General features: G+C 45.6%; 69 protein-coding genes, 1 pseudogene and 1 CRISPR repeat array. Of the genes and pseudogenes, 50 read left to right on the top strand and 20 right to left on the bottom strand.

Going from position 1 to position 98787, the window contains the following annotated elements; all coding sequences use genetic code 11:
• Positions 1-251: 251 nt before the first annotated feature.
• The 5 genes and pseudogenes from QUB20_RS02180 to QUB20_RS02160 all read left to right on the top strand — a co-directional run bounded on the left by QUB20_RS02180 (position 252) and on the right by QUB20_RS02160 (position 3451).
• Positions 252-458: a glycogen debranching protein gene (locus QUB20_RS02180; protein WP_333038077.1), complete on the top strand. Its 207-nt coding sequence runs from the start codon at positions 252-254 to the stop codon at positions 456-458.
• 374 nt (positions 459-832) lie between these two features.
• The gene (locus QUB20_RS02175; RefSeq protein WP_333242794.1) at positions 833-1828 is read left to right on the top strand and encodes an AEC family transporter; all 996 of its coding nucleotides are present in this window, start codon (positions 833-835) and stop codon (positions 1826-1828) included.
• Positions 1829-1902: 74 nt separating this feature from the next.
• Positions 1903-2028, top strand: a pseudogene (locus QUB20_RS02170) (Uma2 family endonuclease); the annotation flags it as partial.
• Positions 2029-2216: 188 nt separating this feature from the next.
• The gene (locus QUB20_RS02165; protein WP_333242797.1) at positions 2217-2630 is read left to right on the top strand and encodes a nuclear transport factor 2 family protein; all 414 of its coding nucleotides are present in this window, start codon (positions 2217-2219) and stop codon (positions 2628-2630) included.
• A 332-nt stretch (positions 2631-2962) separates the two neighbouring features.
• Entirely contained in the window at positions 2963-3451 is a 489-nt protein-coding gene (locus tag QUB20_RS02160; protein WP_333242800.1) for a hypothetical protein, read from the top strand.
• 123 nt (positions 3452-3574) lie between these two features.
• Here the strand turns inward: QUB20_RS02160 and QUB20_RS02155 are convergent, their stop codons facing one another.
• From QUB20_RS02155 to QUB20_RS02145, 3 genes are all read right to left on the bottom strand, one after another.
• Complete coding sequence (locus QUB20_RS02155; protein WP_333242803.1) at positions 3575-4243, bottom strand: 2OG-Fe dioxygenase family protein; 669 nt, start codon at positions 4241-4243, stop codon at positions 3575-3577.
• 202 nt (positions 4244-4445) lie between these two features.
• The gene (locus tag QUB20_RS02150; protein ID WP_333242806.1) at positions 4446-5210 is read right to left on the bottom strand and encodes an aldolase/citrate lyase family protein; all 765 of its coding nucleotides are present in this window, start codon (positions 5208-5210) and stop codon (positions 4446-4448) included.
• Between the two features lie 87 nt (positions 5211-5297).
• Positions 5298-5726, bottom strand: coding sequence for a hypothetical protein (locus QUB20_RS02145; RefSeq protein WP_333239746.1), 429 nt, complete (start codon positions 5724-5726; stop codon positions 5298-5300).
• Between the two features lie 245 nt (positions 5727-5971).
• On the opposite strand from QUB20_RS02145, the gene QUB20_RS02140 reads away from it, so the two are divergent.
• The 9 genes from QUB20_RS02140 to QUB20_RS02100 all read left to right on the top strand — a co-directional run bounded on the left by QUB20_RS02140 (position 5972) and on the right by QUB20_RS02100 (position 27556).
• Positions 5972-8164: an FAD-dependent oxidoreductase gene (locus tag QUB20_RS02140; protein ID WP_333242809.1), complete on the top strand. Its 2193-nt coding sequence runs from the start codon at positions 5972-5974 to the stop codon at positions 8162-8164.
• A gap of 292 nt (positions 8165-8456) precedes the next feature.
• Complete coding sequence (locus QUB20_RS02135; RefSeq protein ID WP_333242813.1) at positions 8457-14273, top strand: HAMP domain-containing protein; 5817 nt, start codon at positions 8457-8459, stop codon at positions 14271-14273.
• 174 nt (positions 14274-14447) lie between these two features.
• A complete protein-coding gene (locus QUB20_RS02130; RefSeq protein ID WP_333239670.1) occupies positions 14448-15275 on the top strand; it encodes a protein-glutamate O-methyltransferase CheR in 828 nt (275 codons plus the stop codon).
• The gene (locus tag QUB20_RS02125; protein WP_333242816.1) at positions 15247-15954 is read left to right on the top strand and encodes a chemotaxis protein CheB; all 708 of its coding nucleotides are present in this window, start codon (positions 15247-15249) and stop codon (positions 15952-15954) included. The genes QUB20_RS02130 and QUB20_RS02125 overlap by 29 nt, the downstream gene beginning before the upstream one ends.
• Positions 15955-15961: 7 nt before the next feature.
• Positions 15962-18001 carry a response regulator gene (locus tag QUB20_RS02120; protein WP_333242819.1) on the top strand — a complete coding sequence of 680 codons (2040 nt, stop codon included), beginning with the start codon at positions 15962-15964 and terminating at the stop codon, positions 17999-18001.
• A 451-nt stretch (positions 18002-18452) separates the two neighbouring features.
• Positions 18453-19280, top strand: coding sequence for a type I methionyl aminopeptidase (gene map / locus QUB20_RS02115; RefSeq protein WP_333052584.1), 828 nt, complete (start codon positions 18453-18455; stop codon positions 19278-19280).
• 175 nt (positions 19281-19455) lie between these two features.
• Positions 19456-20148, top strand: a complete 693-nt coding sequence (locus tag QUB20_RS02110; protein ID WP_333052586.1) for a response regulator transcription factor — start codon at positions 19456-19458, stop codon at positions 20146-20148.
• Positions 20149-21259: 1111 nt separating this feature from the next.
• Positions 21260-21619 (top strand): hypothetical protein, encoded by a 360-nt coding sequence (locus QUB20_RS02105; RefSeq protein WP_333242822.1) that lies wholly within the window; start codon positions 21260-21262, stop codon positions 21617-21619.
• A 750-nt stretch (positions 21620-22369) separates the two neighbouring features.
• Positions 22370-27556: an nSTAND1 domain-containing NTPase gene (locus QUB20_RS02100; RefSeq protein WP_333242825.1), complete on the top strand. Its 5187-nt coding sequence runs from the start codon at positions 22370-22372 to the stop codon at positions 27554-27556.
• 71 nt (positions 27557-27627) lie between these two features.
• Here QUB20_RS02100 and QUB20_RS02095 read toward each other — a convergent pair whose 3' ends face one another.
• Positions 27628-27900 carry a type II toxin-antitoxin system RelE/ParE family toxin gene (locus QUB20_RS02095; RefSeq protein WP_333242829.1) on the bottom strand — a complete coding sequence of 91 codons (273 nt, stop codon included), beginning with the start codon at positions 27898-27900 and terminating at the stop codon, positions 27628-27630.
• Positions 27887-28099, bottom strand: a complete 213-nt coding sequence (locus QUB20_RS02090; RefSeq protein ID WP_333052595.1) for a hypothetical protein — start codon at positions 28097-28099, stop codon at positions 27887-27889. The genes QUB20_RS02095 and QUB20_RS02090 overlap by 14 nt, the downstream gene beginning before the upstream one ends.
• A 227-nt stretch (positions 28100-28326) precedes the next feature.
• On the opposite strand from QUB20_RS02090, the gene QUB20_RS02085 reads away from it, so the two are divergent.
• A complete protein-coding gene (locus QUB20_RS02085; RefSeq protein ID WP_333242836.1) occupies positions 28327-30600 on the top strand; it encodes an FdhF/YdeP family oxidoreductase in 2274 nt (757 codons plus the stop codon).
• A gap of 32 nt (positions 30601-30632) precedes the next feature.
• Complete coding sequence (locus QUB20_RS02080; protein WP_333242839.1) at positions 30633-30794, top strand: hypothetical protein; 162 nt, start codon at positions 30633-30635, stop codon at positions 30792-30794.
• Here the strand turns inward: QUB20_RS02080 and QUB20_RS02075 are convergent.
• Positions 30784-31053: a hypothetical protein gene (locus tag QUB20_RS02075; RefSeq protein WP_333242842.1), complete on the bottom strand. Its 270-nt coding sequence runs from the start codon at positions 31051-31053 to the stop codon at positions 30784-30786. The genes QUB20_RS02080 and QUB20_RS02075 overlap by 11 nt on opposite strands.
• Before the next feature lie 93 nt (positions 31054-31146).
• On the bottom strand, positions 31147-31515 hold the full coding sequence (locus QUB20_RS02070) for a glycosyltransferase (protein ID WP_333242845.1): 369 nt from the start codon (positions 31513-31515) through the stop codon (positions 31147-31149).
• A gap of 602 nt (positions 31516-32117) precedes the next feature.
• On the opposite strand from QUB20_RS02070, the gene QUB20_RS02065 reads away from it, so the two are divergent.
• Complete coding sequence (locus QUB20_RS02065) at positions 32118-32552, top strand: hypothetical protein (RefSeq protein WP_333291124.1); 435 nt, start codon at positions 32118-32120, stop codon at positions 32550-32552.
• On the top strand, positions 32546-35047 hold the full coding sequence (locus tag QUB20_RS02060) for a protein kinase domain-containing protein (protein ID WP_333242851.1): 2502 nt from the start codon (positions 32546-32548) through the stop codon (positions 35045-35047). The genes QUB20_RS02065 and QUB20_RS02060 overlap by 7 nt, the downstream gene beginning before the upstream one ends.
• A gap of 258 nt (positions 35048-35305) precedes the next feature.
• On the opposite strand, the gene QUB20_RS02055 is transcribed toward QUB20_RS02060, so the two are convergent.
• The gene (locus QUB20_RS02055; protein WP_333242854.1) at positions 35306-36718 is read right to left on the bottom strand and encodes a hypothetical protein; all 1413 of its coding nucleotides are present in this window, start codon (positions 36716-36718) and stop codon (positions 35306-35308) included.
• A 77-nt stretch (positions 36719-36795) separates the two neighbouring features.
• On the opposite strand from QUB20_RS02055, the gene QUB20_RS02050 reads away from it, so the two are divergent.
• Positions 36796-37821 carry a hypothetical protein gene (locus QUB20_RS02050; protein WP_333052613.1) on the top strand — a complete coding sequence of 342 codons (1026 nt, stop codon included), beginning with the start codon at positions 36796-36798 and terminating at the stop codon, positions 37819-37821.
• Positions 37822-38148: 327 nt separating this feature from the next.
• Here QUB20_RS02050 and QUB20_RS02045 read toward each other — a convergent pair whose 3' ends face one another.
• Positions 38149-38472: a TMEM14 family protein gene (locus QUB20_RS02045; protein WP_190735279.1), complete on the bottom strand. Its 324-nt coding sequence runs from the start codon at positions 38470-38472 to the stop codon at positions 38149-38151.
• Positions 38473-38598: 126 nt separating this feature from the next.
• Between QUB20_RS02045 and QUB20_RS02040 the strand changes: the two genes are divergently transcribed.
• The 4 genes from QUB20_RS02040 to QUB20_RS02025 all read left to right on the top strand — a co-directional run bounded on the left by QUB20_RS02040 (position 38599) and on the right by QUB20_RS02025 (position 42489).
• Positions 38599-39903 (top strand): ATP-binding protein, encoded by a 1305-nt coding sequence (locus QUB20_RS02040; RefSeq protein WP_333242857.1) that lies wholly within the window; start codon positions 38599-38601, stop codon positions 39901-39903.
• Between the two features lie 369 nt (positions 39904-40272).
• Entirely contained in the window at positions 40273-40719 is a 447-nt protein-coding gene (locus QUB20_RS02035; RefSeq protein ID WP_333052618.1) for a tellurite resistance TerB family protein, read from the top strand.
• A gap of 107 nt (positions 40720-40826) precedes the next feature.
• Complete coding sequence (locus tag QUB20_RS02030; RefSeq protein WP_445299370.1) at positions 40827-41285, top strand: acyl-CoA thioesterase; 459 nt, start codon at positions 40827-40829, stop codon at positions 41283-41285.
• Between the two features lie 232 nt (positions 41286-41517).
• Positions 41518-42489, top strand: a complete 972-nt coding sequence (locus QUB20_RS02025; RefSeq protein ID WP_333242861.1) for a putative 2-dehydropantoate 2-reductase — start codon at positions 41518-41520, stop codon at positions 42487-42489.
• Positions 42490-42609: 120 nt separating this feature from the next.
• Here QUB20_RS02025 and QUB20_RS02020 read toward each other — a convergent pair whose 3' ends face one another.
• The 6 genes from QUB20_RS02020 to menA all read right to left on the bottom strand — a co-directional run bounded on the left by QUB20_RS02020 (position 42610) and on the right by menA (position 47691).
• Positions 42610-44031 (bottom strand): 2-succinylbenzoate--CoA ligase, encoded by a 1422-nt coding sequence (locus QUB20_RS02020; protein ID WP_333242864.1) that lies wholly within the window; start codon positions 44029-44031, stop codon positions 42610-42612.
• 76 nt (positions 44032-44107) lie between these two features.
• Entirely contained in the window at positions 44108-45145 is a 1038-nt protein-coding gene (locus tag QUB20_RS02015; RefSeq protein WP_333242867.1) for an o-succinylbenzoate synthase, read from the bottom strand.
• A gap of 11 nt (positions 45146-45156) precedes the next feature.
• A complete protein-coding gene (gene menH / locus QUB20_RS02010) occupies positions 45157-45957 on the bottom strand; it encodes a 2-succinyl-6-hydroxy-2,4-cyclohexadiene-1-carboxylate synthase (RefSeq protein ID WP_333242870.1) in 801 nt (266 codons plus the stop codon).
• 27 nt (positions 45958-45984) lie between these two features.
• Positions 45985-46392: a retropepsin-like aspartic protease gene (locus QUB20_RS02005; protein ID WP_333242875.1), complete on the bottom strand. Its 408-nt coding sequence runs from the start codon at positions 46390-46392 to the stop codon at positions 45985-45987.
• A 5-nt stretch (positions 46393-46397) separates the two neighbouring features.
• Entirely contained in the window at positions 46398-46643 is a 246-nt protein-coding gene (locus tag QUB20_RS02000) for a hypothetical protein (RefSeq protein WP_333242878.1), read from the bottom strand.
• A 151-nt stretch (positions 46644-46794) separates the two neighbouring features.
• Entirely contained in the window at positions 46795-47691 is an 897-nt protein-coding gene (gene menA, locus QUB20_RS01995; protein WP_333242881.1) for a 2-carboxy-1,4-naphthoquinone phytyltransferase, read from the bottom strand.
• A gap of 383 nt (positions 47692-48074) precedes the next feature.
• Here menA and QUB20_RS01990 point away from each other — a divergent pair, with 383 nt between their 5' ends.
• The gene (locus QUB20_RS01990) at positions 48075-49508 is read left to right on the top strand and encodes an isochorismate synthase (protein WP_333242884.1); all 1434 of its coding nucleotides are present in this window, start codon (positions 48075-48077) and stop codon (positions 49506-49508) included.
• A gap of 52 nt (positions 49509-49560) precedes the next feature.
• On the opposite strand, the gene QUB20_RS01985 is transcribed toward QUB20_RS01990, so the two are convergent.
• Complete coding sequence (locus QUB20_RS01985; protein WP_333242888.1) at positions 49561-49860, bottom strand: antibiotic biosynthesis monooxygenase; 300 nt, start codon at positions 49858-49860, stop codon at positions 49561-49563.
• 73 nt (positions 49861-49933) lie between these two features.
• Here QUB20_RS01985 and menD point away from each other — a divergent pair, with 73 nt between their 5' ends.
• On the top strand, positions 49934-51904 hold the full coding sequence (gene menD / locus QUB20_RS01980; protein WP_333242891.1) for a 2-succinyl-5-enolpyruvyl-6-hydroxy-3-cyclohexene-1-carboxylic-acid synthase: 1971 nt from the start codon (positions 49934-49936) through the stop codon (positions 51902-51904).
• A gap of 118 nt (positions 51905-52022) precedes the next feature.
• Here the strand turns inward: menD and grxC are convergent, their stop codons facing one another.
• Positions 52023-52337, bottom strand: coding sequence for a glutaredoxin 3 (grxC, locus tag QUB20_RS01975; protein WP_333242967.1), 315 nt, complete (start codon positions 52335-52337; stop codon positions 52023-52025).
• A gap of 251 nt (positions 52338-52588) precedes the next feature.
• Between grxC and QUB20_RS01970 the strand changes: the two genes are divergently transcribed.
• Positions 52589-52804, top strand: a complete 216-nt coding sequence (locus QUB20_RS01970; RefSeq protein WP_190731630.1) for a hypothetical protein — start codon at positions 52589-52591, stop codon at positions 52802-52804.
• A 173-nt stretch (positions 52805-52977) separates the two neighbouring features.
• Here QUB20_RS01970 and QUB20_RS01965 read toward each other — a convergent pair whose 3' ends face one another.
• On the bottom strand, positions 52978-53853 hold the full coding sequence (locus tag QUB20_RS01965; RefSeq protein WP_333242894.1) for a WYL domain-containing protein: 876 nt from the start codon (positions 53851-53853) through the stop codon (positions 52978-52980).
• A 408-nt stretch (positions 53854-54261) separates the two neighbouring features.
• Here QUB20_RS01965 and QUB20_RS01960 point away from each other — a divergent pair, with 408 nt between their 5' ends.
• The 14 genes from QUB20_RS01960 (at position 54262) to QUB20_RS01895 (ending at position 74840) form a co-directional block, all read left to right on the top strand.
• Positions 54262-54468, top strand: a complete 207-nt coding sequence (locus tag QUB20_RS01960) for a hypothetical protein (protein ID WP_333242896.1) — start codon at positions 54262-54264, stop codon at positions 54466-54468.
• Between the two features lie 137 nt (positions 54469-54605).
• Positions 54606-55061, top strand: coding sequence for a type VII toxin-antitoxin system MntA family adenylyltransferase antitoxin (gene mntA, locus QUB20_RS01955; protein ID WP_333242899.1), 456 nt, complete (start codon positions 54606-54608; stop codon positions 55059-55061).
• Positions 55058-55486 (top strand): type VII toxin-antitoxin system HepT family RNase toxin, encoded by a 429-nt coding sequence (gene hepT / locus QUB20_RS01950; protein WP_333242901.1) that lies wholly within the window; start codon positions 55058-55060, stop codon positions 55484-55486. Before mntA ends, hepT begins: the two co-directional genes overlap by 4 nt.
• A gap of 59 nt (positions 55487-55545) precedes the next feature.
• Positions 55546-58260 carry a CRISPR-associated protein Csc3 gene (locus tag QUB20_RS01945; RefSeq protein WP_333242904.1) on the top strand — a complete coding sequence of 905 codons (2715 nt, stop codon included), beginning with the start codon at positions 55546-55548 and terminating at the stop codon, positions 58258-58260.
• An 11-nt stretch (positions 58261-58271) separates the two neighbouring features.
• Entirely contained in the window at positions 58272-59285 is a 1014-nt protein-coding gene (cas7d, locus tag QUB20_RS01940; protein ID WP_333242907.1) for a type I-D CRISPR-associated protein Cas7/Csc2, read from the top strand.
• 111 nt (positions 59286-59396) lie between these two features.
• Complete coding sequence (gene cas5d, locus QUB20_RS01935) at positions 59397-60188, top strand: type I-D CRISPR-associated protein Cas5/Csc1 (RefSeq protein WP_333242910.1); 792 nt, start codon at positions 59397-59399, stop codon at positions 60186-60188.
• Entirely contained in the window at positions 60181-62457 is a 2277-nt protein-coding gene (gene cas3 / locus QUB20_RS01930; RefSeq protein WP_333242913.1) for a type I-D CRISPR-associated helicase Cas3', read from the top strand. Before cas5d ends, cas3 begins: the two co-directional genes overlap by 8 nt.
• Positions 62458-62460: 3 nt before the next feature.
• Entirely contained in the window at positions 62461-63303 is an 843-nt protein-coding gene (gene cas6, locus QUB20_RS01925) for a CRISPR-associated endoribonuclease Cas6 (protein WP_333242916.1), read from the top strand.
• Between the two features lie 344 nt (positions 63304-63647).
• The gene (gene cas4 / locus QUB20_RS01920; RefSeq protein ID WP_333242919.1) at positions 63648-64241 is read left to right on the top strand and encodes a CRISPR-associated protein Cas4; all 594 of its coding nucleotides are present in this window, start codon (positions 63648-63650) and stop codon (positions 64239-64241) included.
• 22 nt (positions 64242-64263) lie between these two features.
• On the top strand, positions 64264-65268 hold the full coding sequence (gene cas1d, locus QUB20_RS01915) for a type I-D CRISPR-associated endonuclease Cas1d (RefSeq protein ID WP_333242922.1): 1005 nt from the start codon (positions 64264-64266) through the stop codon (positions 65266-65268).
• A gap of 15 nt (positions 65269-65283) precedes the next feature.
• Positions 65284-65556 carry a CRISPR-associated endonuclease Cas2 gene (gene cas2 / locus QUB20_RS01910; protein WP_333211524.1) on the top strand — a complete coding sequence of 91 codons (273 nt, stop codon included), beginning with the start codon at positions 65284-65286 and terminating at the stop codon, positions 65554-65556.
• A gap of 254 nt (positions 65557-65810) precedes the next feature.
• Positions 65811-71676: direct repeats of the CRISPR family, unit length 37 nt; unit sequence GCCGAAAACAACCTAAAACCCTACCAGGGATTGAAAC.
• A gap of 71 nt (positions 71677-71747) precedes the next feature.
• The gene (locus QUB20_RS28595; RefSeq protein WP_445299369.1) at positions 71748-71903 is read left to right on the top strand and encodes a transposase; all 156 of its coding nucleotides are present in this window, start codon (positions 71748-71750) and stop codon (positions 71901-71903) included.
• A gap of 124 nt (positions 71904-72027) precedes the next feature.
• Positions 72028-73146: an alkene reductase gene (locus tag QUB20_RS01900; protein ID WP_333242927.1), complete on the top strand. Its 1119-nt coding sequence runs from the start codon at positions 72028-72030 to the stop codon at positions 73144-73146.
• A 686-nt stretch (positions 73147-73832) separates the two neighbouring features.
• On the top strand, positions 73833-74840 hold the full coding sequence (locus tag QUB20_RS01895; RefSeq protein ID WP_333052668.1) for a protochlorophyllide reductase: 1008 nt from the start codon (positions 73833-73835) through the stop codon (positions 74838-74840).
• Positions 74841-74847: 7 nt separating this feature from the next.
• On the opposite strand, the gene QUB20_RS01890 is transcribed toward QUB20_RS01895, so the two are convergent.
• Positions 74848-75027 carry a hypothetical protein gene (locus tag QUB20_RS01890; RefSeq protein ID WP_333291121.1) on the bottom strand — a complete coding sequence of 60 codons (180 nt, stop codon included), beginning with the start codon at positions 75025-75027 and terminating at the stop codon, positions 74848-74850.
• 1 nt (position 75028) lies between these two features.
• On the opposite strand from QUB20_RS01890, the gene QUB20_RS01885 reads away from it, so the two are divergent.
• The 9 genes from QUB20_RS01885 to cruG all read left to right on the top strand — a co-directional run bounded on the left by QUB20_RS01885 (position 75029) and on the right by cruG (position 92812).
• Entirely contained in the window at positions 75029-75187 is a 159-nt protein-coding gene (locus QUB20_RS01885) for a hypothetical protein (protein ID WP_333291119.1), read from the top strand.
• A gap of 258 nt (positions 75188-75445) precedes the next feature.
• Complete coding sequence (locus QUB20_RS01880; RefSeq protein WP_333242930.1) at positions 75446-77611, top strand: ShlB/FhaC/HecB family hemolysin secretion/activation protein; 2166 nt, start codon at positions 75446-75448, stop codon at positions 77609-77611.
• Positions 77612-77855: 244 nt separating this feature from the next.
• A complete protein-coding gene (locus tag QUB20_RS01875; RefSeq protein ID WP_333242933.1) occupies positions 77856-78473 on the top strand; it encodes a Uma2 family endonuclease in 618 nt (205 codons plus the stop codon).
• 106 nt (positions 78474-78579) lie between these two features.
• A complete protein-coding gene (locus QUB20_RS01870) occupies positions 78580-81531 on the top strand; it encodes an S-layer family protein (protein WP_333242935.1) in 2952 nt (983 codons plus the stop codon).
• A gap of 65 nt (positions 81532-81596) precedes the next feature.
• Positions 81597-84488 (top strand): two-partner secretion domain-containing protein, encoded by a 2892-nt coding sequence (locus QUB20_RS01865; RefSeq protein ID WP_333242938.1) that lies wholly within the window; start codon positions 81597-81599, stop codon positions 84486-84488.
• Between the two features lie 65 nt (positions 84489-84553).
• Positions 84554-87451: a two-partner secretion domain-containing protein gene (locus QUB20_RS01860; RefSeq protein ID WP_333242941.1), complete on the top strand. Its 2898-nt coding sequence runs from the start codon at positions 84554-84556 to the stop codon at positions 87449-87451.
• A gap of 119 nt (positions 87452-87570) precedes the next feature.
• Complete coding sequence (locus QUB20_RS01855) at positions 87571-90186, top strand: CHAT domain-containing protein (RefSeq protein WP_333242945.1); 2616 nt, start codon at positions 87571-87573, stop codon at positions 90184-90186.
• 249 nt (positions 90187-90435) lie between these two features.
• Positions 90436-91377: a gamma-carotene 1'-hydroxylase CruF gene (cruF, locus tag QUB20_RS01850; RefSeq protein ID WP_333242948.1), complete on the top strand. Its 942-nt coding sequence runs from the start codon at positions 90436-90438 to the stop codon at positions 91375-91377.
• A 232-nt stretch (positions 91378-91609) separates the two neighbouring features.
• Positions 91610-92812: a 2'-O-glycosyltransferase CruG gene (gene cruG, locus QUB20_RS01845; protein WP_333242951.1), complete on the top strand. Its 1203-nt coding sequence runs from the start codon at positions 91610-91612 to the stop codon at positions 92810-92812.
• 402 nt (positions 92813-93214) lie between these two features.
• Here the strand turns inward: cruG and QUB20_RS01840 are convergent, their stop codons facing one another.
• Positions 93215-97285, bottom strand: coding sequence for an FG-GAP-like repeat-containing protein (locus QUB20_RS01840; protein WP_333242954.1), 4071 nt, complete (start codon positions 97283-97285; stop codon positions 93215-93217).
• A 275-nt stretch (positions 97286-97560) separates the two neighbouring features.
• Here QUB20_RS01840 and QUB20_RS01835 point away from each other — a divergent pair, with 275 nt between their 5' ends.
• Positions 97561-98628 (top strand): TIGR03032 family protein, encoded by a 1068-nt coding sequence (locus QUB20_RS01835; RefSeq protein WP_333242957.1) that lies wholly within the window; start codon positions 97561-97563, stop codon positions 98626-98628.
• Positions 98629-98787: the final 159 nt, after the last annotated feature.

The raw sequence follows: 98787 nt of genomic DNA, 5'->3' as shown, positions 1-98787 counted from the left end.
CCTGTGTGTGGAACAGGCATCTTGCCTGTGTGTGGAACAGGCATCTTGCCTGTGTGTGGAACAGGCATCTTGCCTGTGTGTGGAACAGGCATCTTGCCTGTATGTGGAACAGGCATCTTGCCTGTATGTGGAACAGGCATCTTGCCTGTTAAGCTAAAATGCCGCACTGGGGTTAATTAATACCTACCTAATTAATTGACAAAAATATAGGAAAATTTAGATAAGAGTTAAGTTAATTGGGAGAGTAGATCGTGATTATTTGGGTAAACGAGCAAATCGATCCGTCGGGCATTCTTTATTCTTGCATTGCTTGTTGCGATGAGACTCAAGCGAAGGATTGCCACGAATCTTTTGAGAAGAATTTGACGGCAGAGCAAAAACAGCAGGGCTGGGTTGCTACTTTGCGGACTGTTAGTTCTTGGGATGAGGTGCCTGTTAATGCTTTGAAATTGAATTAATGAGTGCAAGTCATCAGCAGCTTTAGTCTCCCCCTGTTTCCGTTCGCTTGAAACGGCAGGAAAACGTGGGAAATCTGTTCGTCCAAGGTAAGATAGCTCGATCGCACATTGGTCAAATTAACAGAGGTTTTGTGAAACAGAAGGCAAAAAGCTACCAGCATTTGGGGCTGCCAGTCTGAGGATTGTGCCCTGGAAGCTGCGGGAATTTGGGCGGAAATTTTCGGGCTGGCACTGCTGCGAACACGCTAGGACGAAAAAGCGTGCCAGTGCGGTCCTTTTCGAGGGCTCCGCTAACGACAATTTGCATTTTTTAAACTGATTTTAGCATTACTATTAATAGATAGAGGCATTTCCAATTGTCTAGTTAAATTTTTATGATTGAAACCTTATTTCACGCTTATACGCCTCTAGTTATCTGGACGGGCTTGGGACTGCTGCTGTTTCGGTACATCCCAGTTAATTTTCCCAAGCTGCTGAGCTACTTTCTTTTCTGGATTGGGATACCGCTGCAAATTCTAGTTTTAGCCCGTCAGAGCGATTTTTCGGGTGCTGTGGGATTCACGCCGGCGATCGCCATATTCGTGTTATTTCTGAGTACGAGTTTTGCTTGGCTGACTTGGGTATTATTGCGTAGGCTGAGTGCGGCCCACATCCAAAAGCCCTATTTTCAGGGCAAAAATTCTCTAGTAAATTTATTTTTAGTAAATTTTAATTCCCTGAAGCGATCGAGCCAAGGCAGTTTTCTCCTAGCTGCGATGTTAGGGAATACGGGCTTTGTTGGATTAGCAATCACCCCGTCTATCATCAGCACCGATAACAACAACTGGGCTGTTTTGTACAGCGTCACTAACAATGTTATTGGAACTTATTGTTTCGGTGTATTTATTGCTAGCTATTTCGGGAACTCCGAGCAAAAAAATCACTGGTGGACTCAGATCCGGGACGTGCTGACAGTTCCCGCCCTGTGGGCATTTTTAATTGGTTTTTATACTAGAAACATCCCCCTGCCCGAAATAGTGGAATCGGGATTGCAGACTGCTGTTTGGGTGGTAATTGCCAGTGCTTTGCTGCTGGTTGGCATCCGGCTGAGGTCTATTAAAAAATGGGAAAGTTTTGAACTGGCCTTAATCCCGTCGCTGTTAAAAGTGGTAATTGTGCCGGTGCTGATCGGGTTGGGTGCTAGTTATTTCGGATTGAGCGGCGATCCGAGGTTCGTGTTGGTGTTGATGTCGGGAACGCCCACAGCTCTTTCCGTGTTGATTTTAGCAGAAGTCTACGAGCTCGATCGCGATTTGTTAGCTAGTAGCATCGCCATCACTTCTGTCGGGTTGCTGTTGATGCTTCCCTTGTGGTTAGCTGGGTTTAGTTAATATTAGCTGGAGTCTACAATCGGCTGGATCTAAAATTTCGCAGTAGAATAAACAATAACTGTACGGAAAAGACGATGAACGAGACAATAACTGCTAGAAGTCGGCCTCGTACATTCCCCGACTATGCCCAACTGCCAGACTCCAACGGTACGTTTGTGAAAAATTTTTACGAGCATCCCCAGAGCATCATTCTGGCAGATTGGATGTTTTGGGATTTGCTAGCCGTAATGGAGAGCAAGAGCGCGATTGTACTCCGTTGGCTGTAGTTAGCGACTGCGAGCAATGGGAATCGATCCCGATGCTGAGGATTGATATCAAAGTCCCAAAATTCTCTCTGTAGCGCGAGCATCCCGTACCTTATCTTTTTTAATCACAAAAAACAAAGCTGATGGAAACTAAACCACCTCTACCGCCCTTTACGTTGGAAACGGCTAAAGCCAAAGTTCAAGCTGCTGAAGATGCCTGGAATACCCGCGATCCAGAACGAGTAGCCTTAGCTTATACGGAAGATTCTCAGTGGCGAAACCGTGCCGAATTCTTCAGCGGACGGGAACAAATCAAGGCTTTTTTAAGACGAAAATGGGCAAAGGAATTAGATTACCGTTTAAAGAAAGAACTGTGGAGTTTTACAGACAATCGGATTTCTGTTCGATTTGAGTATGAGTGGCACGATGATGCTGGCTACTGGTATCGCGCCTATGGTAATGAACAGTGGGAATTTGCCGAAAATGGGTTAATGCGAAGACGTGAAGCTAGCATTAATGATGTTCCCATTCAAGAGTCTGAACGGAAGTTTCGATAAGATTTATCTGTGAGTTGCTAGACGCATAAACCTGGCTTTTTAGGAAAATATGCAGGTTTGTAGTCAGGACTTTAGGCATGATTGACTAAACGCCAGAAAGACGAATAAAGTCCTCACTACTAACGAAAGGTTTGTAGTAAGGACTTGAGTCATGAGCAGAACTCTTGCAAAAATACAAAGCACCCCACCCCCACCCTCCTCTTTAATCTATGCTTTATAAGGGGGGACTTGCGGGGGTGAATTTGACTTTTGCAAAAACTCTAGAGAAGTTTATAGAGCATCTACGATCGTGTAGAATCTGAAAAAATAATTTTAAGGGAGTTTTGTTGCAAATGAAGTTTTTGGCGATCGAAACACTAATTGTTAGTTCTATCCTTTTGTCAATCTCATCATTGTCCTCTGCTCAAAGTAATCAACAGGGATCTACAATTCTACCCACAGGAGCTTACTACGCTCAAGGAACAATGTTCAATAACTCCCGTAGAGAGATTGCACATCAAAACAAGAGAATCTGCATCAAGATCGTCGATGGCCCTCCAAATCCCTACAAAGGAGTCGAATCTATCACAATTAGCAGCGTGTCTGTTGAAAATGGGAAATACTATATTGATGCCACTGGCACAGAGCTAGTATTAAAAAACAATGGAAAAGCATTCTCTGGCGACATTCGCGGTACATGGGAGTATAGAGGTATCTCGCCAGATAGAAGGAGTCAACCCATACAAGCTCAAAAAATGGCCGAGTGTGTAGCCGCTCAAGGACGATATGTGGAGAAGATGGAAGGAATATCAATTTCAGGAATCGATTTTCCCAAGCATTAACCACGATCGAGATGGGTGGGGGTGCAACCAAAAGGCGATCTGTGGGATGCAGTAATGGGTAATCGGAGTAAGGTGCGTAGTACGCACCTTACATCATTAGGTTATGCGTCTAGGACTGTATCCTCAATCGCAAAGCAAACTCGGAGAAGTCAGCACAAAGACATCCCTGGTTCCCACCCCTTCAGATTCCGGTTTAATCGGCGTAGTAAAGTGGAAAAACTCGTGGTCATTAACTAACAGCAATTCCCCTGGCTGCAGAATTTTATTAAAAACAGGCTTCTCTTTTTTAGCCAAGTACAAATGCGTTTCCCCGCCGACAATATTAGTTCTGTCAACCGAGAAAATCCCGATAAAGTCAGTACCGTCTTGGTGAATGCCTTCCGGTGCGGGGTTGCCAAAATTGTTTGGCGAACAAGTTGTCCTTATTTGATGGATGCCGATTTCAGCTTCCGGGTGAATTTTGCAGGAATCGAAAAAAGCAAAAATCATCTGTTTGAAATTATCGAGGGCGATTAGTCGATCGTCCAATTCGGCAAATTCCCGCCTGATATCACCCACTAGCGGATTGTATGTTTTGCTTTGATACAAATAGCCGTGAGGTAGCTTAACTAACTCATTTCCGTTGACCGCAAACCGCGATAATCTTCTAGAACGATACTTACCTTTCACATACGGATCGACAGGCATATCGTCAAAAAATTCCTTGAAACCTTCTAGCTTAATCGAGTTTACTTTTTTGAAAGTAAACATGAAGGCATAATCCAAATGAATGGATTCTAATACGGTTTTCATAGATTTTACTCCCTGAAGCCTTGCTCCCCTCCCTAATTTTGCCTGTAGGAGGTGTATGCTTCTACTCTAGCGCAGGTTTTTTGTATGTGTCGTAAAAGGCACTACAAAAATTGCAAAGATATCGTAAAGCTTGCAAGATGAATCCGGGGGCTGGTTCTTCTTTTAATCCAAAATCCCCAATCTAAAATCCAAAATCCAAAATCTAAAATCGATTGACTGCTTTCACCAGCGACTGACAGGCCCGCAGGAAAACGGCAACATCGACCCCAAGTGCGACGTACTGAACGCCAGCATCAATCCACTGCTGGGCGATTTCGGGGTTTTCGGCAAAAGTACCGGCGGCTTTGCCTGCTTTGCGGATGGTTTGCACTGCCTGCTGCATCATGTCGATCACGCGGGGATCGCGGACTTGACCGGGAATGCCGATCGACTGTGACAAATCGTAAGGCCCCAGAAAAATCACGTCAACCTCTGGCACAGTAACAATTTCTGCCAGGTTGTCGATGCCACCTTTGCCTTCGACATGAATCACAACTAAGGATTCTTCGTTGAGTCGATCGGTGATATTTGTACCTGCGGCGGTGTAAAGTCCGGCCCGCGTAGCGAAGGAAAGGCCTCGCGTGCCCAGAGGACTGTATTTAGCGCTTTTGACAGCGGTTTCGGCATCGATTTTGCTTTCAATTTGAGGTACTTGAACCCCTGCACTGCCGATGTCGAGAGCTCGTTGAATTTGCGGCCCGTCGTTTTTGCTGACGCGAACAATCGGTGCAATTCCGGTACAGTCGGCGGCGCGACACAAATCTTCAGCAGCAAGCGGGTGCAGGGGCCCGTGTTCCATGTCGATAACGGCAAAATCAAATCCAGCGTGACCGCAGATTTCTATGAATGCGGGATAAGGGCAGTTCATAAATAAACCGAGGACTGTTTCGCCTTGTTTAATTTTTTGTTTCAGTTGGTTTTGACGCATAAATAGGATTTTTTTAACTGGGGGGAATGCCGATGAACCCAGATTATTTTTAATAATACAGCTACACTATTGCAGTTATAAATTACTTTATGTTAAGAGAATAGACAAAAATTTTATAGCTGCTTTTGCTTCTATCTTAAAGGGAATCAAGCACAAAAGCCAGCCAAAAAGAAACATTCCTAAAATTGGTAAAAATATGGCTCCCACGGATGGTTCGACTAACCAAGCAAATAAAGAAAACATTCCAATACTGCCCGTTGTCCACAGCCAAAGAATCAGAAATCCTAGAACTATTTTATGTAAAGTCATCCTAATTTTTATATAACAACCAAACTTTTGAGGATGTATATCTCCTTGTATAATTGGGATCAATGACTTGCGACCGATGATGATGCGATTGATTTTGAATTTTTTGCCAGAGATTGTTCCTTCATAGGGTTTTGCAGGTGGCGGGCCAAAGGGTAGTGTTACTCTAAAAAGTTTGGGAGGAGTGACAACTTCCTCCAACCGGGACACAACTTCCGAAAAAGTTAAACTGGTAGTAATTGTTAAACTCTCAAACGGAATAAATAACCTAAAAAATTTGACTATCTTGAGCATAATGTTCATCCGGCTGTTCAATAGTTGTTGCTGGTATTAATGCCTCTTCTCTAAAAAAGTTTTCCCTGACAACAGCGCGAAATACCAGTATACTGCAAAATAAACATTTAGATGGGATGAGTGTTTTTCGCGCTATGTCAAAATTAATTCCACAATCTCCGATGAAACTTCGACAGTATCTATTGGTGCTCAAAGGTCGATCGATCCTTAGCCTCACCCTGGGCATAATTTCCGCGATAGGGAGCATTTCGCCAGTATTTGCCGAACCTGGGCGTAATCCAGACAATGCAGAAACTTGCGACATTCTAGTAGCAGGCGGCGGGCTCGCAGGCGCTGCTACCGCTTACGAAGGTTTGCTGGCGGGGCGCACAGTTTGCCTCACTGAAATTACTGACTGGGTAGGCGGTCAAATTTCTTCCCAGGGAACTTCCGCACTCGATGAAAGAGATACTCAGCGATCGCTCTTATTTTACCCCCGTGGCTACCTAGAATTGCGGCGGCGGATCGAGCAACATTACGGCCGGCTAAATCCCGGAGGCTGTTGGGTTAGCTATTCGTGTTTCATGCCCTACGACGGTCACAAAATTCTATTTAACATCTTGCAGGATGCCGCTAAAAAAGGCAAAGGCACGCTGAAATGGTTTCCCAATACAGTTATTAAAGAACTAGCAATTACTCCGGCTGTGGCGGGGAATACGGTTGGGGGTCAACAAATTAAAAGTGCGATCGCCATTCAACACAAACCAGCCGCCAACACCGGGCCAATCAACACCGAAACTCTTTCTCAGACTATCGAAGATGCCTATCGCTACGAAAATTCTCCGCGATTTAACAAAACTATTATTCGGTTTATTCCTAAAGCATCTGGAACCCCCCCTAACCCCCCCTTGCCAAGGGGGGGGAATTCCACCAGTTCCCCCCCTTTACAAGGGGGGAATTCCACCAGTTCCCCCCCTTTACAAGGGGGGAATTCCACCAGTTCCCCCCCTTTACAAGGGGGGGCTAGGGGGGGTGCTGATTGGTATGTTGTAGATGCCACTGAAACAGGTGAATTGATCGGACTTGCCGATGTTCCCTACCGCCTCGGAATTGACCCGCGTTCCCCTCTGGAACCTTCCTCCGCCAGCCCCACCGGCGACCCTTACTGCACTCAAGGTTTTACCTACACCTTTGCGATGGAGGCAACGAAGGAACCGCAGCAGCATCAAGTGCCGTCTTTTTATCAACAATACGCTCCTTACTACAGCTACGAATTGCAGAGATTGGCTAGCTTTCCTTTAGTTTTCAGCTACCGCCAAATCAGGAGTATGAGACCAGATGAAAAGCGACCTTCAGACCCGAAGCAATTCCCAATTTATCCTGGGGATATATCGATGCAAAACTGGACTTGGGGCAATGACTATCGTCCCGGCAATTCTCAAGATAATTTAATTTACACTCGCGAGCAGTTGTCAGCATCAGGTCAACTGCAACCGGGGGGATGGATGGGCGGTTTGCGAACGGAAACTTTGCGAAAAGGAGAGGAAAATGCCAAAGGATTTTTCTACTGGTTGGTAACAGGAACTACTGACTCGCAGCTAGGAGATGGAGTGAAAAAGCCTTATCCAAACAATCGTTTTTTGAGCGGGTTGGATTCGCCGATGGGGACGGTGCACGGACTTTCTAAATATCCTTATATGCGGGAGGGCCGGCGCATTATTGGGCGGCCGAGTTTCAATCAGGCTCAAGGTTTTACGGTGTGGGAAGTTGATATGTCTCGCACTGACTTTAGGGCTGATTTTTACCGCCAGAATTTGTCGGAGGAAGAGTATCGGAAGTTGTGGTTAGCTGTGGGTGGTTTGAATGCGCCGGCTTTGGCTGTGGGAAGTCAATCTGTTGAGGATACAAAATCGCGATCGCGCGCTACGATTTATCCTGATTCTGTGGGTATTGGTCATTATGCGATCGACTTTCACCCCTGCATGACCAACAGTCCGCCGGAAGCACCGGGAAATACCGAACGCGAAGGCACTCGCAAAGGTCAAGGGCAAGCTTATCCCTTCCAAATTCCGCTGCGGGCAATGATTCCTCAGAAAATTGACAATATGTTAGTGGCAGGTAAAAGTATTGCTGTTAGCCACACAGCGGCCGCTGCTTATCGAGTGCATTCTTTTGAATGGTCTGCCGGTGTGGCGGCGGGAGTTACGGCTGCTTTTTCCCTAGAAAAGGGGATTATCCCTTATGAATTAGTGGACGAATTGCCATCCCGCGAACCGAACTTGGAAGTTTTGCAGTTGCGGTTGCAACAAAATGCTAATCCCATCGCCTTTCCGGGTACTTCTATTTTCAATAGTTCGTGGCAAAATTGGAAATAATCGCAGTTGGTAATCTGTAGGGAGGGCATCCGGCCCGCCCCACAAGAAAATTCACTCTTTGTGGAACAGGGTGGAACAGGCTTTCGAGCCTGTTCCTGACACCCCACAATTAACTCGTTACCAAGAAGAGCCTGCTAACCAGTATAAAATAACCAATAACTCAATATCTGATCAACAGCAATTTGTCATCTATCTTTCGATATAAGCAGTCAGACACTGCTTTAGTCCGATAATATCAATAATCTCAAAAATTGTCCCCCCTTCCCCTTCAAACTCCCCAAAGGTAACGGTCATGTCAACTGCACAGATAACAAGCCCTAATTCCAATAATGCTTATGCCAAACAGTTACTCAGAACCTTAGTAGCTGTCAAAAAAGGGGACTTTTCAGTTCGGATGCCCATAGATCAGACTGGTCTAGCGGGAAAAATTGCTGACGAACTTAACGACATTATCGATCTCAATGAGAGAATGGCGGCCGAACTCGATCGCATCGGCACAGTTGTCGGTAAAGAAGGCAAAATCGCCCAGCGGGCAACCATCGGCAGCGCCGAGGGGTCATGGGCAGCTAGCGTAAATTCTGTCAATACCCTAATTACAGATTTAGTGCAACCAACCTCTGAAACCGCCAGAGTAATTCGGGCCGTAGCAAAAGGAGATTTATCGCAAACCATCGCCCTAGAAATAGAAGACAGACCCCTCAAAGGAGAATTCCTCCAAACAGCGCAAATTGTTAACACAATGGTAGACCAGTTGAGCTCCTTTGCGTCGGAAGTAACGCGGGTGGCTAGGGAAGTAGGAACCGAAGGGAAATTAGGCGTACAAGCAGAAGTTAAAGGAGTTGCCGGAACCTGGAAAGATTTAACGGATTCAGTTAACTCAATGGCAGGGAATTTAACAGCCCAAGTGCGGAACATTGCGGAAGTGACAACCGCTGTGGCAAATGGCGATTTGTCGAAGAAAATTACAGTAGATGTAAAAGGGGAAATTCTCGAACTGAAAAACACGATTAACATCATGGTGGATCAGTTGAGTTCCTTCGCATCTGAAGTAACCAGAGTTGCTAGGGAAGTAGGAACCGAAGGCAAATTAGGCGTGCAAGCTGAAGTGCGGGGAGTTGCAGGAACCTGGAAAGATTTAACGGATTCAGTTAACTCGATGGCTGGTAATCTTACCGCACAGGTGCGGAACATTGCCGACGTGACGACTGCTGTGGCAAATGGCGACTTATCCAAGAAAATTACAGTAGATGTTAAAGGTGAAATTCTGGAGTTAAAAAACACGATTAACATCATGGTGGATCAGTTAAATTCCTTCGCATCTGAAGTAACGCGGGTGGCGAGAGAAGTGGGTTCCGAAGGCAAACTCGGCGGTCAAGCAGAAGTTAAAGGAGTTGCGGGAACTTGGAAGGATTTAACTGATAGTGTTAACTTCATGGCAGGCAGTTTGACATCACAAGTCCGCAACATCGCTGAAGTGACAACCGCTGTGGCAAAGGGCGATTTATCCAAGAAAATTACCGTCGATGTGAAAGGGGAAATTCTTGAACTCAAAAACACCGTCAACACGATGGTTGACCAGTTGAATTCCTTTGCATCTGAAGTAACCAGGGTGGCTAGGGAAGTGGGAACCGAAGGGAAATTAGGCGTCCAAGCTGAAGTGCAAGAAGTAGCAGGAACTTGGAAAGATTTAACGGATTCTGTTAACTCAATGGCCGGGAATTTAACAGCCCAAGTTCGCAACATTGCTGAGGTGACGACGGCGGTTGCTAACGGTGACTTATCTAAAAAAATTACGGTACAGGTTAAAGGCGAAATTTTAGAACTGAAAAACACCATTAACGTGATGGTGGATCAGCTTAATTCCTTTGCATCAGAAGTAACCAGAGTTGCTAGGGAAGTGGGTTCCGAAGGTAAATTGGGCGGTCAAGCCGATGTCCGAGGTGTAGCAGGAACTTGGAAGGATTTAACGGATTCAGTTAATTTTATGGCGGGTAGTTTGACAGAGCAAGTACGGAATATTGCGGCTGTTACTACTGCTGTGGCAAATGGCGATTTATCTAAGAAAATTACTGTCGATGTGAAAGGTGAAATTCTGGAGTTAAAAAACACCGTAAACACGATGGTGGATCAATTAAATTCCTTTGCTTCGGAAGTAACACGGGTGGCTAGGGAAGTGGGAACCGAAGGGAAATTAGGCGTGCAAGCTGAAGTTAAAGGAGTTGCCGGAACCTGGAAAGATTTAACGGATTCAGTTAACTCGATGGCGGGAAATCTTACCGCCCAAGTGCGGAACATTGCGGAAGTGACAACGGCTGTGGCAAATGGCGATTTGTCCAAGAAAATTACAGTAGATGTAAAAGGTGAAATTCTCGAACTGAAAAACACGATTAACATCATGGTGGATCAGTTGAGTTCCTTCGCATCTGAAGTAACCAGAGTTGCTAGGGAAGTAGGAACCGAAGGCAAATTAGGTGTGCAAGCTTACGTGCGGGGTGTAGGGGGAACTTGGAAAGATTTAACTGATAATGTTAACTTGATGGCGGGGAATTTGACGGCGCAGGTGCGGAATATTGCGGAAGTGACGAAAGCGGTGGCAAATGGCGATTTGTCTAAGAAAATCACCGTGGATGTCAAAGGCGAAATTCTGGAGTTGAAAGACACTATTAACGTGATGGTGGATCAGCTTAATTCCTTCGCTTCTGAGGTGACGCGGGTGGCGCGAGAGGTGGGAACTGAGGGTAAATTGGGCGGCCAAGCTGAGGTGAAAGGAGTTGCGGGCACTTGGAAAGATTTAACCGACAATGTAAACTCGATGGCGGGGAATTTGACAGCGCAAGTGCGGGGTATTGCTAAGGTTGTGACGGCGGTGGCGAATGGCGATTTGAAGCGCAAATTAATGCTGGAAGCTAAGGGAGAAATTGCGACTCTGGCAGATACGATTAACGAGATGATTGATACGCTGGCGACGTTTGCCGATCAAGTTACTACGGTGGCGCGGGAGGTAGGAATTGAAGGAAAATTGGGCGGCCAAGCGAAGGTTCCGGGCGCGGCGGGGACGTGGCGAGATTTGACGGATAATGTGAATGAATTGGCTGCGAATTTGACTACTCAACTGCGGGCGATCGCGGAAGTGGCAATTGCTGTTACCAGAGGCGATTTAACGAGGTCAATTTCCGTCGCCACTGAAGGAGAAGTTGCCATTGTTAAGGACAACATTAACCAGATGATCGCCAATCTCCGGGAGACGACGCAGAAGAATACTGAGCAAGATTGGCTGAAAACAAACCTTGCTAAGTTCACTCGAATGCTACAAGGTCAGCGGGATTTAGAAACTGTTTCTAAACTAATTCTATCAGAATTGACGCCGCTGGTGTCTGCTCAGCATGGCGTCTTCTTCATGATGGAATCTGTCGAACATGATCCGTTTCTCAAACTGTTAAGTACCTACGCATACCGCGAACGCAAACAGTTAGGAAATAGATTCCATTTAGGCGAAGGTTTGGTAGGACAGTGCGCCCTGGAAAAGGAACGCATACTGTTGACAGAAGTGCCGGAAAACTACGTTAAAATTGGATCGGGACTGGGAGAATCTACGCCGTTGAATGTGGTGGTTTTACCCGTACTATTTGAGGGACAAGTGACGGCAGTAATCGAGTTAGCTTCGTTCCGCCGCTTCAGCGAAATACACTTGACATTTCTCGACCAACTTACAGAAAGTATCGCCATTGTTTTAAATACAATTGCGGCGAGTATGCGGACGGAAGAGTTGCTAAAACAGTCACAGTCTTTGGCAGAAGAGTTGCAAACTCAGCAAAAGGAACTAACGGAAACTAACAAGCGTCTCGAACAACAAGCGCAGTCGCTCCGTGCATCGGAGGAACTGTTGAAGAGTCAGCAGGAAGAGTTGCAACAAACGAATGAAGAACTAGAAGAACAAGCTGAATTGCTAGCGCTGCAAAATAAGGAAGTTGAGCGGAAAAACCGAGATATCGAACAGGCGAGGGGGTTGTTGGAAGAAAGAGCGGAACAGTTGGCTCTAACTTCTAAGTATAAGTCGGAGTTTCTGGCAAATATGTCTCACGAGTTGCGAACTCCGCTGAATTCGCTGTTGATTCTGGCTCGATTGCTTTCTGACAATACTGAGGGTAATTTGACTCAGAAGCAAGTTGAATACACGCGCACAATTTACTCGGCGGGAAATGATTTGCTGGGGCTGATTAATGACATTTTGGATCTTGCTAAGATTGAATCAGGCACGATGTCGGTGGAAATTGAGCAAGTGTTGTTTGCCGACTTGCGAGATCATTTGGATCGAACTTTCCGCCAAATCGCCCAGGATAAGAAGTTGAGTTTTAAAATCGAGCTTGAGGGTGGGTTGCCAAAAGGTCTCTATACTGATGCTAAACGGCTGCAACAAGTTTTGAAGAATCTTCTCTCTAATGCGTTTAAGTTTACAGAGCGAGGTGATGTGAAATTGTGTGTCGAAGTAGCGCGGGAAGGGTGGAGTTTAGAGAAAGAAAGTTTAAGGAGTTCCCCTACTGTTTTGGCTTTCTCAGTTAGCGATACGGGGATTGGGATTTCTGCTGAGAAACACCGGGTTATTTTTGAGGCTTTCCAACAAGCTGATGGTAGCACTAGCCGGAAATACGGGGGCACGGGTTTGGGTTTGTCAATTAGTCGAGAAATTGCTAATTTGTTAGGGGGAGAAATTCAATTGACAAGTCGCCCTGGTGAGGGTAGTAGGTTCACGCTTTATCTGCCGCAAACTTACCAAGAATCGCGAATAATGAACGATCAGGAGTCGGGAATGAGCAAGCAAATTGCTCAATTGCCGGCTGCTATTTCTTCTGCTGTTCCTTCGCCGAATTTCAACTTGCCGATCGCTCCTTATCCATCACCGGTTATCGCTGACGATCGGGAAAATGTCGATCCCGACGATCGCGTGCTGTTGATTGTCGAGGATGATGTAAACTTCGCTCGGATTCTGTTGGATATGGCGCAGGAACAGGGTTTTAAAGGTTTGGTGGCTTTGCGGAGCGATATCGGTTTGGCGATGGCGCGAGAGTTCAAGCCAACGGCGATTATGCTGGATCTAAATTTGCCTGTGATGGATGGCTGGACAGTGCTCGATCGCTTGAAGCACGATCCAAGTACGCGCCACATTCCGGTTCACATTGTATCAGTTGAAGAAGGGCGGCAGCGCAGTTTGCAGTTAGGGGCGATCGCGTACTTACAAAAGCCTGTCAGTCGCGAAGCTTTGAGCAAAGCTTTGACTGATATTAAGGGGTTTGTGGAGCGGCCAGTGAAGAATTTGCTAGTCGTGGAAGACGACGAAACACAGCGTCTCAGTATTGTGGATTTAATCGGCAATCACGATGTTTCTACAACGGCTGTGGGGAGCGGTGCAGAAGCGCTAGAAACTTTGAAATCGGGGCATTTTGACTGCATCGTACTCGATTTGGGACTGCCAGATATGACTGGTTTTGAACTGATTGAGCAGATCAAGCAAGAGGCTACTTTGAAAAGTCTGCCGATTATTATTTATACCGGCAAAGAGTTGACGAGAACCGAAGAAACTCAACTGAAGCGGATGGCGGAAACAATCATTGTTAAAGATGTGCGATCGCCAGAACGTTTGTTAGATGAAACAGCTTTGTTTTTGCACCGAGTCCAAGCAAATTTGCCGGAACCAAAGCGCCAAATGCTAGAGCAATTGTATCAAACAGATTCGACGCTGGCGGGCAAAACAGTTTTGATTGTTGACGACGATATGCGGAATATTTTCGCCCTCACAAGTATGCTGGAGCGCCATAAAATGGAAGTTGTGTATGCTGAGAATGGCAGAGAGGGCATTGCTAAATTGCAAAGTACGCCTGAGATAAATATTGTGTTGATGGACGTGATGATGCCAGAGATGGACGGTTACGAAACCATGCAAGCAATTCGTAATATGCCTCAATTTGCGTCCTTGCCAATGATTGCTCTGACTGCGAAAGCTATGAAGGGCGATCGGGAAAAATGTATCGAAGCTGGTGCGTCTGACTACATTACCAAACCTGTTGATACGGAACAGTTGCTCTCGCTGCTGCGTGTCTGGCTTTATCGATAGTCATTAGTCATTAGTCATTAGTCAGCAGTCATTAGTCAGCAGTCATTAGTCAACAGTCAGCAGTCAACAGTCAGCAGTCAACAGTCAACAGTCAACAGTCAACAGTCAACTATGCCCCATGCCCCATGCCCCATGCCCCATGCCCCATTCGCAATTCCCAATAAATAATTAAAAATGCCCGAAAGCCATGAACTTGAAACAATCGAAATTCAACTCCTACTAGAGGGAATGTTTCGCTATTACGGATTTGATTTCCGCAATTATGCTCTTGCCTCTCTCAAGCGCCGTATTTGGAACACTATTCGCTCGGAACGACTCACCACTGTGTCTGCACTTCAGGAAAAGGTACTTCACAATCCTGCTTACCTAGACCGTTTACTGCTGGACATTTCTGTCAATGTAACGGCGATGTTTCGCGATCCCAGCTTTTACATTAGTTTCAGAAAAAAAGTGGTACCGCTGCTGCGTACTTATCCTTTTATTCGGATTTGGCACGCGGGATGTTCAACGGGAGAAGAAGTCTATTCTATGGCAATTTTGCTGCAAGAAGAAGGACTTTATGACCGTTGTCGGATTTACGCTACGGACATGAATGAATTAGTTTTGAAAACCGCAAAAAGTGGGATATTCCCGCTGAAACAGATGCAAGAATATACGCAACTTTACCACCAAGCTGGGGGCAAGAAAGCGTTTTCTGAGTATTACACTGCTGCCTATGAAAATGCGATTTTTCGCTCTTCACTTAAAGATAATATTGTCTTTGCTCACCACAACCTAGCAACGGATAATTCTTTTAATGAGTTTAATGTTATTTTATGCCGTAATGTGCTGATTTATTTCAATTCACACCTCCAAGAGCGGGTACACAAGCTTTTTTATGAGAGCCTGGTAATGTTTGGAGTTTTAGGCCTGGGTCATCAGGAGTCTCTGATTTTTACACCTTATGAAAAATATTATGAAGCACTTGAAAGTAGTGATAAACTCTACCGAAGAGTTAAATAAAAAAAATTTTGAAATAGTGGTTGTGGGCACGTCTTTGGGAGGGCTAGAGGCTCTGACTGTGCTGCTGGCAGATTTGCCAAAAAGCTTTCCTTTGCCTGTAGTTATTGTCCAACACCGCCATAAGAGTTCTCAGAATAGGCTGACAGATTTTTTACAACAGCACAGCTCTCTCCCAATCACAGAGGCCCAAGACAAAGAGCCGATCGCACCTGGACGGGTTTACTTGGCTCCTGCGGACTATCACTTGCTAATAGAATCGCCCTGTGAGGAGGAGTTTAGCCTGTATGAAAACGACTTTACAGAATGGGGGAGCGTGGCAGTGGAGTCAATCCATAATTCAAAATCCCCAATTCCCAATCGCGTTTCTCCTACATTTGCACTATCAACTGAGGCTCCTGTCTGCTACGCGCGGCCCTCAATCGATGTGCTGTTTGAGTCTGCTGCGGATGCCTTTGGGGAGAAAGTTATCGGCATAATTTTAACTGGAGCTAATTCGGATGGTAGTAAAGGGCTGGCAAAAATTAAAGCTGAGGGAGGATTGACATTCGTGGAGGAACCGGATTCAGCTCTATGCCCAACCATGCCAGCATCGGCGATCGCAAATGTTGAAGTAGACTGGATTTTACCCCTCTCTAAAATTGCTCCCTGTTTAGTCAATTTGCTAAGAATTAAAGATTAAAAAAATTATGAATCAGCAGTCGCCCCATCGAGTAAATGTCCTTTTAGTTGACGATCGCCCAGAAAATTTGATAGCTCTAGAAGCTATCCTCAACAGCCCCTCTTATCATCTAGTACAAGCTAATTCGGGCGCGGAGGCTCTGAGATGTCTGCTTAATGAAGATTTTGCGGTAATTTTGCTTGATGTGCAGATGCCGGGAATGGATGGATTTGAGACAGCAACATTGATTCGCTCTAGAGATCGATCGCGATCGACTCCGATTATTTTTATCACAGCATTCAGCAGTAATGACACCCACGTGTTTAAAGGTTATTCTCTGGGTGCGGTGGATTACCTGTTCAAACCCTTGGAACCGGAAATATTGACCTCGAAGGTGGGGGTATTTGTGGAATTGTTCCAGAAAACAGTGGAGGTGAAACAGCAAGCAACACAGTTAGCTGCTGTTAATAGTGAACTAAGTAAAAGTGAAGAGCGGTTTCGCACTTTGTGTGCTTGTTCGCCGCTGGGAATTTACTTAGCTGACGTTGAAGGGCGTTGTACATACATTAATCCCCGTTGTCAAGCAATTTGCGGGTTAACACTGGAGGAAAGTTTAGCAGATATTTGGCAGCGGGAAGTTCATGAAGAAGATCGCGATCGCGTAGTAGCACATTGGTTAGCTTGGATTAAAGAAGGCAAGGAATATTCTAACGAGTTTCGATTAGCTGGTAGCGAAACTGTGCGTTGGATTAATGTGCAGTCGTCGCCAATGTTTTCGGATTTGGGAAAACTGATCGGTCATGTGGGTACGGTTAGAGATGTCACAGACCGCAAGCAAGCAGAGGAAGAACGCGGCCGACTAATCCGCGAACAAGTGGCGCGGCAAGAAGCGGAGAGAGCTAACCAGATGAAGGATGAATTTTTAGCTATTCTCTCTCACGAACTCCGTACTCCTTTAAATGCAATTCTCGGCTGGTCTAGGCTGCTTCGTACCAAAACATTTGACCAAGACACTATAGAGAAAGCCCTAGAAACAATAGAGCGCAATGCTAAATCTCAATCTCAACTCATCGAAGATATTTTAGATGTTTCGCGGATTCTGCGGGGGAAACTAAATTTAAATAAGCATCCGATTCGGTTGGAATCTGCGATCAAGCTGGCAATAGATTCTTTGCAGCCGCTGACTGAGGAAAAATCAATAGTCATAGAATTAACGTGCAGTCCCAATGTAGGTGAAGTTATCGGCGATTTCGATCGCTTGCAGCAAATTGTGTGGAATTTGCTGTCAAATGCGATTAAGTTTAGTCCGCAAGAGGGTAAAGTACAGGTGCGCTTAGAGTCTGTTGGCGATGAGGCTCAAATTCAGATAATTGATAGCGGCATTGGTATCGCTCCTGATTTTTTGCCTTATGTTTTCGATCGCTTCCGCCAAGCTGATAGCAGCACAACTAGGTCTTACGGGGGTTTGGGACTGGGACTGGCGATCGTCCGTCACTTGGTGGAACAGCACGGCGGTAAGGTGCAAGCAGAGAATAATCCGGGCGAGGGTGCGAAATTTACGGTGGCTTTACCTGTGGTACAGAGGAACGCCGTCGCTGCTGACGATGATTGGTCGGAGCTCAATGACAGGACAGAGACCCTTCCTACTCTAACTAATTTGCAATTGCTGGTGGTGGATGATGACGATGATACGCGGGAGTTTTTGATTGCTTTACTCGAGGACGAAGGAGCTATAGTGCGATCGGCGGCATCGGTGGCCGGGGCTCTAGCTGCACTGGAGAGTTATTGGCCGGATCTACTGCTGAGCGACATTGGAATGCCGGAAGCAGACGGCTATGAGTTGATCGCGCGCGTGAGAGAAATGGAAGTGCTCAGGGGTGGAAAGATGCCTGCGATCGCCCTGACGGCCTACGCGAGAGAGGAAGAGCGCCAGCAAGCGCTGGAAGCGGGTTTCCAGATGCACTTATCTAAACCAGTTGACATAAATAAGTTAATTGCCGCAATTGCTAACCTCACAGGGATGCTCGGAAATCCCGATCCAACTCACATCTTGCACCATGCTCAATAACAGGCTTTTCGGCCTGTTCCACAAAGAGTAAATTTTCTTGTGGGGAGTAGGGGTTGGGCAGGAGAGCCCGTCCCTGAAGGCTGATTGACAATAGTGTTCTTCGGTGATTTCCAACGGACTCGGCGGTTAAAACCGCTTTGTTGACCCAAAGCATCCAGGATACCCGCCACGTGATTCATCCGTCCAGAAATAAAAAACCTGTATCCGATGAAACTTGCCGAACGTATTTATTCGTGGGCTCTATGCTTCAATCTAAAATCTAAAATCTAAAATCTAAAATCGATTGACCCCCAATCCCGTGCCGATTAGTGAGAAAAATATTAAGCTAGCTTAAAGGACACGCGATCGACAGTTCGGAACAAGACACCCGTTTTTCCACAAAAAACTGGATATTTGCCGTTTTTTTGCTTCAACCTGCCGTCAAAGTACAAAATTACTCGCCAATCAATTCATGAATATTTTTAGCAGTCTGCTTTCTAGCCCAACTCAAGCACCCCAAGTCAAAAAACAGCGTCGAGGCATTGAAATTAAGTCGGAACGCGAAATCGAAATTATGCGGCAGGCCGCGAAAATCGTTGCAACGGTACTCAAAGAAATTTCCCAAATGGTGAAACCGGGAATGACTACTGCTGATTTGGATGCTTATGCCGAAAAACGCATCCGTGCTATGGGGGCAACTCCGAGTTTTAAAGGCTATCACGGTTTCCCTGGATCGATTTGCTCTAGCATTAATAACGAAGTTGTTCACGGCATCCCCAGTCCCAAAAAGGTAATTCGGGCCGGAGATGTTCTCAAGGTAGATACGGGGGCATATTATCAAGGTTTTCACGGCGATTCTTGCATTACGATCGCAGTTGTGGAAGTGACTCCCGAATCGGCAAAATTAATCCGAGTCGCAGAAGAAGCTCTCTACAAAGGCATCGAACAAGTGAAGGCGGGAGCCTATTTGCTCGATCTGGCTGGTGCGATCGAAGATCATGTCAAAAGCAACGGTTTTAACATCGTTGAGGAGTTTACGGGCCACGGTGTCGGGCGAAATTTGCACGAGGAACCGTCGGTTTTCAATTTCCGCACGCGGGAAATGCCGAACGTGAAATTGCGAGCGGGCATGACATTGGCGATCGAACCGATTCTGAATGCCGGTTCTAAGTACACTCGGACGCTTTCTGACAAGTGGACGGCTGTAACCGTTGACAATGCTATGTCGGCTCAGTTTGAGCATACTGTGTTGGTGACAGAAACTGGCTATGAAATTTTGACCGATCGTTCCAAAGTTTAAGGGGAACAAAAGACAATAGTTTTGAGTTTTGAGCTAAAGTTTTTATTCTGTAGGTTGGGTTGAGCGATGGCGAAACCCAACATCTTATTTAAAATGAAGATTTGGGCGGAGCGAAGCGTAGGGTTCGTTCCTCAACCCAACCTACAATATTTACACTATTAAGAAGGTAACAAAGATGTCAGCACGATTATTATTGGTAGATGATGAACCGGGCTTGCGGGAAGCAGTACAAGCTTATTTGGAAGATAGCGATTTTGCGGTTGAGGTTGCCAGTAATGCTCGCGATGGGTGGGAACTCTTGCAGCAGACTAATCCAGATTTGGTGATTTCAGACATTATGATGCCCCAGGTGGACGGTTATCAATTTCTCAAGCAAGTGCGGGAAGATCCTCGCTATAAGGCTTTGCCGGTGGTGTTTTTGACTGCTAAGGGGATGACGAGCGATCGTATTCAAGGCTATCAAGCAGGCTGCGATGCTTATCTTTCTAAGCCCTTCGATCCTGACGAATTAGTAGCAATAGTAACCAATTTGCTGGCCCGCCGCGCGGCTGCTAAGGAGACAAGCGAAAATCCTGAAAGTCCAGATATTGCTGCTTTGACAAGCCAAATGGCGAGAATTGAGTCTTTGCTGAGTGGGCGGAGTTCGATCGCCCAAAGTCCTTCGCCGATTAAAATTGATTTGACTCCGCGAGAACAAAGTGTTTTGGATTTGGTTGCTCAAGGTTTGATGAATAAGGAAATTGCCCGCCGCTTGGAAACTAGCGTGCGTAATGTGGAAAAGTACGTCAGCCGTTTGTTTAGCAAGACGGGTACTAACAGCCGTACTGAGTTGGTTCGCTTCGCCCTCGAACACGGCTTGACGAAATAGGAGTCCTCTCGACTTGGCTGGAGGCTGTGGCTTGCCAAGCTGCGTTACCAGGCTCTTCCTGGTAACGAGAATTATGCAAAAAATTAGAAATGTTAAGATTTGACACTCCCCAGCCTAAAGGCGTGGGGATTCTTAATTCATCGACTGACCTTTAAGCACCATGTCCTTGCGGCAGTCCTTAAACCTTTCAACCGTACAATAGTACAAATTGACGAGTCTAATTCACTGTTACCCCAGAGGGTCTATCTCCAAAAGCGTACTAGGATACAAGCAAGCGAGTTTGGGTATGCCCTACCCTACTTAACAAATCAAGAAATTGTTTGTTGTTACTGGTTTAAGGATGCGTTGATCCTTTAGCTGTTTTAAGAGTTTTCGCCGCTCTGCGTCCCCCGGTTTATACCTAAAAGTGTGTCTTAACTGTTTCACGATGGTAAAGGAGTTTAACCTTGACTATTTTAGTATACTACAAATACCAGCAATTCCTGATTTTTAGGAAGGGATTTAAGAAATTAAAGCCGCCCTAGAAGGACGGGTTTTAAACCCAATTTCCTGATAAGTATTGACAGGTATCCGGCGGCTGTGGTATGTCACATCAGCTTGCTGGTGGCAGCGCGGGAGTGCGAAAACTGGTGTGCGAAAACTGGTGTGCGATCGAACTTCTCACCCACTTTGCTTTGAGTCTGAGATAAACACTCGCAAACACCGGGGAATTACTTAGCGGGAAAACCTGACTGTTTAAGAGTTTTCACGTAGTAAATAGAAAAGCAAACACTTGACCGGATATGCTCCGTTAAGCAAACTTGCCACGAAAAGTCACAGATAAGGTTATATCCTGTGGAAAAACAAGCCACTATTAATTACAGTTCTGGACGCACTCCTACAAAGAAACCGGGTTTTTTACCTAATTTACGGTGTGTAACAAAGTATTTCGTAAAAAAAAACCGTTTCTGGGCCCCCAGGCTAAAATTTTACACCCTAGTTCAAGCTCTCAGATTCATCTGTGGAGTCAATCTAAAATCTCAAATCTAAAATCGACTGACAGCGATGGAAAGTAGCCGCAGATGTTGAATGTATAGTAGTACCAAAGTTTAGTTTATATCAGGAGGATACCATGAGGAAAATCACGGCGCGACAAACAATAAGTGCCATAGTAGCACTGCCGATCGTACTAATAGCCAATACAACTCAAGCTTTAGCGACTGATACCGATCAAAAAATAGAGCCAATTAAGAAAGTTTCGGATTTTGGCGATGAGCTAGATTTTGATATTGGGCCACCAACAACCATCAGCATTGAAGAAAGCGAGGATTGGGATGAACCTGATTTTACAGCTACTTTAGATATGGAGATTAGTAAATTTATGACCAAAAATCTTCAAGCTGTAATTGATGAGCCGCCGCCGATAGTTTATCTCAGTGCTGCAAGGAGTCAGTCAAGCAAGGAATGCCGGATTTCAGCGATATGCGAATAACTGAATCGGATGTGTGCGATTTTGGCGATGGCTGGGAGCCCCGCAAACAAAGACTTTTTTGCTGGGTAGAATTTGAGCAATTATCAAGATTTCAGTAAAATCCGGTTGATTTTGCTGGAAATATGCGAATAACAGAGTATGTATTTTTTTGGGTATGCTTTAATTGCGATCGGCTAAAATAATAAGTATGCAGGCTGAAAAAAACTTAACTAATTGATAGTTAGTCCGTAGGGTGCGGATCTGCTTAATATTTGATAAAGATTGCAGATTGACGGGTGTATCCGCACCTTACTCGCGTCTCTCTTCTTGTGTGTACCACATATACATGGAATATGCTGTAAGTATGCAGGCTGAAATAAACTTAACTAATTGATAGTTCCCAGTGATGGGAAATCGCCAAAAAGGGCAGAAATAAAATTAATCATGTGATTGTTCGCTGTGATTGGCAAACGTAAAAACGGGTAAAAGTAAACTTAGTTAGAGCAACCGCCCAAAAGGTGAGGACGTTCTTAATTGCAGTTCCCCCCTGCGGTCTATTCTTTCCATCCGTTACATCCGTTACATCCGTTACATCCGTTAAATAATCCGTTGCCGAACTTCCATCCGTTACATCCGTTACATCCGTTAAATAATCCGTTGCCGAACTGCCATCCGTTACATCCGTTACATCCGTTAAATAATCCGTTGCCGAACTTGCTTTTTTCGGCAGTTGACAGCACCTATCCTGAGAATTTTTTTCAAATATTAATTATGATTAATTCGCACTACCAGCAAGAAACCGCAGCACAGCAAAACCAAAGTTCGCTGCAAACTCTCTCCCGGACTCTGAGAATGTCTCACGGGCAATTTTCGCTCATTTTGGTACGGTGCAATTACAGCGCTATGAGAGAGGAAATTGTAAGGCAATTGCGGGCAGAGTCTGGGATCGAGATTCGAGAAATTGTCCTCCCGCCATCTGTTAAAACTCTTTACACGACGATAGAAACCAAACTTTCCTGCACCCATCCGGCAGCTTTAATGGTGTTTGGATTGGAATCGGTAAGTGCGATCGATCGCCTGCTGACTTCTACCAACTACGTGAGGGAAGAATTTCGGAATAATTTTCCTTTCCCGGTGGTGCTGTGGGTGACAGACAAAATATTAAAAAAACTGATTCGGTTAGTAACAGATATCGAAACTTGGACGACAAGTGTTGAATTTGTGATGGGCCCGGACGACTTGGTAGATTTTTTGGGCAAAAGTGCCGATCGCATTTTTTCCAACATTTTAGAAAGTGGCAATTGGCGTTTAACTAATTCTGCCATTCTCGGAGCCAATTCTTTGAGTGAACTAGAGTCAGCTAGCCAAGACTTGCAAACTTGCAATATCAGATTAGAACCAGCTATTGAAGCAAGTTTGCAATTTATTCGCGGTAGGCACGAATATGCTTGTCACCGCATCTCTGCGGCTATTGAATTATATCAAAAAAGTCTCAGTTTTTGGAAGTATCAAGTAGCATTTATTGGACAAAAAACAGAATTTAGCGATTTGTTATTTACCGTTCACCCTGCACCGGTGTTAGAGGGAATTCTGCTATTCCACATCGGTCTTTGCTACCGCTTCCAAGCAGAAAAACACCGCAGCGGCAACCGTCCTTACTGGACGGAAGCTAAGAATTATTTTCAGGAATGTATTGATGTTTTAGAACGCGTGGGGCGGCCGGATGCCGTGGGTATATTCATCAATCAACTTGGGGAAGTATTGCAGCATTTAGAAGATTGGGATGCACTCTGGAATTTAGCTATTAAAGCTCGGAGGTTACATCAAAATATGGAAAATTCAGCAGTTAATTTGGCTCAAGATTACGGCTTTTTGGCTAGAGTAGCCTTAGAGCAAAAGAACTGGCAAGGGGCGAAAGAATGGGCTTTAGTGGCTCTAGACGTTCTCAACTCAAATTTAGAAGCGACGGGACAGGGAACCCCTGTAAAGTCGCAGCATTTAGGCTTGTATCTGTTAATTTTAGCAGAGGCCCAGAGTCATTTGGGTGAGGTGCAGGAGGCGATCGCGCATTTAGAACTTGCTCGCTCGGAAACCGAACCTTGCTACAACCCGCAACTGTATTTGCGGGTTTTAGAAATGCTGCGATCGCTCTATTTTCAGCGGGGAGAATATCTCGAAGCATTTCAAATTAAGCAAGATTATCGAGCGGTGGAACACACGTATCGGTTCCGAGCTTTTATTGGGGCCGGAAAGTTGCAGCCGCACAGAGAAGCGGTTAATTCCGTCGCCGAAACTCTTGCCGGCGCTGCTACTATTGCTGACGAGATTACAGCTTCCGGCAGAGAGGAAGACCTCAACCGCTTGATATATAGAATGAACAATACCCCCGACAAACTGACAGTAATTTACGGTCAGTCTGGAGTTGGCAAAAGTTCAATAGTCACGGGAGGATTAGTACCAGCTCTTAAACAAAAAAAAATAGAAATGCGGACTGTTTTGCCCGTAGTGCTGCAAGTTTATAACAACTGGCCGCGGGAATTGACCAGACAGTTATCTGCTGGAAAAGCTGAAATATTCGATCCTGAAATTGCCGAAGCAGTACCAGAAACTGCTCCGGTAGATTTGACCGTAGAAGCAGGTGCAGTCAAGGGAAATCTTATTTCGGGATTGCACGGTGGCTCGGCTGCGAAAAATGAGGAGCAAAGGGAGCAGTCACAGCCAGTAGAATTTATCATACAACAACAGGCGATCGAATACGAAAACATTATCAAGGAGCTGCAAAGAAATTCAGAACATTTAGTGACTGTTCTGATATTTGACCAATTTGAAGAATTCTTTTTCGTGTGGAAAGAGCCAGCGGAAAGACAAATATTTTTTGATTTTTTGCGGGAATGCTTGAAAATCAAATACTTAAAAGTCGTCCTGTGTTTGCGGGAAGATTACCTGCACTATGTGCTGGAATTTACTCGACCAAAAAACCAGACAGGATTCGTTAACAATGATATTTTAGATGACATTCTCAGCAAAAACATTCTGTTTTATTTGGGAAATTTTTCGCTGATCGATGCGCGATCGGTAATTCGCACTTTAACTGAGCGAGCGCAGTTTTACTTAGAACCGGAGCTGATCGAAGAATTAGTCAATGATTTAGCTGGAGAATTAGGAGAAGTTCGCCCGATCGAACTACAACTTGTCGGCGCTCAACTACAACAAGAGAACATTAGAACTTTAACTCAATATCAGGAACTTGGCAACAATCCGCAACAAAAATTAGTCGAAAGGTTTCTCGAAGAAGTTATCAAAGATTGCGGGCCAGAGAATGAAGTAGCGGCGCGCCGAGTTTTGTATTTGCTCACAGATGAAGAACAGATTCGTCCCCTAAAAACCCGCGCAGAATTAGCTTCAAGTTTAGCGACATTTGCTGAAGCTGACAAATTAGATTTAGTCTTAGAATTGTTAGTAAAGTCTGGTTTAGTGTTTCGATGGATGGAACTGCCTGCTGAGCTTTATCAGCTCGTTCACGATTATTTAGTTAGCTTCATTCGCCAGCAGCAAGAATTAGATAAAAAGGCAGAATTTGAGGAACTGCGAAAGCAAAACCAAATTAACCGAGATGAAATTGAACAAATTCGCAAAGACAGAGAGCAAGATGCTTTGCTGTCGGAAGCTAGAGACAAACAGTACCAAGCAGAAGCTCAACTTTACCACACTCGGAGATGGCAATTGCAGGCGGCGGTTTTAGGAGTGCTTGTACTCGGAGGTGTTTCGGGGATGGCTTTCGAGCAAGCAAAATTAGCAGAAAGCGCACGGCAAGAAGCAGAAACCAGTCGGACTGATGCCCTAAATTCGGCGTCGGAAGCTTTGGTGCTTTCTAATGAAAAAAATCAATTAGGAGTGTTGGGAAATAGTATCAAAATTGGTCGTGATTCTCTGAAAAGTACGGCGCTGCCTGTGGACACTAAAAATCAAATTGCTGAAAGACTCAGACAAGCAGTTTCCGGGGTGCAAGAACGCAACCGTTTCGAGCAGCACAGCAAGTTTGTTTTGGATGTAAGTGTTAGTCCCGACGGCAATTCAGTTGCTTCGGCAAGTGCAGATCAAACTGTTAAATTGTGGAGCAAAGAAGGTAAGTTATTAAAAACTTTCAATCACCCAGATAGCGTGACGAGTGTTAGTTTTAGTCCTGATGGGAAAACGATCGCTACTGGTTGTGCCGATCGCACAATTAGAATTTGGCAAGTAGATAACGACAAAAGTGCGATTGGCATTTTATCCGGCCACCGCGATATCGTCACCAGCGTCAGTTTCAGTCCAGACGGCAAAACCCTAGCTTCCGCCAGTCACGACAACACCGTCAAAATCTGGAACCTTGCGAACAAAAAATTGCTGCAAACCTTAACCGGACACAAAGACTGGGTGCTCGGCGTCAGTTTCAGTCCCGACGGCCAAACAATTGCCTCAGCAAGTGTTGACAAAACTGTCAAACTTTGGAACCGAGAAAGTAAAACGCAGAACTTTAGAATTAATCCCAAAACATTAACCAAACATTCTGACATTGTTTACAGCATTAAGTTCAGTCCAAACAGTCGAGAACTCGTCTCAGCAAGTGCCGACACCACAGCCAAAATTTGGAACCGAAACGGTGAGGAAATCAGAACTCTCAAAGGACACAACGATGAAGTTGTCAGCGCGACTTTCAGTCGCGACGGCGAAAAAATTGTCACCGGCAGTGCAGACGATACGGTGAAAGTTTGGAGTCGCAGCGGCACTTTGCTCAACACTTTTCGAGGACATCAAGACGACGTGAGGGCCGTAAGTTTCAGCGGCGACGGCACTATTGCTTCCGCAAGTAAGGACAAAATAGTGAAAATTTGGAAACCAGACAGCACTCCGCTGAATAAGATTTTATCAGGACACGGAGACTGGGTTTACAAAGTCAGTTTTAGCGCTGACGGCAAAACAATTGCTTCTGCTAGCGGGGACAAAACAGTGAGACTTTGGCGTGCTGACGGCAGTTTATTCAAAACCTTAGAAAGTCACAAGGATTCTGTTACCTGGGTTAGCATTTCGCCTGATGATAAAACTGTTGCTTCCGCGAGCGATGACAAAACCGTGAAAGTCTGGAGTTTAAACGGCAAACTGTTAAATACTCTCAGCCACAGCGGCATTGTTAAAAGCGTGAGTTTTAGTCCAGACGGAAAGATAATTGCTGCCGCAAGTGCCGATCGCAAATTGTACCTCTGGCGCTGGAACGGTGCTAAAGCAACTTTGTTGGCAAAACTCGATCACAGCAATCCAGTAATTAGCGTTAGCTTCAGTCCCGACGGCAAAACTATTGCTACTGCTACCGCTGCTGAGGACAAGCCAAGCGGGAAGAAAAAGGCTTTTGAAATTACCGGAGAAAAGAGAGTTTACCTGTGGCAATTTAACGGTTCGTCGGCAAAAATTATGAAAACTCTCGACCACCAAGACAGCGTTAAAAATGTTAGTTTTAGTCCAGACGGCAAGACTATTGCTGCTGCTTGCGCTGACAAAAAAGTTTACTTGTGGGGGTTTGATGGAAAGGTGGCGAATTTAACTGAAAAACTCGACCACAGCGATACTGTAGAAAGCGTGAGTTTTAGTCCCAACGGCAAGTTGATTGCGGCGGCGAGTGGGGGAAATACTGTTAAGCTGTGGGATTTTGACGGCAAGAAGGCTATTCTATCTAAGACTTTAGAATCGAGCGATCGCGTGTTGAGTGTTACTTTTAGTTCTGATAGCAAAACTCTGGGTTTTGCTAGTAGGGATAGGAATGTAATTCTGTTGCCTGTGGAGAATTTGGAACTGAATAATATTATTGCTCGCAGTTGCGAGTGGTTAGGAGATTATTTGCAGAATGACCCGAATGTTGCTGAGGGCGATCGACTGCTGTGTCTTGGGTTTGGGAAGCAGGCTTTAAATAAGGGGAAGCGGTGAAATTGACAGCGGTAAGTTGCGGGCTGCACACCCTACATAATTATATTTTGCTAATTCTCATCTACATAATTTTATGGAAAAATTCTGTATATGTCTCGGCGGTGCGCTACTCGCTGACAAATTAAAGTTTTTGTCGGTGCATCAACTGTGAGTCCAATACGGTAGTCACCAACACGAATTTTATATTTATCTGGATAAACTTTCATTTTTTCCAGATATCCTAATGCAAAGGGATTGTCTGATTCTAAGAATTGAAAAACTATAGGTTCTATCCTACTTCTAATTTCAGTAGGTAAAGCAGCTAGTTCTTTGAGGAACCGATTTGTATATTCAACTTGCCACATTATTTTGTTTGATTGAGTTATAATACTTTAGTGCTTGTTCTTTTGATAATCTCTCATCACCTTCAGTTTCTTCTATAAGTTTAGCCAGACCATAGTTTTCCAAAATCTCCTCTATTTTCTCAAATTGTTCAAGGGGGATTTGAACAGCAATCGGCTGCTGATTTTCGTCGATCACATAACTTTTATGTAGTTCTAGCATTTTGTAGTGTTTATATCTGAGTATATGAATTATTATAATAGATACATTTTTTTTGTCAAGAGGCGATCGCGTCTGCCTGTCGAGTTACTCAACCGATAGGTTAAACAAATCTATCTACTGGCTAATTGTGGTCGCAGTAAACTTGCGCTAAAATTCGACTGACAAGCTTAACCTTTTTGGCAATTCCCCACAGAATTAACCAGCAATCAAAACCCGAGGTAAACCACATGGATGTCAACTCCCAAAATGTCCAACCAATCCCGCCATTCAACGAGACAAACGAGGAAACACCAGAGATAGGTGGCGGTTTGCCCGTAATAGAATATTGGGCAGAACATACATTGTCCCCGGAAGGGCCGAAACTTTGGAAAACTTTGCTGCACAAAAGTGCTTGTTTGTCGTGTTCTTGGGGCACGGGCGGACAGAAAGGAGGTTTTACAAATGAAGAGGGCGAAAAACTTCAGCGGTGCATGAAAAGCGTCGAAGCAATCTCCGCTGAAATCAAGCCGGCTATCTCAACTCAATTTTTTGAACAGCAGAGTATTGCACAACTTCAGCAATTAACTTCAATGGAAGCCGATAGGCTGGGAAGGCTGAGTTTTCCGATGATTTTGCGGGCTGGTTCCTCTCATTACGATCGCATTTCTTGGCAAGAAGTTTATCAAATTGCCGAAGCTGCTTTTCGCAAAACCCCCGAAAGAGTGGCATCTTACAGTTCCGGTCGTTCTTCCAACGAAGCGGCTTTTCTGCTGCAATTGATGATGCGGGCGATGGGTTCCAATAACTTAGCAGATTGTTCCGATCTCTGCCACGCTCCCTCGACAACTGGCTTAAGCGAAATGTTTGCCACCCGCACCTCGTTAGTGAGTCTAGAAAACTTGAAGGAAGCAGATTGCGTCGTGCTCGCGGGCAGCAATTCTTCCTACAACCATCCCCGTTTGATGAACGAATTGATTAAAATTCGCGACAAAGGCGGTAAAATAATTGTAATCAATCCGGTGATGGAAATCGGCTTAGTCAAGTTTGGTTCTCCCGCATTTCCCGTCAAGTCGCTCATCCCCGGTTCCGATATTTCCTCCTTATACTTGCAACCAATTCCCGGCAGCGATACGGCGCTATTTTTAGGCATTCAAAAGTCTATAATCGAACAAGGTTTGCTGGACGAAAGCTATTTGCAAGCTCATACAGAAGGCTGGGAAACAGTAGTCCAGCACGCCCGCGAAACCGCTTGGGAAACTATTACTAAAACCTGCGGAGTTTCCCAAGCAGAAATTGAGGCGGCAGCCAAAATTATCGGCACGTCCCAGCGGGTTGTCTTCGGTTGGGCGATGGGAATTACCCAACACGATAACGGTGTAGATAACGTTTTCAGCATCGCCAATACTGCCTTAATGACAGGAAATGTCGGCAAAGAAGGGGCGGGATTAATGCCCGTGAGAGGACACTCAAACGTGCAAGGATTCGGCTCTATGGGCGTCACTGTGAAGCTGAAAAAAGAAATTCAACAAGCTTTAGAAAAGTTATTGAATCGTCCCCTCAGCCCTGTTAAAGGCTACGACACTCGATCGCTCATTGAAGCAGCAGAAGCAGGCAAAGTTGATACCCTGATCTGTCTGGGCGGCAACTTGTATGGGGCGAATCCAGATTCAACGCAGGCAAAACAGGCTTTAAGCAATGTTGAAACCGTTATCTACCTCGCAACCAAACCGAATTTAGGGCATTTTCACGGATTGGCCAAGCACAATACAATTGTGCTCCCCGTCCTGAATCGCTTTGAAAACCCCCACAAAACAACGGTGGAATCGGGCAATAACTTTGTGCGTTTAAATGATGAGGGCGAAACTCATCTCCAGAATTCGGATTTGATTCCTGAAGTGCATTTTTTGACGGAATTAGCCAGCAGAATCCACGGCGATTTTCCGGTTGATTGGCGCCGACTTCAAGACACAAAATACGTGCGCCAATTGATTGCTAAAACTATTCCGGGCTATGAAAAGATGGCAACAATTGATGATACAAAAGAGGAATTTACCATCAGCGGTCGCATTTTTACCGAACCTAAATTCCCTACCGAGTCTGGGAAAGCGAAGATGTTTGTCACGCCTTTACCTAAGCTGAAATTACCGGAAGCGAAAGAGTTTGGAGTATCGGAATCAACACAGGGTATTGTTGTGGCATTGATGACGGGACGCAGCTATTCTCAGCACAATACTGTGGTTTACAAAATTGATGACAAGTACCGGGGAATGCCGCACCGCAACTGCATTTTGATGAATCGTGCGGATGCAGAAAGCACGGGTTTGCATGAACATCAGCGGGTTACGGTGCAGGGCAATGTGGGGAAAATGGAAAATGTCGAGGTGATTTATGGGGCGGTTCGTGAGGGTGCTGCTTTGATGTTTTATCCTGAAGTTAATGTGATTTTTCACCCGGAGATTGAAAAGCGATCGGGCACGCCTGCTTACAAGCGCGTACCTGCTTTTGTTTATGCGGAAGTATAGAATATCTTACACCATTCTCAAGAACAGGCAAGATGCCTGTTCCACAAATTACACCATTCTCAAGAACAGGCAAAATGCCTGTTCCACAAATTACACTATTCTTAAGAACAGGCAAGATGCCTGTTCCACAAGGGGTTAATTTTTTGTGGGTGGGCATCTTGCCTGCCCATATGCAAGTTTTAATCAACTCTTAATTTGCAAAGTTCTACCGCGCCAAGTGCATCCCCAACTGGTTTCAGTTTTAATCGCAGAACCGATCGCCATTGCCGCCACTAACGCACCTCCCAAACCTCCTAACCACCAGTATTTCGTCGGACATTCAGAAATCTCGGCACCCAAGGGGCGCAAAGTGTAATGCTGCCAAATTACGATTACGGATAAACAAATAGTTAACCAGGTAATTGGTTGGTTGGTCGCGGCTGACAAGCGAATTTCAAAGGTGGTATCCGCCACGTGATTTATCCGTGGAATCAATCCAAAATCTAAAATCGAAAATCCTCAAGAAAGAGCATTTATCTCGCGCAAGTCAATTCTTTAATCTAAAATCTAAAATCTAAAATCTAAAATCGATTGACCTGCTAATATTTTAAGCCGAGGGTCGTTGAGATGCTGTTGCAGGGTTGGCCCGATCGCCTTGGTGTCGTCTGTCGATCGATCGTCTACAATTAAAACCTCTAAATTGTCCACAGACAGCGGTGTACTCTCCCTCATGGCGATCGCGCCATCCCGAATATTCTCTGCCTCGTTGTATGCTGGTACGATTACCGAAACTGTAGGGAACTGCGCGGCGGGTGCCGGTGAGGGCCTCGCGGAACTTCTGTCGGTTTGAGGCGCATTTTTGACCGATCGGCGCAAATTCTTACTGTAAGCTGTACTTACAATCAGAGAAAAAATTAGCAGGGTTAACAATATCAAAGCCAACTGACCTCAAAATGTCAGTACACGATTAGTCTCCCTAAATATTAAAAAATATTAAAACAAAAAGCTAGTCGATCGCCCGAAAAGTTATTTTGACCGAAAGCATCCAGGATACAAGCCCCCGGATTCATCCCTGGGGTCAATGCTTCAATCTAAAATCTCAAATCTCAAATCTAAAATCGATTGACCGAAAGCATCCAGGATACAAGCCCCCGGATTCATCTCGCGCAAGTCAATGCTTCCATCTAAAATCTAAAATCTAAAATCTAAAATCGATTGACCACCTCTTTTGCTATAATTTGTGAGCATCTTTCGGCTCGCCCGCACCGAGGGGCAAGACCCCTCACCCAGACAGCGACCGAAAAGCCGAGGATAGATATCAGTTTTCAGAGGATATTGCAATGGGCGAATTTTTTACAGTCGATGTGTTTGCGAACACGATAGCGGTACTCGGCGCTTTGGGTTTTTTCTTTTTGGGATATCAAGCTTTGCAGATGTTGAAAAAATAAAGTATGTCAGAACTGAGATGTTACACCATTGTCAAGAACGGGCAAGATGCCCGTTCCACAAAGAATGATTTTTCTTGTGGAACAGGCATCTTGCCTGTTCCTAAAGAAGTAATTGAGAATGGTGCAATATCTCAGTTAGAACTGAGATGTTGCACCATTGTCAAGAACGGGCAAGATGCCCGTTCCACAAAGAGTGAGTTTTCTTGTGGAACAGGCAAGATGCCTGTTCATAAACAAGTAATTGAGAATGGTGCAATATCTCAGTTAGAAGTCAGAAGTCAGAAGTCAGAAGGAAAGAAGTCTGAGGGAAGAAGTCCGATGGAAGTCGGAATAAGGAAAGAAAAAAGAAGGAAAAAAGCAACTATTCGGAATATCCAATGCCCTGTTTTGCCCAGGCCCAATGCCCTGTTTTGCCCATTCCCCGGAACACCTAATTTACCTGAAAAAGGCTATACAACTGACTCAACATTGCCACTGTTTCTTGCGAAAATCAACCAAAAAAAGGCTGCGTTATTATCATGGTGAGCCAACTTTTAGATGGACGCTATCAAATCATTGAAGTCATAGAAACAGGAGAATTTGGGCAAACCTATCTGGCCAAAGATATTCGCCGTCCCGGAGAACCGCAGTGCTTTGTCAAGCACCTGCGTCCCGGTACCACCGAACCGAAATTAATTAATACTACGCGCCGTCTTTTTCAAAAAGAAGCAGAAGTTCTAGAAAAGCTCGGTCAACACGACCAAATTCCTCAGCTATTCGCTTATTTTGAAGAAAATGAAGAATTTTTCTTAGTAGAATCCTTTGTTGCCGGTCACTCGCTATCAACCGAGATTGTACCGGGCAAGCCTCTAAGTGAAGAAAAAATGATTCCTTTGCTGAAGGAACTGTTAGAAATTTTAGTATTTGTACACGGACAGGGCGTAATTCACCGAGATATTAAACCGGCAAATTTAATCCGCCGCTATTCCGACAACAAGTTAGTTTTGATTGACTTTGGCTCGGTGAAAGAAATTCACATCGCTCAAAGACAAGCGCCGGTAACGGTGCGGATTGGCACTCTGGAATATATGCCGATCGAACAATTTCAATACAACCCGCAACTCAACAGCGATATCTACGCTTTGGGAATGATTGGCATCCAAGCAATGACGGGTTTGCCGGCTTACGATTTGCCGAAACTGCGGGATTTGAAAAATTCTAATAAAGGCGAAATTGTTTGGCGGCATTTAGCCACCTGTTCCCAAGCGCTGGCCGATGTTTTGGACAATATGGTGCGCTACGATTTTCGGGAGAGGTACCAGTCGGCGGCGGAAGCTTTAGCCGATTTGAGGAAAATTGGCGATCGCTCGCGGGCGCGGATTCCCAAGCTAACAATATATCGCGAAGAAGTCGATCGGCGTAGCAGCAGTCGGGGTGATATTACAGTCGTCGGTCGAAGAATATTAGATGAACTGCGCGTCAGTTTGGAATTGCTGCCAGAAGAAGCAGAGGCGATCGAAGATGAGGTATTGAACCCTTACCGGAAATACAGGGAAAAAGGCGAACGCTACGAACAATCACTGCAAGAAGCAATGCAGCAAGAATATCCCTTTTCTCTGGAAACTCGCGACGAGTTAAAACGCTTGCAGCAAGTTTTAGGGCTTACCGACGAAGATGCCGCGAAAATCGAAGAATTAGTCATTCCTAAATCTTTATTTGCTAAATTGTACAAGGCGATATCCACAGTTTTGGAGGGACATCGCAACCCCAATCTGCCACCAGCGAGTAGCGCCCCTCACCTCGAATTGCAGGCAAGTCCGGCGGTATCCCCGCAGGTAAATCTGAACGGAAAAACCGATTTGTCGAGCTCCAGCCCAGCAGCACTTGTCCCCAAAGAAACTCGCAAATTCAATCCTTATCTTGCCGGAGCAACAATTGCGGCTATCTTAGCTGCGATCGGCGGAATTTACGGATATCTCAAATGGCAAGAATGGCAGCAGCTAGCCCAGAAAGAATCCCAACAGCTCAATCAAATTGAAGCTCTTTATACAGCCAGCAATTATGAAGGCTGCATCAGCCAAATACCAACAATTGCCGACACTTCCAGCACCTATTCGTCCGCTCAGGAGTTACAAGAACAGTGCCAAGCAGGTTTGCGGTGGAAGAACGCCAAAGTCAAAAATTTCGCTCAGCATTTAGATGCAGTTGGGTCTGTTGCTTTCAGTCCAGACGGCTTAATGTTAGCCAGCGGTTCTAAAGACAAAACCATCCAAATTTGGGATTTAGCTACAGGCAAGTCGATTCGCACTTTTCCAGGAGATTCCTCCACTATTTGGTCGGTTGCTTTTGACTCAAACGGTACCAAACTGGCGACTGGCACCGGTTTTTGGCGAGTCATGCTGTGGGATTTGAAAACAGGGCAAGTGATTCGCAGTCTCGACCACACTGCTTCTGTTTGGTCTGTTGCTCTTAGCCCCGACGGACAGCTTGTGGCTAGTGCCAGCGGAGACAAAACCACAAAGATTTCGGATGCAACAACTGGCCGTTTGATTCAGAGTTTTCCAGACCATACAGATTTTGTTTATTCTGTTGCTTTCACTCCAGATGGAAAAAGTTTGGTTAGCGCTTCTAAGGATAAAAAAATTACAGTTGTGGATGTCGCCACAGGGGCGTTGCTCAAAACTATTGAGGGACACGGCGACGCGGTGAGGTCGGTTGCTGTTAGCCCGGACGGGAAGACAATTGTTAGCGGTTCCTACGATGAAAGTATTAAAATTTGGAATATCGAAACAGGAGATTTAATTCGCTCTATCAAGGGACATTCTGACGATATTGTCTCGGTTGCTATCAGCCCGGACGGGAAGTTTATTGCCAGCGGGAGCAAGGATAAAACTATTAAAGTTTGGGATTTTGCTACTGGAGAATTGCTGAATACTTTGACGGGACATTCCGATGAGGTTTATGTGGTAACTTTTAGTCCCGATGGCAAAACTATTGCTAGCGGTTCTAAAGACAATACTATTAAGTTGTGGTTGAGGTAATACGATTTTAGATTTTAGATTTTAGATGGGAATGACTTACCGCATAATGGTTGGGAACTTCCCTACAATTCCATTTTTTTGAGGAACTGGTGTAACATCAATTCCGGTCGATTACTATAATATACGTAGGTTGGGTTAAACGAAGTGAAAACCCAACACCTATGGATGTTGGGTTTTCACTTCGTTCAACCCAACCTACTGCAGGAATCGCGGTCAATCGATCGTACATGATATCATTAGTCATTAGTCATTAGTCATTTAATTGCTGTAATTCAGCTCATTTTTGAAGGTTTGGGGAAAGTGCCAATAAGGCGTTTCTAATTCGTCCTCAGTTGGAGAATTTTCAGTTGAGTTCTCTCGGATTTGAAAAAAGTGGTAGAGGTTAGCGACAGTTAAATCGGATATTTCTTGCCAATTCGAGGCAGCTAAACCTTGATAGCCAGTAGCGATCGCCTGCTGGCTGACATAAAATTCGTATCTCCGGCGAATTTCCGGCGACACAGCGAAGGTTAGCTGGTCGCGCAAGGATAGAAAGTGAGACTTTTGCTTTAAACTTTCATAAAGTGAAGGTTCCGCAGCTAATACCGCGAATGTAGTGTACACGCTGCTTTTTAAACTCTCGCCGGTGAGTTTATCTAAACTAGCTAACTGGTGCTGCTCTTTGGGAGACAAAGTTTCCATCCAATCAACCTCATTTTGCCAAAATTCTATTACACTTAAATCATGACCGAGAATCCTAGTAACTTCAGGAAATAAAAAATCTAATTCGGGTTCGGATTGACATCCTTTAACAACAGTTAGAAGATTTTGACAAATTTTTGATTGAAGTTCCAACAGGCGATCGCTCACCATATAGTAGGCCCGCTGCAAGTGAAACGTGACGCCGATCGCCTGCTCGATCGCCCAAACACATTCCATTTGCCTGAGCTTTCCTGCAGAAGACAGCCCCTCCAACAAACTAGGATTATCATAAATTTTTAAAGCCTCAAATAGCATATCCCGCCCGCTATTAATTTCGGAATTCCGAAGTTTAATATCTGGCACTGTCAGGGCTGACTGACAGCGTTTGATAGCTTTAGAAAAAATCTCATAACCGTTAACCAGTTTCTGGCGGTGCATTTCAAAACTAGAGTCGTGAGCCACCTTAAAAATCTGCTGAATCACCTCTACTCCCCTATCTTTGAGGATGTGTCTGAGATCGATAAATCCGTCTTTAATTTTTAGCTTCTGGTGCTTTGCCTCTTCTCGGATTTTTAATACTTGGTTGAGGTTTACTGCTGACAAAACTGTGCTCGATACAGCGCCAATACCAATGACAGCAGCAGTCGCTTGCATCACTGCCAAATTAATTTTCAGACAGTTAAGCATTCTGTATGTTTTTTGAAACCCCTGATGAGTTTGAGCCACCTGCAACGGCGCCAGTGTGACGTACACGGGAGCTACCAGCGGCTGTATGGGGCCACCTCCGGCTAACTGTGCGAGCAATCCTATAACTCCCCGCGAGGATAGAGTTTCACTTCTTGATTGATAAAAAATTTTTGCGAGCTCCACAAACTCCCCTGTCACCGGATCTCTAGCTGCGGGGAGCAATTTTCCTGTTTTGGTAGCAGGCTGTACAAGGTTGCCACTATTGAGTCGCGCCTGAGTTGCAGGGGTGAATATATAATCCATGTTGTGGCTCAGTTTCCATTCAAAAAGGCAGATGTTTTGTATTGTATGCTGTTTATGGAAACGAGAGATGAAAGGAAATGAATGAGTATCTCAAGGCATTCCAGGCTATTAACCTGTTTAGCGATCGATTGTTGGCAGACGAATATCAATCCGTGGAGATTAAACAGTCAGCTACCCAACTCAATTTAGATGTGGAACCTTGTATTGACGAAATTAAGCAATCTGCCATCAGGCTCAAAGAGCTACTTCAGGTATGTTTCAAAGATGTATCTCAGGCTGAGGATGTCTGGAATAGCAAGCCGAGAATTGCGGGAGCATCGCCTGTTGATGTCTGGGAGCAAATTGGCGAACTAAGCGGATGCGATGTGAGAATTCGCACTTTAGGAAAACAGGGCAAATATGATGCTGTTGCTAAAGTTCGCAAATCTTGGAGCGACAAGGCAACCAAGTTAAAAAATCATTGGTTTTTGTGGGATAAAAACTCTCAAGTCTTTCAAAGAGATACTATTGGTTTTTTTGAAAAAGATAATTTGCACAAAGAGTTGCGGAATGAAGTTGATTCCCAGGCAGAGCGAGTGATTTTAATTATGGAAAATGAATTAAATTTAATTTTTAAAGAATTACAATCTATTGATATAGAAAAAATTGAACTTTGTATTGAATGCTTTGACCTAAACAGTCAGTCTAAATTTAGAGAGCGACTACAATCAATAGGCGGGGAGATTGTATCGAAGTTTACGGAACCTCTGAAATATTTGCCGGATTCTTATATGAAGAGTTTTAAAGAAACGCTGAAAGAACCTGTAGAAACTCTGGTTCATAAAAGCAAGATGGGAATCAGTTCGATCGATTTTGAAGAGTGCTGTAAAGTGATTGGCTTAATCCTAGAAAATGTGATTTTAGCAATTTTTGAGGAGCGTCTGAAACTGGGAATTGAAACAGTTGAAAAAGCGATTAAATTCTACAATAATTTTTTAGAGAAGCAGGCGCGGTATCAGAAAGAAACGCCCCAACAGCGAGCGGCGGAAAAAGATTGGATTGAAGGCCAGCGGCAGCAACTCAGGGAAATTCAGCAGTATATTGATGCAGTCATTAGTCATTAGTGGTTAGTTATTAGTAATTGGCAATTTGTAATTAGGAGTTAGTAATTAGTGTTTTAACTACTAATTACTGACCCCTAACTGTTGAATTCACCCAAACAGGACTTACACAGAAGCTAATTAATTATTTACGGCTCCATGCACACCGCACCTTAGCGCTATAATTAGCGCGTCAAACCACTTTTTGCGTAAGTCCTGCTAAAAATAGATACAAGCCCCGGAATTAAGTCAGGGAAATAAAAAAATTAGACTTTAGTTCAACTTCCCACTCAAGGCTGGGGAGTTAATCTAAAATCTAAAATCTAAAATCTAAAATCTAAAATCGAATGATTATTGATATTGACCGCTGATTTCGTAAACGATCGCGCCCAAAGACGCTAAGCTAGCTAAAATTAGCATTCCGGCCGGCATGAATTTTTGAGTTTTAACAAGGCGCACAATAAAGACTATTACTAAAACAGCGGAGATGGCTGCTGCTAATGTTAAACCCCAACTTTGTCCCATAAGCTGGGCGGTGCCGGCAAAAATTAGCAGCGAACCGCTAATCAAGCCCGAAATGAGGGAGGCTTGGCTTTTGGCCTTGATATAACCCATGATGCCGCCAACCAGTGTTAAAATGCCGTAGCCGATCGCCGCTGCTGTACCTAAATTCATTTTTAATCCTCCCGATTTCACTGTTTGCATCTAAATTTATACAGCGCGGCCTGCAATTAGTGTCACGAATTGTTAGAAAATTTATTAAAGCCAGTCAGGATATGTAACTGTTATACAATTGCCATTATGTCAGCCCTAACTTCTGGTGCGATCGCCCAAATCCGTTACCTCCAGCGCCTCGCAGCATCCCTGCTGCTGTATCAATCGGTTCTCAAAAGCCCCACAGGTCAAGCTTTTCTCGATTTGCTGCAAGCCCTTCACCACAGCGAAGTCAGCGGTTTGGAATGTCAGGTAGCTTACGGGAACTGGTTCAAACTTCAGGCTGCTAAAAATTTAAGCTGGAAAGATTCTCTGATTTGGGAAATTCTCAAAGACGAAAACCCCTTTTCTCGCCGAGCTCAGCAAACAGATTTTGCAAGTTTGTCCCCCGCTTTGGTGGAAGCCGCCCGACATGATTTAGAAGTGCTGCAAAATATTTACGAATGCAGCAGCGAACAGTTGAGCAAGTGGGTGCGGGTAGCGGGTCAACTTGACGCAGTGCCTCCGATTTGGCATTCAGAAACTGTAGCAGAACAGGGAGATTTGCCGCTGCACGGAAAACTGGAAAAATGGTCGAGCGCTACGGAATCTTTGGCAGCTTATTACCGACAGTTTGGCACTGGTTTGTTTGCCGAATATCGCGCTTTTGCGTGGCGGGGAGGGGAGTTGACGACTATTTCGCATCCCGATCGCATAACTTTAAAAGAGTTGGTTTGCTGCGATTGGCAGCGGGATGCTTTGGTGAAAAATACGGAGTTTTTGCTAGCAGGTTATCCGGCTTTGCACGTCTTGCTATACGGCAGCCGCGGTTCGGGCAAGTCTTCTTTGGTGAAGTCGCTATTAAATGAGTTTGGATCTCGCAATCTGCGCTTGATTGAAGTATCTAAATCGGATTTGCAAGATTTGCCGCTAATTGTCGAGCAGTTGCGGGGAGTTCCTCAAAAGTTTATTATTTTTGTGGATGACCTGTCTTTTGAGGAAGATGATGATGCTTTTAAAGCTCTGAAAGTTGTGTTGGAGGGGAATGTGACTGCCCGCTCTCAAAATGTGGTAGTTTATGCCACATCTAACCGCAGGCATTTAATTCGAGAGTTTTTTGACGACAGGCCTCGCCCCCGCGATGGAGACGAAGTTCACGCTTGGGATACTGTGCAGGAAAAACTTTCATTTAGCGATCGGTTTGGCTTGACTTTAACTTTTGAACCTGCAGATCAAAACACTTATTTAACAATTGTCCGACATCTGGCAGAACTTGCTGACATCAAACTCGCTGCTGATGATTTGGAACACCGCGCTAAAGAATGGGCAACTCGTCGCAACGGGCGATCGGGGAGAACTGCGCGGCAGTTTGTTGATTTCCTGAAAGCAGATTTAGCCCTTTTTGACAAGTAGATTGTCTGCGCTGCGAGGGCGGGTTTTAACTGAGATGTTACATCATTCTCAATAAGTTTTTTATGAACAGGCTTTCCGGCCTGTTCCACAAAGAGTGAATTTTATTGTGGAACAGGCCGAAAAGCCTGTTGCTTACAATGGTGCAAGATGCCTGTTTTACCTGAAATATAGGAAGGCAATTCAGGATCTGAATAAACCCGCCATTGCAGCGCCGAAGGGCGAAATAAAAATTCTTAATTTTTTCATAATTTTATTGATAATAAATAACTAACCAAATTTGATATAATTATCAAAATCTCCCAAGAAACCTCCAGAGCCAGAACCAATCCTGACTCCATAAATCCACCACTAAATAAAGAGGAAAATATCATGGGTTTATTTGATAAAGTATCGAAGACTCGCCAAGAAACGGAAGTAACTTTAGGGCCGGCCGAATCATTTGCGGCGATCGCGCTAATTGCCGTAGCAGCCGACGGTTACATCAATGACAGCGAAAGTAAAGCGATTAGCATGACGCTATCTCGGATGCAACTGTTCCGCAGTTATCCTGATGACGTGATGAGAAAAATGCTCGATCGCCTGCTGATGATTATGCAACGGCAAGGAGTGGAGGTACTGTTTAATGCCGCTTTGGCAATGCTTCCCGACGAACTTAAAGAAACAGTTTTTGCTGTGACAACTGATATCGCTTTAGCAGATGGCGAGGTTTCAGAAGAAGAAGAACAACTTTTGAACGATCTTTACAGTGCATTGGGGATTTCCGAAGATATTGCCCTCAAGATTATAGACGTGATGTTGATTAAGAACAAAGGTTAAGAAATCAGGGGAAGGAGTGAGGAGGGCGAATTTTACAATCTAAAAAATTAGTGCCTACTTACTTAGCTGACAACTTCTCCAAAAGTGCGGGTTTACCGATATGATGGTTGGTAAAATTGCGATCGAATTTGCGATCGCCGTTACTACCTCAAATGCCTTTCACTTACACCCGTACTGTTCGCTTTCAAGATACCGATGCTGCTGGAGTCGTTTACTTTGCTAACGTTTTGGCGATGTGCCACGAAGCTTACGAGGCATCTCTAGCAGCATCGGGAATCAATCTCAAAGCATTTTTCAGCAATTCCGAGGTTGCTTTTCCCATAATTCATGCTAGTGTAGATTTTTATCGCCCAATGTTTGCGGGCGATCGGCTGATGATTCAATTGACGCCTAAACAAGTTACTGGCGATGAATTTGAAATTGCCTATCAACTATTTTCTGAGGAAGTTGCAGGAAGAAGCGCTGCTAAAGCTCTGACTAAGCACGTCTGCATCGATGCAGTTAGCCGAACTAGAAAACAGCTATCTGAAGACTTGATGCAGTGGATGAGGAAAATTGAGAGTTGAGATTTCAGATTAGTTATATCTTTAAATAATAACAGGGAATGACAGTCAGTCGATTTTAGATTTTAGATTTTAGATTTTAGATTTTAGATTTACTTGCAGCATTGAATCTGGGAGTTTCAACTTTGGTCTAAAATTTTGGACTGATCGCGACTTAAGTACGTGGCACGGTATCCGTTTTTGAGCGGGGTCTAATTTCTTTTAGGTTGAGAATTTTTTCGGAGTTTTTGATAGTATGTCAAATCGCAATTATGCCATTGTGGGCACGGGAGCGTTAGGCGGATTTTACGGTGCTAGACTGCAACAAGCAGGTTTAGAAGTCAATTTTTTGCTTCGTAGTGATTACGATCACGTCAAAAAACACGGTTTGATTGTCGAGTCTCCCGAAGGCAACTTCACCCTCCCCCACGTCCGCGCCTACCGCGACGCGCACAAAATGCCTCAGTGCGACGTAGTAATTGTAGCGCTGAAAACAACTCAAAATCACTTGTTGCCCAAAATATTGCCTCCTTTATTAAAGGATAACGGCGCGGTTTTAGTATTGCAAAATGGATTGAATACAGAACCGGAAGTCGCTAAAATTGTCGGTGCAGAACGAGTGCTTGGCGGGCTGTGTTTTCTCTGTTCTTATAAAGTTGGGCCCGGTCATATCTGCCACCTAGATTACGGCACTATCACCCTGGGAGAATATGCCCAAGACTACAAAGCAATCGGTATTACTAATAGATTGCACCAAATTGCTGCGGACTTTAAACGTGCTCATATTCCCATAAAAATGAGCGAAGATTTGCTATTATCTAGGTGGAAAAAGCTGGTTTGGAATATTCCTTATAACGGGCTGTCTGTAGTGTTGGATGCGAGAACTGACGAACTGATGGCTAATCCCGATACTTTGATTTTAGTGGAGGAAATCATGGGGGAAGTGGTAGCGGGAGCCAAAAGTTGCGATCGCATTATTCCCGATGACTTTATCCCACAAATGCTCGAATACACTCAGAAAATGAAGCCTTACCGCACGAGCATGAAAATCGATTATGATGAATCGCGGCCCCTGGAAGTTGAGGCGATTTTTGGTAATCCGATACGGGTGGCGCAGCAAGCAGGTATTAAGTTGCCCCAAATAGAGGTACTTTACCGAATGTTGAAGTTTGTGGATGTTCAAAGACAAGAAGCGGAGAGGACGAGAAGGCTGTTAGGTTTGTCGTAATTGGCAATTGGCAATTGGCAATTGGGCGGGGCGGGTTTGTGAGATTTCTCGCTGGTGTTGTAGATATTGGTGAACCCGCCCCTACAGGAATTACTGTCAAATCCGGTTAATTCTATCGATTCACCGACGATGACACATCGCAATTTCTTGCAATTGTTCTCGATTGACTTTGCCTTGAGAATTGCGCGGCAATTGTTCGACGACTACCCAATATTTCGGTCGCTTAAACTTGCTCAACTTATGTTCTATTGCCGCTTGCAGATTTTTGACAGTCACCTCGGAATTAGCGGGAACGTAGATAGCTGTAACGACTTGACCCCAATCTTTGTCTGGCAAGCCAATTACAGCAATATCTGCAACTAAATTAGTCGATCGCACAACGGCTTCAACTTCCGCCGGAAATACATTTTCTCCGCCTGTGATAATTTTGTCGCTGCTGCGTCCGACGATATTTAAGCAGTTATTTTTATCGAAAAATCCCAAATCATCTAGTTGGAAGTATTGGTTATCGCCAAATTGTTCAGGATAATAACCCAACGCCAAAGATTTAGCATTTATCGCAATATTGCCGATTTGATTATCGCACAAAATCTCGCCATTGGCACTGCGAATAGTTATTTTAGCGTGCGGTAAAATCTTACCCGAACTGTTATTGCCAGCGAGAAAATCTTGGGGTTTTAGTGTAGCAATTTGCGAGGCGGTTTCTGTCATGCCATAACTAGGCGCTAATTTAATTTGATAGTTTCTAGCTGTTCCTAAAAGTTCCGGCCAAGCCGGAGCACCGCCCAAAAGTACGGCACGAAACCGTCCAAGCCAATTAGCTGTATCTGGGTTTTGCAGCAGCCGTTGCAGTTGAGTTGGAACTAAAGAAATGAAAAATTCTTCGGGTTCGATATCGCATATTTTACCATTTTCTAATTCTTTAAATGGCTGAATTGCCAGTTGTCCGCCGCTAGTAAAAGAACGCATGAATTGCATTAAACCGCTGACGTGGTATAATGGCAAAACGCAGAACGAGTTGATTTTGTCAACTTGAAAATATTGTTGAAAACCTTGTACTGATGCGGTTAGTGTTTCCCAAGTGTGGATGGCAAAACGGATTTTTCCTGAAGAACCGCCGGTGGGAATCATGATTGTATCAAAACCGTTTTGAGTCGGCGAATGGAATTCGCGGCTATACAAACGAAGTTCGCCTTCGCGGACTGGGATATGGGGATTTTTGGGAAGCGGGTATTGTCCCCAAATTAAGTCTGGTTGAACTAAATCAAAGACTTGTTGCCATTCGGGTTTTACCCAGTTGGGATTGCAGAGAAAAATCGGGCATTTGGCGGCGCGGGCGGCCATGAAACTGGCCAGAAATTGGACGGGTTCTGGTTCGGCGAGGCAAATTTTTGGGGGTGTTTTTTGTGCGGGATTTTGGGTGATTTCTTGAAATAGCCGATCGACAATTCGGGCAAATTCGCGACTGTCACAACCGATGAGCCAATTATCAGGCAAGCCACACGCGAGATCCCGAATATTTACTGTTAGATTTGTTGCCATAGATGCTTTCACCAAGTTTCTCGATTCAAAACAATTACCTAACCCGCTTGATTTAGTCGTGGAAGTAATCTAAAATCTAAAATCTAAAATCTAAAATCGAATGATTGTCATCGAACCAGGAATCGGTGCCGAAGCCGAGTGCTCTATTATTTAAAGACAATTGTGTTGCTAAATTTAATGCTGCTTGTCTGCCGATTTCGGTTTCAAATACTGATGAAAAAACAGCGTCTATATTGTGAGTTTGACAAAATTTTCGCAGTTGGGATGGAGAACCAGCAATCGCAGGTTTAATGACGAAAATTCCCCGCCAGCCTTGGCTGTAGCACTCTTGGATGCGATCGAGGTTGGCGGCAGATTCGTCTAGGGCGATCGGAGTTGTATAAATAGCATTCAATTCTACCATTTCCTGAAACTGTGTTACTGGCAGCGGCTGTTCCAAAAATTCAATGTCTGCGGAAAAGTCGGGAGTTGCTTTTACCTTGTCGCAAGCTTCCAGCCATGTTTTAGCCTGCGAGTAACTGAGTCCCCCGTTGGCATCTAACCGCAAAAATGCTTTTTCGCGATCGCACAAATTGTGCATTGCTTCGATTAGCTGCTGAAAAATATTTAATTCTTGTTCAATTGCAGCCACCCCAATTTTCCATTTAAACGTGCGATATCCCTCTAACCAAAGTATTGGTAAAGCCTGCAAAGCTGTTTCTCCTGCTGGCAATAAACCGCTGAACCGATTTTGCATTTTCTCCCCCTTTTGGGAAAGGTAAGTTAAATTTTCGCTTTTCTCCCCCCCTTGGCAAGGGGGGGCTGGGGGGGGCGAATTTTTCTTGTTTGATAGTGCTGACTCAAAGCCAAATTGACAAGCAGGCAATTCACCGGAAATAGCGAAAATCATCTCAGATGAAATATTACCCGGCAACTGGTGACAAAAATCTAAAGCTTGCTCAAAACTTTCGGAACCAAACCAACTCAAAGGGGCAATTTCTCCCCAACCAATTCGATTATTTTCGTCTACAAGTCGCAGGATAATTCCTTCGCGAATATCCCAGATGCCGTGACTTGTTTGCAAGGGGCGCTTAAATTTTCGCTGATAAGTGCGAAACTCGAATTGATAAAGCATTAGTTTTTTAGTTAATCATAAAATTGTCTCACAACTGATCCAAACTTATCAATATTTTCAAAATGGATATTGTGACCAGCTTTGGGTACAATTTCCAGAGTAGCCGCCGGACACAAGCTGGCCATTTCGGTATTTATATTTATAAATTTATCATCATATTCTCCCGCTAGCAAGAGGATGGGGATTTGATTTTGTGCGAGTTTTTCCCAGAGAGATGGCTGGTTGCCGGTTCCCATGTTGCGGAGGGATTTGGCTAATTCTAAGGGATTGTTTGCTAAGCGGCTTTCTATGAGTTTGTCAAAGTTAGGAGAGTTTTTTAAAGATTTGAATAAAGGGATATCGTACCAGTTGAATAAAAAATCTTTAATGTTGCTATTTTCCAGCTTTTGTGCTAGCTGTAAATCGGCTTGTCGGCGGTGCGATCGCTCTTTTTCTGTCTTCAATCCCGGAGAAGCTGACTCTAACACTACTTTCTCGAATCTTTCTGGAAAATGTAATGTCATGTAAAGTGCCAATCGCCCGCCCATTGAATAGCCCAACAACAAACATTTGCCTATTTGTAAATCATCTAATAAGTGTATCAATGCTTGGGCTGTATTTGATATATTGTAGCAACTTTCGTCGCCGATTACTCTGGTTTCTCCGTGACCGGGAAGGTCAACTGCTAGGCAGCAATAACTTTTATAAAGTAAGGAAATGACGCTGCTAAAGTTTTGACTGTTGCCCGTGAATCCATGCAAAAATAAAATTGTCTGCTGATTTCTGTTGCCAGTTAAGGAATAGTGAAATTGATAATTTTTAAATTTCTCCATATACAATTCTTATTATAATTGCCGTATTTACTGAAATCTAATTTCCGCATCGCCAACAGAGATGACTGCCTGAAAACGAGTGAGAAAGTCCATACCAAGAAGACCATCTATACGAAGATTTGGCGGTATATCGTGGGCAACTATCTCAAAATTTTCTATTAGTTGACCCACGCAATTAAACCAAGATACATTAATTACAGGAACATAGATTCTTCCTTGACCTGTAACTAATTCTTGCCTGCGTAAAGGATTGCGCGTATCATAACCCAGATTTTGTAATACTTGAACTGGCAATATTGTGAAGCTAGAGCCCGTATCTACCAATAAACGCACCCGCACAAAATCGCCCCCTTCTCTACTGCCAACAGTTGCTTGCACGGCTAGCAAATTTTGGCCATAACGCAACAAACGGTAAACTTTCTGATAAGCTGGCATTTTCGTTACAACATCACTGCTATGTTATCAGGTATCGAGCCAGTATACTCTATTGCGACAGATTTTCCATTCCTTAATGAAAGCTTACTGTAAATTTCATCGCGTTCTGTTGCATGGGCTAAAACTTCACCTCGAATCACGCTGAATTCTTCATCTAATTCAGGATTGACGATGAGTACCCACTCATCAGGATAGAGGCTAAAAATTTCTTCTAAACTCATAATTTTGCCGATTTCTGTTTGCGTACTCATGCTTTAATTCTCCTGTTTTACGATTCAATGTGAGGTACGGATTGCTAAATTAAAGAAGATTTTGAGAAGTCACCCAACTCTGCCAACTCCACGAACTCCCTCAACTTAGCAAACCATACCTCAATTTTACCGGAATTCTCGATCGCCCGATCTACAAAGCAAACCCCAACGCCAGCAGCAGTCCGCTCGAAAAATGCAGCGTAACTGCGATAAACTTAGAGTTGCTGACCCTTGCCGGTTGGTCGTGATAGTCTGTGACATGGCGGCAAAGGTCGATCGCAAATGGCAAACTCCCAAAAATCAACAGCGTCCAAATGGGGAACATTCCCAAAGCCACAAATAGCACAGTCAAAGCATAAACGCTGCCGCACAACCACTGCAACAACTGAGCACCTTTTTTCGTACCGAGTCGAACAATTGGGGATTTTTTACCCGCCGCTAAATCGTCCTCAACTTGATGAAAGTGAGAACAAAATAAGATGATACTCGTAGTAATTCCCACGATTGCCGACGCTGCAAAATTAGTGGCAGACCAAGTTTGAGTTTGACTGTAATAAGCAGCGGCTAAGGCTAGCGGCCCGAAGGTGAAAAAGCAAATAATTTCTCCCAAACCTTGATAGCCAAGACGAAACGGAGGCCCTTGATAAGTGTAGCCGAGAGCACAGCACAAAACTACCAGCAAAATTACTGTTGGGTCTTTTTGCCACCAGCTTATGGCGCAGATTCCCGACACTCCGACTGCTAAAAACAGATTGGCCAGCCCGAAAATTAAAGCTTTATTTCCGGTTAAGTTAACTAGAGAATGTGCTTTATTTTTATCGATGCCTGTTTCCGAGTCAAATACATCATTGCTGAGATTCAGCCATGCTATAATCAAAATGGCTGACATTAAAAATGTCGAAAAAATTGACGAATTAATCGTTTGAGTTTCGGCAAAAGCAACTGCTGTTCCTACTGAAATAGGAATTACCGCAACGCTGTACATGGGCGGCTTGATTGCCGCTAGCCACAATTTACTATTTGGACGTTCAATTAACTTTGTTGTCATCACACAAACTTGATTCAATTGATAGCAGTTTAGTAATTTTACAATTTTATTGGTGAACAAAGTCTACTCTCGATCGGGTTGAGTGCGCGGCTGACATCCACACAGAGGCTGTGGCGGCACTCAAACAGCGCAAGTAGCCCGTCTGTAAACCTCTGCGGGGGGCGATCGACTTTTGGGAAATTTAGCCGATCGATCTTAAAGTTTTGTGTCTAAATGTTTCGATCAATCGCCCGACGGTCGGTTTTTTTCCCCAACAGAGCCCAAACAGCGAGGGAAACTCAAAAGGTCGTGTTTTGCGATCGCCCTCCCGTGCTTAGATCGAAATAGGGGTTTTAGCCGGACAAACCCACACTCTATCTGACAAATCTGCTATTCTCGCTTTCATGACAGTAATACCGCACCGCGCTAATCTCTTGCAAGACCGCAATCAACTGCATCAGTTTCTGTTAAATTGCCAGCAGTCTTTAACCGAGAAAGAACGCACAAAAATAGTTAGTATTTCTCAGGAAATTTATCCCCTCGATCCGCTAGCTGTACTGCAAGAGATTTCCGAACCTTGTCAACGGCACTTTTACTTTGAAAAAAGAGACCCCATTGTCGGCAAAAGTTTTGCAATTGCCGCCCTTGATTCGGCAATCCATCTCACCGTAGCAGGAACAGATCGATTTGTGGCAGCTCAAAACTTTATTCGTTCAACACTTGCCAATACAATTACCATTGGTGCGGAACGCTTGCCATTTAGCGGGCCTCACTTTTTTTGTAGCTTTGCTTTTTTTGATGAGAACATTGCTGCTAATTCTTACTTTCCGCCCGCCACCATATTTTTACCAAAATGGCAAATTACCAGACAGAAAGATAGCTGCATTCTCGTCGCAAATGCCATCATAGAAAAACATCAAAACGTTAAAAACATTGCGGAAAATATTTGGCAAACCTTTGATAAAATTGAATCTCGCAAATACCATAAACTAACTACTGCGATCGACAGTTCGATATCTTTGAAACAAATCCCCGTCAATGATGCTAATCAATTCAAAGCATCAGTCAAGTCTGCTTTAGAATTGATCGCATCTAAATATTTTAGTAAAATTGTTTTATCTCAAGCAATTAATGTGATTGCTCAAACCCCTTTCAGTTTAATAGATTCATTAAACAACTTGCGCCTCAGCTATCCAGATTGCTATGTATTTTCAACCAGTAACGGCAAAGGACAAAATTTTATCGGTGCTAGTCCAGAACGCTTAATTAGCATTCACAACAATCAGTTATTAACAGATGCTTTAGCAGGTTCAGCACCGAGGGGAAAAACTGAGGCGGGAGATGCGAAATTAGCCCAGGGATTGCTAGAAAGCGAGAAAGATATTCGCGAACATCAAGTCGTGATTGACTTTATTGTCGATCGCCTGTCTAAACTCGGCATAACTCCCAAATTTTCCCCAGTGCCCAGACTGCTGCAACTATCAAACATTCAGCATTTGTGGACACCCATCACAGCTCAAATTCCCCCTGATATTCATTTATTAAAGATTTTAGCTCAACTGCATCCAACCCCAGCGGTAGCGGGCGTGCCGAGAGATATTGCCCTCGAACAAATTCGCCGCTGCGAAAGCTGCGATCGCTCTTTGTACGCAGCACCCCTCGGCTGGATCGATCGCAGCGGCAACGGCGAATTTGCTGTGGGAATTCGATCGGCTTTAATCGACGGCGATCGGGCTATACTCTATGCTGGTGCCGGTATTGTGGCGGGTTCGGAACCGGAAAAAGAACTAGCAGAAATTCAGCTCAAATTACAACCACTTTTAAATGCTTTAGTTTAATTCAGCTAATGTGCAGAATGTAGAGTTGTCTGGCTAATTGATTGAGTCTGTGTTAATGTTTAATTTTCACCTCCTCAAAATGTTCTACTATGGGAAAAGGATCGTAAAAATGGTGAAGCATTCTTTTCCACTCTTGATATTCAGCGGAATTCCTAAATCTAATTGTATGAGCTTCTAAATTTTCCCATCTCACCAATAATAGATATTTTCCTTGAACTTCTGTGCAGCGATGAAGTTCATGAGATAAATATCCATCTATAGACGCTATCAGACTGGATGCTTCTGTAAAAGCTATCTCAAAATCACCCTCACAGCCAGATTTTACATTAAGCACAACCGCCTCAAGAATCATAAAAATGTATCCTGACAATTATTTGGGTATAATATCCTAGCACAATACAGAGTTGAGCTACTCAAATTTAGCAATGCCAATAGATTTTCGCAACACAAATACCGTCTGGGCTTCCGTATTAGCAGAAACTTTGCAGCGGTTGGGATTAACTACAGCCGTGATTTGTCCCGGTTCGCGATCGGCACCGCTAACAATAGCCTTTGCCCAGAACAAAAAAATAGAAACTATTCCCATACTCGACGAACGTTCAGCCAGCTTTTTTGCATTAGGAATCGCCAAAAAATCCGGTTTACCAACCGCACTAATTTGCACATCGGGAACCGCCGCAGCCAACTTTTATCCTGCGATCATAGAAGCCAGAGAAAGTCGAATTTCCCTGCTAATCTTCACCGCCGATCGACCTCCAGAATTGCGGGACTGTCACGCCGGACAAGCGATCGACCAAGTTAAAATATACGGCAATTATCCGAACTGGCAAGCCGAATTAGCGATACCTTCGGCGTCCAGAGGAATGCTAGACTATCTGCGGCAGACGATCGTGTATGCTTGGGAACGATCGCAATTTCCAACACCAGGCCCCGTCCACCTCAACATCCCCTTTCGCGACCCACTTATACCCATTCCAGACATTGCTGTAGAAGCTTTAGAAACACAATTCAATCCCGAAGATTTCTTTGCAGGATTAGAACCCATTTTCGCCGGAGAAAGCTCTACCCCCCCCAGCCCGCCCTTGTTAAGGGGGGGAGAAGAAAGTACCATGCAACAATGGCACAAGTGCAGCAAAGGGATTATTATTGCAGGCGTTGCACAGCCTCAATTTGCCGAAAAATACTGTAGTGCGATCGGCCAAATTTCCAAATCCTTAAACTGGCCAGTTTTAGCAGAAGGACTATCCCCAGTCAGAAACTACGCCCAACTCAACCCCCATCTCATTTCCACCTACGATTTAATCCTGCGAAACCGCGAACTAGCAGATAAATTAACCCCAGAAATCGCCATTCAAATCGGAGACTTACCCACAAGCAAAGAACTGCGAAACTGGCTAGAAAAAACCCAACCCAAACGCTACATAATCGACCCCAGCCACCACAACTTCGATCCCCTACACGGCCAAACAATTCACCTGCGAACCTCCATAGAAAATCTCGCAACTATATTAACTCAAGTCCCCCCCCTGCTTAAGGAGGAGTCCTCTCAAGTCCCCCCCCTTAGCAAGGGGGGGTTAGGGGGGGTTCTAGCCCCTGCAACCCCTGCTATTTCCCCTCAAATCCCCCCCCTAAACAAGAGCGAATCAACTCAAATCCCCCCCCTAAACAAGGACAAATCAAGTCAAGTCCCCCCCCTTAGCAAGGGGGGGTTAGGGGGGGTTCAAACCTCTCCCTCAAACGAATACCTCCAACTTTGGCGCAACACCGAAATCCAAGTCAGACAAACAATAGACCAAAAACTATCAGCAATTAACAACATAATCGAGCCTAAAGTTTCCTGGCTGCTTCCCCAATTTTTGCCACCGGGAACACCGATATTTATTGCCAACAGTATGCCCGTCAGAGATGTAGAGTTTTTCTGGAAGCCGAACAACTTAGAAATAAAACCTTTTGTCAATCGCGGCGCTAACGGTATAGACGGCACATTATCAACAGCTTTGGGAGTTGCTCACCGCAATCAAAGCAGCATCATGCTAACAGGCGATTTAACACTTTTGCACGATACAAACGGTTTTTTAATTAAAAATAAATTTGTTGGTCATCTGACAATCATATTAATTAATAACAACGGCGGGGGAATTTTTGAAATGTTGCCCGTTGCCAAATTTGACCCGCCCTTTGAAGAGTTTTTTGCCACGCCGCAGCAGATAAATTTTGCTCAGTTGTGTGCAACTTATGGCGTGGAACACGAGGTAATTGAGGATTGGGAACAGTTCAAAGAAAAATTAAATTTGCTGCCAAATAGCGGGATTCGCGTCTTAGAATTGCAAACAGACAGGCGTGCCGATGCTAAATGGCGGCAAGATCATCTAAGTAAATTTGCCAAAGGTTTGTAATTTCAGGAATGGCCACTGCGATTGGAGAAACCGGGTTTTTTGCGAGATGCTTCGTTGCAGCCCTAGAATCGGTAAAAAACCCGGTTTCTGACCACCTATGCGTCCACGACTAACTAATTTAGACTGCTGCTTGAGCTAGCAGCGGATCTAACTGTCCTTCTGCATCAAGTTTGTGAATATCATCACAACCGCCTACGTGTTGCTTATTAATGAAAATTTGGGGTACGCTGCGCCGTCCGTTAGCGCGATCGGCCATTGCTTTTCTAGCCGCTTCGTCGCCATCAATTTTGTATTCCGTGAAATTTACGCCTTTCCACCACAGCAAAGTTTTGGCGCGGATGCAGTAGGGACAGGTTTGCCAAGTATATATTTCCACATTGGCTTTGATGCGATCGGGCTTGCGGCCCAAGATGGGATTGAGAAAATCAAGCATTTTCAGTACGGGGCTAAGGGTGGAACTCATTTATAAATCATACCCAATGTATAAATTCCGCTGGTATGGGCGCATCTGCCAGAGGTGGGTTTTAAGCTGTCGGGCGATCGCCCTGTGACCCAAGTCACAACTTTACTCTACTCGGATCACTTGCTTTCACCCCTGACAATCACCTTCGCGGCCTCATTAATATCACCGATCTTTTGAGGAAACCAGAAGATGATAAATATATCGAATTCAACCGCACTGCCATGCACCCCGTACAACTCCTCCCCGGCGCTATCTCTGAAATCCTCGCTTCTGTAACCGATACAGGCGTTTTGACTCTGGCGGATCGCTACGGTTTGATGGCCGCCACCTTCGACGACTCTCTGAATGACGAAGACAGAGGCTGTGTCAACCGCTTGCTGCGGGCAGTGCTCAGAGGCCGAGTGAAAGTAGTCAACGAACTTTCAGCAGCATTCTAATCGGGATTTGAAGTTTTGTTCTGAAGGCAAGGTGAGTCAGCGGTAGATAAAAATAGTGGAAACTCAGGCAGGAGTGGAAACAGCGGTAATTTGAATTCGATATAAAGTTTTCTCCTCTAACTCAACAACGGTTTATTTGTCAAAGCAGCCTTTACAGGCTGCTTTTTTTTGATTTAATCGCGGATTTCGAGGTTGTACTGGCGGCAGAGGGCGATCAGTTTTTGTTGGAAGCGATCGCGCACACTGTCTGGAGACACAATGACGCAATCTTCGCCGTAACGGAATACCTCCCGAATCAGCCAAAAGGGATTAGAGACGCGCCGCACAACTTGTCGCACCTTGGTTTTTCCCTCTCCTAAGACTTCATCCTGAATATCCTTGTCCACTCTGCGTTCATAGGCTTTGATCAGTCCGCCCCGAAAGTGTAAGTACACTACTAGATAATCTAAGCCTTCGCACCGCCAGTGTCCACTTATAGGGACGATCGCTTTGATGTTGTCGAAGCGCAGACAGCGGTTGTGGATGAGTTCGGCAAAGTCGGGATTTTTGATGTCATCAGTCTCTTCGCACCAGATGTTGAGGTAAAAGCGTTTTTCTTCAAAAGACACCTCGGCGTATCGCACGGTGTACTCTAAGTCCTCTCCTTGGTTATTGCGGTAGAGGAGGTGAAATGGCTGTTGAGCCTTCCTGAGCTGATCCACGCGGGGACGCCATCCCTCGCTGGGTTGACTAACCAGTTGCAGAATTGATTGACGCAGGGGAGCATCAAGGTTGCCCCGATCTAACATTAATGCTGCCAGGACTTCTGCGTCTCGAAGGTGGCCTGAATCAACAAGGAGTTTAGCAGCTTGCTGTAAGGCTGCGACTTCGGTGGAGTTGAGGGTGAAGGGTTCACCAACTTCTAACTTGTGCTGGGCGATCGCGACCAATAACCCCGATACGCTGGGACTTTTGCCCCATTTGATACCGAGGCGAAGGGCGATCGCCTCTAGCTGCTCTTTGGTTCCGGCAGGAATTGACAGTGTAATTGTATCTTTTTTGCGGGACATTAAATTAAATGCACTTACATACTTGACAGGTTGGGTTTTAAATGTAAATATAATCTTAGTGCAATTACAAATCTCATAGATAACAAATGTTGCTGTGCAAATTCTAGAGCCAACAAAAAAAGCCAGAGACTAGCTCCGGCTTTCAAGCCCTAATAGGTATTTGTGTGAAAGACAAGGTTATTGTCTCGATCGCGGTACTCTTTCAATTCCTGAAAGGCATTTGTGTATCTATCTTAGCGTGAAAGCGATCGATTGGTTCAAAAAAATTACTTTATCGCTGTACTAACCCAAAACATATGGTAGAGTAAAAAGCAAGCCAGACATAAAGCCAGCTCGCCCGTGTTTAAATTACTTAACTTTTAGAATAGAGCATGGCTGGTCTGGTTGTAAACCTACGCAAATACAACCATGACAGATAATCTTCCGAATCAAATGCTTCGGCTGATGTCCGATGGGCAATGGCATAGCGCCCATGAGCTAATCGAGAGTATTAGCCATCGGTTTTCAGCAACCATGCACATTCTGCGAAAGCAAGGCTATCAGTTTGAGAAACGTCGCCTGAGCGGACAACAGCACGAATACCGACTATTGCTGAACGTCAATAATAGGATGTAATGCTATTTTGTCAGGGGGTTTGAAGGAATTTTTCTCTTTCTACCCCTCTAAAGATAGAGTGCTAGAGACAAACTATTCTGACAACAGAAAATTGGCTGTCCTAGTCGTCGAATTTGTTTACCCTACAAAAGTTAACCATGCTACAAATTTCCCCAACGCTGACTGAACTTCAGGAAATTGCTTCACAACTTCCCGAACAAATTCCTTACCTCAAAATGCTCGTTCTTTTTGGTTCTCGTGCCAGAGGTGATACTCACGCAAAAAGTGATTGGGATTTTGCCGCACTTTACGATGAAAAGCTTAGGGAAGAATCTTGCAATAATCGAGGCTTTGCATGGTTTGAAGTTCCTGGAATTTTGGGTGAAGCTTTTAGCATTAACAGCGATGAAATTGATGTCGTTGAATTGAATCGCTGTTCCCCTCTGATTGCCAATTTTATTGCTCATGATGGCAAACTTATTTATGAACAAGAATCGGGTCAGTTCGAGCAATTTGTCAAAACTCATCTAATGAACGAGCTGGAATTGCAAGAACTGGAATGTCAACTTTATCAGAGTATTGATAATTTTCTCAAAGATTGGAGGTCGGTATGAGTATTCAGAAAACAGTAGTTTTAACCCGACTCAAATTTATTGGAGAGTATCTGCTCGAATTGAGACGTTTTGAATCGATGAGTCTGGAAAATTATCTAGCTAGCTTCGATTCAAAAATAATCTCAGAAAGAATAATGGAGTTGATCGTTCAGGCAGCAGTTGATATTAACGAGCATATTCTGACTCGTGGAATGAAGGTTAACTCGGATAGTAATCGAGAATCTTTTGTTAAGCTTGGAAGCTATGGAATTATTACACCTGAAGTTAGTGAAGAATTAGTAAAATCAGCAGGTCTGCGGAACATTTTGGCTCATCGGTACTTAGAGATAGATTATGTAATGTTATTTAATTCCGTTCAAGTTGCTTTAATCTATTATCCGATTTACATCGAGCAAGTTGCTGAATACATTTCTAGAAAGAACTGAAAAATAGCCATTAAAACTCAAGCAAATAGATCATAAAAATCAACAGATGAGGGCGAATTATGTCACTAAAAAGTCTGCTTTTTGACGAAGAACCTCAAACTTTAGACCACCGCTATTTTAGGGAAGTCCGTCCTCAACTTTACCAACTGCATACCAATCACGGACAGTATGGCACTCGCCAAGGACGCACCCTTGCCGAACACCTCGATTCGGCTTGTCAGTTCGTTTTAACGGTTAGCAAAATTGCCGGAGTTCCCGATGACAAACGCGCTTGTATTCTGGCCGCGACTGCCGTTCACGATTTGAATAAGCTGGCAGACGACGGACGCAATGTTAAGACGTTGGCACGCGATCGCCCTTTTTTGCTACAACAACTCGATCGCGCCTGCGTTGCCAAATTCGCCCAAACCGAGGCCGAACTCGAACTCGTCCGCCGCTTGATAGAACGCCATTCCGGCCACAGCGCCAGCGATGGAATGCGTTTTTTGCCTGAAGACCCCAACATCAAACGTTGGGCCGCGATGTTGATTGGGGGCGACTTATTTGACTTAGGCATTGAGGAAAATAAGCGCATTCGCAAAGTTGAAACCGAGTTAACCGTTGCCTTGGGTCGTCCTAGTCAGTTATTTAATGTCACTCTTTCCGAAGACCGAGGTTATTTAACTTCGCTGTTGCTGTCAGCTTGTGAAGAGGTTTTGCACGATCGCAATTTGCATACCCTCGCGATCGATCCCAACGGTCAAATTTTTGTCGGAGAAGCCTTTCCCGACGGCGATTTAAGCCCAATCATTGCTAAAAAATGGCAAAAAAAGATCGATCGCGTCTTTAGCAGCAACGTCGAACAACTCGTGAACGCCACCAAAGACGGCATCAAAATCGACCCGCAAGCCATCCAACAAAATCCCGAAGCAACTTTAGACGAAGTAGATAAGTTACTGCTAAAAAAAGCCAGCGGTTACAAAGTCGAAAAAGTCGCCAAGGATATTGAAAAATATGGCGGAGATGCTGGAGAAAATGCCGTTATCGCAGCCGCTGCTGTCGGCTTGCATCCAGTTTCCAATGCCGATGAATTTGCTATTTCTGAAGGACTAAAAACCGCTTACCTCAGCTATCGGGCCGCCGAACTCAGCCCCAAGGAGGTTTGGGATCGAATTGCAACGCAAGTCGGATTATCCCCAGAACAGCGGGCGGCACTGGAACCCTTTAACGCGCAGTACGGACGCTGTTTGTTTGCTGCAAAATCCATCAAGGGCGATCGCGAACAGAAGCTAGAAAAGGTATTTGCAGCCTTAGAAGACTCATTTCAACTGCGCGGCAAAGCCGAAGAGGTAGACGTATCTGAAGAATTAGTAAATGCCGTTCGGCAACTGCTCAACTTTTCCACACCAGCCAATTGGCAAGGCTTTAATGAACTCACAGCCTACATTGAAGCTAACCCGCGCCAGCGCTGTTCCTTGGGGACGACATCGCTACAAATCGGCGAATTGAGTTCCCCGAAAATGCCACCGGGAACCAAAGTCCAAGCTTTTTCCAATCGTCTTCCCGGCGGCATGATTGCTGAACCCAAACGGCGGGCAGATAACTTATCGGCATTGGGTTATCAGTTGATGGCAGTTGGTGCAAATTTCCCTAATTCTGTCAAACAAGACCCGCTATATCTTCACTTTGCCCTGCCAAAAGGATCGAGTATTGAACTGAGAACAATTTGGCAAAATTTTCTGAGAAATACCGCCGCCCAGAATGAAGATGGGACAGTAACAGTTGACGAAATTAAACTTTACCGCGCAAACGAAATGGTTTTTCAATCCAACAAAATGGTTGGGTTGGCACTGCCAAAACGTCCTGAATTTATCAACTCAACGGTGACAATTCCCGTGCTGTGGGGAGAAGTTAATAACTCCGTGGCGTTGCTGAAATCGCTCAGATTGGCGTTGGAAATGAGTTTGGTATTTGACGGTTTTCCCTTTGTTTTGGGTGCAAATTTGGAAGTCGAACCAACTTGGGATTTTTTCGGAAAAGTTGAGGGAATTCCGTCATCTTTGCAGCCACTATTAGGCAGCGGCCAGTATCGGCGAAACGGTCATTTATCCGAGGAAGAACGGCGCACTGCCGTCACGGCAGAGCAAGTTTTAGAACGGCTACGCTGTATCGGAAAACTAGCTATTTCGGTGGCAAGTATTCAGAAAAAAGATGACTGTTTGTATGACTTGGCGCGGGCGGCAAATCGTCCGCTGAGTTTCTATTACGTCCTGCTGCGATGGCTGTTGCGGGAACAAGATGACCCCAATTTGGAGGCAATTTGGTCTCGGATAAAAGAACCTTTGAATACTTTACTGAGGAGTCTCATGTCAGAAGAACACGATCGCGTTTCTAGCTATCTCAAGCAAGCGGCACACATTGCACAAGTTGCAAATTTGTGTGGTCGTTCCTCTCGCCGCACTGCCCAAACTGAACCGTTTTCAGCATTTATCAAAGCTGTGCGATCGCGAAAATCTCATATGGATTGGGACACGGTATTTGCCGCCCTAGTGCAGCAATATCACAACCGTCTCGATCGCATTCGAGAACACGGAGTTGGTAGACCCAAACACGAACAAATTAAGCAGTTTTATCAAGCTTTACAACAACTATTTGAGCAGGTTTATCACTCGCGTTCTGAACGACTGCTAACTGATAGTAAAACCCTTGAAGCTGCGTACTTGTTCTTTTTTAAAGAAGCGGGTCAAGAACTTAAGCCTAAAACCGAATCGGAATCAACATCTGCAAACAACTAGGAGAATACAAAATGTCGATCGCAAAATTGCAACCATTCCTCGCACCTAGCTACGAAAACTTCCCCAAAGGCCGCACCATTGGGATTGTTGTCCTTCGTACCACGCAATCGGAAACTATTTTTCGGACAGAGGGGACGGGGGAATCCATGTGCAGCGAATATGTGCAAGCTGGCATTGAAGATACCGAATCAATTCCTCGGCTGGTGATGACAAAACGCAAACAAGTTGCACCGGAAAGGCGCAAAGGACGAGAGTTTTTGCGATCGCACAATCTTCTCTATACTGCCAAAAACGATGCAATTTGTGCTCTCAATACCAATGCGCCTTGTGAAATGTGCGTTGATTGCTTCCTCTACGGCTTCGCAGCGGGGGGAGAAGGGGCGCAAAAAAGCCGGGTGTGGACAGAGGATGCGTTTAGCGTGTTGCATTCGACGGAACTAATTGCCGATCGCACCATCAATGCTATCTTTGAAACCGGAACTATGCGCGATGAAAAGGGTAACGCTTCGACGGCCCTCAACACCAGCGAATACATCAAACCTGGGGTTCACTTCCTCGATATTCTCACCCTCAAAGATGTCACCGCTGACGAACTGCGCTACACTCTCGGCAACATTTTATTAACCAGTCGTTACGGTGCTGTTTCCAGCCGCGTCGGACGCATGGACAATCAAATTCTCGGTGTATTTGGTGGTATTGCTGAACTGCCGAGTTCTCTGGAATTAGTACAAGGGGTTTATGACAAGCTGAAAGCCCAAAATACCGCCCTAGAACATCCTTTAAAAACCGCATCTTTAGTAGATGCAACTCAGGAAATAATCGGCAGTTGGACAAATAAACGAGGCATTTCGATGCAGCTTTCCCCAGCAGAACTTGATGCGCTGGTTGCCGATGTCGATCGACATTGGTCGCTACCGGAACAAGAAACATTCCTCAAACGCTTGGATGAATCCTACGCACCTTGGCGCAAAGTGAAAACTGAAAACAAGACCAAAGGGCGAGGTAAAAAATCGGAGGAATCATAAATCTTGTCCCTGTGTCGGGGCGGGTTTACAAATATCCTCAATTTAAAGGATAGGGGTGAACTCGCCCGTACAGGATTTGCGTTTATTTAATTGTGTGAATTAATCTCTACCATGCCGCAATCAGAACTTTATCGGGCTTCTTCCGCTTCCGTAATTACCTATCAAACCGCACACTTAGTCGAACTTTGGTGCGCCGAACCCGTGTTTTTTGCCTCGCGGGAATTGTCCGATACTTACTATACCGAAGGGGCGATCGGCAATTATGCACTAGCCTATGCTTTAGGTTGGGCGCGATCGCCCTATCGTCTCACCGGACAAGACACCAGCAGACCTCGGTATATAGAAGATTTAACGCCCCTCTCCGGTAATAGCTACATCCTCCCCGCATGGCCGGCTGACGGCACTTTATCTTTCAGATTTGAGCGGTTTAACGCCCTTTCTGACTCCTATTGGTATGCCATGACCAACAACCGAGTAGCAACGGCGCGGGAAGATTTACCCCTCAGTAGAACGGGGAAAAAACCCAGTACCTATCGCCCTAGCAACTTCCCCCAAACCGGGCGATTGCGAGTAATTGAACGGGGAAATCGGTTTCAGACATTAGTATTTGGCGATCGCCAATTGCCCGAATACATTCGCGTCGGCAAATTTACCAGCAAAGTCCGCGTTGAAATCGTTAAAAAACTCGATATTATTCAACTTCCGGTTGGCGATTACCGCTGCAATACTTATCTCAGCGCCGCCGACTTACCTGCAAATATCGAACTCCTTGCTTTCGACTTAATTTCGATACCGCCCGCATCGTTATTGAAAAATCTTTCTTTTCACGGTGAAGCGCTGCAAGTCGGTGATTTCATTCTCCCAGCTAACCTTGAATTCTGTGGTGGAAATAACAATGGATAATCTGAAAATTAAACTCGAACCAGCCAGCATTTCTGCCTGTCCCCAATTGCCTAAACAACTGGAATTTATGGGACAAGCCTTGCAGCATCAAGTCGATGTTTATGAAGCGTCCGAAAATAATAATATCATTCTCGACCTCGCACCGACGGGAACGGGAAAAACCAAAGCCGGATTGAGTGTTTTGCTACACAACTCTCAGCGCAATGCTATCTATATCGCCCCCACAAATGCCTTAATTGACCAGCAAACTGAAGCCGCCGAAAAATTTGTTCGGGATGCGAGTTTACCTCATATCGTAAAAGCTGCTTCTGCTACACAAGTCAATTCCTGGCCCGACCATCGCGTTGGGAAACGTTCTGGCGAGAAAATCTATAACGTTTTGCGCGAACCGGCAACTATTTTTCCCGAATGCGGTGGCGGTAGACCAATTTTGCTAGTGACAAACCCGGATATTTTCTACTACGCTGCATTTTTTCAATACAATCCACTGGATCGCGGAAATATCGCTAGTGAATTTTACAGCAGTTTCTCGACTGTAATTTTCGATGAATTTCATCTTTACGATGCCAAACAATTAGTTAGCTTGTTTTTCTATCTCGCTTTATCGAAAGAGTTTGGCTACTTTCAGCACAAGCGAAAAATTGTTCTGTTGACGGCAACGCCAGAACCGGCTTGCGAAGAAGCCTTAAATGTCTTAGGAAAAAATGGGGTAAAAATTGCTCGAATCGATGGCAAAAGTCAAATTAGTTATCTACGTCCTTCTCAAACTGAAGTCAACCTAGAAATTCGCAAGCAGGTTGATAAAGAAACTACTATCGCAGAAATTGTGCAAGAAGTTCTGCGGCGACTCAGAGAAAATCCTGACCAAAATGGGGCAGTAATTCTTGATGCCAAAGATACCCTAGGCCGCATTTCTGATCGATTGCGCGATCGCGGATTTGCCGATTTCTGCGGGCGGATTACGGGGGATACACCGAAGGAAAAACGTGCGCTGGCTGCCCAAAAACAAGTGATTCTAGCTACCAGTACCGTCGATGTGGGCTTCAACTTTGATCGGGAGAAAGAAACACCCCGGCAAAATCTCGATTGGTTGATTTTTTCCACGCGCGATCGCTTTTCATTTTGGCAGCGCATCGGGCGTGTCGGAAGGGTTTTAGGGAGAACGCAAACCGAAATTCCTTCTGAGGCGATCGCCTATTTGCCCGATCGCGCTTGGGAACAAGGCATCGAACAACTTGACTGTAGCGGTGGACGCAAAGCCCTGACGGAAATGTTAGAAAGTCTAGACTGCATGAAGCGTCCCTTTCTCGACATTTACTGGCGTTCCGAAGCCTTTTTAGAAATTGCCAAACCCTTACTGGAACTGGAAAATTTTCTGGAAAATTTGCCGGAAGCAAGTTTAGTTATGCAGCTTTATCAAACCATGCAAATAGTGTTGGGAGGTAAACGAGACTGGAATTCTTATCGGCGGCGGATGAAGGTATTGCAAGGTGCAGAAAATGTGGCAAAGTCTACTATCAAACAAATTCAAAAGGAGTGGCAATACATTAAAGGTGGTCAAAACTGCGTCAAGAGTTTTATGCAAGCAAATTATCCTGAAGATTGGGAAGAAATTGATTCTGGAAGAAGTGCGATAGAATTAATTGAGGAAAAAATTCGCAAAAACCAAAAACTCGCCGAAGAGTTGAAAGAATACGCGACAATTCTCAAAGCCAGTTATGCACCACTTTTCAAATTTCGAGAAAGTTTGTTTGAAAATGTCAAAATTTACGACCCCCACCATTTTTTACTTGATGAAGTCGGCGAAACCAATCTCGATCCCATTCACCTGCTGAGATTTTTTGAATTTGCCTCCGATGAAAATGGGATTGTGCTTACCCATCGCGCCGCCCAAACCTACGGACTCAAATTTGCCTTGCAAGTTGCAGATTTAGAAGATTTTGCGAACAACTATCTCTGCAAACTTTATGCTTTTAAGAATTGTACGATCGAACGGATGATCGACAACTGCGTCCGTCCCACAGCGTTAATTTCCCAGCTTACACCGCCCTTAATGCCTGGTGTCATTGTCCGAGAACATCGCAAAAATCGCTGGGCAATTCTCAAACTCAGAAAACAAGGAATCGAATGCTATCCGATTACGGTCAAAGATAGCTTTACTAACGAACAAGAATATACCTTTTTTCCAAGTTTATCCGGCATTTTGGCGATCGCCTCCGCTGGCATCACCTTAAAATGTCCTGACAATCAAGAATTTTGGGTAGTTTAAATTATGCCACACAGCCTAGTCCTCAACATCCTTCCCCTGGCCCCAATTCCCCCCGGATACCTCACCGGAAGACACCTGCACGCCCTCTTCCTCACCCTCGTGAGCTCCGTTGACAAAAAACTCGGCGATCGCCTCCACGATGCCGCCGCCCAAAAATCCTTCACCCTCAGCCCTTTGCAAACTAAAAAATGCCCTTTCAAAAAACACCATTTCCTGCAATGGGAACACACAGAACCGATTCCAGAACACACCCTTTGTTGGTGGCGGATTACTCTGCTTGATGACACTTTATTTGGCAAGTTAACTCAGCTTTGGCTGAATCTCAATCCCTCAAAGCCGTGGCACCTTGGCCCCGCCGATTTGATGATTACTAAGATTCTCGGAACGCCCCAAGTAGATCAGCCTTGGGCTAATGCTTGCGATTACTCTCAATTGTACGATCGCGCTTCCGAAACTAATCGTTTAATTGCCTTCAGTTTTGCCACTCCTACTACCTTTCGACAGGGCAAATTCGATTCGGTGATTCCTACTAGAGACTGCGTTTTTAACAGTCTCCTCAGTCGCTGGAATAAGTACAGCCCGATCGCAATTCCCGATCTTTCCTTCGATGCACTTTTTTCGACCTTTGTCAATATCCGCAGTGAAAAATTGACTAACTATCAAAGCGATTTTGTCGGCATGGTTGGGGAGGTTAGTTATCGGATTTTGGGAGATGTGGAGCCCTTAGTGATTAAGCAAATTAATGCTTTGGCTGATTTTGCTGTTTACTGCGGGGTGGGGAGGAAAACTCCGATGGGGATGGGAATGACTAGGCGAATAGTTGTTAAAAAAGTTCTTGATAACTGAACGTAAAACCCATAGTCCGCCAGGGGTTGAAACCCCTGCCTAATAGCTAAAGTCCTCTGAAGAGGACTGCAAGAATGAATGATTAAATTACTGCTTCAGTCGGTTTCAACCTTTGCGCTTACTGTTACCGATAAGCTCAAAATCTCATCAATGATTAAATTACTTCCTCAGTCGGTTTCAACCGGTAAGTTCATCTTGGGGCTTAGACGCTCCCGTCAATGATTAAATTACTTCTTCAGTCGGTTTCAACCGACTTTAGCTATGAGACAGGGGTTTCAACCCCTGGCGGAATGGGGCATCACTAATTAATTCCAATTACTAATTTCCTACAAACCATCAAAATTATGAATGATTTTGATTACATTTCGATCGCAACTCTCAACCAGTATTCTTACTGTCCTCACCGCTGCTGGCGAATGTCTTGTGCTGGAGAATTCACCGATAATCAGTATACCATAGAAGGGACAAGTTTGCACGATCGCGTTCACACGATGGGCGAAATTAACCGGAATGAAACTTGGCAGGTGCGGGCGATTTGGCTGAAATCCGAGCGCTATAAACTGATTGGTAAATCGGATTTGATTGAGTCGGCTGAGGGTGAGATTTACCCCGTGGAATACAAGCGGGGACGGAAGGGGGAATGGGATAATGATGAGTTGCAAGTTTGCGCTCAAGCGCTTTGTTTAGAGGAGATGACGGGGAAAACTATTGCGACTGGATATGTGTATTACGCGCAATCGCATCAGCGGCAATTAGTGGAGATTTCTGAGCAATTGAGACAGGATGCGATCGCCACTATTGAAAAAGTCGGTGCTCTTTGGCGATCGGGAAATATCCCTTTACCAGTTTACACCGCTCGGTGTACGGGATGCAGTCTATTTCCCCAATGCCTGCCCCAAGCTGCGGCCAAAGTCAACCGCTATCAAGAAGCAAGTTAACCTGCAAATAGGAGATTTCACAATGGGAACAGTTTACATTACTCAAGAAGATGCTTTTATTGGCAAAGTCGATGAACGTCTGACGGTTAAAGCTGACAAAAAAAATCTGTTGGACGTGCCATTAATTAAGATTGATGGGGTTGTTGCATTGGGACGCGCTACAGTTTCGCCGGCTGTGGTTGTGGAACTTTTGGAACGTCACATTCCTTTAAGTTTTTTGACGCTAAACGGACGTTATTTGGGGAGGTTGGAACCGGAAATGACGAAAAATATTTTTGTGCGAAAAGCTCAGTGGCAAGCGGCTGGGGAATCGGAAAAATCCGTGCATTTAGTGAGAGGCTTTGTACGGGGAAAACTCAAGAATTACCGCAATACTTTGTTAGAATGTCAGCGCAAATATTCTCCCCAGGATTTTGAAAAACCCATTGCCCAATTGAAACAAGTCATCGCGTCTATTGAGAAAACTTCGAGTATTAATTCTCTGCGAGGATTAGAGGGGGCGGGTAGTGCGACTTATTTTGGCTGCTTCAATCAACTGATTCGCGTGCCAGATTTTAGCTTTGAAGTTCGCCGCCGCCGTCCGCCTACTGACCCGGTAAATTCTCTGTTAAGTTTGGGATATTCTCTGCTGCGGCACGATGTTCAAAGTGCGGTGAATATTGTGGGGTTCGATCCGTATTTGGGATATTTGCATTTTGAGCGCTATGGCCGTCCTTCGTTAGCGCTGGATTTGATGGAAGAATTTCGACCTTTGGTAGTTGATGCTGTAGTGTTGAAGGCGATTAATTTGCAGAAAGTTTCGCCTAATGATTTTACCGCAGAACCGTTGAGCGGGGCGGTTTCTTTAACAAAAGAAGCGCTGCACAATTTTTTGCGACTTTACGAAGAAAAGAAGCAGTCAAAGTTCAAGCATCCTGTGATGGGAAAGTTGTGTACTTATCAAGAAGCTTTTGAAATTCAAGGGCGGCTGATGGCTAAGTATTTGATGGGTGAAGTTGATAAGTATCCACCTCTGATTTTGAGATAGGGAGGCAATTAAGTTATGTTTGTTTTGGTTTGCTATGATATTTCTGAGGACAAGCGCCGCACTAAGATTCACAAGATTCTTAAGTCTTATGGGGAATGGAAGCAGTATTCGGTGTTTCATTGCGAGGTGACGGATACTCAGTATGCCCGGATGCGCCAACGTCTGAGTAAGGTGATTAAGTCGGAAGAAGACAGCATCCTGTTTCACTATTTGTGCGCTTGCTGTCAGGGCAAGATCGAGCGGATTGGCGGCCGGGCACCGATCGATACTACGATCTTTATGGTTTGATTTTGCGTCTGGCTGTAGGTGTTAAACTGAGGGGGTAAATTTTAATGGCTGAAAGCTTTACTAGGACTGGGTTTGCAGTGGTTTGTACCTCATGGGGGTCAGACGCAAATGCTGAAAGCTTTACTGGGAGAGAGTTTGAGGTCTATTTGATTTTTGCCCCCTTGACAGGACGATCGCTGAAACGGTATATTGATTGCAGTCAGACGCAACTGAACCTTGAAAACCTTATATTTCAAGCCTCCCAGACCCCGGCGGCCGAAAACAACCTAAAACCCTACCAGGGATTGAAACCACTACCTCTATGTTTGTGTTTGTTCCTGTTGAGCCGAAAACAACCTAAAACCCTACCAGGGATTGAAACAGGGATGTAGTGATTGTGAATTACGGGCGGGACGATCGGGCCGAAAACAACCTAAAACCCTACCAGGGATTGAAACTTGAATTTATTCCTGACTCGGTGCTTGCTACTGAAGGCCGAAAACAACCTAAAACCCTACCAGGGATTGAAACCGAGCAGCCCAAGGAGCCAGGCCGGCAGCAAAAGCCGAAAACAACCTAAAACCCTACCAGGGATTGAAACATATTAAATAGCCAGCTCTATCTTTAGGGCTATATTGCCGAAAACAACCTAAAACCCTACCAGGGATTGAAACAAGCTCTTAGATGAGCATCGCAGAAAAAAATAGCCGAAAACAACCTAAAACCCTACCAGGGATTGAAACACATCTGATCGCAGTGATAGCAGATAGTGATAGCAAGGCCGAAAACAACCTAAAACCCTACCAGGGATTGAAACTCCGTCATTCACTACGATAATTTCCAAATCAGCCGAAAACAACCTAAAACCCTACCAGGGATTGAAACTGGGTGTCGGCTCGCCAGTTGAATCTGTGTAATCATGGCCGAAAACAACCTAAAACCCTACCAGGGATTGAAACTGCAACAAAGTGGAGTGACAGCCGGGAGAGACCGGCCGAAAACAACCTAAAACCCTACCAGGGATTGAAACAGAAAAAGCTGAGTTAGAAACTAATAATTTACTTGCCGAAAACAACCTAAAACCCTACCAGGGATTGAAACTCTTACCTTTTAACCGAAGTAGAAGGTAAGCCAAGCCGAAAACAACCTAAAACCCTACCAGGGATTGAAACTTGTCAGTTTGAGGAGGAATTTGTCGCCAATAGAATGCCGAAAACAACCTAAAACCCTACCAGGGATTGAAACTCGAGAATCGCTTTACTAAAATTGCCACTGGCCGATGCCGAAAACAACCTAAAACCCTACCAGGGATTGAAACTCTTTAGAAGAAATTCCTTTCTCTAAAAAGTTCTCGCCGAAAACAACCTAAAACCCTACCAGGGATTGAAACAAAAGCTGGGATTTTCCACTGCCAGCTTGGCCCTTGCCGAAAACAACCTAAAACCCTACCAGGGATTGAAACAAAAAATCATAATGGGAATCACCGCTTACATAGGGCCGAAAACAACCTAAAACCCTACCAGGGATTGAAACCAAAGCACGAATTAGACCCTGATTGTTATTCTTTCTTGCCGAAAACAACCTAAAACCCTACCAGGGATTGAAACCTTTGTGAGATGGAGGACGAATATTTTCAAAATGGCCGAAAACAACCTAAAACCCTACCAGGGATTGAAACGAAGAAGCGCATCAACACGAAGTTTCAAATCAGCATAGCCGAAAACAACCTAAAACCCTACCAGGGATTGAAACAAGGCTTGGCGTTTGGCTAGTAGGAAATAATAATGCCGAAAACAACCTAAAACCCTACCAGGGATTGAAACTAATTTTTATTATTCATTAGCTAATAATAGTAATGCCGAAAACAACCTAAAACCCTACCAGGGATTGAAACGTGATACAAATGGCTGAAAGGTATACAGGGCAAGCCGAAAACAACCTAAAACCCTACCAGGGATTGAAACAACAGGCACCGCAAAATCAAAACTTTTACCAAAAAAGCCGAAAACAACCTAAAACCCTACCAGGGATTGAAACTTTTTTATGACTGATGAATGCCTTGATAAAGCCGAAAACAACCTAAAACCCTACCAGGGATTGAAACGGGTAAATTTTCAATACATCTGCGGGGAGGAAATGCCGAAAACAACCTAAAACCCTACCAGGGATTGAAACACAATTGCATCAATTTGATGTACAAAGCACATGCCGAAAACAACCTAAAACCCTACCAGGGATTGAAACTGAAGGTAAAGCCTTCACTGATGAGACTTCATCTGGCCGAAAACAACCTAAAACCCTACCAGGGATTGAAACAAAATCGATACCCGCGTAATCTAGCGCGAGTCTCTAGCCGAAAACAACCTAAAACCCTACCAGGGATTGAAACTATTAGCTAAGATTCCAGACGTTGATTTTGATGCGCCGAAAACAACCTAAAACCCTACCAGGGATTGAAACTTATCAAGCTGATAAATACAAGAGACTTCAAGTAGCAAAAGCCGAAAACAACCTAAAACCCTACCAGGGATTGAAACGCATCGGAAGTATAAGCAAACCAATATTCTTTACCAGCCGAAAACAACCTAAAACCCTACCAGGGATTGAAACATGGTAACTGGAAATCAGAAGCAGCAATTAAAACCGCCGAAAACAACCTAAAACCCTACCAGGGATTGAAACTCAGAACGTGTTACGGAAGGGGCACTTCAAAAAGCCGAAAACAACCTAAAACCCTACCAGGGATTGAAACATGTATTCATTTTTTAGTTAATTTCTAGATGGGTTTTGCCGAAAACAACCTAAAACCCTACCAGGGATTGAAACTTCACCATCAGGGCAAAGCAAGATTTGAGGATCGCCGAAAACAACCTAAAACCCTACCAGGGATTGAAACTCGGAATATTTTGCTCACTTTTGCCAAACTTACTCAGCCGAAAACAACCTAAAACCCTACCAGGGATTGAAACCTGCACCGGGTGCGGAAAAGAATTAAGTTGATAAAGCCGAAAACAACCTAAAACCCTACCAGGGATTGAAACCCTACCAGCCCCTACCAGCCGGACTATTGGGACAGCCGAAAACAACCTAAAACCCTACCAGGGATTGAAACGATCACATTGCCACGCTAGAAGGAAAAATTGCTAGCCGAAAACAACCTAAAACCCTACCAGGGATTGAAACGATCAAAAGTACAAATACCTGTGCTTTTACCACAAAGCCGAAAACAACCTAAAACCCTACCAGGGATTGAAACCCTCAAACTTTCCGGTGATGTCGCCATTGTCAGGCCGAAAACAACCTAAAACCCTACCAGGGATTGAAACCTAAATCTTTTGCGACTCGACTTGTGTTTTGCATCTGGCCGAAAACAACCTAAAACCCTACCAGGGATTGAAACAAGCATCGCTTGTTTATCAAGAATTGGGTGAGTTTGGCCGAAAACAACCTAAAACCCTACCAGGGATTGAAACAGGATTTGATATATCAATTGGCATTTTAGACTCGCCGAAAACAACCTAAAACCCTACCAGGGATTGAAACTTTCCCGGTCGTGGTTGCGATTGTGGGGGATTATTAGAATTGCCAGGCCGAAAACAACCTAAAACCCTACCAGGGATTGAAACCCCAGGCGCAGGCTGGCAATGAATTACTGATTTCGCCGAAAACAACCTAAAACCCTACCAGGGATTGAAACTGCGAGTGCCAGCCACACAGATAATCGAAATCTGCCGAAAACAACCTAAAACCCTACCAGGGATTGAAACGAGATGTTCGGCTTAATCATCAGTCACACCCGGCCGAAAACAACCTAAAACCCTACCAGGGATTGAAACATTACTGCACGGCAACAGGGAAGTGAAATAGAAGGCCGAAAACAACCTAAAACCCTACCAGGGATTGAAACTCTACTTTTTCCTCTATTTGTTGAGCGATAGACCGCCGAAAACAACCTAAAACCCTACCAGGGATTGAAACTTTTTGCTATGAATGTAGAGATTCAGGATTTAAGCCGAAAACAACCTAAAACCCTACCAGGGATTGAAACTTATAAGTTCAAGATTGTATTTGTGCATAGCAAGCCGAAAACAACCTAAAACCCTACCAGGGATTGAAACAGGTATCCCTAATAGAAGTCTGAGATACCTAACGCCGAAAACAACCTAAAACCCTACCAGGGATTGAAACCAGCCGGATTAGATATGGTGTTACCACCTTGTGCGCCGAAAACAACCTAAAACCCTACCAGGGATTGAAACGTCGCTGATACAGCGGCACCCGGCTATAAATGCTTTAAAATTGCCGAAAACAACCTAAAACCCTACCAGGGATTGAAACGCTATCATTGATTGCAAAAAGTGATATCACAAGTGATGCCGAAAACAACCTAAAACCCTACCAGGGATTGAAACAAGCTCCTTGATGAGCATCGCAGAAAAAGATAAGCCGAAAACAACCTAAAACCCTACCAGGGATTGAAACAGTAGTCGATGATGAAAGTCGAATAAAAAACCCGTGCCGAAAACAACCTAAAACCCTACCAGGGATTGAAACGCCATAATTTAGGTGCTAATTCACCGCTGCCAGTTTTGCCGAAAACAACCTAAAACCCTACCAGGGATTGAAACTTGCTCATTTGGATCGACTGAATTACTACGTGGCTCGGCCGAAAACAACCTAAAACCCTACCAGGGATTGAAACTTTGACAACTTGAACCATTCTTCAAACTCGTCATTGCCGAAAACAACCTAAAACCCTACCAGGGATTGAAACATAAACTAAGTTCATCGCCTTCTCCATGATTATGTGCCGAAAACAACCTAAAACCCTACCAGGGATTGAAACTTGACTACGCCTAAGCCAGAGGGAGGGGAGGAAGCCGAAAACAACCTAAAACCCTACCAGGGATTGAAACGCGGAATTATGGATGGACTAGATACCAGTTGGCAGGGCCGAAAACAACCTAAAACCCTACCAGGGATTGAAACTTTTTCCGATTACCCTCATTTAAAATGATGGAAGCCGAAAACAACCTAAAACCCTACCAGGGATTGAAACAAAAAATTGCAAGATGGCAACTCGTATCAAATAGATGCCGAAAACAACCTAAAACCCTACCAGGGATTGAAACTTGTTCGAGTAAAAATTGCGATGGCATGATATTGCCGAAAACAACCTAAAACCCTACCAGGGATTGAAACCCGCAATCACCCCAATACGGTACACAACGAGAATCGCCGAAAACAACCTAAAACCCTACCAGGGATTGAAACAATGCTGCTGTAAAATTATCTTCTGTAAAATACGCCGAAAACAACCTAAAACCCTACCAGGGATTGAAACCAGACCCACACGCCGGATTCAACTCTTGGCGTGAGCCGAAAACAACCTAAAACCCTACCAGGGATTGAAACCTGGACAATGATGCGCTATTTGGCATCACCCATGCTGAGCCGAAAACAACCTAAAACCCTACCAGGGATTGAAACCGATCGTCGGTAAAGCAATCTCAGCTTTGGGAGCAATTAGCCGAAAACAACCTAAAACCCTACCAGGGATTGAAACTTGACCACGGGTCGAAGAGTGCAACAGAGAGCAGCCGAAAACAACCTAAAACCCTACCAGGGATTGAAACGTTACTTTCAAATTTACTTTTCGGTATATATTAAGCCGAAAACAACCTAAAACCCTACCAGGGATTGAAACGGGCCCTGATACTGAATTAAGCGGCGTGTTCGCTCGCCGAAAACAACCTAAAACCCTACCAGGGATTGAAACGTGTAAGGCATAGCCACAGTAAAATATGAATTCGCCGAAAACAACCTAAAACCCTACCAGGGATTGAAACTCGTTGATAAAGATTGAATAATTGTGTCCAGGTAATGCCGAAAACAACCTAAAACCCTACCAGGGATTGAAACGATGACGGTACGAAAATTTGGGTACGTGGCGGAGCCGAAAACAACCTAAAACCCTATCAGGGATTGAAACATTGCCAGAAGCATTCAACTCCGAACCCCCCCAGCCGAAAACAACCTAAAACCCTATCAGGGATTGAAACATAGCGATTCTTATGTATTGACCACAAATTGCTTGAAAGAGTGCCGAAAACAACCTAAAACCCTATCAGGGATTGAAACCTCGCAGCTATCCATCTCCTTACTCATCTCCTTAACCTTAAACAAATTTACCTCCAGCACTCACAGCACAGGTGGTGCTCATGGATAATCTCACATTTGATAAAAGTGGTCGGATTCAGGAATTGATTCAAACAGCACGGTGTAGACTATTATATTTACCGCCATACTCTCCAGAGTTTAACAAAATTGAACAAAAAAGAGTCTTGGCTAAAAAATCAAATTCGTAAACAGCTTGATGAGTTTGATTGCTTACATTTTCGCGACCCTTGGATGTCTTGCGCCTGGGAGCATAACACCAGCGGTTGCTAAATGTGATTTCCCAGATTCTTCAGTTGACAAAACCTCAAAATTATGACCAATCAAACAACTTCTCCACTTTTACTCAGTCCCTTCAAAATCGGAGATTTACCCTTAAAAAACCGAGTAGTCATGGCACCCCTGACGAGAGCCAGAGCCGGTGAAGCGCGGATGCCCAACGCCTTGATGGCCAAGTATTACACTCAGCGAGCCTCCGCTGGTTTAATCATTACAGAAGCCACAGTGGTTTCTACTCAAGCTAATGGTTGGCTCAATACCCCCGGTATTTATTCAGACGAGCAAGGCGAAGCTTGGAAACAAATTGTGACTGCGGTTCATGCCCACCAAACGCCGATTTTCATGCAGCTTTGGCACTGCGGGCGGGCTTCCCACAGCAGTTTTCATCAAAACAATCAATTGCCAGTTGCAGCCTCTGCCATCAAAATAAACGGAGAAGGCATTCATACCCCTCTAGGCAAACAACCCTACGAAACTCCCCGTGCTCTAGAAACCGATGAAATCTCCCTGGTTGTAGAAGATTATCGCAAGGCGGCGGAACGAGCTAAGATGGCAGGTTTTGACGGTGTAGAAATTCACGCGGCAAACGGCTATCTCATTGACACATTCCTGCAAACCAAAACCAATCACCGCACTGATTCCTATGGCGGCACAGTAGAAAACCGTTACCGTTTTCTTAAGGAAATTGTAGAGGCAATTATCACAGTATTTTCCGCCAACCGAGTGGGAGTTAGGCTGTCTCCCAACGGTAATTTCAATGACATGGGTTCTCCCACTTATCGAGAAGATTTTCTGTATTTCGCGGAGCAGTTAAATGCCTATGATTTAGCTTACCTTCACTTGGTAGATGGTCTGGCTTTTGGCTTTCATGAATTGGGAACGCCGATGATGATAGGAGAGTTTCGCGATGTGTTTACAGGGCCGCTCATTGGCAACTGCGGATATACTCAAGAACAGGCTGAAACTGCCCTGAGCAGCAAACTTGCGGATTTAATTGCTTTTGGTCGGAATTTTATCAGCAATCCTGACTTGGTAGAGCGTTTTACTAATGCTTGGCCGCTCAATCCGCCTGCTGAAATGGGCGTCTGGTATTCTTTTGGGCCTGAAGGTTATATCGATTTCCCTACCTATCAGGAATCTCAAGCTATTTCTTAGTTGAGTTTTTAGGGGCGGGTTTATCAATAAATACCGAGTATGTGCATCATAGATACAGCATATTCCATGTATATGCGGTACACACAACCTTGTCGTAAGTAAGGTGCGTCGCCACCAGTCAATCTGCAAGTTTCATTAAACATGAGCAGCGACGCACCCTACATAACAATGTACCAACAATAGAGCTTTATAGTGTACTTCACGAACCTGGAATATGCTGTAATTGTCAACCCGCCCCTAATATCATGTCCGGTCAATTAACCATGATTCCTGTAGGGGCCCGTGAGCCAAGATATTGAATAGAAACGGGAAAATCTGTAAACCCGCCCCGGTCTTTAATCGCGATCAATCGATTGGACATGATATAAAAGATGTATGGTTGATTTATCCAAATAAGAGTCGAAGTTGGACTCATATTTAATTTTCATCGCCCGTTGAAAACGAGTATTTATTATTTGTAAAAACACTTCTTATGGCTCCTGCCTCCCGTCTCCTGCCTCCTGCCCCCTGCCTCGCAGTCTCGGGCCTCCAATTTCTAGCTTGGCTGCAAAAGTTAGAGGTTCCCAGTTGAGATCGAGAACGTTTCCCCATATCCTAATAACCATAGGGTACTTCAAAACATCCAAGCTGCTAGCTCAGGGTTTGAGTGCCTGAAAAAAATCCATAGCGGAAGCGCTTTTAACAAGATGGCACAAAATCACAAATCAACGGTTATCATTACCGGCGCTTCCTCCGGCGTCGGTTTGTACGGCGCGAAAGCTCTCGCAGACAAGGGATGGCACGTAGTCATGGCCTGTCGGGACGTGCGGAAAGCCGGAGATGCCGCGCGAGAGTTGGGTATACCTGAAGGCAGTTTCTCCATCATGGAGATTGACTTGGGCGATTTGGAGAGCGTGCGTAGGTTTGCTCGCGCATTTAAGGCCAGCGGCAGGTCTCTGGACGCTTTGGTGTGCAACGCGGCGATTTATATGCCTTTGATTAAGGAACCGCTGCGGAGCCCGGAGGGTTACGAGTTGACGATGACTACCAATCACCTGGGTCATTTCCTGCTGTGCAACCTGATGATGGAAAATATGAAGCCTTCCTATTATTCCGATGCGAGAATCGTGATTTTGGGAACCGTGACTCACAATCCAGACGAGTTGGGCGGGAAGATTCCGCCGCGCCCGGATTTAGGCAAGTTTGAGGGTTTTGAAGCGGGTTTCAAAGATCCGATTTCGATGGTTGATGGCAAGAAGTTTGAACCCGTCAAGGCTTACAAAGATAGCAAAGTTTGCAACGTGCTGACGATGCGGGAGTTGCACCGCCGCTTTCACGAATCCACGGGGATTACTTTCACTTCGCTGTATCCGGGATGCGTTGCGGATACGCCGCTTTTCCGCAACCACTATCCTTTGTTTCAGAAGCTGTTCCCGCTGTTTCAGAAGAATATCACCGGCGGTTACGTGTCGCAGGAGTTGGCGGGGGAAAGGCTGGCGATGGTGGTTGCTGATCCAGAATACAAGCAATCTGGGGCTTATTGGAGTTGGGGGAACCGCCAGAAAAAAGATGGTAAGTCTTTTGTACAGAAGGTTTCTCCCCAGGCCCGCGATGATGAAAAAGGCGAGCGGATGTGGGAGTTGAGCGCTAAGTTGGTGGGATTGACTGACGGGGCTCAAATGGGTGCTGCGGCTGGTGCGGGCCGGTCTGCATAATTCAGAGTTACAAATCCCCTTTATCAGGCTTGGCGGTTGAAACGGCGTCTACGCACAGGAGGTGGGTAGACGCTGACTCAATAATAAAGTCGGATTTGGGATGATGCACCAAAATCAAAGAAACCGGGTTTTTTAGTGGCTCTGCGGGTTGTAACTCACATCTTGCACTATTCTTAAGAACAGGCAAGATGCCTGTTCCACAAAAGATGAATTTTATTGTGGAACAGGCATCTTGCCTGTTCATAAAAAGATTATTGAGAATGGTGCAATATCTCAGTTGTAGCGCGTTTCTGGTTTACCCTGGCGTCCAGGACTCTTCTGGTCGCTGCATTACCATGAAAGCGTAGGTTTTGCAACTAAAAACATTTGGTTTTTTTTACTGTTTACGATCGACTTACAGGATATTTTTTCGGATAATCACCCGATTGAAGCGTAAGTCTTGGGAAATGAACAGCCGTCGATCGACCTTTTGGTTTGTAGCCGTCGCCGAAACTGTGGTCTGGGACGGCTGTTTCCTTTTTTGCTGTTAAGATTGATTTTTACTTGAGGGTGCTGACTTCCTGAAAATATTTTCCCCCACTTAAGCGAGATAATAATTATATCCTATGGCTGGTCCCTCACAAAAACTATTTTTACTCGCTGGAATTTTTGGGTTAGTTTTGTTGGCAAAACCAGCAAAAACATCCGCTAGCACAGTTGAAATTTTGACCTCAAATGTTGAGGATTTGGCAGCAGTTAGCAGCGCAGGCGACACTAATCTTGACAGTCGCGAAGACTTAGCCACCGCTGACGAGAAGACGCATTTACCCGCTGAATCAGAACACTCGGTGGCTGCGGAAACTCCCGACTTACCGCCGTCTGCGGCAAATTCAGTCGATGTGACATCTTACACCATTCTCAAGAACAGGCAAGATGCCTGTTCCACAACGAGTGAGTTTGATTGTGGGGTGGGCATCGTGCCCGCCGGTACAAGGCTGATTGACAATGGTGCAACATCTCAGCCCGTTAGCGAAGCCCTCGGAGAGGAGCGCACATTTAGCACAAAAACTCAAGAAACCGAGCTTTTTAACTCAGATCAAAAGCTAGAAGAAAGTATTGACCGAAAAAAAATTGAATTGGGTATCGATCGACCTTTGCAACTCAGTCAACTGCCCAACCCTATTCTGCCCAGAGAGCCGGAATTACCTGCACCAACAGCACCGGAACCTCCCCCGCCGTCTCCCCTCCAACCAACCCCGCTAACACCTGTTCCCGGCGATGATAGACCGGGGATTATAGGTACAATTAGGGTCGATCGCTTTGAATTTGAGGGCAACACAGCTTTTAGCGATCGCGAACTCGCAGAAGTTACGCAACAGTTTGCCGGCCGCGAAATCACCTTTGCCGAACTGATCGCAGCCGAAGCAGCCGTTACTCAAAAATATGTAGCCGCAGGATACATCAATTCCGGCGCTGTAATTCCCGCCAACCAAACCTTTCCGAGAGAAGGAGGTGTGGTGAAAATGCGGATTGTAGAAGGCGGATTAGATGAAATTGAGATTACTGGAAACAGGCGCTTAAATTCAAATTACGTGCGATCGCGCCTAGAACGCGCTACCAGACGGCCCCTCAACCGATCTCGCTTGCTGGAAGCCTTGCAAATGCTGCAACTCGACCCCTTAATTGGCAATATTTCCGCCGAATTGCAAGCCGGAAGCCGCCCGGAAAACAGCCGCTTAGAAGTGCGCGTCAAAGAAGCAGACAGCTTTAGCGCTGAAGTGTTCGCAGACAACAATCGATCGCCCAGCGTCGGCAGTTTTCGGCGCGGTATCCGCATCAATCAAGCAAATTTGCTCGGTTTGGGCGACGGATTAGAGGTATCTTATGCTAACACCGACGGCAGCAACGAATTCAACGGCAGCTACACCGTCCCCGTCAACGCGCGCAACGGCACGATTGGATTCGCTGCGAGTGCTGCTAGCACCAATATCATCGAGGAACCGTTTGATGCTGCTGAAATCGAGGGGAAATCCCGCACTTACGAGTTAACTTACCGCCAGCCGATTGTCGAAAAGCCCGATCGCACTTTGGCTTTGGGACTAAGTTTTTCGCGGCAAGAAAGCGATACATTCCTGTCGGGGGAACGATTTGCGCTTTCGGCGGGAGCAAATGAGCGCGGCGAAACGCGGGTTTCGGCTGTGCGGTTTTTTCAAGAATACGTGCAGCGGAGTTCCAGCCAAGTGTTCGCGGCGCGATCGCAGTTTTCCCTCGGCACTAATCTGTTCGGCGCTACTGCGAACGATAGTGGCCCTGACAGCAGCTTTCTGGCGTGGCGCGGACAAGCCCAGTACGTGCGGCTGCTAGCCCCAGAAACCTTGCTGATAGTGCGTTCAGACATTCAATTAGCCGATCGCCCGCTGCTTTCCCTCGAACAAATTGGGATCGGTGGCGTTCAAAGCGTGCGCGGATACCGCCAAGATTTGCTGTTAACTGATAGCGGTGCGATCGCGTCTGCTGAAGTGCGAATCCCGGTTTGGCGTGTCCCGGAAGTCCAAGGTTTGTTGCAAGTGGCTCCGTTTATCGATTTTGGGCTAGGGTGGAACCAGTCGGAGGAAAAGCCGAATCCTGACTCGGATAAACTGCTGGGTGCGGGTTTGGGGCTGATTTGGCAGATGGGCGATCGGTTGAATGTGCGTTTAGACTATGGTATTCCTTTGATAAATGCTCGATCGGGCGATCGAACTTTGCAGGAAAAAGGCTTATACTTTCGGATTAATTACTTTGCTTTCTAGCTAATTCTGTCGGCGATTAAAGTCGTCTAATCGCGACAGTCCTTAACCGAGGACTAAATATAGGTTAGCTAATATCAATTCCGGTTTCATTGGAATGATTAAACCGCAGAGGACACAGAGAACACAGAGTCAGAGAACAGAGAGATAAATAATTGCGATGCTACCGGATTTGATATAATTCCCTGCTCTCCTTCAATCTAAAATCTAAAATCTAAAATCTAGTTAACCAAAGAGGGCTTGTCTTATGGTTCAGACAAAAACTAAACTAACATTTGCAGATTTTCTCGAAAACTACCCAGAGGGATCGGGCATCTACGAACTTGTAAATGGAGAGATTGTCAAAGTGGAAGCAACCAGAGCTCATAAAAATGTGGCACGATTTCTTGTTAAGTCTTTCGACAGAGAAAGCGATCGCTTGGGACTTGACTATATCGTTGACAAAGATATAGTTTTGAGAACTGTCACAGCTTCAGGACAAGAACAAGGCAGAAATCCTGATGTTGGCGTGGTTAAGGCATCAGTATGGAACAGCAATGTACGTGGCTACGGAGCTCTTACCGAACCTATCCAATTAGCAGTAGAAGTTACCTCAACTAACTGGGAAGACGACTATGTGGATAAGCTAGATGAGTATCAAAGGCTCGGCATTTGTGAGTATTGGATTGTGGATTATTTAGCGATCGCTTCTAGGGCTTATCTAGGAAATCCCAAAATTCCCACAATTTTCGTTTACTCGTTGGAAAATGGCAGTTATTTAGTTCAAAGTTTTACAGGTAATGAGCGCATTATCTCTAAAACTTTTCCCGAACTAGAAATCACAGTCGAGCAACTTGTACTCAGCAGCCAAATTCAAAACATTTAGAGAAACGAGATGAGATTACCTCGATAAATTTTATCCTGGAAAGAGTGTTTTTATGCCTCCATTCCATTACTCTTTACTATTTTCACCATTCTCAAGAACAGGCAAGATGCCTGTTCCACAAAGAGTAGATTTTATTGTGGGGAATAGGGGTTGGGCATTTTGGCCGCCCGTAAGTTATTCCCTACTGTTTGTTTTCTTATTGCTATTTCCCTCGAAAACCTTTGCCCAAATCATTCCCGATAATACCCTGGGCCCGGAAAGTTCCCGCACAGTTCCCGATACTATCAATAACTTACCCTCAGATAGAATCACTGGCGGTGCAATTCGCGGCGTTAACCTATTTCACAGCTTGCGCGAATTTAACATCCGTGAAGGGCGGGGAGCTTATTTTGAAAATCCCAAGGGAATTTCTAATATTTTCACCCGCGTTACGGGCCCAAACTCTTCAAATATTTTAGGAACTCTGGGAGTTTTAGGCAACGGTAACTTATTTTTAATTAACCCAAAAGGAATTATATTCGGGCCGAATGCGCGGTTAGATTTGCGCGGTTCGTTTATTGGTTCAACGGCTGATAGTATTGTGTTTAATAACGGCTTTGAATTCAGCAGCACCAACCCGCAAACATCCCCGCTATTAACCGTTAATATTCCCGTGGGTTTAAGATTTAGAGAGAATTCCGGTGCAATTGTCAATCAATCGACGGCGATAGAAAAGGTAAACCTGCCAGCCTCTGCTGTGCCAATTCCGATTAGCGATCGAGTTGGTTTAGCAGTAGAACCAGGTCAAACTTTAGCACTCATTGGCGGCGACATCCAACTCCAAGGCGGCAATTTAACGGCCAGCGGCGGACAAATTTTACTCGGTAGCGCAGCGAGTCCAGGTTTAGTTAATTTTGCAATGACAGCGGGAGAAAATGAAAATTTAACTTTAAATTATGACAATATTCAAAACTTCGGCAATATTCAAATAGCCGATGGAACACTTATTAACACCAGCGGAATTGGGGGTGGCAGAGTAGAGTTAAAAGGTGGAAATGTCGCCCTCAGCGGTGCGCGGATTTATGCGCTGACTTTGGGAAATATTGATGGTAGAGGTATCGATATCAGCGCCCAAAATTTGCGAGTGCAAAACGGCACGCAATTTTCTACCCTGACTCTCGGAGATGGTGCAGGAGGTAATATCAACTTGCGCGCTGCTGATTCTGTAGAAATGAGCGGGCTGGGAGTTGATGGCTATCAACAAGTTGTAATTAAGTATCTGGTATCGGGAACCGCAGACCCCTTTGACCCGCTATTTGTGCTGTTTAATGCTAGTGCTGGTGCTGGTTCGGGGGGGAATATTACGATCGACACTGGCCGCCTGCTCTTCAACAATGGCGTAGTAGGTAGCGGTATCACTTTTGGCGGTGGAAGGGGCGGGAATTTAATCATTCGCGCCAATACTTTTGAGATGGTGGGTTCTGGAATTAACAACGGGACGGCTAAAGAAAGTACCGGTGCGGGAGGAAGTATTAGTGTTGATGTCAATCGATTAATTATGCGCGACGGTTCTCTTCTGGGTACCACCAGCTACAGCAGTGGCCCGTCGGGGAATATCAACATTAAAGCTGCTGAATCAGTAGAATTGTCTAACACCGGCCCGAGAACTGTTGTGTCAACTGGAATCAGCACGCTGAGTATCGGTTCTAACGGAAGGGCGGGGAATATTAACGTTGATACGAAGCGGTTGACTCTCTCTGATGGTTCTGCTTTTACTTTAGGAACGGGTGTTTTAATTGGCAGGTTTTTGTTTTCTCAGGAGGGCGGGCCTGCGGGAAATTTAACTGTTAGGGCTAGTGAATCAGTAGAAATTTCTGGTATTTCTCAAGTTTTGACCAGCGGAATTCAGAATGCTAGCGCGCTGACTTCTGGAACTTTGAGTTCGAGTCGGGGCGGGGATATTCGGATTGATACGCCCAGCCTGACTGTGCGGGATGGGGGGATAGTTTCTACGAGTTCTTTGGGCTCTGGAGATGTGGGGAATATTACTGTTAATGCCGATCGCATTTCAGTCAGCGGCAGCGGAAATAATGGTTTGTTTGTCAGTACAATTGATGCTTCCGTGGGCAAGATATTTGGTACTAATCCTAATGCTACAGCAAATGCCGGTTCGTTGAATCTGAATGCCGATCGACTAATTGTCAGAGATGGAGCTACAGTGACAGTGCAGGCTACGGGAACCGGACGCGCTGGTAATATCAATATTGTCGCAAATTCGATCGCTCTTGATAACAAAGCGAGTATTGACGGTACGACTGTATCCGGTACTGGAGCAAATATTAACCTGCAAGCGCGAGACATCCAATTGCGCCGCAACAGCCAAATTACCACCGATGCAGGCACTTCTGACGGCGGCAATATCAACATCAACAGCAACATTCTTGTCGCCCTCCCGCAAGAAAACAGCGACATCACAGCCAACGCCCGCACAGCAGGCGGCGGCCGCGTCAATATCAATGTCCCCAATGTTTTCGGCTTTACAGCAGCGAGTCGCGAACAAGTCAGAAACAGATTGGGGATCAGTGACGCCGAATTTGCAGCGTTGCAAGTAAGTCCTACATCTCTGCTTAATAGCAGCGACATCGCCGCGATTTCCCAAAGTGGTGGCCCGGCGTTGCAAGGAGCCGTAACATTTAGTTCTGTTGGAGTTAATCCTGTTCAAGGTTTAGTGGAACTGCAGCAAAATGTGGTCAATCCGGCTGCGTTAATTGCGGCAAATCCCTGCATCCAAGGGGCCGACAACGAGTTTACTGTGACTGGTCGGGGGGGAGTGCCACCGAGTCCTAATGAAGTTCTCAGCAGCGCTCCCTCGCCGTTTCCGTGGGTGGAACCAGCGGTAGGTGAAAGTCAGCAAGTAGAAAGCCAAAGAACAGCCATAGAAATTCGGCCAAGAGAAATTATGCCCGCTCAAGGTTGGGTAATGGACGATCGAGGACAAGTGACGCTGGTAGCCTATAATGCTGGTGGTGTTGCATCTCTTCGCAGTCCGAAACCGACGGGTGTTTGCGTACCTCAATAAGTAATCTTCACGTTTTAGCTAATCCCTCGCTATTTTTATAATATTAAATTAACCAGACTTCAAAGATGCAGCGCCAATCTTCCGCCCTATTTTTTGCATTTTTACTGCTGTTTCCTTTCCCCGCCGTCGCTCAAATTGTCCCCGATAATAGCTTGGGAACAGAAAGTTCGCGCACAGTTCCCGACACGATTAATAACTTACCATCGGACAGAATAGAAGGCGGTGCAACTCGCGGAGTAAATTTATTTCATAGTTTCCAAGAATTTAACATCCGTGAAGGGCGGGGAGCCTATTTTGCCAGTCCTAACGGGATTGCCAACATCTTCACCCGCGTTACTGGTGGCAACCCTTCTAATATTTTAGGAACTCTGGGAGTTTTGGGAAACAGTAACTTGTTTTTAATTAACCCCAAAGGAATTGTCTTTGGCCCCAATGCTCGGTTAGATTTGCGCGGCTCATTTATTGGATCTACTGGTAGCGGCGTTCTCTTTGATAATGGGTTTGAATTTAGTGCAGCTAATTCTAATGCAGTGCCATTGTTAGCGATTAATATTCCTGTGGGTTTAAGATTTAGAGAAAATCCCGGCACAATTGTTAACTCTTCCCAAGCAATCGGCCCCACACCAACCTTACCGCCCTTGCCCGTAGAAATTCCTGTTTCTAACAAACTTGGTTTAGCAGTAGACCCCGGCCAAACTTTAGCATTAATTGGCGGAGACATTCAACTACAAGGAGGAAATTTAACAGCTTATACCGGACAAATCCTTCTGGGAAGTGTGAAAAGTCCAGGTTTAGTACAATTTGAGCCAACAGCTTTAGGTCTGAATTTAAACTACGGAAATATTCAGAACTTCGGCAATATAGAAATGAACGGTGCATTTATAAACACCAGCGGATTAGGTGGTGGAAAAATTGACATCAAAGGTGGAAATGTTACCGTCAGTAGTTCGGGAATTTATAGCCTAACATTGGGAAATATTGATGGTAGAGGCATTGACATCAATGCTCAAAACTTGCGAGTAGATAGAGGGTCACAAATTTTCACCCCGACAGTGGGAGATGGGAAGGGGAGCAATATCAACATCAACGCTACTGAGTCAGTAGAAATTATTGGGTTGGGAACTGAAGGCTATCAGCGGTTTTACAGCCAATTTCTGGCATCAGGAACGCTCAATCCTTTTGACCCGCAAATTCTTCTAATCACTGGTACTGTTGGCAAGGGAGCCGCCGGAGACATTAACATTGACACCGGACGGCTGCTGCTGCGCGATGGGGTAGTGGGCGGTACCGGCACCCTGGGTGCAGGAAATGGCGGAAATCTGAATATCCGTGTTCACACCGTTGATGTCGTCAGTTCTGCGATCAATAACGGCACAACGACGGAAAGTACCGGCTCTGGCGGAAGCATAACTGTTGACGCACAACGGTTGATCCTGCGCGATGGCTCCAATCTCGTCAGTATTAGCCGCAATGATGGAGCATCGGGGAATATCGCGATTAAAGCGAATGAATCTGTAGAATTGTCGGGGAGCCTCCCTGGAAATGGGGCACAAACTGTACTCGGCACGAACTCTTTCGATGGGAATGGGAAAGCCGGGGATATTACGATCGACACTAAGCGGCTGAGTGTTTCTAATGGAGCTGCAATTACTTTATCGACTGGTGCGATTATTGGTGAAAACGTGTTTTCTACCAGTGGGGGGGCTGGAGGAAATTTAACTGTGAGAGCTTCAGAGTCTATAGAAGTGAGCGGCGTGTCTGGAGTTTTGGGGAGTGCGAGCTTCGCACCAAGTGCTCTGGCTACTCAAAGTACAAGCTCTGGGAGGGGTGGAGATATCCGCCTCTCTACGCCCATGCTCACTCTAAGAAATGGAGGTATTATTACTGCGGCTTCTTTGGGTGCAGCAGATGCGGGAGATATTACAGTTAATGCCGATCGCACAGAAGTCCAAGGCAGTGGGAATAGCGGTCAGTTCAGCAGTAGAATTGAGGCTTCGGCTGGCCGGGCGCTGAATTTTGTCAATCCCAATGCTACGGCAAATGCGGGTTCGTTGAATCTGAATGCCGATCGATTGATTCTCCGGGATAGTGCAGTAGTTAATGTTCAGTCTTTAGGCACGGGAAGGGCTGGCAATATTAACATTGTAGCTAACTCAATTGCCTTGGATAATAAAGCTAGTATTGACGGTACAACTGACTCTGGCGGGGGGGGAAATATTAATATCAGGGCGCAAGATGTACAGTTGCGGCGCGGTAGCCGAATTACAACAGATGCAGGTATTTCTGAGGGCGGTAATATCAGAATTGACAGCGATATTTTGGTAGCTTTACCGCGAGAGAATAGTGATGTTACTGCTAATGCTCGCACAGCTAGGGGCGGTCAAGTTACGGTCAATGTACCAAATATATTTGGTTTTACAGCAATTAACCGCGAACAAGCTATAAGTAGTTTAGGACTGACTGATGCTGAATTTGCGGCCTTACAAGTAAATCCAACTTCTCTAATTTCTACCAGCGACATCGCCGCGATTTCCCAAAGTGGTGGCCCGGCGTTGCAAGGAGCCGTAACATTTAGTTCTGTTGGAGTTGATCCTGTTCAAGGTTTAGTGGAACTGCCGCAAAATGTGGCCAATCCGGCTGCGTTAATTGCCGCAAATCCCTGCACGCAAGGGGCCGAGAGCGCATTTACAGTCACTGGAAAAGGAGGAGTGCCACCCAGTCCCAATGATGTTCTCAGCAGCAATTATAGCCAGTTTAATTGGGTGGAACCAGCGGTAGGTGTAAGTCAGCAAGTAGAAAGCCAAAGACCATCCATAGAAATGCGGCCAACAGAAATTATTCCCGCTCAAGGTTGGGTAATAGATGAGCAAGGAAAAGTAACGCTGGTAGCGTATAATTCAAGTAATGGTGCATCTCTTCGCAGTCCGAAACGGACGGGTGTTTGCGTACCTCAATAGGTACTCTTCAGTTTTTAGCTAACCCGTCGGTATTTTCCTAAGAGTAAATTAACAGGAATTAAAAGATGCCCCGCCAATCTTCCGCCCTATTTTTTGCATTTTTACTGCTGTTTCCTATCCCCGCCGTCGCCCAAATCATCCCCGATAGCAGCTTGGGTGCAGAAAGTTCGCGCACAGTTCCCGACACGATTAATAACTTACCCTCAGATAGAATAGAAGGCGGTGCAACTCGCGGCGTTAACCTATTTCACAGTTTACGCGAATTTAACATCCGTGAGGGGCGGGGAGCATATTTTGCCAATCCCAGCGGAATTGCCAACATCTTCACCCGCGTTACTGGTGGCAACCCTTCTAATATTTTAGGAACTCTGGGAGTTTTGGGAAACGGCAATTTATTCTTAATTAACCCCAAAGGGATTGTCTTTGGCCCCAATGCTCGGTTAGATTTGCGAGGCTCATTTATCGGTTCTACTGGTAGCGGCGTTCTCTTTGATAATGGGTTTGAATTTAGTGCAGCTAATTCTAATGCAGTGCCATTGTTAGCGATTAATATTCCTGTGGGTTTAAGCTTTAGAGAAAATCCTGGCACAATTGTCAACTCTTCCAGTGTTACCCAAGTTATTGAAGGCACAACAATCCCCGTAGGTTTAGCAGTTCCTCCCGGTCAAACCTTAGCAATGGTGGGAGGAGATTTAATTTTTAACAATGGTTTTGCCAGCGCTTTTAGTGGCAACATTCAATTAGGAAGTGTGGCAAGTCCGGGTGTAGTAAGCTTTAGCATCACGCCCATAGGATTAGGTTTAGATTATACAAATGTTGCCAATTTTGGCAACATTGAATTATCAGGTTTATCGGCGGTGACAGCTAGCGGGCCAGGGGGAGGCGCGATCGCACTCCGGGGAGGAAATGTGACATTGCGCGATCGATCGAGCCTAGTCTCCGATACCTTGGGAAACATTGACGGCCGCGGCATCAATATCGAAGCAGTGCGCTTTAGCCTATTAGATCGAGCCTTTGTCGGCTCCAGCACTAGCGGTAGCGGAGCCGGAGGCCCGATCAATGTCCGAACCGCCGAGAATATAGAACTCAAGGGAATAGGATTTGAGAACTTTCGGCGACGGATTCTCGATCCTGGTGCAGCACAAGAGCCGCCAGATGTCGCCTCCCGCGAAAGCAGCATCATTACCGGAACCCTCGGTGCCGGCAGAGCCGGGGATATCGCGCTCGACACCAAACGATTAACTATCCGAGACGGATCGGCAATACTCAACCCTACACTCGGTACGGGAGACGGCTCTGGTGTGACAATTAGAGCCTCTGAATCGGTAGAAATCAACGCCTCCGGGCTGTTCACCACAACTTTTAACAGCGGAAATGCAGGCAGTATCGCTATCGAAACCGGTCAACTGAGTGTCACCGACGGAGCCATTATCTCGCCCTCGACTTTTGGTGCCGGGAACAGCGGAAATCTGAGCGTGAGAGCTTCTGACTCGGTAATAGTAGCGAGAGAGCGATCGGATAGCCCCCTGAGTACGGCTCTAGCAGCTAACAGTATTGGCGGCACGGGAAGGGCAGGAAACATTGAAATTAACACCCGCTCCCTGCGCGTCGAAGCAGGGGCTAGCATCACTTCTTCGAGCGGGGTGAGAACTGCAGAGCAGGTGATTCCTGCGGGGGGGCCCGGCGGAAACATCACCGTCAACGCTTCAGACTCGGTGGAAGTGATCGGCACCGCACCGGGCGAAATTCCTTCCCGAAGTCTAATCGCTGCGGGAACGGCTGGGGGCGGCAAAGGCGGTGATGTGACGTTGAATGCCAGACGGTTGATTGTCCGAGACGGAGGAGCTATCGGAGCCTCAACTTTGGGTGAGGGACAAGGGGGAAATGTGACTGTCGCTGCTTCGGAATCGGTGGAAATAGCCGGAACTACCAGAGACGGGATCTTTCCCAGCAGCATCGGCACAGCTTCGGGAGATTTGCTGTACCAGACTTTGTTGGGGCTGCAACCTCCATCTGGTGCGGCGGGAAGCTTGAGCATTGCGGCGGGCCGATTGAGTGTCCGAGACGGCGCAGCGGTTAGCGTCCAGAGTTATGGAACGGGGGAGGCTGGCAGCATCAATGTTGTCGCAGATTCGATCGCCCTCACCACCAAAGGCAGCATTGACGGCACGACTGTATCGGGTATCGGGGCTAATATTAACTTGCGATCGCGCGACATCCAATTGCGCCGGGGGAGCCGCATCACCACTGATGCGGGCGCTGCCGACGGCGGCAATATCAACATTAAAAGCGATATTCTGGTTACTCTTCCCAACGAAAATAGCGATATTACGGCTAATGCGCGATCGGCCCAAGGTGGGCGGGTTAATATTAATGTCCCCAATGTTTTCGGGTTTACATCAGTCACTCGCGAACAGGTTCGAGCGACTTTGGGATTAACAGATGCTCAATTTGCAGCGTTGCAAGTAAGTCCGACTTCTCTAAATCCTACCAGTGATATTGCGGCGATTTCCCAAAGTAGCGGCCCGGCTTTGCAAGGTACTGTAACATTTAGTGCTTCTGGAGTGAATCCGGCTCAAGGTTTAGTGGAACTGCCGCAAAATGTGGTCGATTCGGCTGCGTTAATTGCGGCAAATCCCTGCACGCAAGAGGCCGAGAGCGCATTTACCGTCACTGGGAAAGGAGGAGTGCCACCCAGTCCCAATGATGCCCTCAGCAGCAATTCTAGCCAGTTTAATTGGGTGGAAGAGGCAGGAAGTTCGGCAACGAATGTAGAGGGTTTAACCGATGTAACCGATCGAGGGAAGAAGAAGGAAGAAGGAGAAATCCCCGATCGCGAAGTTGTGCCGGCGCAAGGTTGGGTGGTGAATGCTCAAGGAGAAGTTATGCTTGTTGGATATAATCCGGGTAATGCTGCTGACTCTCGCAATCCTCGACCTAGTTCTGTTTGTGTGCCGCGTTGAAATTAGGTTTTTTTTACCGCAGATGTAGGCGGATTAACGCGGATTAACGCAGATCAAAAATAAGATGTATTTGGGTTAATCAGTAGGTGTGTCTGCGCTTGTAATTTTATTTTCTAACTATGAAGTTTACCCGATCGCTCCGACAAGTAATTCTGTTATTTGTGATTTCCTGTCTGCTAGCAATTGCGATTCCTCCTGGAATTGCTCAGGTTAATCCACCACAAGCGGTGCAGCTTGTTCGACAAGCTCGAACTCTGTACCAAGAGGAACGTTTTTCGGAAGCTGTACCTTTGTTGCAGCAAGCGGCGGCGCAGTTTGAGGCAAAAGGCGAAAATCTCGATCGCGCCACAGCTTTGAGCAATTTAGCTGCAACCTACGGGCAGTTGGCGCTTTGGGAAGAAGCAGAAAAAGCTGTAAATTCGAGTTTGTCGGCTGTGCGAACCCAAGCCAAAACTCCCGAACAGCAGCGGATTTTAGCTGAAACTCTCAACATTCAAGGACAGTTGCAACTTGAACGCGGGCAGACTCAAGATGCGATCGAGATTTGGACGCAAGCTGCTAAAATTTTCGAGCAAATTGATAGAAAGAACCAACTATTTCAAGTTCAAATTAATCAAAGTCGGGCTTGGGAAATTCTCGGACTTTACCCCAGGGCTTGCAAAATGCTGTTAGCTTCTTTCAAGCTGGAAAACCAAACTTGCGAAGTTTCCGCAGCGGGTTTGGAAACTTTGAAAAATGAATCGGTTTCTCTCGAACAAGTCCGGGCAATTCATGCTTTAGGGCGGGTACTGCGGGTTTTGGGACAACTGGAACGATCGCAGGATGTGCTGTCACTTGGACTCGAAGCAGCCCAAAAATTAGGTAGCCGGCCAGAGGAGGCTGCAATTTATCTTAATCTGGGCAATACGGTACGGGCTAAAAGCAATAAACCGGGTTTGACACCAGAACAGCGGGCGGATTGGGAACGCTTTGCCCTAGAGTATTATGGTCGATCGATCCAGGCGATCCCGAATCGATCGCCCCTACAAATTCAGGCAAAGTTAAATCAATTGAGTTTGTTAGTCGATCGCCAAGATTGGTCGGAAGCAGAGGCTTTGTGGCGTTCTCTCGAATCTCAAACCGATCAATTTGGCTCGAATCGCGCCGGACTTTACGCTCAAATTAATCTAGCTCAAAGCTTGATGAAATTAGCTCAGTCGCCTACGAAAACTGTGAGTTTAAGCGATATTGACACAATGCTCGATCGCTCTGTCGAACGAGCAAACAGTTTGGGCGATCGACGAATACAAGCTTATATTCTGGCAGCAAAAGGCAAACTATCGGAAATCCAACAGCAGTATCAGAAAGCAGAAAATCTCACAACAGAGGCTTTGACTTTAGCACCGGCTTTTCAATCTCCCGATATTGCTTACCAATTGTTTTGGCAACTGGGACGAATTCGGAAAGCTCAAGGAAATACAGAAGGGGCGATCGTTCAATATACTCAAGCTGTCAATATATTGTCTTCTCTGCGGGGCGATTTGGTAACAGTCAATCCCGAAGTGCAATTTTCGTTTCGAGAAAGTGCCGAACCGGTTTATCGGGAATTAGTCGGGCTGCTTTTGCAAGAGGAATCTCCCAGTCAACCTAAATTGAAACTGGCGCGCCAAACTGTGGAATCTTTGCAGTTGGCGGAATTGGACAACTTTTTTCGGGATGCTTGCGCTGATGCTAAACCAAAGTCGATCGAGGAAATCGATCCGACTGCGGCGGTGATTTATCCGATTATTTTGAGCGATCGTTTGGAGGTAATTTTGTCAATTCCCGGCAAACCCCTGCGCCGCTACGCTACGAAGAAGTCTCAAGCTGAGTTGGAAACTGCCTTCAGACAAGCCAAAAATCTCATCAGGCCTGCTGCTTTCCCCCGCAACAGGAGGCAACCCGTTGAACAGGTTTATGACTGGTTAATCCGCCCCGCAGAGGCGGATTTGACTGCCGCCGGGATTAAAACCCTGGTATTTGTGCTCGACGGTTATTTGCGGAATCTGCCGATGGCTGTGCTGCACGACGGTGAAAAGTTTTTGGTAGAAAAATACAGCATTGCTTTGGCGCCGGGATTGCAATTGCTGGCACCGAAACCGCTGAACAAAGTCAAGTTAAAAGTGCTCACCGCTGGCCTCTCGGAACCGCGTCAAGGCTTCTCGGCTTTGCCGGGGGTGAAGGAGGAAGTTCAGCAAATTGCAGCCGAGATGCCGGCGAGTTCGCTGCTGAATGAAGATTTTGTCAGCGGGCGATTGCACGATCGAATTAAAGCGGTGTCTTACCCGATCGTCCATTTGGCAACTCACGGTCAGTTTAGCTCGAATGCAGCGGATACTTTTATTGTGACTTGGGATCAGAAAGTGAATGTTAAGGAGTTCGATCGACTGCTGCGAGCCCGCACTGGGGAGAGACAACAGCCGATCGAACTTTTGGTTTTGAGTGCTTGCGAAACTGCTTCGGGGGATAACCGGGCGGCTTTGGGTTTGGCGGGGGCGGCAATTCGATCGGGTGCGCGCAGCACCGCCGCCACCCTTTGGCAAGTCAACGACGAATCTACAGCTATCTTTATGACTGAGTTTTACAAGCAACTGGCTTCTTCTAAAACCAGCAAAGCTGAAGCCCTCCGCAACGCTCAATTAACGCTGCTGAAAAACCCAGACTATCAAAATCCCTATTTCTGGGCGCCTTTCGTGCTAGTGGGGAATTGGCAGTAATTTAAGATCGGGCATCGGGCATGGGGCATCGGGCATCTGACAATTTTAGATTTTAGATTTTAGATTTTAGATTGCTCAGGGCATTGGGCATCGGCGGGCGGTGGACAACAGTCAACAGTCAACAGTCAACTGTCAACTGACAACTGACAACTGACAATTGACAACTGACTCCAATGCAGTTGGTTTTTTGTTAAAGTTTGTAAACTGTTAAAAGTGCTTTCTGCATCTAATATTTTTTCGAGGAGTCCCATGAAGCAACTTTTGATTGCTGAACGCTTTTGCCTAATTGCCCACGTTTTTTCAATGGCTTTTGGATTGGCAGGGTTGCTGCTGATTTTACCCCGTCCCGAATTGGTGATGAATTTGCCACCAGCAGGGCAAACGCTATTCCAGTGGGGGATGGCTGGGGGTGGAGTAGTTTATATCATCTTTGGTGCAGCAGCAGTTGCTCTCTATTCCTTGCGGACGTTGGGTTGGGGTGCAACTCTGGCCTTTTTAGTGCCTTCTGTGTTTTTGTCCTTGAGTAGCGAGTTGTTGGGAACGAGTACGGGTTTTCCCTTCGGCCACTACCACTATTTAAGCGGTTTGGGCTACAAAATTGCAGGGCTGGTTCCGTTTACAATCCCCCTCTCGTGGTTTTATTTGGGACTGGTTTCATACATAATTGCTCGCGCTGGAGTAGGTGGCGGTAAAGGTGAACTCAACTGGGTGCGCCAAATAGGGGCGATCGCCCTTGGTGCTTTGCTGCTAACAGCTTGGGATTTTGTACTAGATCCGGCGATGAGTCAAACTGCTGTGCCTTTTTGGGAGTTTGAGGAACTTGGGGCTTTCTTTGGAATGCCTTACCGCAATTTGGCTGGTTGGATGGGTACGGGGGCGCTATTTATGTCTGTAGCAGCTTTCTTGTGGAAAAAAACACCGATTAAATTAGAGCGATCGGAATTGGGTTTGCCCTTAATTGTTTATTTGGTAAACTTTGCTTTCGGAGCAATTATCACTGTAGTTTCCTTGGATTCTCGGTTCTGGTTCCCGACATCGCTAGCGGTGCTTCTGGGTGTAGTTCCGGCGATCGCGTTATGCTGGATCGCTAAACCCGCAACAGGTGACGTAACCGAAACAATGCCGTCTTTGGATACATCTGTTATCACGGCCCAAATTCCACCTCAGCCCGTGGGCGTTTTGCGTAAGTGAGTTGCTAGCGAGCAACCCCGGCTGATTTAGCAAAAATTTACACTAAATTTTGAGCTAGTTTAAAAACCCGGTTTCTACAAGAAACCGGGTTTTTCAATGGCGATTTTTTCATGCCCAATTCCTGTAATATGTTTGAGGCAAAAATTTTATTAAATTTTTAAATTGACACCAACCGTAATTCCCAATTCTTCAATTGAAAATCTAAAATCTAAAATCTAAAATCTAAAATCCCATGATCGCCCCTCACCTGTTCCCCCAATCGCTGACAAGTATCATCGCTGTCGCACTCCTGCTGCTGCAATTGCCCGCCGCCGCCCTTCTGATGTCGCGTTTGATTAAAGGCCCATCGCGCATCCCGCCCCTGGAACCGGATTCGCCGACGCTGGATTTGTTGGGTAGTTGTACTGCGGTAGTACCGACTTTGAACGAAGCCGATCGAATTTCGCCTTGTTTGGAAGGATTAACCAGCCAAAGTTACGAACTCCGAGAAGCGATTGTGGTTGACAGCTATTCGGTAGACGGAACCGGAGATTTAGTCAAAGCTGCAGCACAAAAAGACCCCCGGTTTCGCTTGATTAACGACGATCCGCTGCCGGCGGGTTGGGTAGGGCGTCCGTGGGCGCTGAATGCGGGTTTTTTGGCAAGTTCCGAGAAGTGCGAGTGGATTTTGGGGATAGATGCGGATACTGTGCCGCATCCGGGTTTGATTGCGAGTTTACTCAAAACGGCGAAAGCTGGAAATTATGATTTGATTTCGCTGTCGCCGCAGTTTATCCTCAAGTATCCGGGGGAGTTGTGGCTGCAACCGGCTTTGTTAATGACTTTGGTTTATCGGTTCGGGCCGACGGGGACTGGCGGGGATGTGCCGGAACGGGTGATGGCGAACGGTCAGTGTTTTCTCTGTAAGCGCGAGGTTTTGGTGGCATTGGGGGGCTATGAGGTCGCGAGGGGTTCGTTTTGCGATGATGTGACTCTGGCTCGCTATGCTGCTGCTAAGGGCTTTAAGGTGGGCTTTTTGGATGGGGCTAAGGTGTTGAAGGTGCGGATGTATGAGGGGGCGATCGAGACTTGGAATGAATGGGGTCGATCGCTCGATTTGAAAGATGCTGCTTCGGGGGGTCAAATCTGGGGCGATTTGTGGCTGTTGCTGGCGGTTCAAGGTTTGCCGGTGCCGATTGTGTTGTGCTATTTGCTGTTTGGTTCGCTGCCGCAGGTTGGTGTATTTCCGCACTTTTGGCTGTTGGGATTGAATGTATTTTTGGTTGCAGTGCGATCGGCTTTGTGTTTGGCGATCGCGCCTTCCTACGATACAACTGGGGCATCGGGTAAATGGCTGTTTTGGCTGTCACCTTTGGCCGATCCGTTGGCGTTTTTGCGAATTCTAATTTCTGCTTTAAATCAGCCTACTCAGTGGCGCGGCAGAAAGTATGAATAATCGTTAAATTTTTGCTAGAGCTTTTAAAATTGGTAGAAGTGCGATCGCCCTTTTCTTTCTTTCTTAAGTCAGCGGGGAATTAGCAGATATTATCAAATTCGTATTCACTCCAACGCTAACACCTAACTGCTCCCGGATATCGGCTTGTTCATTTTGCACGAGCGACATGATGTAGATGATACGGCAGTGCCCTTGGACTACCGCGATTAATTGTAGGGAAACGGCACAGTGCCGTCTCGAAAGCTGTGGGTAATATTAATTCCGATGCTACCTACCGGATTTGACTTGAGTCCTAAAGCCATTACCTACACCGCCACAGATAGTATCAGGAACTAACTGTCCAAACAGGGAGGCAAACGCCTCCCTGTGATGGCTTAGCGTATAGTATCTTCCCCAGCAATCTTACAAGAAAGAGCTACTATTAAGAGACGTTGGATTCAGATTATAAACCACTCCCAAGTAGTCATTCCCCGATTTTATCGCCGTTGATGCTACAGCAGTTGCACCATCTAAGATGACATTAACAGACTCAAAAGTTAATTGACTGAAAGTGACATCAATTAACTTGATTTTATCCTCGGAAGAGAAGTCAGTAATCACATCGGCTTGAGATAGTTCCGTAGCCGTATCTTGCAATACAAAGATATCATTCCCTGCGCCACCTGTGAGGATATCCAAACCGGAATCGCCATTCAGGAGATCGTTACCCCCACCGCCTGATAAAATATCATCTTGCTTACCACCGCGCAGGGTATCATCGCCATCACCACCTAGCAGGATATCGTTGTCATTATTCCCGCTAAGAAAATCGTTGCCAGTACCGCCCGCGATCGAATCTGAACCTTTGCCGCCAATTAGTTCGTCGTTACCTCCTCCACCTACTAAAGTATCTTCTCCTTGATTCCCAAAATAGGTGTTTGGGAAGTCTAATCCCCTCAAGGAATCGTTGCCGGCAAGGGCAAATACGCTTAAGCCTAATGCTGCTGCTGGGAAGCTGGTATCGTTGCCATCTGTTAGCAGGTAAACATCTCCTAATCGGGTGTTTTCTGGTAAACCCGATCGCACGTTACTTGATACCGATGGTTTTGGCATTGCGATCGCAATTTGTACTTCCGGTGTCGGTGTCGGTGTCGGTGTCGGTGTCGGTGTCGGTGTCGGTGTTGGTGTTGGTGTTGTGACTGGGGGTGTTGGTGTTGTGACTGGGGGTGTTGGTGTTGTGACTGGGGGTGTTGGTGTTGTGACTGGGGGTGTTGGCGTTGTGACTACAGGTGTTGGTGTTGGAGTTACAGGGTTATTACCACCATTCAAAATTTGTTCATCTAACGCCGTACCCGTGTTTTCTGCAACTAGAGAATCAAGTGTTTTTTGACCGGCACCAAATGCTTTAAAGTCTTCAGTAGTTGCACCTAAAGCAATTTTTTGGATTGCTGCTACTTGTTTTTGCAGTTGTGTAAGATCGGTATTAGTCGCGATCGCCTCTACAATCCGTTGATTGGATGCTGCGATTACCTGGGCTAGTGCTGGTGCCGCCACTGATATCTCTTGGGCGTTAAAATTAGGATCGATCGCCTTTACTTGATCGCCCACTTGGACGATTAAATCCGCCACTTGTTCGGGTTTGGTGAAATCTAAGGTTCCTGTTAGGATGCGATCGGCGATCGTACTAATTATTTGCTTGACAGCATCACCCATACTCAGATTGCTGGCACCTTCAATTAATCCTGCTGTTTGAGTGATCGAGTTTTGGGCTACCAGCATCGCAGTTAATACCGCTTTACCACCCGGTTGTTCCCCTAGGGTAGCGGCGATCGGATCCACATAATTAATCGGGATATCGCTAGGAATATCGAAAGCGCTAGTGACTTTTGCATCAGCTTCATTAACGGTTAAACCGCGATCGGCTAATTCAGCTACCATGCTAGTCAGTAAAGTAATTACTTCTGCATCGGGTGTCGCTTTGAGCGGAGTTTCTAGGGGTAAACCGGTACCGATGTCGGTGCCGCCAAAAGCAACTAAATTACCTTCACTGGCATCAAGTTTGCCGTTATTATTAGTGTCAAAAGTGTCCGAAGTAATATCAAAACTAAATGCGCCGTTACCGTCTGTTGTGCCTTTGGGTTCGTTCGGATCGGCGATGCCATTTTTGTTAGCATCAAAGAAGACATTCGCGCCGGCAATATAGTCGTCAATTACAAAACCACCAAAAGTAGAACTCTTGAAGCGGATTATTTCGCTAACATTGGCACCAGACGAATCCGTTCCTATTATCTTCATCCAGTAGTCAAATTTCTGCGGGCGAGTCTCGCCGATCTCAATTTTGCGAGTTGCGGAATTGAAAGTTAACCATGAGGGGAGAGGAATCTCAGGAAAACTTAACTCATTTACTGGCTGACGATAGCGACCGCCACTCCGATCGGTTTTCCATGTAAACGCCGACGAATTCAACGCCTTGAAATCTGCTAGGGCGATCGAATAATTAATGATGTCGCCCGGATCGGGGTCAGTATCGGTGTTTGCAGCCAAGGTAAACACATTGCCAGTTTGAGAAAAACCTAGCGATCCACTTTGCGAAAAGGCAGAAAGATTTACAACTGGGGGGTTGTTCTTATTCGTTGGCGTTACTGGTGTTGGTGTGGGAGTTACTGGTGTTGGCGTGGGAGTTACTGGGCTTGGCGTGGGAGTTACTGGTGTTGGCGTGGGAGTTAGGGGCGTTGGTGTTGGCGTTACTGGCGTTGGTGTTGGCGTGGGAGTTACTGGTGTTGGCGTGGGAGTTACTGGCGTTGGCGTGTTGAGCAGGATCGAGGCGCTGTCGCCGAAGTTGTTCGCCACAGCTAAGTCAGGTTTACCGTCGCCGTTGATGTCACCGATGCTGACGGATGTGGGGCTACGGCCAGTAGCGAAGGTGACTTGGGTGGCGAAGGTGGGGGTGGTGGCGAAGGTGGGGGTGGTGTTGAGCAGGATGGAAACGTTGTTGTTGCTAGAGTTTGCCACAGCTAAGTCAGGTTTCCCGTCGCCGTTGATGTCGCCGATGCTGACGGATGTGGGGCTACGGCCAGTAGCGAAGGTGACTTGGGTGGTGAAGGTGGGGGTGGTGGCTCCGGTGGGGGTGGTGTTGAGCAGGATGGAGGCGGTGTTGTCGCTAGAGTTTGCCACAGCTAAGTCAGGTTTCCCGTCGCCGTTGATGTCGCCGATGCTAAGGGATTCGGGGCGACGGCCAGTAGCGAAGTCTACTTTGGTGGCGAAGGTCGGGGTAGTAGCTCCGGTGGTGGTGGTATTGAGCAGGATGGAGGCGGTGTAGCTGAGGGAGTTCGCCACAGCTAGGTCAGGTTTCCCGTCACCGTTGATGTCGCCGATGCTGACGAAGACGGGGCGACTGCCAGTAGCGAAGGTGACTTGGGAGGCGAAGGTGGGGGTAGTGGCTCCTGTGGCGGTAGTGTTGAGCAGGATGGAGGCGTTGCTGTTGCCATTGTTCGCCACAGCTAAGTCAGGTTTCCCGTCGCCGTTGATGTCGCCGAGGCTAAGGGATTGGGCGCTAAAGCCAGCAGTGAAGTCTACTTTGGTCGCGAAGGTGGGGGTGGTGGCTCCCTTGATGGTGGTGTTGAGGAAGATGGAGGCGGTGTCACTGCCGCTGTCGAGGTACGCCACAGCTAAGTCAGGTTTGCCGTCGCCGTTGATATCACCGATGCTGACGGAGCTGGGCTTATTGCCAGTAGGGAAGGTGACTTGGGTGGCGAAAGTGGGGGTGGTGGCTCCGGTGGCAGTGGTATTGAGCAGGATGGAGATGGAGGTGGTGTCACCGCTAGAGTTGGCCACAACTAAGTCAGGTTTCCCGTCGCCGTTGATATCGCCGATGCTGACACTGTTGGGACCATCGCCAGTTGGGAAGTCTACCTTGGGGGCGAAGCTGAGCACGCCGCTGTAGGTTTTGAGGGTGGTTTCTGTCAGAGCAAGTTTGGGCTTTTGGGGCGATGGGGGGATGAGTTGCGGAATGTCCCAGGTGCCACCTAGTTTGCTGTTACCTGTAGGTTGAGAGTTAGCGGCGATGTTTGCGCCTGTGAGTTGGTTCAGTTGAGTCAGGAATTGGTGGCCGGATTTTTCGGCTGCGACGTTACAGCCATACAAGATGATGCTGGCGTTGGCAGTGAGGGCGTTTCGCCACTGTTGCAACTGTTGGCTGTAGTTTTCGATGTTGCTGCTGTTGAGTTCTGTCGTGCCTAAGTAAATCTTGCCGGGGCTACCGTGGGTGATGATGTGGAGGGTTTCGATGCCTTGATGCTGAGCGAGGAATGTGGTGATTTGCTCTAGGGCATCAGGCTGGTTTTCCAGGATGTAGGTGGCAGTGCCTGGTTTGATGCCTTGGGCTATGTAGTTGCTGTCTGGTACTGTGGGGTCAAGGATGACGATCGAGCTTGGCTGGTTGCTCATGCAAGCAACAAAGGGATTTTTTTTGTTAAGTTGAGTTAGGGTTTTCATCTGTTTTTGCATTAGGTAGAATTACTGGTTTTTGAGCTGCTAAAAGCGATCGCCCGATTTGAGTTGCGATGGCGGTATTTCTATCTGGTAGCGGATGACCCCCTAAACTTTTAATTGCTAGGAGCTTAGCAGGGTTCGATCGTACTGTCAGTGGTTGAGCTTCTCCTTTACAAAATCTTTATATGTTTCCGGGTTATTGTAAACAATTATAAAAAGTCGAAGTCGGGGCGAGTTTATGAGATTATTGATTTTAGGCAATTACGCTCAGTGATTCTATGAATAATGACGATCGCACAAATTTCAATACAGTCCAAGAACACGAGATTTTTGGCGATCGCGATTTGCCATCTTGGTTAACCCAACAACAAATCAGCCTCGCCTGCACTACCTATCAAACCAGCAGGTTAATGTTAATCGGTGCTGTGCCAGAAACGAACAGAATCTCGGCTTTTTGGCGAATATTCGATCGCGCAATGGGGCTTTTCTGCACGCCGGAACGCCTTTATTTAAGTTCCAAATATCAACTCTGGCAATTAGATAATGTCTTAGAATCCGGGAAATTATACCAAGGATACGATAAATTATATATACCAAGAATCGGTTATACTACAGGTGATATCGACATTCACGATATCGCTGTCGATAAAAATAATCAAATCATTTTTATTAGCACTTTGTTTAATTGTATCGCTACTTTGAGCGATCGCCACAGTTGCAAACCTCTCTGGAAACCAAGTTTTATCTCACAATATATCAACGAAGACCGCTGTCATCTCAACGGTTTAGCAATGGTAGAAGGAGAGGCGAAATATGTCACAGCGTCGAGTCAGTCGGATGTGGTGGATGGCTGGCGCGATCGCAGAAAAAATGGCGGTATAGTTATTGATATCGAATCTAATGATATTATCGTTACGGGATTGTCAATGCCCCACTCACCGCGCTGGTATCAAGATAAATTGTGGTTGCTGAATTCGGGGAGAGGGGAATTAGGATATGTGGATGTAGATACAGGGAAATTTGAGGCAATTACGTTTTGTCCGGGATATGTCCGAGGACTAGCATTTTGGCAAAATTGGGCAATTGTTGGACTCTCGAAACCTCGTGGAGGTGACAACACTTTTAGCGGTTTAGAATTGGATGAGCTGTTGGCAGCCAAGGATGCTGAGGCTCGCTGTGGTATGATGGTGATTGATTTGACTACTGGGGCGATCGTTCACTGGTTGCGGTTTGAAGGAATTGTCACAGAACTCTATGATGTCCAAGTGATTCCTACAGTGCAAAAGCCTATGGCTGTAGGTTTTCAGACTGACGAAATTGCTCAGTTAATTACTTTGGAAATTTAACCGCAGATGGTGGCGGATGTACGCGAATTAACGCAGATAAATGTTTACAGGATTTACCCACGGGGTGTGAGAGTAAGTATTTAGAGACCTCCACAAAAAGAATGATCCAATAGCTATGTGGGTTTAGCGAAAATTTCTACAAACCATTTGTGAAGATTG

Origin of the sequence: Microcoleus sp. B4-C2 (genome assembly GCF_036705265.1) — a bacterium.
Lineage (GTDB): Bacteria > Cyanobacteriota > Cyanobacteriia > Cyanobacteriales > Microcoleaceae > Microcoleus.
This window is presented reverse-complemented; position numbering and strand designations above follow the sequence as displayed.

Bases quoted from the DNA above. Each gene is read 5' to 3' on its own strand.
- QUB20_RS02135 (WP_333242813.1), top strand. From the start codon at position 8,457: ATGTCAACTGCACAGATAACAAGCCCTAATTCCAATAATGCTTATGCC.
- QUB20_RS02080 (WP_333242839.1), top strand. From the start codon at position 30,633: ATGCCTGTTCCACAAATTACACCATTCTCAAGAACAGGCAAAATGCCT.
- QUB20_RS02055 (WP_333242854.1), bottom strand. From the start codon at position 36,718: ATGGATTATATATTCACCCCTGCAACTCAGGCGCGACTCAATAGTGGC.
- QUB20_RS01900 (WP_333242927.1), top strand. From the start codon at position 72,028: ATGACCAATCAAACAACTTCTCCACTTTTACTCAGTCCCTTCAAAATC.
- QUB20_RS02090 (WP_333052595.1), bottom strand. From the start codon at position 28,099: ATGCTAGAACTACATAAAAGTTATGTGATCGACGAAAATCAGCAGCCG.
- cas4 (WP_333242919.1), top strand. From the start codon at position 63,648: ATGAATGATTTTGATTACATTTCGATCGCAACTCTCAACCAGTATTCT.
- QUB20_RS02050 (WP_333052613.1), top strand. From the start codon at position 36,796: ATGAATGAGTATCTCAAGGCATTCCAGGCTATTAACCTGTTTAGCGAT.
- QUB20_RS02085 (WP_333242836.1), top strand. From the start codon at position 28,327: ATGGATGTCAACTCCCAAAATGTCCAACCAATCCCGCCATTCAACGAG.
- map (WP_333052584.1), top strand. From the start codon at position 18,453: ATGAATATTTTTAGCAGTCTGCTTTCTAGCCCAACTCAAGCACCCCAA.
- hepT (WP_333242901.1), top strand. From the start codon at position 55,058: ATGAGTATTCAGAAAACAGTAGTTTTAACCCGACTCAAATTTATTGGA.
- QUB20_RS01990 (WP_333242884.1), top strand. From the start codon at position 48,075: ATGACAGTAATACCGCACCGCGCTAATCTCTTGCAAGACCGCAATCAA.
- QUB20_RS01985 (WP_333242888.1), bottom strand. From the start codon at position 49,860: ATGATTCTTGAGGCGGTTGTGCTTAATGTAAAATCTGGCTGTGAGGGT.
- menD (WP_333242891.1), top strand. From the start codon at position 49,934: ATGCCAATAGATTTTCGCAACACAAATACCGTCTGGGCTTCCGTATTA.
- QUB20_RS02150 (WP_333242806.1), bottom strand. From the start codon at position 5,210: ATGCGTCAAAACCAACTGAAACAAAAAATTAAACAAGGCGAAACAGTC.
- QUB20_RS02130 (WP_333239670.1), top strand. From the start codon at position 14,448: ATGCCCGAAAGCCATGAACTTGAAACAATCGAAATTCAACTCCTACTA.
- QUB20_RS02060 (WP_333242851.1), top strand. From the start codon at position 32,546: ATGGTGAGCCAACTTTTAGATGGACGCTATCAAATCATTGAAGTCATA.
- QUB20_RS02025 (WP_333242861.1), top strand. From the start codon at position 41,518: ATGTCAAATCGCAATTATGCCATTGTGGGCACGGGAGCGTTAGGCGGA.
- QUB20_RS02095 (WP_333242829.1), bottom strand. From the start codon at position 27,900: ATGTGGCAAGTTGAATATACAAATCGGTTCCTCAAAGAACTAGCTGCT.
- cas2 (WP_333211524.1), top strand. From the start codon at position 65,284: ATGTTTGTTTTGGTTTGCTATGATATTTCTGAGGACAAGCGCCGCACT.
- cas5d (WP_333242910.1), top strand. From the start codon at position 59,397: ATGCCGCAATCAGAACTTTATCGGGCTTCTTCCGCTTCCGTAATTACC.
- QUB20_RS01855 (WP_333242945.1), top strand. From the start codon at position 87,571: ATGAAGTTTACCCGATCGCTCCGACAAGTAATTCTGTTATTTGTGATT.
- QUB20_RS02140 (WP_333242809.1), top strand. From the start codon at position 5,972: ATGAAACTTCGACAGTATCTATTGGTGCTCAAAGGTCGATCGATCCTT.
- QUB20_RS01840 (WP_333242954.1), bottom strand. From the start codon at position 97,285: ATGAAAACCCTAACTCAACTTAACAAAAAAAATCCCTTTGTTGCTTGC.
- QUB20_RS01960 (WP_333242896.1), top strand. From the start codon at position 54,262: ATGACAGATAATCTTCCGAATCAAATGCTTCGGCTGATGTCCGATGGG.
- cruF (WP_333242948.1), top strand. From the start codon at position 90,436: ATGAAGCAACTTTTGATTGCTGAACGCTTTTGCCTAATTGCCCACGTT.
- QUB20_RS02020 (WP_333242864.1), bottom strand. From the start codon at position 44,031: ATGGCAACAAATCTAACAGTAAATATTCGGGATCTCGCGTGTGGCTTG.
- QUB20_RS02120 (WP_333242819.1), top strand. From the start codon at position 15,962: ATGAATCAGCAGTCGCCCCATCGAGTAAATGTCCTTTTAGTTGACGAT.
- cas6 (WP_333242916.1), top strand. From the start codon at position 62,461: ATGCCACACAGCCTAGTCCTCAACATCCTTCCCCTGGCCCCAATTCCC.
- QUB20_RS01965 (WP_333242894.1), bottom strand. From the start codon at position 53,853: ATGTCCCGCAAAAAAGATACAATTACACTGTCAATTCCTGCCGGAACC.
- QUB20_RS01885 (WP_333291119.1), top strand. From the start codon at position 75,029: ATGCCTGTTCCACAAAAGATGAATTTTATTGTGGAACAGGCATCTTGC.
- grxC (WP_333242967.1), bottom strand. From the start codon at position 52,337: ATGCTTGATTTTCTCAATCCCATCTTGGGCCGCAAGCCCGATCGCATC.
- QUB20_RS02100 (WP_333242825.1), top strand. From the start codon at position 22,370: ATGATTAATTCGCACTACCAGCAAGAAACCGCAGCACAGCAAAACCAA.
- cas7d (WP_333242907.1), top strand. From the start codon at position 58,272: ATGTCGATCGCAAAATTGCAACCATTCCTCGCACCTAGCTACGAAAAC.
- QUB20_RS02005 (WP_333242875.1), bottom strand. From the start codon at position 46,392: ATGCCAGCTTATCAGAAAGTTTACCGTTTGTTGCGTTATGGCCAAAAT.
- QUB20_RS02165 (WP_333242797.1), top strand. From the start codon at position 2,217: ATGGAAACTAAACCACCTCTACCGCCCTTTACGTTGGAAACGGCTAAA.
- QUB20_RS01895 (WP_333052668.1), top strand. From the start codon at position 73,833: ATGGCACAAAATCACAAATCAACGGTTATCATTACCGGCGCTTCCTCC.
- QUB20_RS02110 (WP_333052586.1), top strand. From the start codon at position 19,456: ATGTCAGCACGATTATTATTGGTAGATGATGAACCGGGCTTGCGGGAA.
- menH (WP_333242870.1), bottom strand. From the start codon at position 45,957: ATGGAGAAATTTAAAAATTATCAATTTCACTATTCCTTAACTGGCAAC.
- QUB20_RS02155 (WP_333242803.1), bottom strand. From the start codon at position 4,243: ATGAAAACCGTATTAGAATCCATTCATTTGGATTATGCCTTCATGTTT.
- QUB20_RS02160 (WP_333242800.1), top strand. From the start codon at position 2,963: ATGAAGTTTTTGGCGATCGAAACACTAATTGTTAGTTCTATCCTTTTG.
- menA (WP_333242881.1), bottom strand. From the start codon at position 47,691: ATGACAACAAAGTTAATTGAACGTCCAAATAGTAAATTGTGGCTAGCG.
- mntA (WP_333242899.1), top strand. From the start codon at position 54,606: ATGCTACAAATTTCCCCAACGCTGACTGAACTTCAGGAAATTGCTTCA.
- QUB20_RS02035 (WP_333052618.1), top strand. From the start codon at position 40,273: ATGGGTTTATTTGATAAAGTATCGAAGACTCGCCAAGAAACGGAAGTA.
- QUB20_RS02045 (WP_190735279.1), bottom strand. From the start codon at position 38,472: ATGAATTTAGGTACAGCAGCGGCGATCGGCTACGGCATTTTAACACTG.
- QUB20_RS01870 (WP_333242935.1), top strand. From the start codon at position 78,580: ATGCCTGTTCCACAAAGAGTAGATTTTATTGTGGGGAATAGGGGTTGG.
- QUB20_RS01860 (WP_333242941.1), top strand. From the start codon at position 84,554: ATGCCCCGCCAATCTTCCGCCCTATTTTTTGCATTTTTACTGCTGTTT.
- cas3 (WP_333242913.1), top strand. From the start codon at position 60,181: ATGGATAATCTGAAAATTAAACTCGAACCAGCCAGCATTTCTGCCTGT.
- cas1d (WP_333242922.1), top strand. From the start codon at position 64,264: ATGGGAACAGTTTACATTACTCAAGAAGATGCTTTTATTGGCAAAGTC.
- QUB20_RS01875 (WP_333242933.1), top strand. From the start codon at position 77,856: ATGGTTCAGACAAAAACTAAACTAACATTTGCAGATTTTCTCGAAAAC.
- QUB20_RS02015 (WP_333242867.1), bottom strand. From the start codon at position 45,145: ATGCTTTATCAATTCGAGTTTCGCACTTATCAGCGAAAATTTAAGCGC.
- cruG (WP_333242951.1), top strand. From the start codon at position 91,610: ATGATCGCCCCTCACCTGTTCCCCCAATCGCTGACAAGTATCATCGCT.
- QUB20_RS02105 (WP_333242822.1), top strand. From the start codon at position 21,260: ATGAGGAAAATCACGGCGCGACAAACAATAAGTGCCATAGTAGCACTG.
- QUB20_RS02000 (WP_333242878.1), bottom strand. From the start codon at position 46,643: ATGAGTACGCAAACAGAAATCGGCAAAATTATGAGTTTAGAAGAAATT.
- QUB20_RS01835 (WP_333242957.1), top strand. From the start codon at position 97,561: ATGAATAATGACGATCGCACAAATTTCAATACAGTCCAAGAACACGAG.
- QUB20_RS01945 (WP_333242904.1), top strand. From the start codon at position 55,546: ATGTCACTAAAAAGTCTGCTTTTTGACGAAGAACCTCAAACTTTAGAC.
- QUB20_RS01880 (WP_333242930.1), top strand. From the start codon at position 75,446: ATGGCTGGTCCCTCACAAAAACTATTTTTACTCGCTGGAATTTTTGGG.
- QUB20_RS02175 (WP_333242794.1), top strand. From the start codon at position 833: ATGATTGAAACCTTATTTCACGCTTATACGCCTCTAGTTATCTGGACG.
- QUB20_RS01970 (WP_190731630.1), top strand. From the start codon at position 52,589: ATGCACCCCGTACAACTCCTCCCCGGCGCTATCTCTGAAATCCTCGCT.
- QUB20_RS02040 (WP_333242857.1), top strand. From the start codon at position 38,599: ATGTCAGCCCTAACTTCTGGTGCGATCGCCCAAATCCGTTACCTCCAG.
- QUB20_RS01865 (WP_333242938.1), top strand. From the start codon at position 81,597: ATGCAGCGCCAATCTTCCGCCCTATTTTTTGCATTTTTACTGCTGTTT.